The following is a 97,515-nucleotide window of genomic DNA, read 5'->3' on the forward strand; positions in this document are numbered from 1 at the left end:
AAAAAAACACTCGAACTGACAGTTATTTTGATGATTCTTGTCAATTCGAGTGATTTTAATGACTGAAAAGAATTAAAATAGTATCGAGAATTTGAACAGGATTATTCAATTTTAGTTAAAAATAAAGTTTGATGTACTAAATTCCTAGCCCCGATTGAAGCTTTGTTTGAGGGCTGTTTTTGATTTTTCTTCAAAAAAAAGCGAGTGCGGAAAGTGGGAAATAGCTTCTAAAAAATCGTTATTTAAATAGTAGTTTATTTTATTAAAAAGATTGCCACAACCTGTTTGTCAATAAGTAAAAAAACTTCGTTGCTATTTTTTGGAGGAAGAATACTTACAATTGCCTGATTTTTTTCAAAAGAAATTTTTGGTTTTTGAGCATATTTTACACCTTTAAATCCACAATATATAGATTGGTTTTTAGCAATGTTTTCAAGGATAAAAGTAATGGGTGTATTTGTTTTTTTAGTAATGATACCAGTAGTTGGAGCTATTAATTTGTATTGTTTTTTAAGAAAATCAGTGGTGTATATTGGCTGCTGAAAATAGCTTTTTAAAGACATTCGTTTTACACGTAATTGCCATAAAATATCTTCAGGAAAATGGGTTAAGAAATATTTTTCTTTAGGAATATTAAAATAATAATCATTAAAATTACGTTGCCAACGTCCGTTTTTAACAGCTCCTGCTGCCCAAGTAGCATCTAAATACAGCCATTTATTGTTCAGTTTTACAGCATTCCAAGCGTGATTCGCTTGGTTATTTACCTTGCCAATATCGTTTGAAGAAATTCGAACATTACCTTTTATTACTTCGTTTTCAATATTTAAAAGCGTACAAATATTAGCAAATGTTTGTGCATAATCTTCACAAATTCCACTTCTTCTAGCCAATGTTTTTTTTACAAGAGCATCTTTTATAGCTTTAAGTTTCGCTTTTTTTTCAGCTTCGTTTCTATAGCTAAACTGTGTTTTTCTGGCACTAAGGTTATTAAATGCAATTAAATCGTATTGAATATTAAAAGCAAGCCAGCTAAATAAGGCTCTGACTTTTTCATTATCAGAAGTAAAATCTGTAGAAATTTTGTTAGCTAATTTTGTAGCGGTAATTCTTTTAGGGTAGGTTTTTATTTTGGCATCAACAATTGAAAAATCTTGAGCCGATAGGGTAGCGCTAGTAATAACGAGTACTAAAAATAAATAAAGTTGCTTCATATAAGAGTTTAAAACAACTTTATTTATCAAAAATTGTGCCTATAAATTATTGACAGTTTTTCTAATGGCTACTAAATTTGTTAATAGCTTTTCTAAATAATCAAGGTGTAACATATTAGCGCCGTCACTTTTTGCATTTGCAGGGTCAAAATGTGTTTCAATAAATAATCCATCGACATTATTAACAACTCCAGCTCTTGCGATTGTTTCAATCATATCGGGTCTTCCACCAGTAACACCGCTTGTTTGGTTGGGTTGTTGTAACGAATGAGTTACATCTAAAACCGTAGGCGCAAATTCACGCATTGTTGGGATTCCTCTAAAATCGACAATCATATCTTGGTAGCCAAACATAGTTCCTCGGTCGGTAATCCATGCTTGTTGATTTCCTGCATCGTGTACTTTTTTAACGGCGTGTTGCATTGCTTCAGGACTCATAAACTGCCCTTTTTTCAAATTAACAACTTTACCAGTTTTTGCGGCAGCTACCACTAAATCGGTTTGACGCACTAAAAAAGCAGGGATTTGTAAAACATCGACATATTCGGCAGCTTTGTAGGCATCTGAAACTTCGTGAATATCAGTAACGGTAGGAACATTGAAGGTTTCAGAAACTTTTCTTAGAATTTTTAACGCTTTTTCGTCACCAATTCCTGTAAAACTATCAATTCTACTTCGGTTTGCTTTTTTAAAACTTCCTTTAAAAATATAAGGAATTTGTAATTTATCGGTAATTGTAAGTACTTTTTCGGCAATTCGCATTGCCATTTCTTCACTTTCAATAGCACAAGGACCTGCTAAAAGGAAAAAATTGTTAGCATCAGTATGTTTTATATTTGGAATAAGATTTAAATCCATGATTTTAAGTTGTAGGTTTTCAACAAAATTAAGAAATTAATTTAGCTATTTTAGCGGTTTTAAATTAAATAAGAATCGACCCTAAAAATTACACCCAAATTATACTGAAATGAAAAACAATATTAAAAAAATAGTATACGTGTCAGCATTTATTCCGATGTTTTTATCGTCATGTAAAACAGTGAAAAATGATCAGAATAAAACGGCTAATTTTTCATCCGAAGTAATTACAAATACGGCTAAAAAGAGTGTAAAAAAGGCTTTTGTATTTGATTCATTATCGGTTAAAAAACATTTATACACCTTGGCTTCGGATGAAATGCAAGGGCGTAAACCCGGAACTCAAGGGATGGAAAAAGCCACGGTTTATATTGAAAACCAATTTAAGCGTATTGGGTTAAAAACCTATGGAAATTTGGCTACTTATCGCCAGAATTTTACGCATAAAGGCATTAAAATGAGTAATATTATTGGGGTTTTAGAAGGGAAAAGTAAAAAGGAAGAAATTGTAGTGATTTCTGCACATCATGATCATTTAGGCGTTAAAAAATCGGGAGAAGGAGATTTAATTTTTAACGGTGCAAATGATGATGCTTCAGGGGTTGTTGGGGTGTTAACATTAGCCGAATATTTTGCTCAAAAAGGTACGAATGAACGTACTATTTTATTTGTGTGTTTCACCGCAGAAGAAATGGGCTTAGTTGGTTCTGACTTTTTTGGAAAAGGAATCGACCCTACTAAATTTGTTGCAGGAATTAATTTAGAAATGATTGGTAAAACGCCAAGTTTTGGTAAAAATACGGCTTGGTTAACAGGGTTTGAACGTTCTGATTTTGGTAAAATCATCCAAAAGAATTTGGTAGGCACAGGGTATCAGTTATTTCCTGATCCGTATGAGAAATTTAATTTATTTTTTAGGTCAGACAATGCTTCTTTGGCACGTTTAGGAGTACCAAGCCATACGTTTTCTACTACGCCAATTGATGTTGATAAAGATTATCATAAGGTTTCTGATCAAGCAAAAACCTTAAATATGGGGGTAATTACTCAAACGATTAAAGCGGTAGCAAAAGGAACAGAGAGTATTATCAATGGAAAAGATACGCCTACAAGAGTTGTTTTAGAAGAGTAATTTCTGTTTGAAATTTATGGTATTTTAATAAAAACCTTCGATTATTCGAGGGTTTTGTTATATTCGTAACAATTTAACTAAAAATCCTTCAAAAATGAAAAAACAATTAGTAAGCTTGGCGATTGTTATTACAATGTTTTCATGTACTAACGATACCGTGCTAGAAATGCCTGTAAAGCAAAATGAAGTGCTTTCAAAACAGGAAATTAATAGGATTATTGAGAAATCATTAAAAACTACAGGAAATTTTAATTGGAATACACAAAGTGCCCATACAATTTGGAGCGCTGTAAAACATGGTCAAAATATTTTAACAATTGGTTATGGTAGCTCTAAAAATAGTTTTGCAAGAGGTTCTAAATCGAATGATGTAAAATCTGAAATTATTGAATTAGTACGTGGTTTTGAAAAAACAGCAGCTAGAGGCGCTAGTACTGAATTATATGCGGATCAAGTAATCAATGTTTTAGATATAAAAGTGACTAATAAACAGGTTATAGAGGCGCTTTTAAAAGACAGTCGCGTACGTTATATTGAACCGGGTGGTTATCAATTTGAAGAATCACCTAAAACAGCAGCACGTTTAACGGCAAAATCATCTTCGGAAAGTTCGGGGTGTGGCTATGGAACGGCTGTTTTAGAACAAAATGATTATAGAACGATTTCACCAGGTGCAAGAATTCCTTGGACTTTTGATGCACATAATATTCCAGCTGCTTGGGATTATAGTACAGGTAAAGGTATTACAGTTGCAATTATAGATTCAGGGTTATCACCAGAACAAAAATGGATGAACGAATATTTTAATGATGGATATTCATCAGGAAGAACCGTTGAAAAATATGGTACATTTATAGATTCGTGGTTAATTTGGTCAAAAAACTATGATGGTGTTGATGACCGTTGTGGTCATGGTACAAAGATGGCAGCGATAGCCACAGCGCCTAGAAATGATGATAATTTACCTGTAGGAGTAGCGTATAATGCAAATTTAGTTACTTATAGAGCTGTTGAAAATGTTGTTATAGATGATTATCATGAAAGAAAAGGTGTTGCAGATGCTTTAATTGCTTTAGCCGATAGAGCTGATGTAAAAGTAATTTCAATGTCTATTGGTTTTCCGTTTGGTATTGGTAAAATAGAAGATGCTATAAAGTATGCGTATAGTAAGGGTAAAATGATTTTAGCTGCCGGAGGAACTTCAACATCATACACAACTTGGTATGGGGTTATTTTTCCAGCAAGTATGCAGGAGACCGTTGCTGTAACAGGTATAATGGAAGGCGAAGAATATAATCAATGTGATATTTGTCATACAGGATCTCAAATTGATTTTACTGTTCAAATGCAGAGAAAAACGGGTGCGGGTAATTTTATAGCGGTATTAAGTTATTTTGACCAACAGGCAAATTATATAGGTGGTTCATCGGCAGCGACAGCAACAACAGCAGGTATTGCCGCTTTGGTATGGGCTAAAAACCCGTCTTGGAATAGAAATCAAGTACTACAAAAAATGAAAGAGTCAGCGTCTTTTTATCCGAATAAAAATTCAGCGTTTGGCTATGGAAATATTGATGCCTTAAAAGCTGTTCAATAAAATAAGTTAATTAAATTAAAAACCTTCGATTATTCGAGGGTTTTTACGTTTTAAAAGGTATGATTATTGTAGTGATTTTAATAAATTATATTATTATGAAACCATTAAAATTTCTTTTTTTACTATTTATACTAGGCTGTTCATCGACTAAAGTAGTGTACGATTACGATGGTCAGACTACTTTTGAAAATTATAAAACATTTCATTTTTTTGATGATGCAGGTAAAGGATTAAATGAGTTGGATGTTAAAAGAATTACCCGTGAATTAACATTGGGGCTTCAAGAAAAAGGGATGACTTTAGCCGAAAATCCTGATATGTATATTCATATTTTATCAAAACAAAGTACGGCTGTTAATAGAAACACAATTGGCGTTGGAATAGGCGGTGGAGGAGCTGTTAATTTGGGGCTTTCAGGAGGAATTCCTATTGGTAGTAAAAAAATAAATGAGCAATTAACGATTGATTTTGTTGCTAGTAAAAATAATGAATTACTATGGCAAGGAATAGCGAATACTAAAATAAACGAAAAAAGAACTCCGACAGAAAAAGTAGCGCATTATAAAAAAGTAATCGGGAAAATACTGGTAAATTATCCTCCAAATAAAAAGTAATATTCAAATTAGTACCAATGCCTAGCCCCGATTGAGGCATTTGTTTGAGCTCCTTTTTTTGATTTTTTTTCAAAAAAAGAGCGAGTACCGAAAGCGGGAAATTGCTTCTAATCATTTTTTTAATTTTGATAAAAAAGCGATATTCATAAACATAGAAAACCTCCAATATTTGGAGGTTTTCTATGTTTAAAAATTTAAAATGTTTAAAATTGGTAACGAATACCTAAACCAAAATCTGAATTAAAGCCTTCGTAAAAATCACCAAAACCAAGTTCGGGTCTATAATCTAAAGAAATAATTAACGGAATATCAAAATTATATTCGACACCAATAACACCAGCTCCGAATAAATAAGTTTCAGAATCTCCATTTACATTGACTCCTGAAATGGTTTTATCTTTTACTTTCCAAGTTCCTAATCCACCACCAAAACCAGCATACCAATTAAAGTCGTTTTCTAACTGCCAAACCCATTGATAAAGCCCTGTAGCCTTGATTCCGCTGTAATTGTTATTGCCTCTAATTCCTAAATCAATTTCTAATCTATTGGTATTACTTAGTTTTCTTTGATATGAAATTTCTGCTCCAAATCCGCTATTATCGCCAAAACGGACACCGATGGCATTTTCTGAAATGTCTTGTGCATTTACAGATACTGCTCCTAAGGTTAAAAAGCCAATGGCTAATAATAATTTTTTCATGATTTTTGTTTTTAAGGGTATTAAAAGTAATGACTCACAATTTAGATGCCAAACTATTTTATGATTAATCTTTCTCCTTTTGAATGACTACTAAATTCTGGTGCATACATATTTTGTATGGTTGTAATTCCGTTACTGAAATTACCAGCATTATTTACACGAACATCATATTCGAACACAAAAACACCTTTTGGTAAACGGTCGAAAAAGAAATTTGTTGAAGCGTCTTTTGTTGCTTCATAATAATATAAATTGTCTTGTGATTTATACCCTGAAAGCACATTTATAGGTTCAACTCCTGAAGCTCTCATATCTTTCATATGTACAAATTCCATGTTTCTATCGCATCGTAATTCGATTCTTACGGTAATTAAATCGCCAACTTTTAAGGTTGTTTTATCGGTTATTTTGATAAGTTCTTTACCTGTATCCGAAGTTATTTTTTTGAATAGATTTTTACGTAATTTCAACGGAGTTTCTGCCGAAGTAATTTTATCTAAATCCTCAAAATATTGCCAATATAAACCTCCCCAAGCAATACCTTTTCCTTTTTTAGAAATGGTAACTTCGCTCATATTTGGTGTAATTTCATTGCCATTCCACGATGTTTTAAAATATCCTGTACCAGCTTCTACTTTTACATTTTCTAGTTTTGATGCTTCAATTTTATTATTTCCAATTTTCACATCCACCATATCGGTAATTGAAAGCCAGTCGCTTCCTTTTAAAAGTAAGGCGTAAACGGCTTCGGTAGTTGCTTTTGTTGTTTTCCAACGATTTGTTTGTTTGTTTTTAAGCAACCAGATTTTTAAGTTATCAACTGTTTTTGTATCATTTTCAATTTCAGAAAAAGCTTCAATTAATAAAGATTGCGTTTCAATTGGTGCTTGATAACTGTAATATCCTGCAACATTACTTTTCCAATACATTCCTAATTCATCCGAAGTAATACTATTTTCTTTTAATGATTTTAAAATTTTAGAGGCAAGTGTTTTGTTATTATTTCTAAATTGAATTAAAGCGATTTTCCCTTGTGCGTATAAATTGTAATCTTTCCAAAAAGTAGCAGATTGTTTTTTATAATACGAAATTGCTATTTTGGTTTTAGAAGCAATATTTATTTCAGGATAAAAACTACGCATATATAAATATTGAATAGTTGCATAACTTAAATGATTTTTCTTTAGATATTCTTCTGATGCACTTTGTCCTTTTTTGGCTTTTATTCTTGCCGCTTCTTTTAGTAAATCAGCGTATTGAATTGCTATTTCAGCATCTAAAAAACGAACTGCTTTTTCTAAAACTTGTGTTGTTTTAGTATCAAAATTAGATACGCCTAATTTTTTTAAATGTCCAAATCCGCTTGCAATATGCTGCGTAATATACGTATTTGCGTAGTCTCCACCTTTAAACCAAGGAAAACCTCCGTTACTCATTTGCATATTCTGAAGCTTATTGATTGCATTTTCTTGCTCATTTTTCATTTTATTCAAATCGAATAACAACCCAATACGTTTCTTTTGTTCGGTTTCCGATTGTGCATCACGAAGCCAAGGTGTTTCTTGAATTATCAATGATTTTAACTCTTGATTTTTTTCAAGATTTGATAATAATGCATCGCTCGATTTCCATTGATTAAATACTTCTTGAATCTTCGGATTTGAATTTGCGATAAAACTTGCCAAGGTATTTGCGTAATAACGTGCAAAAGTTTGCTCGCTACACTCATACGGATATTCCATTAAATACGGCAAAGCTTGCACTGCATACCACGCAGGATTTGAGGTTATTTCTAAAGTTAATTTATGATGTTTTAAACTTGTAGAAGTATTGTTTTTCAATTTATCTAAGGTAAAAGTTTTTGTTTGATTCGAACGCACCCACATCGGCAAGGTTTCGGTAACTAACATTCTATTTGATAAAACAGGTAACATATTTTGTTCTCCATCAGAAAAATTGCCAGCCTTTGCTACAATTTTATATTGAACAGCTTGAATATTATCAGGAATAGCTAAGTTCCAAGAAACGCTAGTATTTCCTTTTGAATTCACACTAAAACTTTGATTTTTTGTTGAGTTATCTAACAGATTAATTTCTTTTCCTGTAATGGCATCAGTTAAAATTAATTGAGAAATTCCTGCTAGTTTTTCTTCGGATAAATTCGAGATTTTAGCACTCAATGTTATGTTGTCACCTTCTCTTAAAAATCGTGGTGCATTTGGCGTAATCATTAACTCTTTTTGAGTTACGGTTGTAAGTGTTTTAGTCGCCGATAAAGCTTCTTTTGTGTGTGCTAATAATTGTAATTTCCATTTGGTTAATGCCTCAGGAGTTGTAAAACTAAAAGAGATGTTTCCTTTTTTATCCGTAGTTAAATGCGGGTAAAAGAAAGCAGTTTCTTGTAAGTTTTTACGGATTTTAATGCCTTTTAAAGAGGTGTTTTTTTGTTTATCATTTACATCAGATTTCTTTTTAGAAAAAGAACTATCTTCAACTTCTGTTAGTTCACTTTCATCAGTTTCTGTTGATTCAATAACAGTTTCTTCAACCTCTTCATATTCTTCTTCAACAACTTCAATTTTAGAAATATTCATGTTCATTCCTCGGCTACTACTTTTGCTCATCATTGTTCTACGACGATAATTTTCACCAAATCGGAATCCAAACAATTTTAGTTTATCATATTGTTGATTTGGATAACTATTATTCGAATAATATCTATTAAAAACTCGAAAATGTTCGTTTCCAAAACTATGATGTGCACTTGCCGAATTTCCACGAGAATAATAAGTCGCTGTTCTTATTGGGTTAAATGACCAATTATGAGATTTAAATTCATCTAAAGAAGCATCGTACATACTTGCTAAAACTTCGGCAGTTACTTTGTTTTTCTTATCATTTTTAATAGTGAAACTCCATTTTTCAGTAGTTCTAGGTTGTAATTTATCTCTAAAAGTATTGGTTTCAATACGGATGTTTTCTTGTTCGTTTTCTACAGAAATATTTAACAATCCAGTATCAAAAGAATTATAATTTACAAAATAATATTTGATAGCAAAACCTTTAATATCCTCTTTATGAACAGGGATTTCAATTGTTTTTATCTCATTATTTAGATGAATAAATTTAGTGTCAATCGTTTTATACTCTTTTTCAATTTCAACAATTACGGTCATATCTTTTGATGCCGAGCCAATTTGTACACAAACAGTTTCATCAATATTGTACGTTTTTTTATCTGTTTTGATAAAAAATAATTGATTATCAGCTACTTTTTCTTCGGATGTACTCGTAATATTAAAATGTGCTTTATCCGTTACTTTTTGATTAAATTTATCTGTAGTATTTAAAACAGCGATATATGCTCCTGAAGTCCAATTTTTAAGACTATTTAAAATAAGTGCTGTTGATTTTTGTGTATCAAAAGATTCTTCAAAAACAAGCGCACCTTTTTTCCAAGTAGTTTGATTTACTTCTTCTTTAGAATAGGCATCATGCGGAAATAAGGTATTGAATTCATTTTTAGAAATATCTTGATAATCAGGCGTATTCCAAGGTCTTTTACGCAACGGATTTTTAGGTGCTTGAAGTTTGTAAATTTTTACAGATCCTTTACTAGGTGTAAACTGCCCGTTTAAATTGTTGGTTGTAATGGTTATTTCCTGCTGTTTTTCGTCTTTATTAGCTTCCTTATTTATGGTCGAATTAATTTGTAACGAAGCCAATAAAGCATGATATCCAACATTTACAATAGTGGTTGTACTTCGTGTTTCGCCGTTTACATCGGTAATATCTGCGGTAATTTCGTAGTTAAAAACAGGTAAACTTTCTTTGTTTGTACTTAAATCGGGAATTGCTTTAAATTGAATAGAAAAATTACCTGATGCATCTGTAATGCTTTCTCCGTGTGTAATTTCTTGAGCTTCTACGGATGAATTAGCACCACGCCAATACCACCAACTCGGATACTGCACTTTTCTGTGCACACGATATACAACTTTGGCATCCGTAACATTTGCGCCAGAAAAAGCTTTTGCAAATCCGTTCACGGTAATATTGTCATTTACCTTAAAGGTTTGAGTAACGGGTTTAAAATCGGTTTCAAATTTTGGACGTTTGTATTCTTCAACTAAAATATTGTTGATATTATTTTCTCGTTCAAAGTAAAAAGGAATACCGTTTATAAGACTGTTTTTTTCTTTTGAACTTTTACGAATAGAAAAATTATATTCACCTGTTAAACCTGTATTTGGCAATATAATTTCACCAGATGCCGAACCAAATTCATTTAGTTTTAAATCTAAGGTTTTTACTTTTTGTCCGTTTACATCATTTAATGTTACTTCAATATATGAATCTGAAAAAGAGGTGTTTTTTTCGCCTTTCTTTTGAATTAAAATCGTTTTAAAATAAACCGTTTGCCCAGGTCGATAAATACTTCTATCAGTAAAAATAAATGGTTTTATTGTAATACTTTCTTTGTTCTTTTTTGCTGTATTTTTTTGATGTTTATATAAGTAGTAATTGCCAAAAATAGCAACATCATTTTTGGATGTAACTGTTATTGATACATTAGAATATCTATTATTACTTATATAGGTTGCAAAACCATTTTTATCTGTAATTAATTTTTGATATAGTTTTTTTACATTTCTATGTCCGTTATTTTGTAATACTAATTGGGCATTTTCAATTGGTTTTCCTGTATTTCTGTTTACAACTTGATACTTTGTTGTATTGTTATCAGTATTTTCAATTAACACTAAATTACTTACTTGAATATTTGCGGTAGCGTATAAATTATCACTGTTTAAAATGCTATTTTCATGAGCTACAATTAAATAATTATCTTGCGGAAGTTTCGGAACAATGATTTCTGTAGTGTGCTGTTTATAATCAAATTCATTTCTTAACTTATCATTCCAAGAAGTTACTTTGGTTAGTTTTTTAATAAAATTGATTCGCTCTTCTTCCTTATAAAGATTGTTTAATTCCGTTATTTTCTTTTTGTCAATTTTATAAGCAGTAAAATAAAGTTTATCAATATTATTATAGGTAATTAATAAGCGAGAAGCTGTATTTATAGGACTGAATTTTTCTGATAAAAGTGACAGTGATTTGTTTGTTATTTGTCCTTTTAAAGCCTTACATTTTTGGGATGCAACACTCTTCGGAAATTTCGTAATTACAGCATCACAAATAACTAATGCTTCTTTATTTTTAAAACGGAAATCTTCATTTTTATTAGGTTGATAACTATTTGCTTGTTGTCTATAAACTTCTGCAATTTGATGACTATACAATCCTGAAGTAGCATTTTTTTGCTGTTTTTCTTCGGATGATTTTAATGTTTGTAAAAATAAATCTTGTTTATCATTAAAAATAGCATGACTATTTACAAAATTTAAACGCTCTAAATCTACGGTAGCTAAGGCTTTTAAATTTTTGTTTTTTAGATGGAAATTAATTAATTCTTGATAAATTTTTAAGGCATTAAATTGAAGCGATGTTGCATCTTTTGTAACCAAGTTTAGTTGCGTGAATTTTTTTGCAGTTCCTATTAATTCCGAATTATCAATTTTAAACTGATAATTTGGTTTTGTAATAGTTGTTTCTGATGTTTTATAAAAATCAAGTGCGTTATGTGCTAAAAAATCAAATAAGCTAGGACGGTATTCTTTTGAACCTTGTACGATATATAAAATATCAGAAAATTCACGAATATCGGTTTGTTGTAATAATAATCCGTTTTCTAATGATTTTTGATAATGTGTATGAATTTCAGCAAATAACGTATCTAAATCCCAAGTTCTAAAATCGATAGTATCAACTTTTTTACTTGTTTTTGTTCTGTTATAAAACTTCCATTTATTTTGATTGAAATATTGCCAATACAAATTTGCCAATACATTTTCTAATACATTTTTAGTAGGAAATGAACTTTTATCAATATGTATTTTAAACTGATTGATAATTTTTAATTGCGCATTTTCTTCTAAAGTCAATGAAAATTTACTTTTATAAAAGAGCGTTTTAATAATTTGTGGCGAATTTTTAGCAACATCCGCTTTAGCGTAGATAGTTTCTACGACTTTTAAAGCTGATTTTGGTAAATTTTGTTGCTCAAGTTTGGCAACATCTTCCCAAAGACCGTTGTAATTTTCTTGCGCATTTAATGCACCGGAAAAAATGGTTATCATAAATAGCAGTGTTTTTATTTTTTTCATAGCAGCTGTTTTTTGGGTCGGTCAGGCGTTAGTAAGCGTGTGAATTAGAATTCTGATTTTTAAAAGAAGTTCTAAATCAAAAAGCGCGCCAATTATTGTTTTTTGATGCTAAATACGAACATCATATTGTTTACAATACTACATAATTTATTAATGATATTTTTTAAATATAATAATATATTTGTCCTTTATTTTTAGAAATATGGCTATAGAAAACATTCCTGAAGCATATTTAGATGCTACAATTACAAAACCTGAATTATTTGTTTATGATTTTAAAATGACAAATGATGTTATAAAAAGTAAGGTGAATTTAAGCATGAATATGTTTAGTTTTTTGCAAGTAGGTAAAAAACAGGTTCATTTTGCCGATACCGCTGTTTCTGTAAATAAAGAGCAGTCGTTACTTATAAAAAATGGTAATTGTTTGTGGACAGAATTATTAGATAATGAAGATATTTATTACTGTAAACTTCTTTTTTTTTCTGAAGATAAATTAAAGTGTTTTTTAGAAAAACATGCAACATTAACTAAAATTAAACCTGAAGAGATTTCTTATTTTGTTATTGAAAATGATGCGTATATTACTTGGTATTTAAATTCGCTAACAAGTATTACATTAACAAATACCGCTTTTAAAGATAAAATTATTTCGGTTAAATTTGAAGAGATAATGCTCTATTTATTAGGTAAATATGGCGAAAAATTTGAAATTTACTTACATTCCTTAATAGCTAAAGAAAGTTCATCTTTTAAAAAAACGGTAGAAAGTAATGTGTATTCTAACTTAAAATTAGAAGAAATCGCCTTTTTATGCAACATGAGTTTATCTACCTTTAAACGTCATTTCACCTCAGAATACAACGTAACACCAGGAAAATGGTTACAAGACAAGCGCTTACAAAAAGCAAAAGAAGCCTTAGAAAACGGTAGTTTAAAAGCTTCTGATATTTATTTAGAGTATGGGTATAACAATTTATCTAATTTTAGTATTGCCTTTAAGAATAAATTTGGTGTAAACCCTAGAGATATTTATTAGATAAAAACTCGATAAAACAAACTTGGACTTTTTTCATAAGTAGTTGAACCATATTAGTAATTCTTTTTTGAAAGCGTCGCAGTAGTTTTGCATCATAATTATAAAACAACATTACGATGGCAAAATTTATTGTACCAAAAGAAATACATCACGGACTAGGAAGTCTTGAAAACATAAAAAACTTAAAAGGAAACAAAGCCGTTATCGTTATCGGTGGTAGTTCTGTAAAGAAAAATGGTTCTTTAGAAAGAACTCAAAAATTTCTTTCAGAAGCTTCAATAGAATCTTCAATATTTGAAGGAGTAGAGCCAGATCCATCAATTGATACAGTACTTAAAGGTGCGGCTTTTTTCACACAAGAACAACCAGATATTATTATCGGTTTAGGAGGATGTTCGGCTATTGATGCAGCAAAAGCAATGTGGATTTATTATGAATATCCAGATTCAAAACTAGAAGAATTAGCGGCTCCTTTTGCTGTAAAACCTTTGCGTAATAAAGCAATTTTTGTAGCAATACCTTCAACAAGTGGAACAGGAACTGAGGTTACAGGACTTTCAGTAATTACTGATAGAGAAAAAGGAACAAAATACCCAATTGTATCGCATGAATTAACACCAGATGTTGCAATTATTGATGGTGAGCTTTGTGCAAGTATGCCAAAACATGTTACTGCAAACACAGGTTTAGACGTGTTAAGTCATGGGGTAGAGGCTTTTGCTTCAAATATTGCCGACAGGTATAATGACGCTTTAGCAAAAGAAGCTATTGATTTAGTATTTAAAACATTACCGACCGTTCTTGAGGAGCCACAAAATTTAGAAGCACGTCAAATAATGCATGATGCTTCTTGTATGGGAGGTATGGCGTTTACCAATGTTTGGTTAGGAATTGTACATTCAATGTCGCATCAATTAGGTGGTACTTTTGGTATTCCTCATGGATGTGCGAATGCTATTTTAATGCCAAATGTTGTTCGTTTCAACTCAAAAGTAACCGATAAATACGAAATTTTAGCTAAAATGTTAGGGAAATCTACTGCAGAAGATTTTGCACAAGATATTTCAACTTTACGTGAAACTGCTGGAGTTGTTGGTTCTTTAAAAGAATATGGAATTTCAAAAGAAGATTGGGAAGCTAAATTGGATACATTAACTGAAAATGCAATGAAAGATCCTTGTACGCTTTTTAATCCAAGAAAACCAAAATTCGAAGAAATTAAAGCCATTTATCAAGCATGTTATAATGGTGTAGCTGCTACGGTATAATAATAGTATTTTTAGTTTTTAGAGAAAAAAGGCTTCCAATTTTGGAAGCCTTTTTTTAGGTTTTTTATTTTATCCGAAGAAAAATATCTTTACCATTAATTTTTTATAAAAACCATAGGAAAGCATTTTTATAGTTTATTATCTTTACATAAAATTTAGAATATTTAAATGAGAGTACATTTTATAGCTATCGGCGGAAGTGCAATGCATAATTTAGCAATTGCCCTACATCAAAAAGGAGACATCGTAACAGGAAGTGATGATACAATTCATAATCCATCTAAAACTCGTTTAGAAAAACACGGATTATTACCGAACGAATTTGGTTGGTTCTCTGAAAAGATAACCACTGATTTAGAGGCTATAATTTTAGGAATGCACGCTAAAAAAGACAATCCAGAATTGTTAAAAGCACAAGAATTAGGTGTTAAAATATATTCATATCCTGAATTTTTATATGAGCAATCTAAAGATAAAACGCGTGTAGTTATTGGTGGTTCTCACGGAAAAACAACCATTACTTCAATGATTTTACATGTGATGAATTATCATGAAAGAGAGGTTGATTATATGGTAGGAGCTCAGTTAGATGGCTTTGAAACCATGGTGCATTTAACCAAAGAAAATGAATTTATTGTTTTAGAAGGCGATGAATATTTAAGTTCGCCAATAGATATGCGTCCTAAATTCCATTTATACAAACCAAATATAGCCTTGTTAAGCGGAATTTCTTGGGATCATATTAACGTATTTCCAACTATTGAAAACTATAATGAGCAGTTTAAAATTTTTACAGATTCGCTAATAAATGGCGGAATGATGGTGTATAATGAGCAAGATACGGTTGTAAAAGATATCGTTGAAAACTCAACAAATGCTATTAAAATTTATCCGTATAAAACCCCTGAATATTTTATTGATAATGGAATTACGTATTTAGATTCTCCTGACGGTGATTTGCCTTTAGAAATTTTTGGAGAACATAATTTACAAAATATAGCAGGTGCAAAGTGGATTTGTCAGCACATGGGAATTGATGAAGATGAATTTTATGAAGCAATTGCTAGTTTTAAAGGAGCAAGTAAACGTTTAGAAAAAATTGCGGAAAATAAAAATTCGGTAATTTTCAAAGATTTTGCACACAGCCCAAGTAAAGTAAAAGCAACTACAACAGCCGTAAAAAATCAATATAAAGAACGCAGTGTTTTAGCCTGTTTAGAATTACACACCTATTCTAGCTTAAATGCAGAATTTTTAAAAGAGTATAAAGGTGCGCTAGCTAAAGCAGATAAAGCCGTTGTATTTTATTCACCAGATGCGGTAAAAATTAAACAATTAGAAGCCGTTACTGAGCAACAAATAGCAACTGCTTTTGAGCGTGATGATTTAATTATTTATACAAACCCTACCGATTTCAAAGAATTTTTATTTAATCAAAATTTAGAAAACACCGCTTTACTATTAATGAGTTCAGGAAATTACGGCGGTTTAGATTTTGAAGCGGTTAAGGAGTTGATTTAGATAGTATTATTTTTTCACCCAACTTATATCGGTTAACCTGTTGAATAACCAAGTTCTTATTTCTTTATTAAAAAAAGATTGTTGAATAATACTTAACCTAGATTTTAGATATAATTTTCTAGCAGTTCTTTTTCTTTTTTTATTAGATTTTTTGATGTTGTTTATTGAAAATAAAAATTGATTAAGATGCTTGGTTGTATTTTGAGTGTTTTCAAAAGTTATAAATTTTGAATTAAGTACTTTTTTAGAGCAGGCTAAAAAATTATTTAAAGGATCAAATAATAAATTAAAATTATCAATCGCTTTTAAGGAGTCTGTTTTTATAGAAAGTAAAAAAACATCATAAGAATTTCTTAAAGAGATAGAGTTATAAAATTGACCATTATCATTAATTTGTGAAGCAATGATAGATAGCGCTAATTGGTTTTGGTAGCTCATTGTTTTTACATTATTAATGATTAATGTGTCTTTTTTTATAAGATTATAATTAAACTCACTTGAATATTTTTCAAGTAAAAGCTCTTTATGTACTTCTATTGCAGCAATTTTATTTTCCTTTTGTAAACGTGGGTAGTGCTTAAATGAAGGGAAATCATAGGTTGTTTTATGTACTTTAGAGTACTTATTGTTAAGTAGTATTTCGATAGCTTTATTATAGTCACTTTTAGAAAAAATAAAATCAACATCACCAACCATTCGTTCGGCAATATCTTGGTATAAACCATCTAATAAATTCCCTGTTCCTTTTAAGAAAATAGGCGTAATATTATGTGCTAATAATAGTGTGTTTATTTCTTTAGCTTCTTTAATTATTTGTTGATTTCGCTCTCGATTTAAATCTGTAATATGCTTCATATATTCAACCAAATCTTCAGGTAAATAATGCAGAAAATCAGCACGTTTTAAATTACAGTATAAAGCTGGAAATACATAATGTGCTGTTGTTATTTTAACTATATTATCCCAATTTACAGTACCTGTTTTTAATTGTTTTTCAACTAAAATACGATTGTCTTTTTCGTGGGTAATCGTTAAGCATTTCCCGATAAAAAATAAGGTTTCTTTATAATTCATTTTTTATAGCGTCTTATAATTTATCATTAAAAATTTTATGCACGGTGTCAATCATTTTTTTATTATCAGAATAGGTAAGTTGATAACAAGGTAATTTTTCAAACCAATCCATAAATTTATCGGCATTTTCAGCAATCGGCGACAACCAAGAATCAGGTACTAATTGTTCAAAAGCTTTTAATTTAGAAATTTTATCAACCTGTAAATCACTGTCTTTTTCATATTTGATAAAAATCAAGGCTTTACAAGGTAAATGTTGCTGATAATCGGTGTTATTAGGCACTAAATAGCGCACAATTTTACCTAATCGTTCAAAATTATATTCCGCCGAAGTTTCCAATTCAGGATATATAGGAAGTAGGGCGGGCAAGCTATTTTTTTTGATAGAAATTGCCGAAGGAAAACTATAAATATGTTTTTTTTGTGCATCAATCGGTACAAAATCGTCAGCTAAACAGGTAAAATCGTTTGCTTGTAATAAGGCTAAAGAAGTACTTTTTCCGTTACCAGAATCGCCTAAAAAAAGCATAGATTCTTTGCCGTTACTTATTGCTGATGCATGGAAAACTCCTAGCCATTCCGCTTCTTCTTTTCGATGTATATGTTCTACAATTTTCATAGAAAATTTCCCTTGAAAATAATGAACTTCGTTTAACTCCCAAGTATCAATAATGTTATTATCTATAGAAAAAGAAATGTGTTTTTCAGTACTATAAACTTTGTAATGATGCGTTTCGTTAAGTGTTTCTGAAGGTTTATCTATTTCTAAATGTGCAAATTTTGGATGCACTAAATATTTTTCATAATCTGACAAATAGCTTACTTTAATAATAATAGTATTCATTTTGTAGTAATAATGATACTCAAATTTTTGAGGAACATCCAAAATAATATTATTTTTAAGACTGTTATCGTCTTTATTTTCAGAAAGTATATTGTTGGCTATTTCTTGAATAAAACCAATAAGTTCTTGTTCAGGAACACTTATTTCATCTGCTAAAATACGAGCAATTTCTTTGTTTGAAACACTATTATTTAAAAGCGTTATTATTTGCGCAACAACAGGTTCAACAACGATATATTGATTTTTATTTTGAAGCCATAAAATGCTTTTACCTTCTACTTTTTTTTTTAGAATCATAGGTTATAAAAATACTAAAACCTCTAAACAATCGAGGTTTTATTATTCAATAATATGAAAAAATATTTAAAGAGCAATTAAGAGCCTGTTTAAAAATTAAATAAATTGTCAGTTGTCAGTTCGAGTGATTTTTTTTCTTTAAATTCCTTTTAGTCATTAAAACCCCTCGAATTGACAATAATCATCAAAAAAAGCTAAAAAACAGGTCAAATCAGGACGCGAAACTGAAGTAAATTCAGTTTGACGGATTCGATTTCTTATTTTTCTGTTGTAAAACTTTTTTAGATGAAATTTAAACAGGCTCTAAGAGCTTATTGATTTTTTATTTGTGCTATTATTACGAGTTTTTTGTTTTAAAAAATTAACGCAATGCTTCTTTTAAAATAGTAACAGGATGTTTGGCAATACGTTTTGTACCGTCAAAAATTTGATGACGACAACTTGTACCCGCTGCTACAATTTCGGTATCTGTAGTACAGTTTCTAATTTTAGGAAATAAGGTGTCTTCGCCAACTTGCATACTTACTTTATAATGTTCTTTTTCATACCCAAAAGAACCAGCCATTCCGCAACAACCTGTATTTAGAATAGTAACTTTATAGTTTTTAGGAATATTTAAAATTGAAAAACTAGCCTGAGTTGATGACAATGCTTTTTGATGACAATGTCCATGAATTTTAAGCGTTTTAGTATCTTTGGTAAATAACGCTGTATCTATATTTTCTTTTTGATTTTCAGCAGCTAAAAACTCTTCAAAAGTAAACACATTTTTAGCGATTTTTTTAGCCGAAATTTTATCATCAGCCAAACGAATATATTCATCTCTAAACGTTAAAATTGCCGAAGGTTCTATTCCTATTAATGGAGTTTCTTCGGATATTAACTCTTTAAAAATAGCTACATTTTTATTAGCAAGTATTTTTGCTTGGTTTAAAAAACCTTTAGAAATATGACTTCTTCCACTTTCTTCGTGTGCTATGTTTTTAACTTGATAGCCTAATTTTTCTAATAAAATAACAGCGTCTTTACCAATTTCAGCATCATAAAAATTAGTGAATTCATCGTTAAATAAATAGATTGTTTTTTGAGGTTTTTCGCCTGATTTATTTTTATTTATTGAGGCTGTATTTCTATTTTTAAGCCAAGCATTTACGGTTTGTTTAGCTAACTTTGGAACAGTTCGCTGAGTAGCAACGCCCATTATTTTTTTAGCAATAAGTGTATTTGTAAAAAAGTTGGTAATAGTAGGGATTTTACTTCCTAATTTATTAATTTTTGCGTTGTTTGCAAATAAAGTACTTCTAAATGAATAACCATTTGTTTCTTGATATTGATATAAAAATTCGGCTTTCATCGAAGCAATATCAACATTACTTGGGCATTCTGTAGCACAAGCTTTACAACTTAAACATAAATCTAAAACTTGCTTCAATTCTTTAGAATCGAATTTATTTTCAGCCGTATTATTGGTTAAAACTTCTCGCAACATATTTGCTCGTGCACGCGTTGTTTCTTTTTCGTTTCTGGTAGCTCTGTAACTCGGGCATAATGTTCCGCCTGCTTCTGGTGATTTTCTACAATCTCCTGAGCCATTGCATTTTTCCGCTAATTTTAAAATTCCTTCACTTTGCGAAAAATCTTGTAATGTTTTTATAACAGGTTCTTTTCTGTCAATTTCATAGCGTAAATTTTTATCCATCGGAAAAGCGTCGGTAATTTTTCCTTGGTTAAAAACATTCTGCGGATCAAAGGCTTTTTTTATCCTTCTTAATAAGTCATAATTTGCATTACCAATCATTAACGGAATAAATTCGGCACGAACAATTCCATCACCATGTTCGCCACTAAACGACCCTTTATATTTTTTTACTAATTCTGCCGTTTCTGTGGTTATTTTTCTAAATAAAACAACATCTTCTTTTTTCTTTAAGTTTAAAATCGGACGTAAATGCAATTCCCCAGCACCAGCATGCGCATAATAAACGGCATCTTGCTGATATTTATCCATAATTTGAGTAAACTCTTCAATATACTCGGGCAAATCTTCCAAAGCAACGGCAGTATCTTCAATACAAGCAACGGCTTTCATATCGCCAACAATATTCCCTAATAATCCTAAACCTGCTTTTCGCAAGTGATGCACTTTTGCAATATCATCGCCATAAACTTTAGGGTAATGATGCCCGAAATTATTCGCTTTTAAATCTTCAATTAATTTATCAGCTTGAATTTCGGCATCTTCTAAAGTATCCGAAGAAACCTCTAACATTAAAACTGCCTCAGGGTCGCCTTGTAAAAAGAATCGGTTTTTAGCTTGTTCTCGGTTGTTTTTGGTACAATCTAAAATAACTTTGTCCATTAATTCACAGGCATACAATTTATGTTTCATTGCGGTAACCGTAGCTTTTAAACTTTGGTTGATACTTGTAAAATGTGGGCAGACCATAATACTAAAAGTAGGAGGTAGGCTGTCTAATTGTATGGTGATTTCTGTAGAAAAAACCAAGGTTCCTTCGCTTCCTGATAAAAATTTTGCAGGATTTATAGTTGTTTCATTTCCTCCGAATAAATCAGATTTTAAAAATTCATCCACAGCATATCCTGTATTTCTTCTATGGATTTCTGGCTTTGGAAACTCCTTTATAATTTCTTTTTGAATTGCTTCTTGAGAAAGTTCGTTGTAAATAGTTTTATAAATAGCTCCTTCTAAAGTTTGAATTATTTTTTTCTGATGAAATTCTTGCGAGGTAATTTCTGAGAAAAGAACATCGCTACTATCGGCTAAAATTCCTTGTATAGCAATTACTTTATCGCGAGTAACTCCGTAGCGAATTGAGGTGCTTCCTGATGAATTATTCCCAACCATTCCACCAATCATACAGCGATTAGAAGTGGAAGTATTAGGTCCGAAAAATAATCCGTAGGGTTTTAAAAATCGATTTAAATCATCACGAATAATTCCAGGTTGTACGGTAATTGTTTTATTTTTTTCATCAAAAGATAATATATTGGTAAAATGCTTCGAAACATCGACCACAATTCCATCACCAACACATTGCCCTGCTAACGAAGTTCCTGCAGTTCTAGGAATTAATGTAACGTTATTTTTGGTAGCAAAATTAATTAGTATTTTAATATCTTTTGCATCTTTCGGATAAGCAACCGCTAATGGAATTTTTCGATATACAGAGGCATCCGTAGCATATAAGCTTTTATGTAAATCATCAAAAAATAAGGTTCCTTGTAAGCTTTTATCTAAATTTAATAATAGTTTTTTATCTGTCATCGCTGTCATTTTTTTCTTTTAATTACTCAATAGGAATATTTCTTTTAAAGCAGGTATCAAAGCAAATAAAAGTGTCAGTTCCTGCAACGCCGTTTATTAAATGTACGTTATCGTATAGTATTTTTTGCAAATGTTCATTGTCTTTGGCGTAAATTAAGATAAAAATGGCATAATTACCCGACACAAAATTACATTCGGTAATTTCAGGGATTTTTTCTAAAGCCTTCATAACCTCTTTTGCAAAACGTGCTTCTCGCAAGCGAATACCAGTGTATGATTTGGTTTTATAGCCTAATTTATTTTCTTCTAAAATAAATTCAGCATTTTTTATAACCCCTTCGGTAGTGAGTTTTTTTATCCGCTGATGAATTAAAGAATTCGAAACATTTAGTTCTTCAGCTATTTGCGAATAAGCTTTTCGAGCATCGGAACGTAATTTTAGTAGTATTTGTTTATCGATATAATCAAATTGATTATTCATTTTCTATTTTTTGATTGAGAGAATGTTATTTTGGTTTTTTAAAGCTGATAATTTTATTGTTTTACCATAAAATAACTAATTAAGGTGTAAAATTAATCATTTTAAGCTTTTATTAAAAGGAATATGATTTAATTTGTAGTAAAAATTATCAAAACATGACAACAGCACAAATATTTGACAAATTATGGAAAGAATACTCAGAGCGTACTCCTTCTGCACAAAAAATCAATGATTTATTTAAAGCAAAAGGTAATGAGATTTATAATGATCACGTTGCTTTTAGAACTTTTGATGATGAACGTGTAAATATTGAAGTATTAGCAGCACCATTTTTAGCCGCTGGTTATAAGGAATGTGGCGATTATACTTTTGAAGCAAAAAAATTATATGCCAAACATTACGAGCATACCACCGATAAAAATGCACCACGTGTATTTATTAGTCAGTTAAAAACAAAAGAGTTTTCGGCGGAATTACAAGCAACTGTAAAACGTTTAATCGATGGATTATCTGAAGAAGATTTAAACCCTGCCGAGTTAGTTTTTAAAGGTCGTTTATGGGAACAACCTTCTTTTGAAGTTTATGAAAAATTACAAGCAGAAACAGAATATGCTGCATGGTTATATGTAAACGGATTTTGTTCAAATCACTTTACAGTAGATGTAAATAAATTAGCGACTTTTAAATCATTGCAAGAAGTAAACGAATTTTTAAAAGAGAAAGGTTTTAAAATGAATACTTCTGGTGGCGAAATTAAAGGAACTCCAGCGGTATTTTTAGAGCAATCAAGTGTTTTAGCTGATAGAATTCCTGTAGCTTTTAAAGAAGTTACCAAAGAAATTACGTCTTGTTATTATGAGTTTGCTTTCCGTCATGCCATGGAAAACGGTGAATTATATTCTGGTTTTATTGCAGGTTCAGCCGATAAAATTTTTGAAAGTACCGATATGAAATTGTAATCCCCCTTTATTTAGAAATGTTATTTTAATAGCTTTTTTATATGTTAAAAAAAGTCGTGCATCGAGCTGTAATAGCTTGATATACGGTTTTTTTTTGTTTGATGATTAAAGTTTTTTTAATAATTGAATTCAGTATGACAGATAATCTGATTTAATTAAATGTAAGGTTTGTTTGTCTAATTGTAATGTTTATTTTACATTTGATAAACTTTAAATGATAATTATTATGAAATTAGATTATTTATTTCCTTATAAATTTAAAAAAACAGGATGGATTTTACTTGTTAGTTCTCTGATTATTGGCTTGGTTACCTTAATTTACGAGTATGAACCAAATTGTTTAACTTTTAAAGTTCCTGCTATTTTTATAGATGAAAATAATAAATTTGGAATGGTTAAAAATAATATTTTAAATGAAATTTTAGGAGTTCTAATTATTATCAGTTCTTTACTTGTTGCTTTTTCTAGAGAGAATATAGAAGATGAATATATTTCGAAAATAAGATTAGAGTCGTTAGTTTGGGCAGTATATGTTAACTATGGTATTCTTTTATTTTCTTTTTTATTTATTTATGATCTTTCCTTTTTATGGGTTATGATTTTTAATATGTTTACGGTTTTATTATTTTTTATAATAAGATTTAATTGGAAAATTTATAAACTTTAAAAGTCAGCTAATTATGAAGAATACTATAAAAGTTGAAAGAGCTAAAAAAAATATTACTCAAGCGGAGTTGGCTAAATTAGCTAAGGTTAGTAGGCAAACAATAAATGCTTTAGAGTTAGGGAAGTACGTTCCGTCAACAGTTTTAGCATTAAAATTAGCTCATGTTTTTGAGGTTGAAGTAGGTGTAATCTTTGCCTTAGAAGAATCTGATTGGGTTTAAGATAAAATTATTTTTCAGCAAAAAAAGCCTTAGATTTTATCTAAGGCTTTTGTAAAATAAACTAAAAATTTCAGTATTATTTAAAAGTAGAAGTGATGTTTATTGCTACATCATCCCAGGTTTTAGAAACCCCGTCATCTCCTTTATGTAAATCTTTACAAGCTTCATTTAAAGAGGCTAATGCTTTTGCTGCATTCCAATTTGTAATTTTTAAATTTCCTGTTATGCTAAAAACTTTTCCGTTAATTGTATAGGTAAACGCAAGTTTTTTAGTAACACCATTCATGGTAATATCAGCATAACCAGTAGTATCGTTTTCTAAAACTAATTTACCAGAAAGTAATTTAGTGTTGTCCATAATACCAAAGAAAAATTTCTTAATTTTAAAATCTCTACTTGATTCTTTTGTAAAAACACTACTTACAGGTATTGAAAATTCGGCATTATTAATTGCTTCTTTAACAGTATTTCCTTTTCCATTAGCAGTTATTGTAACTTTTTTGAAAATACCATTTACAGGTGCTTTTTTTGTTGTTTTGTAAGCTGTCCAATTAATAGCATTATTTGCATCTTGCAATACAAAAGCAAATTTTTCGGCAATTACTTCTTTTTTAATTACTTCCTTTTTAGTCGTTGTTTCCTTTTTAGCAGTCGAATTACAAGAAATTAAGCTACTAACAGCAATAAATACGAATAAAGAATAAATGATTTTTTTCATGATAATTATTTTATAATTGAATTGACTAAGTTGATGTATTCTTGTTTTGCTTGATTTTCATTCATGCCTCTTAATTGTATCCAGGCATTAAATTTAAAGCTATTTCTTAAATTGTCATTGTCATTTTCATTAAGGGCAAACATATCTCCTTTTACAGCTTGTTTGTAGTAACTGTAAAGCCTAAGCATAGTATCGGGAGGTAGCTTTTCTTTAATACTAGAAGCTTTTTCGTAAGCTTCTTTAAATTGTATGTCTAAAGTATTTAGCATAAAAAATAATCGGGTATAATTACAGTATATAATGTATGTATAAGTAAACGAACGGCGCAAGGAAAAACAAGCTATCGAGCCTGTCTAATAAACCTCCATGACCAGGCATAATTGTACCGCTGTCTTTAATGTTTGCTTGCCTTTTAAATTTAGATTCGACTAAATCGCCTAAAGAACCAAATACAGCAACAATAATGGCTATAAATATCCAATTTAATATTGAAAAAGAGCTAGGATATTCTCCGAATTTTCCAATTAAAACAGCCCCTAAAACAGCAAATAATACACCACCAATAAAACCTTCAATTGTTTTTTTAGGAGATACTGCTTCAAAGAGTTTGTGTTTTCCAAAATTTTTACCAACTAAAAAGGCAAAACTATCGTTTGTCCAAATTAATAAAATGATATAAATTATAATATTTGGATGATAATTACCTTGAATAAATGGTAGCTTTATTAAAAAATAAAATGGTAGTATTAAATAGATACTATGTAAAAATATTTTTTGTAGGGTAGTGGTCGTTTTTATTGGTTTTGTAGTAAGTAAATAATAAAGTAATCCTACTAAGCCAACTAATGAAAATCCGATTAAAAAACCACCAATATAAAGCGGTATTTTAATAGTAGCAACATAAATAATAGCCAGCAAAAGCACATAGGGTACTATATTTTTTAGCTGTAATATTCTTGAAAATTCAAAAACACAGATAGCTGAAAAAATAGCGATTAATACAATATATGATTCTGCAGAAAAAAGGATTGCTGCTATGAAAATTATAGCATAAACAAGTCCTGAAATACTTCTAGTTATTAGGTTGCGCATAGTTTATAAGTCTTCAAAGAGAAGTAAATATAAGTTTTTTGAGTTACTATTACCATAACTTAAAAAACTACCATCTTCAACTTCTATTTTATAATTTGTTGTTGAACAAATATTGGTAGGAATGTTTCCACTAAAATGTGTTTTTATACCTGTTAAACCTTCGCTCATATTTTTTACTAACTGACTTGTTGTAGCATAGACAATAAAGTTTTCAGAGTGAGAAGGTAATTTTTCACTTCCTAATTGATTTGAGGAAAATAAAATATCACCATTATTGGCAATTAAGTGTTCACAGGAAGTAAAAAAAGGAATTTCTTTAGAAGGTTTTTCTTGGGTATAAGTACCTGTTTTTTTAGTAATTTTTAGTAGATCAAAATCAGAACAGGTAAGCTGTTTCCAGTTATTTTCTTGTAAAATTTGAATTAAATTAACCGATACTTCATCAATAGAAGTACAGTATAAAAATTTACCACCTTTGCTGATAAAATTATGCACAAAGGAATCATCTAATGATAAATTAACTTCCTGTTCGTTAATTAATTTATCGTTAGATGATTTTTTATAGGATTTATATAATCTTTTTAAAAAGTTCATTGAAATAAAAACTATTCTTCAATTACTGGGGTTGTTTTTATTTCTTTTTTTTCAAAAGGTCTTTCACCAAATATTTTTTCTAAATCAACTTTAAACATCACTTCTTTTTCAAGTAATAATGCGGCAAGTTGACTAAGTTTATCTTCGTGTTTGGTTAATAAATTAATAGCTCTTTCGTATTGAGCTTCAATTATTTTAGAAATTTCTTCATCAATAATTTTAGCAGTATCATCACTATAAGGTTTTACGAAACCGTCATTTCCTGATGAGTCATAATAAGTAACATTACCTACTTTTTCGTTTAAACCATAAACAGTAACCATAGCACGAGCTTGTTTGGTTACTTTTTCTAAATCACTTAAAGCTCCTGTAGAAATTTTGTTGAAAATTAGTTTTTCAGCAGCTCTACCACCCATGGTAGCACACATTTCATCGAGCATTTGTTCTGTTTGAATAATTTTCCTATCCTCTGGAAGATACCAAGCAGCCCCTAATGATTGACCACGAGGAACGATAGTAACTTTTACTAACGGTGCGGCGTGTTCTAACATCCAACTTACTGTTGCATGACCAGCTTCATGAAAAGCAATTACTTCCTTTTCTTTTGGGGTAATTACCTTATTTTTCTTTTCTAAACCACCAACAATTCTATCAACAGCATCTAAAAAATCTTGTTGTTCAATTGCTTCTTTGTTGTTTCTTGCTGCAATTAAGGCAGCTTCATTACAAAGATTAGCTATATCAGCACCAGAAAAACCAGGTGTTTGTTGTGCTAAAAGTTCTAAATCAGTATTTTCAGCTAATTTTAATGGTTTTATGTGTACATCAAAAATTTCTCTACGTTCGTGTAAATCTGGTAAATCTACATAAATTTGACGGTCAAAACGTCCTGCACGCATTAAAGCACTATCTAACACATCAGCACGGTTTGTAGCAGCTAATACAATAACATTTGTATCAGTTCCAAAACCATCCATTTCTGTTAAAAGTTGATTTAACGTGTTTTCACGTTCATCATTTCCGCCAGTCATATTGTTTTTTCCTCTTGCACGACCAATGGCATCAATTTCATCAATAAATATAATTGAAGGCGATTTTTCTTGTGCTTTTTTAAATAAATCTCTTACACGAGAAGCACCTACACCTACAAACATTTCAACAAAATCAGATCCTGATAATGAAAAGAAAGGAACACCAGCTTCACCAGCTACGGCTTTTGCTAATAATGTTTTTCCTGTTCCAGGAGGTCCTACCAATAAGGCTCCTTTAGGTATTTTACCTCCTAATTTTGTGTATTTTTCAGGTGTTTTTAAGAAGTCAACAATTTCTTGAATTTCTTCTTTTGCACCTTCTAAACCAGCCACATCTTTAAAAGTTGTTTTAACTTTAGTGTCTTGATCAAAAAGTTTTGCTTTTGATTTACCAATGTTAAAAATTTGACCACCGCCACCGCCGCCGCCAGCACCACCAGACATTCTTTTCATAAAGAAAATCCAAATACCTATTAATATAATAAAAGGTAAAAATTCAATAATGCTTGTTACTAAGCTTGTTGGTTCTACATTTTTTCGATCAAAATCAAGATTGTTTTGCGCTTTCTCTTTTTTGATTTCGTTTTCGAAATTTTGTAAATCACCAAAATTATAAGTGTATAAAGGTGCTCCTTTTCTGTATAAAGGAGAATCCGTTATTTTTTTATGTGCCTCTTTTTTTTCAGCATCACTCTTTAAAAAAATTTGGGCTACATTATTGTTTTCAACAACAATTTTTTCAATATCATTTTCTAGTAAAATTTTATTGAACTCGTTTTTTGAAATATTACGAGATCCTAAATTACTGGAATTAAAAAAACTTAACCCTAACAGGATTACCAATATTGGAATATATATCCAAAACGAATTAAACGTAAATTTTGGAGCACTTTTTTTCTTATCACTCATAAAACAATGTGTCTAAATTAGTAGGAACTATAGTGTGTTAATTTCCGTGATTTTAGCATCACCCCAAAGACTTTCAATATCGTAATAACTACGGATTTCTTTTTGAAAAACATGTACAACAACGTGTACGTAGTCCATTAAAACCCATTCCGAATTTCCTTGCCCTTCAATATGCCAAGCCTTATCTTTAAGTTCTTTGCTTACCATTTTTTGTACCGAGTTAGAAATGGCACTTACTTGTGTGTTTGAGTTTCCTGAGCAGATTATAAAATAATCGCAAACAGTGTTTTCTATTTCTCGTAAATCTAGTAATTGGATGTCTTCTCCTTTTACCTCTTCAATCCCTTTTATAATCACAGCAATTAAATCGTCTGTGCTTGCTTGTTTTTTAGTCATCAAAAAAATTATATTTTTAGCAAAGTTATTATATTTTTGCGAGTAATTTGCCTAATATTAATACTTGTTTTATTCGCAAAGCTTATATGAAAATAATCAAACTTGATGCCATTGATTCTACCAATTCTTTTTTAAAGGATATGTCAGCAAAAGTTCCGCTAGATAATTTCACTGTTGTGGTGGCTAAAAATCAAACTTTAGGTAGGGGACAAATGAATGCGAATTGGAATTCAGAAAAAGGTAAGAACCTGACTTTTAGTGTTTTTTGGAAACCTGAAGCACTTTGTATTGCTGATTTTAAGTATTTGAATTATAGTATTTCTTTAGGTGTTTATGAAGTGCTTAGTTCGTTAAAATTACCTCGATTGGCTATTAAATGGCCTAACGACATTCTGTCAGAAAACAAAAAAATTGCCGGAATTTTAATTGAAAATACCTTAAATATAAAAAATATTAGTGCCTCAGTTATAGGAATAGGGCTTAATGTGAATCAAAATATTTTTTCAGAGGCGCTTCCAAACGCTTCTTCTGTTAAAAAAATTTTAAAAAAAGAGCAGGATATTGACCTCGATTTGTTGTTAAATAAGTTGCTATTAAGCTTAAAAGAAAAATTAGAGCGTTTAAATAAAAAACAATATGTGTCTTTAGAAAAAGAATATTTAAGTGTGTTGTATAAAAAAAATGTTCCGAGCATGTTTAAAACAAGTCAGAACATTTTATTTATGGGTAAAATTATTGGTGTTTCCGATATTGGAAAACTCCAAATTGAATTAGAAAACGAAACAATTCAAGAATTTGGTATTAAAGAAGTTTCGTTTGCCTAACTAATTTTAGTTTATAATTTTGAAATATTTTCAGTTAAGGTGTCAATAAATTTGGTTAATGGCTTTTTTACCATCATTGCCATCATTGGATTAAAATCACCATTAAAATTTAAAACAACTTCACTTTCATTTTCAGAAATTTCACAAATATCAGAAGATAAGGTAAATGGTAATTTGCTACTTGCTGCTCCTAAAGTAATGTTTGAAAATTCAGTTTTTTCTTTGATTACCAATCTTATTTCTGGCATGCCTTTTAAACCGAAAATAAAACTATCGCCATCTACTTCAAATTTTTGAGTGTTTTCTGGCATTAATTGTTCAAAGTTTTCTAATTTTAATAAAAAATTAAAAATTTCTTTGGTTGATTTTTGTACAATTACGTTGTTTCCTGCAATATTCATTGTTGATTATTTTAGTCTTATTTTTCGTTTTGTTTCCACTCGCTAGGGGCAATTCGCCATTGTTCTAACATTCTTAGTTCTTGACTAGTAATGTATTTGCTCTCAAGAGCTTGTTCAAGTAAATGTTCGTAATTGCTTAGTGTGGTAAGTTCAATATTATCTTTTTTGAAGTTATCGGAAGCAATTTGAAATCCGTAAGAAAAAATAGCAATCATTCCTTTTACAGTTGCGTTTGCTTCTTTTAAGGCTTTTACGGCATTTAAACTACTGGTTCCTGTGCTGATTAAATCTTCAATAACCACTACATTTTGCCCGCTTTCTAAATGACCTTCTATTTGGTTTTTACGCCCGTGCTTTTTAGCTTCAGGACGTACATATATAAAAGGAACACCTAATTCTTGCGCGACTAACATTCCAATTGCAATTGCTCCGGTGGCTACACCTGCAATGACATCTGGTTTACCGTGTTTTGCAATGACTAATTTTGCAATTTCTTCTTTTAAGAAGTTTCTAACAGGTACATAAGATAAGGTAACTCTGTTGTCACAATAAATTGGAGATTTCCAACCTGAAGCCCAAGTAAATGGTTCTTTAGGGCTTAGTTTAATTGCTTTAATTTGTAGCAGATGCGCTGCTGTTTTTTTTGCTGTGTCTTTGTTGAAGTCCATAACGCAAATGTATAAAGTTTTTGTTAATGATAAACCAATAATTAGTACAATTTCGGTTAAAACGATGTTGGTTTTAGTGGTTTTGTTTGCAAAATACAATTATTAAAGCAACTTAGCAGTACTCGCTTACTATTCTTATAAAATTAGGGTGTACAAATTTTTAGCCCCGATTGAAGCAATTGTTTGAGCTCTTTTTTTGATTTTTCTTCAAAAAAAAGCGAGTGCGGAAAGCGGGAAATAGCTCCAAAAAAAAAGAAATAGTGTCATTCTGTCATCTTTGGTAAAAAAAAACAGCTATTTTTATGCCAAAACAAAAGTAATTACCTGTTGGCACACAGTTTGACTATTACAACTTGTAAAATTGAATTAAAATTTAAGACATAGTATTATGAGTAAAATTATAGGAATTGATTTAGGAACCACAAATTCATGTGTTTCTGTAATGGAAGGAAATGAGCCAGTTGTTATCCCTAATGCAGAAGGAAAAAGAACTACGCCATCTATCGTAGCATTTATTGAAGGTGGAGAGCGTAAAGTTGGTGATCCTGCAAAAAGACAAGCGGTAACGAACCCTACAAAAACAGTTTATTCTATTAAACGTTTTATGGGTAATAAGTTCTCTGATTCTTCAAAAGAAGCTGCAAGAGTACCTTATAGCGTTGTAAAAGGTGATAATGATACTCCACGTGTAGATATTGACGGTCGTTTATATACGCCTCAAGAAATTTCTGCAATGGTTTTACAGAAAATGAAAAAAACAGCTGAAGACTACTTAGGAACTGATGTTTCTGAAGCAGTAATTACTGTACCTGCTTACTTTAACGATGCACAACGTCAGGCTACAAAAGAAGCTGGTGAAATTGCTGGTTTAACTGTTAGAAGAATTATTAACGAACCAACTGCAGCTGCTTTAGCGTATGGTTTAGATAAGGCAAGCGAAGATAAAAAAATCGTTGTTTTTGATTTTGGTGGAGGAACACATGATGTTTCTATCCTAGAATTAGGAGACGGTGTTTTCGAAGTATTAGCTACTGATGGTGATACTCACTTAGGTGGAGATGATGTTGATGAAAGAATTATCAACTGGTTAGCTGAAGAATTTAAAGCTGAGGAAGATATGGACTTACGTAAAGATCCAATGTCTTTACAACGTTTAAAAGAAGCTGCTGAAAAAGCGAAGATTGAATTATCTAGCACAACTTCATCAGAAATTAACTTACCTTATATTACTGCTACTGCTTCAGGACCTAAGCATTTAGTTAGAACGTTAACGAGAGCTAAATTTGAAGCTTTAATTGATGATTTAATCAAAAGAACTATTAAGCCTTGTCAAACAGCTTTAAAAAATGCTGATTTATCTATTGATGAAATTGATGAAGTAATTTTAGTAGGTGGTTCTACTCGTATTCCTGCTATTCAGGAAGCTGTTCAGAATTTCTTTAAAAAATCACCAAGTAAAGGAGTAAACCCTGATGAAGTTGTTTCTTTAGGAGCTGCTATTCAAGGTGGAGTTTTATCTGGAGATGTAAAAGACGTATTATTATTAGATGTTACGCCTTTATCTTTAGGAATTGAAACTATGGGTAACGTATTTACGAAGTTAATTGATGCAAATACTACGATTCCTACAAAGAAATCTCAAGTATTTTCTACTGCTGCTGATAACCAGCCTTCTGTAGATATTCACGTTTTACAAGGTGAAAGAGCAATGGCTGCTGATAACAATACTATCGGTCGTTTCTTATTAACTGATATTCCACCAGCACAAAGAGGTGTTCCTCAAATTGAAGTAACTTTCGATATTGATGCAAACGGAATTATCAAAGTTTCTGCTTCTGATAAAGCTACTGGTAAAACTCAGGACATTAAAATTGAAGCTTCTTCTGGATTATCTGAAGAAGAAATCAAGAAAATGAAAGCTGATGCTGAAGCAAATGCTGATGCTGATGCAAAAGCAAAAGAAACTGCTGAAAAAATCAACGAAGCTGATTCTATGATTTTTCAAACTGAAAAGCAATTAAAAGAATTTGGTGAAAAATTATCTGCGGATAAAAAAGCGCCAATCGAAGCTGGTTTAGTTGAATTAAAAGCTGCTCACGAAGCTGGAGATGTTGCAAGAATTGAAGGTGCTTTAACTATTGTTAATGACGCATGGAAAGCTGCTTCTGAAGAGATGTATGCTGATAAAGGTGCAGGAGCTCAGCAAGCTGAACAGCCTAAAGCTGATGACCAAGCTGATAACGTTGAAGATGTAGAATTCGAAGAAGTTAAGTAATTTTAACTTTTAAGTATATTTTATACTTTATAAATATTAAAACGCAATCATTTATTTGATTGCGTTTTTTTTGGTTATAGCTTTTTTGTAAAAACTTCTCCTAAGCTTTTATTACTAATATAATGTATAAAGTAATTTACCTAGAATCGTAGTTTCTTTTATTAAGCCATAACCTCTAGAATCTCTTGAGTGGTGTCTGAAATCACCCATAACAAAATAGTAATTGTTTTTAAAAGTGTATGGTTTGTTAATAACAGAAGCGTACTCTAGTGTAGTTTCATCCTCAATAATATGTTGGTATAAACTAAAATTATTATCTGTAATTACAATTGAATGATTTTTTTTAGGAATCCATAACGAACCAAGGTTATCCATTGTCCAATTACGACCATAAAATTTGAGAGCTTCAGTATTAATTAATTTTTTATATTTATTCTTATTTGTAAGTTTTGAGATTTCAATATTTGATATATCTTTTAACCTATAATTATTAATAGACGAATCAAAATACTTATACTGATGCATAATATGTGGAGATTCTTTTGCTTTTGTATCATTTATAAACACTGATGTATTCATAATTTTTAAAGTATCATTTGAAATGCCAACAATACGTTTAATCGTTTTATTAGCTGTATCTGAGTTATTATAAACAATAACATCATTGTGTTTATAGGAATTGGTAGTTTTATTTACGAAAACTATACTACCAATTGTCATAGTAGGTAACATTGATCTTGATGATACAATAAAATAGTCAATTAAAAGTAATTTTACAGTAACCATTAAAATTACTATTAATAGTAAGGACTCTTTATAATATTTTTTTATTAAGTTCATTTAATTTAATTTTATAATTTCACAAACGGTAGGTTTTCTATTATGATTTGCGGTACTAAAACTCCACTTTTTTTTATAAGTTGTTTTAACGGCAATACGGTTTTTATTAATACCATTAGCAACTAAATAAGTTATTGCTAACTTAATTTTCTTTTTATTTGCTTGCTTATAATATTTAATAACGTGAATATTTCTTACACTGTTTGGCATATTTCCACCATAATTATAAGCAAATAATTTTATTTTAAGTTTAGGGAATTTAAGCATAAGCTTACTGAGTAAGTACAACATTTTTCTAGAGGTTGGTCTTATTGCTATTACTCGCTTCCAAGTATCACGATCGTCTAAAGTGTATCGTATTTTAGTATCTAATGCACGTTTAATTTTTGTGTTAAAGAATAATTTTTCAAAATCTTTAACTTCTTCTGCTGTTACTATTCTCGATATACTATCAAGCGCTTCTTGTTTTAGCTTAAATTCTTTATTTTTTTTATCTTTATCGTATAAAATATTTTCACTTAAGTTTACAAAGTCATTGTAGTTAAGTATTCTAGTTTTATTTTTTTTTATCTTGGTTATTGGTTTTAGTACAGTCTTGTTTTTTAGTAAAGACTTTTTAGTAATAAGTTTACATATAATATCTACTCGTCTATTTTCTTTACGTTGCTTATTAGCACTACTCGTATTTTTTACGATATCTAATTCACCTTTATATTTTAAGTTAAAGGGTAAATTCTTACTAAAATATTCAAGACTAATTTTTTTGGTGTTAGTAGCTCTTTTTTTAGATAAAATTAGGTTGTAATTACTACTTGCATTATCATCACAATACCCTATAAAAGTGATGTGTTTAATTTTTTGTTTATTTGCTTCTATGAAGTTTAATAACTTTTTTTTCTCTGTAGTTTTAATTTCATCTGAATCAATATTAAAATATACCTTATGAGTAATGGTAGTTTTTTGTGCTACCAAAGTTATTGGGCATAGAAATAAAATTATTGTATATATAATTTGTTTATTCATTATTTAAAAAATTATAAACTTCGGGTACTTTAGTATCCGAAATATTAAAAAAATTGATTACTTCACTATTTACAAAATGTATTAAAAGGGGTTTTGATACACTTGTTTGATAATCATATATACTAGATTCATTGTCAAAAAGTTTCTTATGTTTTAAATTTTTTATTTGATGCTTAAATACAGATTCTTCTTCTAAACCGATTAAGATTACAGTTAGGTTAGTGGGTTTGGTTTTTGCAAGTATATTAAGATTTAGTTTTGTACTAAGGCAAGTATTACATTCATTTACAGGTAACACATAAAACATATTGTTTTTTAGGTCTGTTGTTTTTATGTTGTGAATATCAGTTAAATACCTAGTAAATTGTTTTGTATATTTATATTTTTTTTGAGGTGAAGTACAGGCTGTCATAAATAAACAGCTACTCCACAATAAAACTCCCTTCAAGAATATTATTTTTTTTATCAAATTCTTTTAATTTTCTTTTTGTTTTAATAACTAGTTTGTAATAATGTTTTCTCTTTTCTTTAGCAACAAAGCTTCCATATTGTTTATTCCAAGATTGGAATTTTTGAAAGTTTAAAGTTTCTCCACTTTTTAAGTCAAAAATAGATGTACGAGCAAAACTTACCAGTTTATCATCGATATAGAGAAAATAACCCCAATGTTTTTTATTTGCAGAAACATTTCCCTTATTACCAATAGTTACATAAGGTATAATTCGAGTACCAAGTTTTACAATAGAATCGATACCTATTAATTTGTGTATATATAAATCTGTTTTTTTTACTTTAGAGTTTATAACTACCTCGTCAAGAGTAATAGGCTTTAACTGTGCATTTGCCAACCCGAAGAATAATAATGCTATAATTAGTGATAATTTCATTGTTCTATTTTTAATTTGTATTTGCTTAACTTATTTTTGGTAGTTAAAATAAAACCATCTGAAGTACCAAGCATTTGTTTATAATTTTTAGGCATTCTATATTCGCCTACATAATTAAAATTTGCATCTAAAAAAATTAAATACTTTTTTCTATTAAAACTATTATTATAGAGTCCATTTTTTTTGAAAGGTTTTTGCTCATCAAAATAAACTCTTGAATATATCTTTAATTTTTTATGATAAAAAACTTTTCCATAATACGCTGTTGAATACATCAATTTTTTATTTATTTCAATATTATCAGCATCATGTAATTTTAAGGGATGTTTAATTTTTTTGGAATATTTACTTGTGAAATTTACATTTTTAATAAATATACTACGCAAATATACTTGTATTTTGTGGTTTACTGGATAGGAGACAATTACTGTATCTCCTTTAAAAAGCACCTCTTTATTCGACAATGTATTACTTCCGAAAGTGAAAGCACCTCTTGTACCGTAAACTCCTTTAGGAGAAGCATATTTAGCAACCCATCTACGTAATTTTACATCATATACCCCAATCCTTTTAGTTTTTTCAAACCCTTCTAACAAGTGAGAGTCATAAGGGGTTAAGCCTACATGAAACTGTTTTTTTACTTCATCGTATTTTAATGTATTAAAATCTATATTAAAATTAACATCATTAAAATTAATCATTAAATTAATCTTGTTGAAAAAAAAATTAGTTGTTTTAAAATTTATTTTTCCTAATGGGTATTCATAACGAGTATCTGCTTTAATATTAAAAATAATAAGTTTTTCTGGATTAGATTGTAAAATAGCTATTGAATCTTTATTAATTGGTACTATTGCATTTAAAAATCCATAAATAGAGTCTTTTATTTTTCTTATTTTATTTTTATTAAAATTGTAATAATATATTTTGTTTTTTTTAGCAAAATATAACAAACTGTCTTGATGAAAATACGTTGTATTTGACTTAAATAAATCAAGATTTGTGCTTATTGATGAACTATCTATAATTGTAACATTATTAGAGTTTGTATTAGCAGGCAAGACAGGGGTGTTTTCTTTTTTAAATGTTGAGTCTGTACAAGAATAAAATAAAAAAGAGATCACTACCAGCACTTGAAGTTTAAAAATATAAAGCAAGTTGATATTAATATCAACTTGCTTTCTGTGATAAAAAAGTTATCTCTCGGCATGTGCTTATCTTGTTCCTATACAAGTACTGTGCCACCATGAACCCCTACAATAACCTCTTTGAGTCTGATGATTCTCTATCCATTCACCTGTTCCTCTGTTAAAGTCCCATCCTGCAACTCCTGCATCAACTTTTTCAGGTTTCATGAAATAAGCGCAAACTACCAACACAGAAATGTATGTTGCTTTTTTAATTAAATTATTCATAGTATAAATTTTTTTCAAACATAAGTGTTTTTTTATATCAAAAGAAAAATCAGTTTTTAGTAGTATTTAAATAGTTGTAATTCAGTGTTTTTTAGTTTAAAAGAAGTTAAATAACTTATACTTTTAACACTTTTTATATTAAAACGCAATCATTAATTTGATTGCGTTTTTTTGTTTCTGATTTTATAAAAATCGAAACTCTTTACTTATTTTTGACAAATGAAATATCATAAATTTAATTTTTTTAAACATACCTATTGCGAATTCGAATCAAAAGAAATGACTTTTTTTGATGATAAAACGCCACATTATAAAAGTAAATCAGGCAGTTTGTATTTTTATGCCGATAACGGCGTGTATCGATATTCAAATCATTGGGGAAGAGTGGCAAATTGCCGATGGAAAATTCAAGGAATAGAAGTGTATAAAAGTCAAGATTATTATGTGGGTTTTGCTACTTGGAACGATTTTTATCCGTTAAATAATTCCGATAAAGTGTATTATTTACAGGTAAATTATACAAGTAAACAAGCTAATATTCAGCGTTTAAAAACCCAAGATAAAAGTGATTACTTTTTAATGACTTCTGAATTAGCACATCAGCGTTTAAAACAAATTCAAACTTTATTTAAAGAATATAAATGGGCGGCTTATTTTGAGCAAGATATTGATGTTTTAAGAAAGATAATGATCAATAAATTAATAACAAGCACTAAAACAATTCAAGAATTAAAAAGGGAGTTAAAAGCACTTTAAAATTTTTAAAATTATTTTTTTGCATAAATTTTATTAACCCCTAAATTAAAACCTAAGCGAAAATCATTGTCTGTTCCAAGCCTATGAATGGCAACTTTACCTAAAGGAATTTTACCAAATTCACTATAAGTAATAGGCTGATTGTTTAAATATAATTCGCCTTTAAATAATTTTTTAGTCGTATAAATATTCTTAGTTTTAATATTATTATTAGTGTATTGATAGGCATTTATAGACAAAATATGATTGCTATTGGTGTAGCTACAATAAATGCCGTGAATATCCCAAAAAAGATAGTGATTTGTTGTTTGTAACTCTCTTTCGGGCTTGCCTAAAATAGCAACTAAAGTGGTGTAATTTGTAGGAAAAGTAATAGGTGTTTCATTGATGGTAATAAAATCAATATCACATTTAATAATTATTTTTTCAGCTTTTTTCTTTTTAAAAAAGTTAAATTTCATAGGCCGTTTTTAGTTTAGCAAATATTTTTTAAGAAGTAAATGGCGAATTTAAAGAATAAAATTTAACTTTTAAGTAAGTTTGTGTGGCATCTAATCAAAGAAAATATTTTAACCGTATTAAATAAAAAAAATGAGTGTTACAAGAAATATTAAATGCCCAAAATGTGGGTTGTTTAATACCGATAAAGAGTATTGCGAAAACTGTAATACCTTAATTTCTGATAAAAAAAAGCGTGCCTTAAAAAAAGAAGCCTTAAAAAAAATACAGGTAGCAGAAGCGAAACAAAAAATAGCGAATCCGAACTTGGCAGAACGTTTAAAAAAGCATCCCTTTTTTTTATACAAAATACTCGGTTGGGTTTTGTATTCGGCTTTTTTATTAGTGAGTATTATAGGTGCAGGACTGGCTTGGTTTATAGCAATGCTTGCGGCTGGTTAACATGAAAAAAATTAGCTATATCTACGCTGTTTTTTCATTTTTTTTAGGAACAGCAATTTATATTGCTCAAAAAATGAGCTTTAAACTTCCTCGAATTGTTCAATTTTATGTGAATGATTTTTTAATTATGCCAATAGTATTAACCATTAGTTTGGTCGTTTTAAGATGGAGTAAAAACAACAAAAACTATCAAATTCCACTTTGGATTATTTTATATAGCTGTAGTTTTTACGCTTTTTTGTACGAATATATATTGCCGAATTTTTACCAAAGATATACCGCCGACTGTATAGATGTTCTTTTATATTTTATAGGCGGTTTTATCTTTTTTATCCTTCAGAAAATACCCGATAAAAAGTGGTTTTAATGAAGAACCTTATTTTTTTGTTTTTCAAATTGAATAATATTGTTTTTTACTTGCTGATAAACAATATCTTTTACCTCGGCGTATGATATATTATAGCTTCGTTTTATTGTGTTTATATTTGTAGGGAATTGCGCTAAAATAGCATCGTAATAGGCGTCAATTTTTTTCTTTTTAGGCAACTTGTATTTTAATTTTAACTGAAAACGTCTTAATAAAGCACTGTCAATAATAGCAATATGATTTGTTGCGGCAATAAGCATAGCGGTATCGGCTAAATTATCAATTTGCTGAATTAAAGTGTTTACCAAGCGCTTCATTTCGCCAGAATCTTTTGCGTCGTAATCTCTCATTTTACCGATAAAATCAAATTCATCGATAAATAAAATGGCATCTTCATAAGAGGCTTCCCTAAATATTTCAGAAATATTTTTACCTGTTTCTCCTAGTTTAGACGATACAAAACCACCTAAATTAAGGGTAATTACTTTTTTATTTAACGCCTTACCAATGGCATTTGCCGTAGCTGTTTTTCCGCAACCTGTATGCCCGTGTAAAATTATTTTATTATCAACAGGAATATTATATTTATCAAGCGCCTCCATATAGCTAAACTCCTCAATTAATTGATGTATGCTATTTTTTACTTTTTTACTTAAATGAAGTTCATCGAGCGATAAGACTTCTTTTTTAGCTTTTAAAGTTGTTTTATGGTAGGTCATTTTTACTTTTTGGTAAAGGTAAATATTAATTTATCAAAATCAAATTAACTTAAAAAAATGCGGTTTTATCCACCGAAAAAACTAGCTGAAAAACAAATTAAATTGCCGATTATAAAAATTGATGATTCTCTGTAAAAAAATGAATGCTAAAAGCATAATTTTTGTATTTTTAGCCTGTAATTAAGTAAGATAAAACACTATAAATTACAATACGTTTTTACGTAGGTAAACGATAAAATAGCACCGTTAAATAACGAATAATTTCCCAAAAACAAATGGAATTAAACCTAACAAGACCAATTATATTTTTTGATTTAGAAACCACCGGAATCAATATTGCAAAAGATAGAGTGGTAGAAATAGCCATCTTAAAAGTGTTTCCAAATGGAAACAAAGAAAGTAAAACATGGTTGGTAAATCCTGAAATGCCAATACCCGAAGCATCAACAGAAATTCATGGAATTACCAATGAAAAAGTAGCAAATGAGCCTACTTTTAAAGCGTTATCTGTAGGTATTAACCAAATGATTGAAGGATGTGATTTAGCAGGTTTTAATTCAAATAGGTTTGATATTCCTGTCTTAGCCGAAGAATTAATGCGTGCTGGCATTGATTTTGATATGACTGACCGTAAGGCAGTAGATGTGCAAGTAATTTTTCATAAAAAAGAACAACGTACTTTAAGTGCTGGGTATCAATTTTATTGTGGTCAAGAATTAGTTGGAGCGCATGGTGCCGAGGCTGATACTAATGCGACTTACGAAATTTTATTAGCCCAGTTAGACAAATATGACGATATTGAAAATACTGTAGATGCGTTAAGTGAATATTCAACACATGGTAAACGTGCCGATTTTGCTGGTTTTATTTTGGTAAATGATAAAGATCAAGAGATTTTTTCTTTCGGAAAATATAAAGGGCGTACTGTTGAAGAAGTTTTTAAAGAAAACCCAGGCTATAATTCATGGATTCAAAATGCTGATTTTCCATTGTACACCAAAAAAGTATTGCGTGAAATTAAAGCCCGTATGGTAGTGCCAAAAAAACCACTGAGCGACACCGAAAAATTACAAGCACTGCAACAAAAATTTAATTTAAGATAGTTTTAATAAGTATGCCTTTTTATTTAAGATAGAGTAAGATTAATAATCATTATAATGTCTGTTTTAGAAGGTATTAAAATCAAGAAAAAATGTTTACAGAATATAACAATTTACCAAGTAGTTCAAGAGTTTGGGTGTATCAGGCAGATAGAGAGTTTAACATTGAAGAAGTAGAATATATTTGTGCAAAAGCAATCCTTTTTATTGATAGTTGGACTCGTCATGGTGCTGATTTAAAAGGGTCATTTACCTTAAAGCACAATCAATTTTTTGTGTTAGGTGTTGATGAAAGTGTAAACAGTGTATCTGGTTGTTCTATTGATGCATCTGTTCGTTTTATCAAAGAGTTAGAAAAAGAATTAAGCATTGATTTAATGGATAAAATGAATGTTTCATTCAAAGATGAAGACCGTATTAATATTGTTAAATTACCAGAATTTCAGCAGTTAGCTAAGGCTAAAAAAATTACCTCACAAACCGTAGTATTTAACAATATGGTAAATACCAAAGAAGGTTTTGAAACAAATTGGGAGGTAACAGCTGATAAAAGCTGGCACAAACAATTTTTAGTATAATTTAGCTATTTTAATTCCTTAATTGATTTTTAAATTGATTTGAAATTGGCTTTAATTATTATAGATCATGATAATTAAAGTCAATAAACCTACGCAGAAAGATTATGAAAAAGATACTGATATTACTAACAATTGCACTTGTACAAACGCTAACAGCCCAACGATTAATACAAGCACCAACGGATCCGTTAGTGGCTAAAAATGTTGAACATCAAAAAATATGGGTAGATAGTATTTTACAAAATATGTCTATTGATCAAAAAATAGGGCAGTTGTTTATGATACAAGCCTATTCGAATAAAGGTAAAAAGCATCAAGATTTTATCAATAACATGATTCGTAAATATCATGTAGGAAATTTAATTTTTATGCAAGGAACTCCTGAAAAACAAGTCCGCTTAAATAATGAATATCAGGCAATATCAAAAGTGCCATTGCTAATCGGTTTTGATGGTGAATGGGGCTTAGATATGCGTTTAAAAAACACCTATCGATTTCCTTGGAACATGACTTTAGGTGCTATTGATAATGATGAATTGTTAACAGCAACAGGTAAAAGAATAGGGAAGCACTGTAAAAGAGTTGGTATTCATATTAATTTTGCGCCCGTAGTAGATATTAATACAAATCCAAAAAACCCGATTATTGGAAATCGTTCTTTTGGTGAAAATAAACAAAATGTTACTAGAAAAGCAATCGCTTTTACCAAAGGAATGCAAAGTGTTGGCGTATTGGCAAATGCCAAACATTTTCCTGGGCATGGCGATACCGCTACCGATTCGCATTTAACATTGCCAACGGTTAATTTTGATAAATTTCGTTTAGATTCGGTAGAGTTATATCCGTATAAAAAAATGTTTCGCCAAGGGCTGGCAAGTGTTATGACGGCACATTTAAGTATTCCAGCATTAGAGCCGAACGAAAAATTACCAACCTCATTATCAAAAAAAGTGGTGACTACTTTACTACAAGAAGAACTTGGTTTTAAAGGTTTGGTAATTACTGATGGTTTAAACATGAAAGGAGCTGCTAATTATGCAACAGCAGCCGACATTAATATAGCTGCAATTTTAGCGGGTAATGATATGTTACTGATTCCTCAAGATGTTCCTGGTACAATACGCTTGATAAAAGATGCCTTGGTAGCAGGAAATTTAAGCCAAGCACGTTTACATAAATCAGTTGAAAAAATATTAAAAGCCAAATATTTAGTAGGCTTACATAAATACAAATCTGTTGATACAGAAAATATTGCTTCAGATATAAATTCGCCTTACGATGAGGTTTTACACAGAAAATTGATTAAAAACGCCATTACTGTCGTAAAAAATAAGGAGGCTGTTTTACCTATTAAAAATTTAAAAGATAAAAAAATAGCTTATGTATCTTTAGGCGATGCTAAAGGAGATTCATTTGTATCAATGTTAAAAAATTATACAAATGTTGAGGTGGTTTCTGCAAAAAATATAACTGTTTTATTACAGAGATTACAAAAATATAACTTAGTTGTTGTTGGTTTTCATAAATCGAATAAAAACCCTTGGAAAGGCTATCAGTTTTCAAACAAAAACATGGTTTGGTTACAGGAAATAGCAAAAAATAAAAAAGTTATTTTAGATGTATTTACCAGTCCGTATAGTTTGCTAAAAATACCTTCTTTTGAAAATATAGAAGGCGTTGTAGTTTCGTATCAAAACAGTGTTTTGTCACAAGAATTATCGGCACAAGCATTGTTTGGTGCTTTTGATTTGAAAGGAAAATTACCGGTATCTATTAATGAACAGATTAAAGAAGGTACGGGTGTTTTTGTGAAAGGAATTAATGTTTTACAATACACAATACCTGAAGATGCAGGGGTTTCATCAGAAAAATTATCAATAATAGATAAAAGAATTGATACCATTTTAATGAAAAGAATGGCGCCAGGTGGTCAAATATTTGTAGCTAAAAATGGAAAAGTAATTTATAATAAAAGCTTCGGGCATCATACTTCTTTAAAAAGAATGCCCGTAAAAAGTTCAGATATTTACGATGTAGCTTCTTTAACAAAAATACTGGCTTCTTTACCAATGATAATGAAGGCTGAGGAAGAAAAAAAAATAAGTTTATATTCTAATTTAGGCGATGTTTTACCTCGGTACAAAAACTCGAATAAAGACACTGTTTTACTAAAAGAAATACTGTCGCATTATGGTCGTTTACGCTCTTGGATTCCGTTTTATTTACAAACAAAAGACAGCGAAACAGGTCAAAATTCAGTAAAGTATTACCGAAAAAAAAGAACAGCAGATTTTAATATTAAAGTAGCTAAAAATCTGTATTTAAAAAACACTTATAAAGATTCAATATATAAGCATATTGTAGAGGCAAAACAACGAAAAAAGCCAGGATATAAATATAGTGACCTAGGGTATTATATGTTTAAAGAAATTTTAGAATTAAAATACAAGCAACCTTTAAATAAACTGGTAGAAGAATTTTTTTACAGTCCATTAGGAGCCAATAGAACAACTTATTTGCCTCTTGAAAAGTTTAAAAAATCGGATATTGTACCAACAGAACGCGATAATTATTACCGAAATCAATTAGTGCATGGTTATGTGCACGATATGGGAGCAGCCATGATTGGCGGGGTAGGAGGTCATGCAGGTTTGTTTTCAAATGCTAATGATATTGGTAAAATAATGCAACTTTTTTTACAAGGTGGAAATTATGGCGATACCCAATATTTAGCATCAGAAACTATTGATAAGTTTAATAAACGTCATTATGAGAACAGAAAAGTACGTAGGGGCTTAGGTTTTGATAAGCCACAATTAAACCCTCGAGTAAAGGCAACTTGTGGTTGTGTTTCTGATAAAAGTTTTGGGCATAGCGGTTTTACAGGAACCTATACTTGGGTTGATCCGGCAACAGATGTTGTGTATGTTTTTTTATCAAACAGGGTATATCCTACCATGAGAAATAGGAAGTTAATTAAAAGTAATATCCGAACTAAAATTCAAAAAGATATTCAGGATGCTATTTTAATGGTAGAGTAAATTTTTTATAAAATAGGGCTATTTTTGATGCTTAAAATTAATGTTTAAAGGCATATTCTATGATATTGGCACCCATTTTTAAAGCTTTTATTCTTGTTTTTTCAGGATTATTATGAATTTCATAATTCTCCCAACCATCACTTAAATCTGTTTGATAGTCATAAAACGCAACCAATCTACCTTTGTAAAAAAGCCCAAACCCTTGTGCTGGTTTTTTATCATGCTCATGAATTTTAGGCAGTCCTTTATCAAAAGAAAAAGTTTGGTGATAAATAGGATGCTGGTTAGGAATTTCTTGAAAATCAAGTGTCGGAAACACTTTTTTGATCTCTCTTCGGATGTAGGTATCTAAACCATAATTGTCAGATATATGTAAAAATCCACCAGCGGTTAAGTAGTTTCTTAGTATAATTATTTCTTCTTCAGAAAAAAAAATGTTGCCATGCCCTGTTATAAAAACAATAGGGTAATTATTAATAGTATCATCATTAAGGGTAACGGTCTTAATTTTTTTATCAATAAAAGTATTGGCATTGGTATTGCTAAATTTTATTAAGTTGGGTAACGCCGTTGGGTTTGCATACCAATCACCACCACCTTTATATTTTAAAATAGCAAGTTGTTGGGCATTAATAAAACTGTAGTTAATAAATAGTATAAAAAATAATATGTTTTTCATCTAAAAAATCTTTATACAAAAGTAAACAAAGAATTAGGCAATAAAAAACACCAATATAGCGATTGGTGTTTTTAATAGAATACTCTTCTTTTTCATTATTAATAAACTTAATAATTTCGTAAAATGTTGTGTACAAGAGCTGTTTTTCTTGTGGGTTACAAATTTAAGTTTAAAAATATAGGTATGGTTCGAAATCATCCATTTTGGACGATTTCGAACTATTTTTACGTAATTTTAACTATTTTTTAATTAATCGATGCTTTTTTAAACTGAACAGGGGTATATCCCGATTGTTTTTTAAAAACAGTAAAAAAAGTTGATTTTGAATTAAAGCCCGATTCTAAGCCGATCGAGGTAATTGTATAGTTTGAATAATTAGGATCTAGTAAAAGTACTTTTGCTTGTTTTACCTTTTTTTCATTCAAATAATCGGTAAAAGATTTACCAGCAACTTTATTTATAATTAAAGAAAGTGTACTAGAACTTAGTTTTGTATCTTTTGAAAGATGTTGCAAAGTGTATTTAGGAACTAAAAATTTTTTATTATCAGTAATAAAAGTATCTATTTCTAAAAACTGTTCTTTGTATTTGTCAATATTGGTGTTTTCTATGTTTGGGCTTGTATTAGTCGTTGGTTTTTTATCAGTAGCTGTTTTAAAATCAGTATCTGAATCCGTTAATAATGTTCTTCTTATTTGCTTACGTTCTTTCGATATTCGCACCTGTCTTAGTCCTTGGTAGCCTAGCCAGTATATGAGTAATGTTGTATAAACCCTAAGCGGATAATAAGAAAAAATAAAACTGGTAAAGTTTAATTTTATTTTAATAGCGAGCGCAAATAACCACAATACATAGCCAATAGCAGTTAGTTTAAAAAAAGTATGCAACCATTTTAAGCTATCAAAAGCAAGAATTTTAGATTTAATTTTTTCTTTTCTATTAAGTACAAAAAAAGAATAAACAAAAATAATTAATGAAACCAACAAACTAAGCCCCTCTTCAAATGAACTGTATTGTTCGTATATACGGTTTAATTTTTCAGGCGAATCAGGAATATTGTAATTATACATAAAAGTAACCTGTGTGATTACGATTATTAAAAACATTGGGAGTATTATTTTTAATAAATTGTACGATTTTTCAGCTATTTTTAAATAGTGAATTAAAAACATATACAAAAAGGGCATCGCTAAAAAGTGCCAAGGAATTTGTAGGTAATTTAAGGAAAATTGATGCTGTATTAAATTTCGTTCTAATCCCCAGGATTGAATATTATTCAAAGAGATAACAAAAATTAATAAATTTAAATATCGCATACTTTTTTCTCTTCCGTTTTTAGAACAAAGCAGTATGATGTTAAACGCAAAACCATGTAAAGCGCTAACAATTAAAAAGAGATCAAATATATCTTTAATATTCACTATAAATTTTTGGTATCAAATATACAGTTACTGATGAATAAAAGCAATACTTTGTACTACATTTAAACCAGCGGTTTCGGTTCTTAACCTATTATCGCCTAACGAAATCGGCTTAAAATTATGATTTAAAGCGTAATCAATCTCTTTTGATGAGAAATCTCCTTCAGGCCCTATTAAAATTGTGTAGTTTTCATTTTTATCAGCAATGTTTTTTAATAATTTTTTTTCAATATTTTCTTCACAGTGTGCTATAAATAATTTAGAAGTAACATCTTTTTTTAAAAATTCTGATAATTTAATAGGATCGTTTAGTTTAGGCAAGGTAAATTGTAAGGATTGCTTCATTGCCGCTTGTACAATTTTATTTAATCGATCAATTTTAACAATTTTTCTTTCAGAATTATCACAAATAATAGGCGTAATTTCATCAATACCAATTTCGGTGGCCTTTTCTAAAAACCATTCTAACCGATCGTTATTTTTAGTTGGCGCAATGGCAACGTGTAGGTAATAATCTCTATTGTTTGGTTTTTCTTCATATTTTACAACAGTTGTAAGACATCTTTTATCATTAGCGATGGTTATTGATACCGAAAATAAAAAACCAGCACCGTTGGTTATTTGTAAAATATCGCCTTCTTTTTTTCTTAAAACACGTACAATATGCCTACTTTCTTCTTTGTCAAAAGTAATTTGTGTTGTTTCTGTGGTAATATCAGGATTAAAAAATAACTGCATTATTATAAATTAAGTTTATAAGTTCTTCTTCTTTTGTGAGTTGTCGGATTAAAATCTTTCCAAATTTGATGAATTGCTGTATTGTCTTCTAACTCGGGAGTTCTAATGCAATTTACAATGCCTTTTTTAGCAAAAGTTTCACAATATTGTTTAAAAATAATGGCAATAACACCTTTGTTTTGATACTCAGGAGCCACACCAATTAAGTAAAAAGTAACGTCTTTTGAATTTTTACGAGCATTTAGTAAATGAAATAATCCGAAGGGTAAAAGTTTACCCTTCGCTTTTTGAAGTGCTTCTGAAAAAGAGGGCATTACAATGGCAAAGGCAACTAATTTATCATTTTTATCAACTACGAATTTTATATATTCAGGATTGATAAAACTAATATATTTTTCTTTAAAATGTGTTATTTGTGCATCAGAAATAGGCACGTATGTTGATAATTTCGAATATGATTTGCTAAACAATTCAAACATTTCATCAACATAGGGCATTATTTTTTTTGTGGAAGTAAAATCTAGGGGTTTTAATCCGTATCTTCTTTGAATTAAGCTGCTTGCTTTACCATATTTTACTTCATCTACATTTTTGAAAAGGAATTTATTTTCTAAGTATTCTTTTTCTTTTTTAAAGCCTAATTGCTCAAAATGATGTGCATAATACGGATGATTATACCAAGTAATCATCGTTCCGATATGGTCAAAACCATCGACTAAAACACCTGTTTTATCTAAGTTATTAAAACCAACCGGTCCTTCAATAAATTCTAGGTTATTATCTCGCCCAACTTCTTTGACCTTGTTGAGCAAAGCTTGGGTAACTTTTATATTATCAATAGCGTCAAACCAACCGAAACGCATTTTTTTGATGCCTTGTTTTTCAATTTCATAGGTATTGATAATTGCTGCAACTCTTCCTACAATTTTATTGTTTTCTAGGGCGATAAAAAAATGTGCTTTTGCATATTCAAAAACAGGGTTTTTATCTTTGTCAAAATTATCAAGTTCGTCATTAATAATAGGAGGAACCCAGTTTTTATTGTCTTTATAAAGAGAAAAAGGAAACTTTACAAATTGTTTCATTTCCTTCTTAGAAAATACTTCTTTAATTTTAATCATAGGGCAAATGTACTATTTTTAATCGTCCTCTTTTTCTTCATTTTTTTCTTTATCCTTTTCTTCTTCTTTTAAGTCTTCTTCGAGTTCTTTTATTTCCTTTTCGAGTTTTAATCGCTCTTTTTCTTTCTTTTTAGCTTCTTTTTCGGCTTCTTTCTGAATGCTTTTTTCAATTTTTAAGCGTTCTTTTTCTTTACGTTCCGCCTCTTTATTACTATCTTTTTCAGCTTTTAAACGCTCTTTCTCTATGTTTTTAAGCTCTTTTTTCGCTTTCTTTTTCGCTTTTTTCGCTGCTTTCTTTGCTTCTTTTGTTGTTTTTTTCTTCTCTTTTTTATCCTCTTTCGTTATCATTTCAATTAATGATTTAGAACGAGTTCTTCTAGGTTTATCAATGGTTATTTTTTCTTCTTTTTCACCATTTTTAACGGTAATAGTTTGTTTGTTTTTATTTTTAAACAAGCCTTTAACTTTAGCGATTAAACGACCAAAAAAGCCTTTGTTTTCGTCATAACCTTCTTCTTCTTGTTCTTCAATTTTATTTCCAAACTCATCTACTTCTAAAAATTTATCGTGGTGTTTATTTAATCGGTAAGAAGCTCCTAAACCGGCATAGATTCCAAGTTCTTTTTGTTGTAAAGTTCCTCTAAGAGTTGCGTTAAATTGTAAGTTTTCACTATATAAATACGCTGCGCCAACGCCAATATTTGTTTTGTCTTGGTATTGATCAGAAGTTCCTTGTATTTCTGCAAAAGCAGACCAATAATCGTTTAAGTTTTTAGTAGCGGTAAGGATGTATGATATTTCTTTAAAATCACTACCAATATAATTATAAAAAACGTTTGTAATAACGTATAATTTGTCTGAAAGTTCATGTTGAAGTAAAATCCCTGCCTTTGCATTGATACCTCCTTTTTGATGATGTTCCATTAAAACACTTCCAAAATTAGCAGCTACATAAACACCAACATGCGGAATTAGTCTTTTATAATCAAAAGAATGTCTTTTTTTCCAACTTCTAATTTCTTTTTTTTTATCATCATACTTAGGCGCGTACACTAAATATTTAGCCGCTAAAGTAAGCTCACTTAATCCTGTTTTATTAGTAGATGATTCAAAGACATTTTTAAAGGTAATTTTATCTTTTTGAAGGCTTGTGTTTACATTAAATTCTAATTTTTCAGTAAAAAAACTTGTTCTAAACAAAAGATTCAATCCGAAGGCCTCTGGATTACTAAAGGTAGGCGTTGCTTTTGCTTTTCTAAAAAACACTCCTGTTTCAAATTGATAAACACCTAAGCCAACACTATAAGGGCTTTCAGAAAACCCTGGACGATTTGAGTTTATAACCGTTGTGTACTGAGCGTTTACAGCTAGGCAAGAGCAAAAAATAAAAAGCAAAAGGAGTTTCTTAATCATGTTATAACATCAATTTATACAATTACTACAAACATACATAAAATAGAAATTACTATTTAATATAAGTTTTGTAAAGTCTTAACGGTTTGTTTTGCTTCAAATTGTTATTTTTGATTAATTTTTTATTAAAAAGTGAATATGACACACATCAATGAAGCAGGAATAGCAGGTCTTTTTAAAATGATACTATACATTCTGGCGTTTTATTATATTTCTAAATTTCTAATGAAATTATTTGGTCCTTACTTATTAAAAAAGGCAGTAAATAAAGTTCAGAAAAAAGCGGAACAGCAGTTTAATAATCAGCAAAATCAGCATCAGAATAAACAACAAAACGATGTTGAAATAGGAAAAACTGTGGTTGATAAAAACCCAGCAACTAGTTCAAAAAACATCAATAAAACCAACGATTCAGTAGGAGAATATGTTGATTTTGAAGAAATAGATTAACTTTTATAGTAATTATGAATTATAAAAAATGGATTCCCTGTGCAATAACATTACTTGTTTTTGCCGTTATATCACTGCTGTATTTTAGCCCAGTTTTAAGTGGTAAACAGCTCAAACAAGGCGATATTACCCAGTTTATAGGGATGTCAAAAGAAGTAAAAGAGTATCGAATTGATAAAGGAGAAGAACCTTATTGGTTGTCAAATGCGTTTAGCGGAATGCCAGCATATCAGGTTAGCGCGTATTATCCGAACGATTTTGTGCGTTATATTGATAAAGCGATTCGTTTTTTACCACGCCCGGCCGATTATTTATTTTTATATTTCTTCGGATTTTTTATCTTATTAACGGCATTAAAAGTCGATTGGAAATTAGCCATTTTAGGAAGTTTATCCTTTGGTTTTTCTACCTATTTAATCATTATTTTTGGAGCAGGACACAATGCAAAAGCCCACGCAATCGGTTATATGCCCGTGGTAATTGCTGGAGTTTTATATGTTTTTAGAAAAAAATATTTACTAGGATTTGTGCTAACCGCCTTAGCGATGGCGTTGGAAGTTTACACAAATCACCCGCAGATGACCTATTATTTAGGTTTTTGTTTGTTGATTTTAGGAATTGTTGAATTTATCGATGCGATTAAAACCAAAAATTTATCGGTATTTGCAAAACAAGCAGCTATTTTAATTGCAGCGATGTTGATTGGTTTGGGTGTAAATTCAACTCGATTATTATCGATGAAACAATATGGCGATTTTAGTACCCGAGGAAAATCGGAACTTACCATAAATCCAGATGGTTCTCCAAAAGAAAAATCAACAGGTTTAGATAAATCGTATATCACAGAATATAGTTACGGAATTGCTGAAACTTTTAATTTGATAATTCCTCGTTTTATGGGTGGTGGAACTGTTGAAAAATTAGGCGAAAATTCTGAGTTTTATCAAACCTTAGAAAAAAATGCAGGTAGAAGCGTTGCTAAAGAATATTCGAAACAAGTTTTAACCTATTGGGGAACACAACCAATTGTAGAAGCACCCGCATATATTGGAGCAATTTTATTTTTCTTGTTCTTTCTAGGTATTTTCTTGGTAAAAGGACGTTTAAAATATTGGTTAGTATCGGCAACTATTTTTTCAATCGTACTGAGTTGGGGGAAAAATTTTGCAGGAATTACTAACTTTTTTATTGATTATATGCCACTTTATAATAAGTTTAGAGCAGTTTCATCGATTCAAGTAATCGCAGAATTATGTGTTCCGTTATTAGGAATTATTGCTTTACGTGATTTGTTTTGTTCAAAAGTGACATCCGAAGAAAAAGAAAATGCCTTAAAAAATGCTTTTTATGTTTTAGGAGGAATTACCTTATTATTTGCACTTTTTGGGTCAAGTTTATTTGCTTTTGAAGGATTAAGAGATGCGCAATATCAGCAATTACCAACGTTAGTAGATGCCTTGATTTCAGATAGAAAAGCGATGTTATTTAATGATAGTATCCGTTCTTTTTTATTGATTTTAGCTTCAGCTGTATTGTTGTGGTTTTATCTGAAAGGAAAATTAAAACAAGTGCCTGTTATACTAATTTTAGGAGCTTTAATTATTTTTGATTTAGTATCCGTGGATATTAAATACGTAAATAAAGAAGATTTTAAAACAGCTAGAAAAGTATTAAAACCATTTACGGCAACCAAAACCGATACCGAAATTTTAAAAGATAAGAGCTATTATCGTGTAGCAAATTTTAGCGTAAACCCAATGCAAGATGGAAGAACATCGTATTTTCATAATTCGATAGGAGGATATCATGCGGCTAAAATGAAGCGATATCAAGAATTGTTTGACTATCAGATTTCTAAAAATAATATGGAAGTATTAAACATGCTAAATGCAAAATACTTTATTGTTGGTGATGATAAATTACAAGAAAATACGGACGCAAACGGAAATGCATGGTTTGTAAATAATTTAAAAATTGTTACATCGGCAGATGAAGAAATACTTGCTTTAGATAGTTTAAATACTAAAACATCAGCGGTAATTAATGCGAAAAATTATACGAAAGCCAATCAATTTAAAAGAGATTCAACGGCAATAATTTCATTAATTAAAAATGATGTTACAACGCTCGTTTATAAAACTGATACGCAAGAAAATCAGTTTGCGGTGTTTTCAGAGATTTATTATAAAGATGGTTGGAATGCTTATTTAGATGATAAATTAGTGCCACATTATCAGGTGAATTATGTGCTTCGAGGTATGGAAATACCAAAAGGAAACCATGAAATTATCTTTAAATACGAGCCGAAAATAATAGAAACAGGAAATAAAATCACGTTATTTTCATATGTTTTATTATTACTAATTCCGATGGGATGGTTTTTTATCCGAAAGAAAAAAAATAAGAAATAGCGCTTAAAATAGTAATTATTGATATTACAAAATGATACTATCAAACGATACTATCAAATAAAATATAAACGAAGCGGATTCTTATAAAAACAAACGTAAAACAATCGTTTTAAATACTAAAAATGTACAAAAAACTGCCTAAAAAAAGATATCATCATACGTTAGAATTCTTAAAGAAAAATGTACCTGCACCCGCAGTTATTTTAGATTTAGGTGTTCGGAATCCTTTTTCTGAAATTATGGAGGCTAACGGTTATACCGTATATAATACCGAAGGTGACGATTTAGATTTGTTGCCAGAAATTGTTAAAAATTATAAAGTTGATGTTGTTACAGCTTTTGAAATTTTTGAACATTTAATAGCACCTTTTAATGTTTTAAGAGCTATTGAAACTACAAAAATTGTAACAACTGTACCTTTAAAGTTGTGGTTTGTTGATGCATACAGAAGTAAAACTGATATGTGGGACAGGCATTACCATGAGTTTGAAGATTGGCAATATGATTGGTTATTAGAAAAATCGGGCTGGAAAATTTTAGATACCAATAAATGGACAAGTCCTATAAATCAAATAGGAATTAGACCTATTTTAAGAAAATTTACGCCAAGATATTACGCTGTGTACGCAGAAAAAGAGTCGTAAAAACATGAAAGTAGGCATGGAAAAAGGTTTCAAAAAAGGCAAGAGGATAGGAATGATTTTAGACAAAACATTTCCGCCTGATCCTAGAGTTGAAAACGAAGCAATTGAGTTACTAAAACAAGGATATCAAGTGTTTTTGTTTTGCTTAACTTACGGAAATCAAAAAAAAAATGAGCGTATAAGTGGCATTGAAGTAGTCAGATATTCATCGAATAAAATAGAATACAAATTATCGGCTTTAGCCTATACGATTCCGCTGTATTCTTATTTGATGAAAAATAAAATTGCTGATTTTTTAGAGCTTTATAAAATCGATGTAATTCATGTACACGATATGGTTGTTGCTCAAGCTGTCTTTTTAGCGAATAAAAAGCAACTTCCTGTGGTTTTAGATTTGCACGAAAACCGTCCGCAGATAATGAAGTTTTATCCGCATTTAAAAAAGTTTCCTGCCAATGTTTTAATCTCCGTAAAAAAATGGCAACGTAAAGAATCTGAATTCATAAATAAAGCATCAAAACTGATTGTTGTAACCGAGGAAGCTAAAAAAGAAGTATTAACCAGAACTCAAATAAAAACTCAAAATATTGCCGTTGTTCCTAATACGGTTCGAAAATCTTTTTATCAGAATATTGAAACATCAGCTAAAAAAGATACAACTTTCAATTTATTATATATCGGTGATACAGGCGAAAGAAGAGGTTTAAAAACTGTTATAGAAAGTTTACCAGAATTACAAAAAAGTATTAAAAATATACGATTTGTAATTGTTGGAAAAGTAAGTTCAGAACTTGAAAATAGTGTAAATAAGTTAGCCTTAAATAAAGTAGTTATTTTTGAAGGCTGGCAAAACGAAAGTACTTTTCAAAATTATATTGTTAATAGCGATGTTTGTTTATCGCCTTTGCATAGAAATATTCATCACGATACAACCTACGCAAATAAATTATTTCAATATATGAGTTTAGCCAAACCTTTGTTGGTTAGTAATGCAACAGCTCAAGAAAATTTAGTAAAACATGTAAATTCTGGCTTGGTACATGAAGCCGAAAATGTAGCCGATTTTACAGCAAAAGTTTTAGAGCTACATAATAATACTTCTTTAAGAGAAACGTTAGCAATTAACGGAAAAGAGTTTGTAAACAATCGTTTTACTTGGGATAAAACATCAGAAGAATTAATTAATTTATACGCTAATTTATAATTTGAAAGTACTAATTATTACTTATTATTGGATTCCTGCAGGAGGTTCGGGCGTACAACGTTGGTTGAAATTTGTAAAATATTTACGAGATTTTAATATCGAACCCGTTGTATATACTGTGGATGATGCGAAATACCCAATTATGGACGTTTCTCTCGAAAATGATGTGCCAAAAAATATTGAAATTATTAAAAAATCAATTTATGAACCAAATGATTTTTTAGCAATATTTAAAAAGAAGGAAACTAAAACAAGTGCGGGTTTTTTAAATCCGAATCCAACTTTTTTTGGAAAAATATTACAATATATTAGAGCAAATTATTTTATTCCTGATGCTCGTAAATTTTGGATTAAACCATCCGTAAAATATTTAGAAAAATATCTTACAGAAAATAAAATTGATGCAATTATTACCACAGGACCTCCGCATAGTTTGCATTTAATCGGCTTGAAATTAAAGCAAAAATTAAACATAAAATGGATTGCTGATTTTCGTGACCCGTGGACGGATATTGATTATTTTCATCAGTTACCATTAACTAAAAAAGCCATTAAAAAACATCATCAATTAGAAAAAAAAGTTTTAGAAAATGCTGATGCAACGCTTGTAGTTGGAGAAACTATGAAAGAAAATTATAAAAAATTTTCAAAAAATATTCATGTGATTACTAACGGATATGATTCATCAGAAAATGAAAAAAATAAGGTTGTTTTAGATGATAAATTCTCGATAACGCATATCGGTTTGATGAATTCTGATAGAAATCCGATTATTTTATGGAAAGCTTTGTCTGAATTATCCGAAGAAAATAACACTTTTAAAAATGATTTAGAGATAAAATTAATCGGAAAATTATCGGATGATGTAATTGCTGATTTAGAAAAACATCAATTTAAAAATGTTGAAAAAATAAATTACGTTCCACACAAAGAAGTGCAAAAATATCAGCGTAATTCACAAGTTTTATTACTCGCTGTAAATAAAGTTCCTAGTGCTAAAGGAATTATAACAGGTAAAATTTTTGAATATTTACAAGCAAAACGCCCTATCTTAGCAATCGGTCCTGAAGATGGCGATTTAGCTGTGATTTTAAAAAATACAAATTCAGGAATTATTGTTGATTTTGATAATAAAGAAGCGATTAAAAAATCGGTTTTAAATTTGTATAAAAGCTACAAAGAAAATAGGTTGCAAGTTTCATCAAAAAATATTGAACAATATCACCGAAAGGAGTTAACCAAACAATTATCAGTAATACTTAAACAAGTAGTAAATCCTTGAAAAAAATAGTAACCATATTAGGAGCCAGGCCTCAGTTTGTAAAAGGTGCGGTGTTAAGCAGAGTCATAAAAAATCATCAAGAAATTGAAGAAATAATTGTGCATACAGGGCAGCATTTTGATGCCAATATGAGTGCAGTTTTTTTTGATGAAATGCAAATTCCGAAGCCAAAATATAATTTAAACATCAATGGTTTAAATCACGGCGCAATGACAGGGCAAATGCTGGAGAAAATTGAAGAAATTTTAATCGCTGAAAAACCCGATGCAATTGTGGTTTATGGCGATACAAATTCTACGGTTGCAGGCGCTTTATCAGCAAAGAAATTACATATAAAAGTAGTGCATATCGAGGCGGGATTACGTTCGTATAATATGCAAATGCCCGAAGAAATAAATCGTATTATAACTGATAGAATTGCCGATTTATTAAGTTGCCCAACACAAGTTGCTGTGGATAATTTAAAGAAAGAAGGTTTTGATAATTTAGCGATTAAAATTGAGCAACATGGCGATATTATGAAAGATGCTGTGGAGTTTTACGGCGCGTTTTCCCAAGAAAAATCAACCGTTATTGCCGATTTAAACTTGACAAAAAATGAGTTTGTATTAGCTACGATTCATCGTCAAGAAAATACGGACGATAAACAAAAATTGACCAATGTTTTTTTAGGATTAGAAGAAATCAATAAATCAAAAAAAGTGGTCATGCCGTTGCATCCTCGGACAAAAAAAATGTTGGATTTATATGGTTTAAAACCGAATATCACTTTTATAAATCCTGTTGGTTATTTTGATATGCTCGAACTTTTAAAAAATTGTGCCTTAGTGGTTACCGATAGTGGCGGACTTCAAAAAGAAGCATTTTTTAATAAAAAATATTGCATCATCGCTAGAGAAGAAACCGAATGGACAGAGCTTGTAAGCAACGGATATGCTAAAATTACAGCAACAAATCCGCAGAAAATAATGACTGCTTATACCGAATTTTTAAAGGCAACAAAAAACTTTAAAGAGGCGTTATATGGTAATAATGTTGGCGAAAAAATATATCAATCAATCATCAAATTAATAAATCAATAAATTGGGAATCGTATTAAGGCAATCAATTAAAAACACCATAATTATCTATTTAGGATTTTTAATTGGTGGGGTAAATACCATCGTTTTATATTCAAGATTTTTGAAAGCTGAATATTACGGTTTGGCAATGTATGTGTTTTCGGCATCTAATTTATTAATGCCTATTATGGCATTGGGAATTCAATTTACAATTATCAAATTTTTTGTAGCTTATAAAACAAAACAAGAAAAAGATAGTTTTTTAAGTTCCGTACTCTTTTTACCTTTATTAATAGCGTTACCTATCGGTTTTTGTTGGGATATTTTTCATAATTTAATTATGGGGTATATCGCAAAAAGTAATGTTGAAGGTAATTTAATTATCGAAAATTATACGATTTACATTTATATTATTGCGGTGTGTTGTGCTTATTTCGAGGTTTTTTATTCGTGGGCAAAAGTACAAATGCAGTCTGTTTTTGGTAATATTTTAAAAGAACTTTACAACAGAGTTGCCATTATGCTGTTATTATTTGCTGTAAATTTCGATTTTATAACCAAACAAGAATTTTTATATTATATGGCATTAGCCTATATAATACGAACTTTATTAATGTTGATTTATGCTTTTAAATTATACACTCCTAAATTAAGTTTTGGCTTACCTGCTAATTTTAAAGAAGTTTTACGATACACTTTTTACATTGTTTTAGCTGGTAGTGCAGGGGCTATTGTGTTGGATATTGATAAAGTAATGATACCTGGTAAAGATGGTTTTGCAACAGCTGCATATTACGGAGTTGCTTTATTTATTGGTAGTTTTATTGAAGCGCCAAGCAGGGCGATGGGGCAAATTTTACAGCCATTAACCTCAAAATCTATCAATGAAAATAATGATAAAGAAACTAATAGTTTATATCATAAAAGCGCTATTAATTTATTATTAGTTGGAGGTTTGTTTTTTATATTGGTGAACTGTAATGTTGATGAATTATTTAAAATAATGCCGAATAAAAACTATGCAGTAGGTGGCGGATTGGTTGTTTTATTAATTTCTGGAGCAAAATTATTTATGATGTCTTTAGGAAATAATGGTGCAATTATTCAAAATTCAAAATTTTATAGAATCACGATGCCTATTGGCGTTGGAATGGCATTTATGGTGTATTATTTGAATATATTTTTCTATAATGATGTCGGAATGGGAACAGAGGGTTTAGCTTTGGCAACTTTATTAACGGTTTTAATTTTTAATGCTTTTAAGCTTTGGTTTGTGCGTCATAAATTGAATATGTTTCCATATACCTTAAAAACCTTGCAAATGGTTTTTATAATTTTAGGAGTGTTTTTAGCCTTTTATTTCTGGAATTTTTCAGTGCCAGAATTCTCTGTAAAAAACTTTAGAATAGATCCGTTAATTAATATTATTTTAAAAAGTGTTATAATTATTCCTGCGTATTTATTTATAGTGATTAAGTTTTCAATTTCCGATCAGATAAATAATTTAGTACGTAGATTTATTAAAATATAATTTTTTTTGAAGCTATTTCCCGCTTTCCGCACTCGCTCTTTTTGTTTGAAAAAAACAAAAAGGAGCTCAAACAATTGCTTCAATCGGGGCTAGGGGTTTTACGATACATAATTGAAACCTCAAATCGTAGGGGCAGACCTATGTGTCTGCCTTATTTTTTAGGAAGTTTCAATCGAAATTCATTGTCATTAGGAATTGAATATTCAGTAGTTTGTTTTTTTATTTCATTATAATGCTTGCTTGTAATTTCAATCCAATAATCATCGCCTAAAAGTTTAAAAAAGTAGCGATTATCAATATATTTTTCAAAAAACTCCTGTATTTCTAAATGATATTTATAGTTAATTGTATTATTTGTGCTGTCTAAATATTGGGTTTTTATACTTTTTTCTTTTAGAGAACGCAGGTAGATACTGTCTTTATAAAAGAGGATATTTTTAGGCTCGGCACTTGCGCCGTTCCAATTAATATTTTTTTTTCGGATAAAAAATGAATAGCTAAAAGAGTGGGATGTTCCATAATTATGCTTTGTAAAAATACCGATGGAAGTTGTTTCTTTATTTGTTTTTTGAATGCTTAAAACGCTACCGTTAGCAAGCTGTTTTGTTGTTTTACCAATTGTTTTTTCGGTCTTATAATTACAAGAATTACATAAAATACTTAAAATAATAAGATAAAAATAAGTAATTAAGAACTGTTTTTTTTGCGCACTGATAATTTTGTAAGTCATTTATTTAGAGGGTAAAACTCTAACGAAATTACTGTTTTTTGTAAAATTAAAAGTAAAATATTATTTAATAAGTTTATTATTCAATTATTCTACATAAATTTGTTAATAACTTTAATTAAAATAAAATGTATAACTGTTTTGATATAGCTAAAAAATTCGTATATCTTTCTCAGAAAGAAGGAGTTTCGATGTCTGCAATGAAATTATTGAAACTTACTTATATAGCTCATGGATATTACTTAGCTTTTTCGGGAAAGCCTCTTTTTTCTAATCGTATTGAGGCTTGGAAGTATGGGCCTGTTATTCCCGATTTATATCATATAATTAAAAGAGTTGATTTTTCGAGTAACGATTTTAATTATATAGAAATGTATTCTCAAAATAATTTATCAAAAGATGATGATAAATTTATTGAAGCGGTTTGGAATGCATATAAAAAATTTGATGGAGGTCAATTATCATCAAAAACACACCAAGACGGAACACCTTGGGATAAAACATATAATGGTCAGGCATTTACTAAAATAAATGATGGATTGATAAAGGAATATTATCAAAAGAAAATCAATGGATAATATAGGAGAAAAAGCAACTGATTTTTTCGGTAAAAAGCCAATTGAAAATATTGATGCAAATGCAGATTCAAAATCAAGCAAGGAAGGTGTATTTCTATTTGAATTTACAGGGAAATTTGAAAGTTTTCAAGAATATATTCAACATGAAGAATTTGTTGTAAAGAAACTTGATAAACAATCAGAAAGGACTTTAAGGGAAAAAAACGCAAAATTAGCATTTAGATTTTCTTCAATTTGGGCAATATTTATAGGGCTTATAATTCTTTTAAAAGGTTTTGGTCTTTTGGGATTTAAACTTTCAGAAACAGCATTTTTATTTATTATAGGTGCTTTAACCACTTCGATTTTTACTTTTTATTTATTAGTTTTAAAATTTCTTTTTGATAAAGCTATTTCAAAATAAACTAGCAAATTTTTCATAAAAAACCTCTTTGTGTATGCAAAGAGGTTTAGAAAAAAATAGGGTTATTTAATTGAAAATTTACTCTATTACAACTTCTTTGTTTAGTAATAATTTTTCAATAACAGGTTTCATTTCTTCAAAACTAGTGTCCGATTTTACATCAGAATGATAACGTATTTTTATCATTGCTTTATCAAAAGAAGATAATGTTTTAGCCGTTGGTACGCCGCACATAACAGAAGAAGAGCAATATTTTTGGCTACTATGTCCTAAACCTAAAACGTGTCCTAATTCGTGAAATAATAGCGAGGTATTACTACCTGTTTCTACCCAAATTCTACCTTCATTAATAATTCTTTCACCAGCATAAGAACTCGAAGACCATGAGGTAGTTCCGTAACCAATAGCACCGCCTGTATAACTATAAATATCTGACCAAAAAGAAGCTAATTCATCTTTAGTAGAATTATATAAATGTACATTCGATTCTTTGGCACTTTTTACCAAGCTAATTTTTGTTCCATCAGAAAATAATGGATTATAAGTGTTTAAAACTTCTTTTACGATCTTTTTATATTCAGATGTAATGTTTCCATCTAAAAAGATTGAAATTTCTTTTGTCCATTTTAAATCATCAACAATAGCTTCATATTCTAATAAGAAATCTTGCTGTTCTGCGCTAAGATTTTTACTAGGGGTTTGTGTCTGTGTTTGAGTCTGGGTTTGCGTTTCAGTTTCGTTAAGTTCTGCAATAGTATCATTGTCTTTACTACATGATAAACTAACTAAACTGATTGTTAAAAGTAACAGTAATTTTTTCATAATTGGGGGATATTTGTATTGATTAAGGATGTAAAAACCTCTTTGCATACACAAAGAGGTTTTTTTAGTATTAAAAGCAACGGTGTTGCTTATTTAATAAGTTCGTAAGAACGCTTGATAAAGTTCGTTAAAGCCTCACCATGTAATAAGTTTTGAGATAATTTTGCTAAATCAAAAGCTTGTGTAATTAAATCTGCTTTTTTGGTTTCATCAGCATTTAAAATTTCAGAAACTAAAGGAGAATTTGTATTCACAACTAAGTTATACATTTCAGGTAAATTACCCATTCCCATCATTCCACCGCCACCACCAGAAGCTTGCATTTCTTTCATTCTACGCATAAACTCAGGTACGGTAATTATAAATGGAGACGAAGAAGAATCCATAGCTTCTAATTGAACCGTATAAGTTTGTGATGCAATTACACCTTCAATAACAGGTTTTAAAGTAGCAACTTCTTCATCAGTTAATTTAGAAATAACAGCGTCATCTTTCTTAATTAAGTTATCGATAAAATCAGAATCTACACGCACAAACTGTACTTTAGTATCTTCAGAAGTTTCTAATTTTTGCATTAAATGCGCTATAATTGGCGAATCTAAAACAACAACTTCGTATCCTTTAGCACTTGCTTCTTGAATATAACTGTGTTGCGCTTCTTTGTTAGAAGTATATAAAACGATGTGATTTCCGTCTTTATCAGTTTGATTATCTTTAGTTTTTTCAACTAATTCATCAAAAGTAAAGTATGTATCTGCAACAGTTGGATATAAAGCAAATTTCTTAGCTTTATCGATAAATTTATCTTCCGATAACATTCCGTATTCGATAATTACTTTGATGTCATTCCATTTTTGTTCAAAATCAGCTCTATCTTTTTTGAATAAAGAACTTAATTTATCAGCTACTTTTTTAGTAATATAACCAGAAATTTTCTTTACAGCTCCATCTGCTTGTAAACCAGAACGAGAAACATTTAAAGGAATATCAGGAGAATCAATAACACCTTTTAACATCTGTAAAAAGTCAGGAACAATTCCTTCAACATTATCAGTTACATATACTTGGTTTTGATACAATTGGATTTTATCCTTTTGCATATCTAAACTTTGCGTTAACTTAGGGAAGAATAAAATTCCTGTTAAGTTAAACGGATAATCTACATTTAAGTGAATGTGAAATAACGATTCTTCAAATTGCGTAGGATATAACTCTTTGTAAAAGTTGGTATAATCTTCATCATTTAAGTCAGCAGGCGCTTTTGTCCAAGCTGGGTTGGTATTATTGATGATATTATCAACTTCAATTTGTCTGTGAGGTTCAGTCGTTTCTTTACCGTCAGCATCCGTAGTAGTTGCAGGCGTAAATTCAGGATCGTTTATTTTGTTAGTTCCAAATTTAATTGGCACTTGATTAAAACGATTGTATTTGTTTAATAAACCACCAATTTTAGCTTCTTCTAAAAATTCTAAAGAATCATCAGCAACATGTAAAATAATTTCTGTCCCTCTGTCTGCTTTGTCATGCGCAACTAAGCTGTATTCAGGAGAACCGTCACATGACCAATGTGCAGCAGGTTCGTCTTTAAACGATTTTGTAATTAAATCTACTTTATGAGCGACCATAAAAGCAGAATAAAAACCTAAACCAAAGTGTCCGATAACACCAGTTTCGTTTTTATCATCTTTATATTTTTCTAAAAATTCTTCAGCTCCAGAAAAGGCAATTTGGTTGATGTATTTTTCAACTTCATCAGCGGTCATTCCTAAACCTTGATCTTTAATTGTAATGGTTTTAGCTTCTTTATCAATACTAATTTCAATTTTAGCATCTCCTAATTCGGTTTTAGCTTCACCAATAGAAATTAAGTGTTTTAATTTTGTAGTTGCATCTGTTCCGTTAGAAATTAACTCACGTAAAAAAATTTCGTGGTCAGAATACAAGAATTTTTTAATCAGTGGAAATATATTTTCTACCGACACATTAATACTTCCTTTGCTCATAATTATATATTTTGATTATTTTTTTGATAGCGATTGCTTTCTGATCATTAGGTAGTCAAAAAAAATACCAAAAGATGTTTTAAAGATAGTATCTGACAAAATGGCATTTTTAAGTCAGTTTTATATCCTAATGAAAATGCCTATTTTTGCAGCCTACAAACAAGAAAACAATAGAAATCAACCAAAATATATGTATAGTTCAAAAATAACAGGATTGGGTTATTATGTGCCAGAAAATGTGGTAACAAATAATGATTTAACAGCATTCATGGAAACTTCAGATGAATGGATTCAGGAAAGAACAGGAATTGAAGAGCGTCGTTGGATAGATCCAAAATCAGGCGATACTACTGCTGTAATGGGATTTAAGGCATCAAAAATAGCTATTGAGCGTTCGGGATTACAAAAAGAGGATATCGATTTTATTATTTTTGCAACCTTAAGCCCTGATATGTATTTTCCAGGAGGAGGTGTACAGGTGCAAGAAATGTTAGATTTACCAACAATCGGAGCGTTAGATATCCGTAATCAGTGTTCTGGTTTTATTTATGCCATGTCGGTTGCCGATCAGTTTATTAAAACAGGAATGTATAAAAATATTCTAGTGATTGGTGCCGAAAATCATTCAGGAGGTTTAGACAAATCAACAAGAGGAAGAAATGTTTCTGTAATTTTTGGAGATGGGGCAGGAGCAGCTGTTTTATCAAGAACTGAAGAGAAAGGTAAAGGGATTTTATCATCTCATTTACATTCGGAAGGGAAACATGCTAAAGAATTAATGTTAGAAGGACCATCTACAGGTCGATGGGTTCCTGAATTAATTAAAAATAACGATCCAGATGATATTTCATATTATCCATATATGAATGGGCAGTTTGTATTTAAGCACGCTGTAACACGTTTTTCGGAAGCGATTATAGAAGGTTTACAGGCAAATGATTTACAGAAAGAGGATATTGATATGTTAATTCCGCATCAAGCAAATTTACGTATCGCACAGTTTATTCAAAAGAAATTTAAATTGTCTGACGATAAAGTGTATAATAATATCATGAAATACGGAAATACTACGGCGGCATCTGTAATTATTGCTTTAACCGAAGCTTGGGAACAAGGGAAAATTAAAGACAATGATTTAGTGGTTTTAGCTGCTTTTGGTAGTGGATTTACTTGGGGTTCTGTTGTAATTCGTTGGTAGTTTTTTAGCCCCGATTGAAGCGATTGTTTGAGCTCCTTTTTTTGATTTTTTTCAAAAAAAGAGCGAGTGCGGAAAGCGGGAAATAGCTCCAAAAAAAATATATTAAAAAAATCCGAAGAACCTATCTTCGGATTTTTTTTGATGTTTAAATTAAACAGGCTACATAAAACCACCGCCTTGTTTTTCATTATTATCTCTATTTCTTCTTCGTTTAGCCTTGTTTTTTCCGCCACCAAATCGGTAATTAAAACCTAAATAAGCAGTCCTACTTTCCCAATTAAACTGCCCCGTTTGTGTATATGGATCGGTTGCATTAAAACGAAATTTCATACCTTTAAAAATATCATTTACTTTAAACGAAAGGCTTCCTTTTCCTTTTAAAATACTGTAACGAGCGCCTGTATTTATCATCCACATCGGGTCAATATTAAACTGCAAATTTTTATTAGCACCTCGATACATGGCGAATAACTGAAATTTTAATTTTTTAGAAGCCGAAAAACTATTACTTAATCGGGCATTAAAAGCAGTGTTTTTTACTTGTTTTTCAACATTACTAACAAGTCCTTTTAAGGTTTGAGAATAAAGGTCTAAACTCGCATTGGTACTCCACCATTTTGTAATGCGATAATTGCTAGACATTTCAAAACCATATCGGTTATTTCCATCAAAATTCTGATCTGATTTTAGTTGTTTTGTATTGGTATTATCCGAAGGATCTTTGTATAAAATAGTTGAAATTTCGTCGGTTACTTTTCTGTAAAATGTACCAAAGGTAAGCGAACCTCCTTTTATTTTTCGAGTATAATTTAATTCAAATGAATTGGTAAACTGCGGTTTCAAATTAGGGTTTCCAACAGAGGTAATTAAAGGCGTACTCCATTCTCTAATCGGGTTTACTTGGCTAATAGAAGGTCTGTCAACCCTACGGCTATAACTTAATTGATACTGATTTTTTTCTGATGGATTAAAGGTGAAAAAAGCAGAAGGATAAATACTAAAAATAGCATCAGTATAAGGTTTGGTTTCATTTTTATTGGTAAAACTTCCTTTTACGTCGTATTGTTCTAAACGAGCACCTAACTGCATGGTTAATTTGTTAAACTTATGCCCGTAGTTAATATACCCAGAAAAAATATCTCGATTATAAGTAAAAGCTGATTTTCCGATAGCCTCTATAATAGTTGCATCATTAATATCAAGCACTAAAGTACCATTAGTAGCTATTTTATAACCATCTTGATCTGTATTGTTGTTATTCTTAGTTTGGTTTGTTCTGTATTCTAAACCAAGTTCTAATTTACCATTTTTTGATATTGGCTTTGTATAATCAAGATTAATTAAGGTGTTATTTGCCTTGTTTTTAATGGTATTAAAATAATTTAAAAATTTATATTCAGGATCAGTTGCTCGTATAATAGTTTCGTTATTTGTAGCATCTTCATTATTTTCTGAATCAGAATAAGTTGCTTCAAATTCTAAATTATGCCCTTCTTTGTTAAAGTCGATTTTATAATTTATGTTATAACTTCCTGAATTATTGTTATTATCAGAAGTATTAGGGGCATTTTTACCAAGTGTATTTGCAAGGTCATATACTTTTACAGAACCGTTATTGAAAGCATTTGTGCTGTTTTGAGTAGTATAAAATGATAACGTATTTTTATCATTAATATAAATATCGGCGCCAAGTTTTACTAAAAATGATTCTCTGTCGTTATCAAAAATAAAATTTTGTGTTGATGCCTGTTTTCCTGTTCTTACAACGGTACCATAATTATGACCTTTACCGCCGTTGTAGCCTAAATTAGTATAAAAATTAACTTTCCCTGTTTTATAATTCATATTTAATGAAGCATTATATCGGGTGTTTTCTCCTTGTGTAATTCCTGTATTAATTGCCCCGTTAAAACCAATATTAGCGCCTTTATTTAAAATAATATTGATAATTCCACTCATTCCTTCAGGATTATATTTTGCTGATGGATTGGTAATTAATTCAATACTTTTAATAGAAGTTGCGGGTATCTGCTGTAATAATTGAGCCGTACTCATGTTGGTTGGTTTTCCGTCAACTAAAACACGTACATTTGAATTTCCACGAAGGCTTAATGCGCCCGATTGGCTATCGACACTTACCGATTGCACGTTGTTTAATAATTCGGATGCTGTTGCGCCTGCCGATGCCAAATCTTTACCTACATTAATTACTTTTCGGTCTATTTTTTGAGTTACAGTAGATGTTTCTGCACGAACAACTATTTCATCTAAAGCGGTATTATCTTCGGATAAATAAACAGTACCTAAAGATACTTTTTTGTTTTTATTACTAATCGTAATTAATTTAGATACCGTTTTGTATCCTATAAATTGAATTTCTAGGCGATGTTTTCCTTCGGATATATTTGTAATATTAAAAGTTCCATCATCATTTGTAATACCACCCGTTAAAATTTTATCAGAAGTATTTTTGATTATGATGTTTACATAAGGCAATGCTTCTTTTGACGCTTGGTCAAGTATTTTACCCGAAACAACACCAATTTTTAGAGGCTTGCCATACTGTTTTTGAGCAAATAAACTAACACTAAATACTGTAAAAAGGAATAGAAAGAACTTGTTCATTTTGTTGGTTTTTGGTTGGTTAATTTTCTTTTGTATAGTTAATAATTATAGATGTAACTAGGAGGTGATACTGCTTACAAGACTCATTATTAGTTGTTTTTGTTACATATATTAGTTATATTTAACAAATTATTAACATTTATGATAAAAAAACATTGGTTATAGGAGCCTCTTTAAATCCTACAAGATATTCAAATATTGCAATAAAAAGATTGGCTGACAAACAGGTTGAGGTAGTGGCTATCGGTTTAAGAAGCGGTAGTGTGTTAGGTGTGGTTGTAGGTACAGAAAAAACAACATTTACTGCTATTGATACCGTTACATTATATTTAAACCCTGAGCGTCAAAAAGCGTATTATGAGTATATAATTTCGTTAAAACCTAGGCGTGTAATTTTTAATCCAGGAACAGAAAATAAAGAATTTTATGCTCTTTTATTAGCCAATAAAATTGAATATGAAGTCGCCTGTACCTTGGTGTTATTATCTACCGATCAGTATTAATTTTTAATACTAAAAGGCGCTGTATTTGTACTGTGTTGATTTCCTGCTTCGGCTAGTTCAACATTTTCAAAAACAGTTTGAGCTTCTTCTTTAAAAGCCTCAATATTTGAATACCTGCTAGAATAATGCCCGATAATTAATTTTTTTACACTTGCTTGCTTTGCAATATTTCCGGCTTGTTCGGCAGTAGAATGCTTTGTTTTTTCGCACAAATCTTCCCTGTCTTTTAAAAAGGTAGCTTCATGATATAACAAATCTACATTTTTAATAATAGGAACAATATCGGGTTTGTAGGCGGTATCGCTACAAAAAGCATAGCTTTTTGCTGCTGCTGGAGCAATGGTTAATTCTGAATTAGGAACAATTTCGCCTGAAGATAAAACAACATCTTTCCCTGCTTTTATATTATGATAATCGGCTCTATTTATTTCGCCGTCGTACAATTCAATATTTCCGATGTGTAATTTTCGTGGTTTTTCTTTCTCTTTGAATAAAAAACCGTTGGTATAAACACGATGATCTAAAGGAATTGTATGTACGGTAACTTTATCGTCTTCAAAAATTAATTCACTTTCTGTGGATGTTAATTCATGAAAAAACAGCTTGTATTTAGTCCACGATTTGGCTAATTTTAATTGAAGAACGGTAATTTCTTTAATTCCTTTAGGCCCGTAAATATGTAGGTCTTTTTCACGGTTTAAAATACCAAAAGTAGAAACAAGCCCGATTAATCCAAAAAAATGATCGCCGTGTAAATGAGAAATAAAAATATGGTTTATTTTAGAAAAACCAATTTTATATTTGCGCATTTGTCGTTGGGTACCCTCGCCACAATCAATTAAAAAATGACTGTTATTAATTTCTAAATATTGAGATGTCGGGTGAGAATTTACTCTGGGAGTTGCTGAATGACAACCTAAAATACTTAACTGTAAACTCATTTATTTAATTACAAATCGTTTAGAAATAACTTCTTTATTACTTTGAATAGCGTAAATATACATACCTGATTTTAAATCGTTGCGTTCAAAAGGAATTTTATTACGCCCACTTTCTATTTTAATTTCTTTATAAAAAACAGTTTTTCCAAGGATATTTTTAACAGATAAAAATACGGTTTGGTTGTTTTTTGAATCGATAAAAATAGTGGTGTTATTCCTAAAAGGATTTGGAGAAGCAACGAGTTTATCTAACTCTTTTTCTTGCGAAAAACTAGCGACTGTTACCAATAAAAATAAAAAAAGTATTTTTTTTACCATATATCTTAATTTTAGGAATTAATGATTATAACTATTTAAAAGCCTAATTCACGCTGCATATTTTCCATCAATAATACATCTTGTGCCTCCTCTAAAGTTGGAACAATGTTAAATGTTTCTGGAAAATCATCAATATTTATATCTTTAACTATAGTTACAAAAGATGTGCCACTTTCTTGATGCTTATCAGCATATTCCAAAAATAGTGAAATATTTTCTTTTGAACTGGTAAAATCACCTAAAACTTCAATAATAATATGATTGTCAATGTACTTAAGGTGTTCTTTTTCAAAGTTTAAGAAAAAATCTTGAAAATTTTTTTCATCAGAAGTAATTAAAATATAATTATTTTTTTCTTTAGTTTTCATAGTAATAATTATCTTTTTATTTGCTGAGCTAGTAAATAAATAACTGCCATACGTACGGCAACACCATTTTCTACCTGATTTAAAATAATTGCTTGCTTGCTATCGGCAACATCACTTGTTAGTTCAACACCACGGTTTATTGGTCCTGGGTGCATAATAACGATGTCTTTATTAAGCCCATCTAAAATTTCTCTGTTAATACCAAAAAGCTGTGTATATTCTCTAGTTGAAGGGAAATATTTAATGTCCATTCGTTCGTGTTGTACACGTAAAACATTGGCAACATCACACCATTCTAGGGCTTTCTTTAGGTCAGTTTCTACTTGAACACCTAAGCTACCAATATATCGAGGAATTAATGTAGTTGGTCCACAAACTTTAACTTCAGCACCTTGTAATTGCAAAGCGAAAATATTAGAAAGTGCTACACGTGAGTGTAAAACATCACCAACAATAACAATTTTTTTACCTTTTAAATTACTATTTAAAGCCTCTCGCATTGAAAAACTATCTAACAGTGCCTGTGTAGGGTGTTCGTGGGTTCCATCACCAGCATTAATAATTTTAGCATCGACATGCCTTGATAAAAATATTCCTGCTCCAACGCTTGCATGACGCATCACCACAATATCAACCTTCATGGCTAAAATATTGTTTACCGTGTCAATTAAAGTTTCTCCTTTTTTTACGGATGATTGCCCTGCCGAAAAGTTAATAACATCTGCCGACAAACGTTTTTCAGCTAATTCGAATGATAATTTTGTACGAGTACTATTTTCAAAAAACAGATTAGCAATGGTAATATCTCGTAAAGAAGGAACTTTTTTAATGGGTCTGTTGATAACTTCTTTAAAATGAGAAGCAGTTTCAAAAATAAGCTCTAAATCAGTTTTGTTAAGGTATTTGATACCTAATAAATTTTCAACACTTAACTGCTTCATCGTCGTTTTGTTTTATAATTGCGAGTCTACCTTGGTAGGCTTAGTTTCTAAGTAAATGGTGTCTTTTTCATGAGTTTCTTGCCAGTTAACCACCACTTTTTCTTCATTAATGGCATCTACTTGTCGTCCTCTATAATTAGGTTGAATTGGTAAATGACGGCTAAAACGGCGGTCAATAAGTACCAGTAACTCAATATTATCTGGTCGCCCGTACGATTGAATTGCTGTTAAAGCACTTCGGACACTTCTTCCTGAATAAAGCACATCATCAATAATAACCACTTTTTTATTTTCGATTAAAAAGTCAATTTCTGTTGATGTAGCTTCTAAAGGAGCATCTCTTCGTCGAAAATCATCTCGATAAAAAGTAATGTCTAAAAGCCCTAATTGTAAATTTTTAATTTGATAATCATCCGTTAACAATTTTGCTAATCGTTTTGCCAAATAACTTCCTCTTGGTTGTAATCCTATTAAAACGGTATTAGAAAAATCGTTGTGATTTTCGATTAACTCACAGGCTAATCGATGCAGAATGATTTCAATTTCTTTTGAAGTAAGTAGTGTTTTCCTGCTCATGATTTGCTACCAAATTGGCTTGATAGTTGAGCGTCAAAAATAAAGTAAAAAATTAAGTGAACAAAATTAAAGTTAAGCAAAATTAAACTTAAACAAACATAAAACTATATGAATAAAATTATCTTTACATTTGCCATCTTTTAGAAAAAATTTAGCAAAACGGATATAATTATGATGAAATACCTTAAAAATAAGAAACTTAACATAAAAGACGATGCTTTAGCGGGTATTACGGTTTCTTTAGCAATGATTCCCGAAGTCGTTGCCTTTGCCTTTGTTGCTCAAATTAGCCCAATTGTGGCATTGTTTGGGGCTTTTGTAGTAGGAATAATTTCCGCTGTTTTTGGTGGACGCCCAGGGTTAATTTCAGGAGCAGCAGGAGCAGTAGCTGTTATTTTTGTGCACATGATTCAAGAAGGACACGCCAAAGGCTTATTATTTGAAAACCCTGTCGAAAACATGGGGTATTTTTATTTACTCGCCGCCGTGGTTTTAATGGGGATTATACAAATATTTGCGGGTGTTTTTAAGCTCGGTAAGTTTGTCCGGTTAATACCACACCCAGTAATGATGGGGTTTGTAAACGGACTTGCCATTGTTATTTTTATGGCGCAATTAGGAATGTTTACCGAAAATACCAAAGATTTTTTTGGGCAGAACAAGCGTAAAACAACATCTAAAGAACTGGTTTATAATGTAAACAATAATGAAGTAAAAGATGTTTTATCGGGTACTGTTTTATATACGATAAAAGATACGTCGGTTATAAATAATCAAACAAAATCAGCAGATTTTATTATTTCTGATGGGCAGGTTTTTAATCCGACAACCAAAAAAGTTATTTTCAATGTAAAAGAAGACGGTTTTTATTCGGTTAAAGATTCTGGTGTTGTAAAATCGGCAATGCAAGGCGAAAAGCTTTATATAATGATTGGTTTGGTTTTATTAACCATGTTTATTGTTTGGGGATTGCCAAAAATTACTACAAAAATTCCTGCGGCTTTAACTGCAATTTTAATTGTTACCTTAATTTCAATTTTTAGCGGATTAAGCGCTATAAACGTAGGTGATTTTATTAGAGATGGAGGCGGAGCAGGTTTAAATGGAATAGCAGAGCTATCAAAAAACTTAAACGTTTTAGAACTTTGGAGTAATTTACCCTTCAATTTAGAAACCTTAAAATTTATTGCACCGTATGCATTTTTAGCAGCATCGGTTGGTTTAATTGAAACCTTAATGACCATGAATTTAGTAGATGAATTAACAGAAACTAGAGGAAACGGAAATAAAGAATGTATCGCTCAAGGAGCAGGAAACATGGTTAGTGGTTTATTTGGTGGTACTGGAGGTTGCGGTATGATTGGGCAAACGGTAATTAATATTAACGCAGGCGGACGTGGGCGTTTATCGGGAGTAATGATGTCGTTAACCTTATTAACCTTTATTTTATTTGCTGATAAATACATTGAGCAAGTGCCAATTGCGGCATTAGTAGGGGTAATGTTTATGATGGTTATTGAAACTTTTGCATGGTCGAGTTTTCGAATTATGAAAAAAATACCTGCTTCGGATGCTTTTGTTTTAATTATTGTATCGGCGGTAACGGTATTTTTTGATTTGGCAATTGCCGTATTTGTAGGGGTTATTATTTCGGCATTATCATTTGCTTGGTCGAGCGCTAAGAAAATTAGAGCTAGAAAACGTTTAAAAGCCGATGGAACAAGAGTGTACGAAATTTGGGGACCTTTATTCTTCGGAAGTATTACCGAATTTAACGATAAGTTTGATATTAAAAATGATCCTGAAAATGTAGAAATTGATTTTGTAGAATCGCGAATTTCAGATCATTCGGCTTTAGAAGCCTTGTTTTTATTGGTTGAAAAATACCAAGCCGCAGGAAAAACAATCAAATTAAAACACTTAAGTGAAGATTGTAAAGTGTTAATGTATAAGGCTAGTGATACTTTTAAAAATGTAATTATTGAAGATGTTGATGACCCTCGTTATCATTTAGCAGAAAATCCAGAAGCATTTCCGAAGCCTTTATCGGAATATAAATTTTAATCTAGTATTTTAAACATAAAAATCCCGCAATTGTTTGCGGGATTTTTTTGATTATAATTTTACATCTTCTGAATTGGGCTAATTATCTGAACATCGTTAAAGGCAATTGCACCTCTTACCACGCTATCGATTGTTTTATTTAAGGCTTCAATTAATTGCATTTTAAGCTGCGATTTATGATAAATTAAACTCACTTCTCTTGCGGGTGGCGGTGTTTCAAATTCTCTTAAATTTTTGCTGTCTTTTTCATTCAAATCAAGGGTGTTTAAATAAGGCAATAAAGTCATCCCTAAGCCGTCTTTTGATAATTTAATTAGCGTATCGAAACTACCGCTTTGTAATTGAAAACCTTGTGCCGAATTCTTTTTATGGGTTCTACATAAATTGATTATGCTGTTTTTAAAACAATGCCCGTCTTCTAATAATAAAATATCATCAACATCTAAATCTTCTACTTTAATTTTCTTCTTTTTAAATAAGCGATGTTCGTCAGGAATCAATCCTACAAAAGGCTCGTAGTATAAAACACGCTCTTTTATAGCTTCGTTTTCAAGCGGTGTAGCGGCTAAAGCAGCATCAATATGCCCGTCGTTTAATTTTCTGATAATTTCTTCGGTGGTTAATTCTTCAATAATTAATTGAACTTTCGGGTACTTTTTACTGAATGTTTTTAAAAACATTGGCAATAATGTAGGCATAATCGTTGGGATAATCCCCAATTTAAATTCGCCACCTATAAAGCCTTTTTGCTGATGCACGATGTCTTTAATACGACTGCTTTCATCTACAATAATTTTCGCCTGTGCTATAATTTTTAAACCAACTTGTGTTAATTCAATGGGTTTTTTTGAACGATTAAATATTTTAGCATCTAATTCGTCTTCTAATTTTTGAATTTGCATACTTAAAGTAGGCTGAGTAACAAAACAGTGTTCAGCGGCGATGGTAAAATTTTTATATTCAGCTACAGCAAGGGTGTATTTTAATTGCGTGATGGTCATTGTATCAGTTTTTTTGATAAAGATATTAAAACTATCAATAACCTTTATAGTTTTTGACAATTATTTACCTGTACTTTTGAAGTATCAAAATAACAGATTAACAATAAGATATAAATAATAATACTAAAAAAAAATACGATGAGCACAACAGTTTTAGGTTTAGACAGTAAAAAATCAATACAATTAGTAACAGAATTAAATACATTATTGGCTAATTTTCAAGTGTATTATCAAAATGTAAGAGGTTTACATTGGAATATTAAAGGAAAAAGTTTTTTTGAGTTACATGTTAAATTTGAAGAATTATATACCGATGCACAAGAAAAGGTTGATTTAATTGCCGAAAGAATATTAACCTTACAAGGAACACCTTTACATACGTTTGATGATTATATAAAATTAGCAACAGTATCAATAGGAAAAGATATTTCAAATGATGAAAAAGCAGTGGCTTTAGTGGTTGATTCGTTGGCGGAATTATTAAAAATAGAGCGTGCTATTTTAGCCATTTCTGATGATGCAAATGATGAAGGAACAAATTCAATGATGAGTGATTTTATCGCAGAGCAAGAAAAAACAATGTGGATGTTAAACGCTTGGTTAGGATAGAATTCACTAAAACACAGTAAAAAACTTCTTAAAAATAAAAAAAGGCAATCGTAAATGATTGCCTTTTTTTATGAATATAATTTTAAAATTATTTTTTATCTTCAGAAATATGTACGGTATTTTCTGCTAATATTTTTTTCTGATAACGTCCTTGTACAACATCTACAATAATTAAAATTGCCAATACAAAATAGAAGGTTGTTTTACTCATCGGAACAATTTCGTTTCCAAACAACTTTAAATGCGCTAAATGTCCGCCTTCGGTAACTAGCATAATTCCTACGATAAAAAGAATAAATAAGCCTAAAACCTCGTACATACGGTTTTTAGCTAAAAATGTAGAGATTTTATCAGCCATAATAAGCATTAATAATCCGCTGATAACAATGGCAATTGCCATAACAATAAAGGCGGTGGTGCTGTTTTTAATTTCGCTAGTAAGCCCAATTGCAGCTAAAATAGAATCAAAAGAAAAGACTAAATTCATAATAACAATACTTGTAATAACGGCATTGGATGATTTTGCACTTTTTCCACCTTCAATATCATGAGCTAAATCGTTGCTTCCAATCATATGCCATATTTCTTTTATTGCTGTGTAAAGTATAAATCCACCACCAAGTAATACAATAATACTGTGTCCGTTAAATGCAAAATGTATGATGTCTTTAATTCCTCCTGTTAAAAATGAAAAAGGATCTTGAAAGAAATCAATAATAGAGACTAAAACAAATAGCAATACAATTCTTAAAACAATGGCGATTAAAATACCCACTTTTCGAACTCTTTTTCTATCCGCTTGCGGGGCTTTTTTAGATTCTAAAGAAATATATAATAAATTATCAAACCCTAAAACGGCTTGTAATAAAATTAGCATTAATAACGTAAAAAGAATTCCTAGCATAATGGTTTAAAATTAATTGATTTTATAGTGTCAAATATATCAATAAACAATTGAAGCTAAAAGTGTTTTAAAATAAGATATGTAATACTGAACAGCTGTGTTATTTATTTAGAACAAATCTAATTATTTAAGTTCTCTTAATAAAATTCATCTTTTAATGATGTGCTAATAAAACAGGAAGCCTATAACTTTTACAAACGCGCCTTTAATTTGTAACATCAAAAAAAAACTTAAAAAAAAGTATAATAATGAAAAATTTAAAATTGAGCATATTTGCTTTGTTAGTAATTTCAATTAGTTTTACAACGTTCACCTCGTGTGAAACACCTGTTGACGGAACCAACGGTATTGACGGAGTAAACGGAACGGACGGAACCAATGGTACAGATGGAACAAACGGAACTAACGGTACAGATGGTTCTGATGCTATAACGCCTTTAACAGCATCTAAAACGCCAAATTTTTTAAAAGTAACCAGTGATTTTGTTGGCTTAAAAATTACGCCAATATTATCATCAGAAGATGTAATTCCTAATTCGCCAAACTTCGTGTACGGTTCTATGGCAGATGGTTCTGGTTTATTACCTGAGGTAGATGGTACTTTTACTTTAATTAATAATATTGAAGCAGATTATGCGATTGCCAGAATTAAATTAAACAAAAATTTAAGACCATTTGCAGCTGAATATATTTTAAATGCAACGGCAACAGGCGAAACAGCACAATGTTCAGGGTCTATGATTACACCTGGAGAGCATGGTTTTGGTCCTTTATATTTATCAGGAGGTGAATGGGGGGGCGCATCAAAAGGTGTTTTTGTTACCGATCCTTATAAATCAGCATCCCAAGCAAGTACGGGTAAAATGCTAACGGCAATGGGGCAATGGTCTACTGAAAATGCGGTGGTTATTGGTAAAGATGCCTATGCTGATAAAACTGTTGCTTTTATTGGAGATGATAATGCAAATAACGAAATCCCTTCAGGGCAACTAGGAATGTATGTTGGTAATAGAGGTGATTTAGAAGGTGGAAAATTATATGGTTTAAAAGTAACTTCAGCTAATGTTTCTTATGAAGTAGATATGAAACAAGGAACTTCGTACGATGCAAAATTTGTGGAATTAGAAGAAAGAGAAATTGCTGCTTTAGATGCCGAGTGTAAAACCAAAGGTGTTATGGGGTTTTCTAGGTTAGAAGATATTGATTGGCGAAGAGGTTCAGCAGCAAATAACCGAGAAATTTATTTTGCAGTAACAGGGCGTAACAAACCAGGTTTAGTTGGTAAAGGTGCTATTTTAGGACGTGTGTATAAAGTGGTTTTAAATGAAAATGATCCAACAGGGGCTGCTAAAATTACCTGTGTTTTAGATGCTGATATTGTAGGAGGAAAAGCCGATGGTTTCCATTCTCCTGATAATATTGTAGTTACTGAAAACTACGCCTATATTCAAGAAGATCCTAACGGATATGCTGCTGTAAATTCGGCTATTGTTGGCTATTCTAAATTGTATCAATACAATTTAAACACAGGTGTTGTAAAAACAGTTTTAGAATGCGATCAAGAAAGAGCGGCAAGCTTAGGATATGGTAGAACTTCTAAATATTGGGAAATTACAGGAATGGTTGATGTTACCGATATTGTAAACAATGGAACGTCGTCATTTTTAGTAACAACTCAAAACCACGGATGGGAACCTGCCGATGGAACCTCGTTTACAGACCCCAAAGCAAATACCGATTTAGAAAACAGAAAAGAAGGTTCTGTTTTACATTTAATTACAGGTTTAGAAAGATAAAAAAAAGGATAAAAAGAATAAAAAAATGAAAGACTTATTGGGTCAAGCTAAGACATACCTTTGTGTATGTCTTTTGCTTTTAGTAGTAGCCTGCAATCAAAAATCAGAAAAATATTCTTCAATTACTGAATTTTCTGACACTGTTAAAAAATTATATTTGAGTCATCTTTCTAAAGCTATTGAAAATTTAGATAGCATGGAATTCAAATCAACAAAAGCACAACAAAAACACTATATTTTAGCTCGAAAATATTTTAAATTATCAGAACCAATTTTAGCTTTTTCTGATAAAGACAATTACAAGTCGTTAAATGCGCCAAATATTATTGGGGTTCATGGCGAGGCAAGTAATGATACTCGTATTGTAAATCCGATAGGTTTTCAGGTTATAGAAGAAGCTGTTTTTGATGAAAATAGCGAAGAAGAAGTTTTAAAAAGAGCTATCAATATTACAAGTGCGCGCTTAAAATTAATTCGAAAAAATGCAATACTAAAGTTAAAAGGATATCACGTAATGTGGTTGTTAAGAGATCAAATTACCAGAATAGCCACTACAGGTATTACAGGTTTTGATTCGCCTGTTTTAAATCAATCATTAGTAGAGAGTTCATATACTTATCAAACTTTGCTTGCTATTATTAAATTCAATGAAAACAGGTTTCAATCAAAAGCATTATTAAATAAATTTGAAGATGCTATAAAAAGTGCTCAAAAAGCTTTAAACCATGATTTTGATACTTTTGATAGGTTTAGTTTTATAAAAAATCACACCAATAATCAATTAAAAATACTCCTTGAAATTCAAAAAGATTGGAAGGTAAAATATCCTTTTGAAATGGCACTGTCTAACAATATGTCAACGCTTTTTTCTGATAAAACATTAAATATAAATTACTTTTCTGATCATTTAAGCGATACCACTAAAATTGCCGAAAAAATAGTTTTTGGTAAGCAATTATTTAACGATACATCGCTTTCTAAAAAGTACGATATGGCGTGTGCAACTTGTCATGTTAAAGAATTGGCTTTTACCGATGGTCGAAAAAAATTCAATAAAAATCAAACAAGAAATAGCCCAACTTTAACCTATGCTGCTTACCAAAGAAGTTTTTTTATGGATGCCAGAGCAGGTAGTTTAGAAGGGCAGGTTATTGGCGTTGTAAAAAATCATAATGAGTTTAATATGTCGATGGATTCGGTAGTACAGCGTGTTTTCAAAAATAAAAATTACAAAAACTCACTAGCGACTTTATACGGTAATAAAAGAATCGATTTTAATATACGTCATGCAATTGCATCTTATATAAGAACCTTGAATACGTTTAATTCTAAATTTGATAAAAATATTAGAAATGAAGAACAAACCTTAACTTCGGATGAAAAAAAAGGCTTTAATTTATTTATGGGAAAAGCATTGTGTGCGTCGTGTCATTTTCCACCTCTTTTTAATGGAACAGTGCCGCCTAACTACAAAGATACCGAGTTAGAATTTATAGGTGTTCCAGAATCTACGGATACTATAAATCCTAAAATATCTTCTGATTTAGGAAGATATAATTTGTATAAAACTGCTGAACGTAAACATTTCTTTAAAACACCAACTGTTAGAAATATAGGTAAAACAGCGCCATATATGCACAATGGCGTTTATAAAACTTTAGATGAGGTGATGGATTTTTATAATAAAGGCGGCGGTGCTGGTTTAGGTTTTGAGAGTGAATATCAAACCTTGCCTTTTGATAGTTTAAGTTTATCAAAAAAAGAAATTTCACAAGTAATTGATTTTATGAAAACTTTGACAGATCAGTAATATTTAAAAGAAATTAAAACAAATATTTTATTAAAATTCGAATACTTACAAAGGCAATCAGAATAGCGGTTGCCTTTTTTAATTGCATCGGATTTAGTAATTTATGACTACTTCGCTGCCCAATTTGTCCGCCAATAGCTACGCTAATTAATAAAAGACTTGTTAGATGCCAATCAATAGCAAAACGAGCATTTAACGACTGTCCAATTAGCCCGGCAATAGAATTTACTAAAATAAAAACACTTGCTGTTGCGGCAATTTTTTTAGGAGTATCCCAATGAGTTAAATGTAATAAAGGCGCTAAGAAAATACCGCCACCAATCCCTATCATCCCCGAAATAAAACCGATAACAGCTCCATAACTTGCATTTTTGTAGTTACTTGTTTTATACTGCTTTTTGTAGTTAGTAGTAGTGTTTGAAAACCACATAATAAGCGAAGCAATAAATAATGTAATTCCTAAAATAATGAAAAATACTGTTTGATTTATTTTGATAAAACCACCTAAAAAAGCCATCGGAACACTACAAAAAACCAAGGGGCTTATTTTTTTCCAATGTATTAACTTTTCTTTTTGAAAGAATACTACATTGCTAAATACTACCACAATATTACAAAGTAATGAGGTGGCTCTTATTTGTGAATAGGCAATGCCAGTAAGTACTAATACTGCTAAATAACTAGAACCACCTCCAAAACCAACAGAAGCGTATAGCATAGCAATCCCAAAAAAAAGCAACAGCAGCTGCCAGTTTAAAAAAAAAGTATCAAGGAGTAGTATCAATAGTTATATGCCGTTATTTTTGACAAAGATATCTTAAATTGTTGAGGTGTTAGTAGTTCGTTCTTTTTAAAAAGACGATTAAAATAGGTTACATTATTAAAACCTGCTTTATAAGCGATATCAGAAATATTTTGGTTAGGGCTTTTCTTAATCAGTTTTTTAGCAAATTTAATTTTTTCAGAATTGATATAATCAACAGGAGTAATACCTAAAGTGCTTTTAAATTTCTTGAAAAAATGAGATTTACTCATACAGGCTTTTTCAGCAACTTTGTCTAGCGTTAAATTACTTTTGGTTAAATTGTCTTGAATGTATTTAACAGCATAGCTTATACGGGCATCACTAAAATTATCGTTTACTTTTCTTAAAATAAGTTTGCGTGCTTTACTTTGTAGTAATCGAATAATCAATTCTTGAATCATCAGGTTTAATAAAGCATCTTTTGATTTTGTATCTTTAATAAAGGTATCTGTAATTTTTTTCACAAGAATATCTATTTCGATATTGTTCTTTAAATGTGCGGCTTTCTTTTTAAAATCCCAATTATTATTTTCTCTTTTAATAACAGTTGTTTCGTTAAAATTAGAAATAACATCATTTATTTTATTCGGGTCAATAACCAACCCTAAACATACTGTTGGATTAAGCTCTGAAGCTTCAGGAAAATCAATACGTACACTATTTTCTTCAGGAATTATTAATGTTTCTCCGTGGATAAAAGAGAATGGCATTGTTTTTTCAAAATACATAATTGCTTTACCTGTTATGATGCTAGCAATAATAGGAGCATCGAAATCTAAAAAAATATTTTTAGTAATTTTATCCGTTTTAAAAATAGTTAATTCGGCGTAGGGAGAAGTGTAGGTCGTTTTATTTTCAATAAACGAAATAAGTTCTCTTGTTTTAAGATGTTGAAGAAGGGATTTCATAGTGTTTTAAATATTTTTTTAAAGAAATCAATCTCTACAATGATCTAAATCATTATAGAGAGTAATATTGTTTAAATAATTAATGCAATCGTTCAATCTATAAGTACGATTGTTCAATAATTATTGTTGCTCTTTGAGTATCTTTAAACAATTAAATTATTGTGTATCATTGATTTCTTAGGTTAAATTAATTAGGGGGGGATTATTTTACGCTGTTAATTTTTCATTTTTTTTATTGGTATTTTAATAATACTAAAGTTAGCTTAATTAGTTTATCTTCTGTTTTTGTTATTGTTATCTTTTTAATTTTAAAATAAAGTTATTGTTAAGAAATTATTTTGAAAAGAAACTGCATACACAATTTCCTCTTTTTTTATCAAAACCAAAAAAAATAAAAGGCTTTTTAATGTATGTTTAATTCATTTTTAGAGTTTTCTAAAGTGTTGTTATGATAAAGTTATAAACATCTTTAAAAACGAGGTATAATTGCGTAATTTTATTTTTTTATCACTGTCAAGCTTTTTTAGAACAAATTTAATCAGCTGTAAAAAATAAAATATTCCGTAGCTTTTAAAAATGTTAGCTTTTTTTATCTAAAACGCTTATTTTTAACAAAAAAGAAGCAAGGCTATGAGTAGTTATCATATTAAAAATTTAGAAGAATATTTTCAAGTTTATAGAAAATCGGTACGAAACCCAGCATTATTTTGGGAGGAAATAGCCGAAGAGCATTTTGTATGGCGAAAAAAATGGAACACCGTTTTAACATATGATTTTTCAAAACCTGCAATAAAATGGTTTGAAGGTGCTAAATTAAATATTACAGAAAATTGTATCGACAGACATTTGCAAATAAGAGGCGATAAAACAGCCATATTATTTGAGCCGAATAATCCTGATGAAGTAGCAGAACATATTTCCTATAAAGAATTACATAAAAGAGTTTGTAAATTAGCCAATGTTTTAAAAGATAATGGCATTAAAAAAGGAGATAGAGTTTGTATCTACCTACCGATGATTCCTGAATTGGCAATTTCAGTATTAGCTTGTGCCAGAATAGGGGCGGTACATTCGGTAGTTTTTGCAGGGTTTTCAGCAACAGCTTTATCAACAAGAATAAATGATTGTGAAGCTAAATTGGTAATTACTTCGGATGGTTCTTTTCGGGGTACAAAAACAATCGATTTAAAAGAAATTGTAGATGAAGCATTAAACGATTGTGAATGTATACATACTGCTTTGGTCGTAAAAAGAACAAACGTAACTGTTGAAATGAAAGAAGGTCGTGATACATGGTTACAACCTTTATTAGACGAAGCTTCAGAAATTTGCGAACCTGAAATAATGGATGCAGAAGATCCGTTATTTATTTTATATACTTCAGGTTCAACAGGTAGTCCGAAAGGAATGTTACATACTACTGCGGGCTACATGATTTATACAGCTTATACTTTTAAAAATGTATTCAATTACAAAGAAAACGATGTGTATTGGTGTACCGCCGATATCGGTTGGATTACAGGACACAGTTATATTGTATATGGTCCGTTAGCAAATGGCGCAACTACCGTATTATTTGAAGGCGTACCAAGTTATCCTGATTTTGGTCGTTTTTGGGAAATTATAGAAAAACATAAAATCAATCAATTTTATACCGCTCCAACAGCGATTAGAGCTTTGGTAAAAGAAAAATTAGATTTTGTTGATGCTTATAATTTATCATCATTAAAAGTATTAGGAACCGTTGGAGAGCCTATTAATGAAGAAGCTTGGCATTGGTATAACGATAATGTAGGAAAGAAAAAAAGTCCTATTGTTGATACTTGGTGGCAAACAGAAACTGGTGGAATGATGATTTCACCATTACCATATATTACCCCAACAAAACCAACGTATGCAACTTTACCATTACCAGGAATTCAATTAGCTTTGATGGATGAAAAAGGCGAGGAAATAAAAGGAAATCAAGTTGATGGACGTTTATGTATAAAATATCCGTGGCCAAGTATGGCTAGAACTATTTGGGGAAATCATCAAAGATATAAAGAAACCTATTTTTCAGCTTTTAAAGATGTTTATTTTACAGGAGATGGCGCTTTGCGTGATGAGGTTGGATATTACAGAATTACAGGTAGAGTAGATGATGTAATTATTGTTTCGGGGCATAATTTAGGAACAGCACCAATTGAAGATGCCATAAATGAACATCCTGCGGTAGCAGAAAGTGCTATTGTTGGTTTTCCGCATAAAGTAAAAGGAAATGCGCTGTATGGCTATGTAATTTTAAAAGATGTTGGTGAAGGAAGAGATCATGATAATTTACGTAAAGAAATCAATCAGATTATAACCGAACACATAGGGCCTATTGCGAAGTTACAAAAAATTCAATTTACAATAGGATTACCAAAAACACGATCAGGTAAAATAATGCGTCGTATCTTGCGAAAAATTGCACATAACGAATTAGATAATTTAGGCGATGTTTCTACCTTATTAAATCCTGAAATTGTGCAAAGCATTATTGATAAAAGATTGTAGCTAAATATGAGTATTGTAAATATTAGAACCTATCTAGAAAAATCATTATTAATTAACGATAGTGATTGGCAATTTTTTACCTCTAGATTAACACTAAGAAAAGTAAAAAAACGCACAAAACTTTTAAAAGTTGGTGAAACAGAAAATTTTATTTCTTTTATTGATAAAGGGATTGTTCGTTTTTTTATTCCAAAGGAAAACACCAGTAAAGAAATTACTTTTGGTTTTTGTTTTAGTAATGAATTTGTAAGCGCTTACGATTCTTTTTTAACACAAGCGCCCTCGTTATATGAATTAGAAACCCTTACCGATGTTGAAATGTGGAGCATGTCGTATGCTGATTTGCAAAAGGTTTATCAACAAACCAGTATCGGAAATGCTTTAGGGCGAATTTCCTCGGAAAGACTTTATCTAATAAAATCAAAGCGAGAACAATCGTTATTAAACGAAACAGCCGAAGAGCGTTATTTGAAATTATTTGACGAACGTCCAGAGCTTATCAAAGCAATTCCATTAAAATATATAGCCTCTTATATTGGTGTTACAGCCCAAGCTTTAAGTCGTATTAGAAGGCGAATTACTTAACTTAGGTTCATTTTTTTTGTGCTATAAAAGTAGGTTCTTTGTGTCTTAAACGTACAAGAATGACAATAGTAATTTTTATAATTTTTTTATGGTATTCAGGGCTGTTTTTTCAAACCTTTTTTTTACATAGATATGCTGCACATCAGAGTTTTACGATGTCAAAATTTGCAGAAAAAGTATGTTTTGTACTTACCTGGGTTTTTCAAGGTTCAAACTATTTAAGTGCCTACGGTTACGGAGTAATGCACCGAATGCACCACGCCTATGCCGATACAGAAAAAGACCCACACTCGCCAAAATACGATTCGAATTTATTTAAAATGATGTGGCGCACTAAAAATGTATATCAAGATATTAATAACCAACGAATTGAAATTCAGGCTAAATTTACTAAAAACGTACCACAATGGAAAAGCTTTGATAATTTTGCAAGTTCTAAATTTTCAAGAGTAATTTGGGCGGCATTATACGTGGTCTTTTTTGCTTTTTTTGCAACCGCTTGGTGGCAGTGGTTATTATTACCTGTAGCTTTTTTAATGGCACCAATTCACGGAGTAATTATCAATTGGTTTGCACATATTTATGGCTACGTAAATTTTAAAGTAAGTGATACCTCTAAAAATTTATTGCCGTTTGATTTTTTAATGATGGGCGAGGGCTATCATAATAACCACCATGCCCACGGAAGTCGTGCTAATTTTGGTGGCGTAAGATGGCATGAAATTGATGTTACTTATTGTATTATGCTTGTTTTAAATAAGTTAAAATTGATTAAGATTAAAAATTAAATACTGCTAGAATAATCTGAACTAAATTCAATAAAAAAAACACCGCCTTTTTTTCTTAAAAAGGCGGTGTTTTTAGTTTAATTTTGAAAATTCGGCAGTTGCTAGTGCGCTAATTTGTTTAATATCTTGTTCGTCTTTTTTAGGGCAGATTAAAATAAGATCGTCTTTTTCGACTATAATAAAATCGCTTAATCCTTGAATGACTATTTTTTTACCGCTTTGAGTTCGAATCATATTTCCGCTAGCATCTTTAAACAGCGCATTGGCACCAACGACGGCATTTTGCTGGCTATCTTTTGCTAGTTTATTATATAACGAACCCCAAGTTCCTAGGTCGTTCCAACCGAAATTTACAGGCAATGTATGTACATTATTTGAAGGCTCCATTATACCGTAATCAATCGAAATGTTTTCACATTTCTCATAATTTTTTTTGATAAAATCAGCTTCTAAATCAGTATTATAAACTTTTTTATCGGTATTTAAAACCGCAAACATTTCAGGCAGATGCTCTTTGAAAGCTTTTAAAATACTTTTAGCCGACCAAATAAAAATTCCTGCATTCCATAAATAATCACCACTTTTTAAAAATTCTTTAGCGGTTTCTAAATTTGGTTTTTCAGTAAAGTTTTTCACTTTTTTAACACCTGAATCTTCTAAAGAATTTTCTTCAAACTTAATATAACCGTAGCCTGTATTTGGCGCATCGGGCTCAATACCAAGTGTCATTAAAATATCGTTTTTTTCAGATGCTTCAAAGCTTGTTTTTATGTTTTTTAAAAATTCAATTTCATCTTCAATCCAATGATCAGAAGGTGCAATTAATAACACCGCATCAGGGTTTTGAGCGTATATTTTTAAGGCTGCATATAAAATACACGGCGCCGTGTTTCGCATTGTAGGCTCTAATAATAATTGCTGTTTACTAGTTTTTGATAATTGTTTTAAAACCAATTCCTGGTAACATTCATTGGTTGAAATTAAGATGTTTTGGGCAGGAATTAATTGATTAATTCGATTAAAAGTACGTTGAATTAACGATTCGCCAGTACCTAACATATCATGAAATTGCTTCGGATATTCTTGCGTGCTTACAGGCCAAAACCGAGAGCCTACACCACCTGCCATAATTACTGCATAATAATTGTTATTCATAAGCTATTAATTTTTAATGTCAGATATTTACAACTTCTGCATTTTGATTAAAAAGATACACTTTTTTATTTGCTAAATTTAAACATTCGTAGCGCGTTCTTCGTTTATTTCCTCTTTTGTATATGGTGTTTTTAAATTGAAATAATTCACCGTTTGAAATTTCAAAAATAAAAACCTTTCCAGTGCTAGCAATTCCATTTTTTAAGGCTAACGATAAATGCACATCAGAATCGGTACTTGCTTTTGGGTTTTTAAGATAATTTGCCAAATACGGAAGTATTTTCTTCGGATAAATATCAGGGCGTAAAAAAGGAAGCATTAAATGTTGAAAAACCATTTTCCAATGTTTTCCGTGCGGCTGTACCCTTCCAAATTTTTGATGGGTAACATGATGTGCAATTTCATGAATTAAGGTTAATAAAAACTGCTGTTTATTCAAGTTATTATTAACCGTTATTTGTGTTTGTCCGTTTGAAAAGGTTCTAAAATCGCCGTGTTTTGTTTGTCGTTGATTTACAATTTTCAGGTTAATTTTATGCTCGTTAATTAAATATTCAACTAACGGAACCGCTTTTTCGGGAATATATTTAAGGAGTATAGCTTGCAAAATTAACTCGTTTTATAGTTTTTTTTATGGATTAGAACTAGAAACCTGTAATACTTGTCCGTTGTAATATTTATTTCCTGTTAATGAGAAATCAAAAATATAATCAGCCATTTCTTTTGCCGATAAAGGAGCAATATAACCAGGGAAAGCCTCTTCAAGCATTTCGGTTTGCACAGCTCCTAAAGCTAAAACATTAAAGGCTATTTGTTGTTCTTTATATTCTTCCGCTAATAATTCTGACAAGGTAATTACCGCACCTTTTGCCGAACTATAAGCTGCTAAACCTGCAAATTTTAAACTTCCTTGAACTCCGCCCATTGAGCTAACGGTAACAACATGACTTCCTTTTTGCATAAACGGAATCAGTTGTTTTGTTATTTCGGCAACCGCAAAAACATTCACTTTATAAACTTCTTCAAAATCGGAAGTTGTTAATTCTGTAAAAGGTTTGTTGATTAATTTACCAGCATTATTGATTAAAACATCAACAGTATTCCATTGTTTTTTAATAAAATCAGTGGCTTTTTTTAAATCATCATTATTTGATAAATCAACCGATAAAGCTGTGATGTTTTTATGATTTACAAGCTCTAAAGGTTTTGTGTTTCTTGATAATGCTAATACGTTGTGTCCTTGGTTTGCAAATTTTTGTGCTAATTCAAAACCAATCCCTCGGCTAGTTCCTGTAATTACTATGTTTTTACTCATCTTTTTTAAATGTTATGTGCTGATATGCGCCAATATCAGGAGTTGTTTTTCTCGAAATATTTAAAATATCGTTAAATATACTTGTTTTTTTCGCCTTATTAATAGCTTCAGAATTTTCGCCGATTCTAAAATCGTTTTGATCAACATCTTTAAAATGTGGGTTTCCATTTAAAAGGATATTTTTAAAATGATCTGTATCATTAAAGTTTAAAGCATTATTAGAAGCGCCACGAATTAATGAATTTTCAATACGATAGTTAAAAACACCATCTTCTTTTTTATCAAAGATAAGCTCGGTATTGTTATTTCCTTCAATAATACAATTGATAAAATTTGCCTTTACTAAATCTTCTGTGATGGTTTTTACTGTTTGATTATCATCCGTAAAAGAGTTATAATTACGTATAAAAACAGTTGGTTTTTGACGCATACTATTGTTCCAATAATTGGCAAATGTACTGTGTGTAAAATTATAATTTCCACCAGAAATACATGCCAAAGATGCTTTTCCTGCGTTACCAATAACTAAGTTTTCGGCTTCAATATGTGTGTTTCTCCCTAGAATTCCGTAGTAGGAATTATTATAAATTTCGGTGTTTTTAATTAGAAGGGTAGGGCTATTTTTTTGCCCAATATTATCGACTAAAACACCTACAGTTCCGTTTTTGATAATCGCATGATTTATGTTATTTCCAAAACTTCCTTTACGTATCCAAATACTGCCCCATTGTCCTGGAGTTTTACGGTAACGATGTGCTAGTTTATCGCCTTGAAAAGTTACTTTTTTATCAAACGTTCCATTAATTTTTAAGCGGGCTTTTTTATCAATAATTAAACCTGAATTTTTGTGGAAATAAATGTTTGTCCCTGCATTTATTGTAAGTGTTTTATCCGAAGGAACAGTCGCGTATCCATAAATTACATAAGGTTTTTTATCGGTGAAAGTTAACTCATCTTCAGTTAAAAAACGACAGGCTATTTTAGTGTTTTTACCATCGATAGTAAGTGTTTTAAAATCGCTATTATTTTTTGAAGGAAATATAAAATGAGCATCTTGAATTAAGGTAACTAAAGGTACTTTTTGCTGCTTATTTCCGTTATCAAAAAGTAATTTATCGGTATATAAAGGCGTTGAAATACTGTTATAATCAACCGTGTTTTCTACAAAAATATAGATACTATCGTTTGCTAAAATATCAATATCAGTAAAGTGTTTTCCTGATAATCCATCAACATTTAAACGGTATTTTGAAGTATTTCCGTTTTTTAGTTTAATTTCAGGAATTGTAATAGCTTTATTAGCTCGATTATACACCTTTAAAGTGTAGGTTGTAGAGCTGATATTCGAAAAAATGGTATCTAAAAAAACGGTGTCTTTTGAAAACTCTAATTCTCCAAAATTCGGAACAGTATTAAACTCTTTTCTGCAAGAACTAACAACAATTAAACTAATACTAGCTAAAATCAGCAATAAATATCTCATATATAAATGTTGTTAGTTTTTTAAGGTTTAAGAGCTTGTTTAAAATTAAATAAACGGTCAGTTCGAGTGGTTTTTTTCCTTCAAAAAATTGTATCGAGAACTTATTTAATATTAAAGTCAATTAGAATTTATCAACATAAAAGAATTCAAATTCTCGATACAATTTTAATTCCTTTTAGTCATTAAAATCACTCGAATTGACAAGAATCATCAAAAAAAAGCCAATAATTACGGCAAATCAGGATGCGAACCTGAAATAAATTCAGGTTGACGTATTCGATTTTTTAGTTATAAAACGTTTTTAAATGAACTTTAAACAGAGGCTAATAATAATTAAAACAGTAAAAATATTATTTTTTAATTAGTTCAATTTCAAATAATTTACCCCAATGTTTCCCGGTAACAAACAAGCGATTATTTTGAGCATCGTAAGCAATTCCGTTTAAAACATCGTCATTATCATCTAAAGTTTGCTCTTTTGCAACGATATCTCTTAACCCGTTTAAGTTAGCAACGCCATCAACAGCTCCTGTTTTAGGATTGATAATTAAAATAGAATTTTGTTGCCATTTGTTGGCGTAAATTTTTCCGTTGATTAATTCAATTTCATTCAAGTTATCAACCGCATATTTATTGGTATAAACCTGAATACTTCTTTTTTCTGTTTGATTATCGGCATTTAAAAACCATATTTTATTGGTTCCGTCTGTTTTAATCAACTCATTTTTGTTGTGCGTTAACCCCCAACCTTGATTACTATTTTTATAATCAAATTCGCCAAGTTGTTTAAACGTTTCTAAATCATAAATAAAACCCTTGCGAGCTTGCCATGTTAACCAATAAATTTTATTGTTAAAAATAGTCATTCCTTCACCAAAATATTTTTTATCTAAATCAATTTTTTGAAGAACTTCCCCAGTTTCTATAGCAGCTTTTCGTAAGGTAGATTCGCCTTTACGCCCTGTAGTTTCGTATAAAAAACCATCTTTAAACTCTAAACCTTGGGTATAGGCTTTTTTGTCGTGCGGATAGGTATTTATAACTTTATAGGTATAAACGTCAGGCGCATTTTTAGCTAAAATTTCAATAGTTCCTGTAATTTTTTTAGATTTCTTCGGATAAAAAGCCAAGGCGGTAACGGCAAATTTACCAACACCAAAATCGGCAGTATTAATAGTAACGCTTGTTTGAGTTTTATTTACACGTTTTTTTTGCACGAATAAATGAACAGAATCAATCTTTTTACCTTCAGTTTGTTCAAAATTAATAGTAGCTTTCTGCCCTAAAGTGGTTTTTTTAGAGGTATCTAACTTAAATTTGTAGTCTGATTGGCTACAAGAAGTAATACTAGCTATTGATAAAGCTAAGGCTAAGTAGGAGTAAATACGCATATTTTATGGTTTGATTTCTTGTTTATTCGATTATACTACAAATTAAAACAATTTATTGTTTGAAAATTAAAAAATATGGTTAAATTTGCAACCTCAAACAACTAAAATTAATTTTTAGTGTAAAACTTTACCATTTTTACAAGTTTGATAAAAAAATTAAACAATATTTAAAAGTCATTTAAGATGCGTAAAGGAATACATCCAGAAAATTATAGAATGGTAGCTTTTAAAGATATGTCTAACGGAGATGTATTTTTAACACGTTCAACTGCTAACACTAAAGAAACTTTAGACGTAGAAGGAACAGAGTATCCATTAATCAAATTAGAAATTTCAAGAACTTCTCACCCTTTCTATACAGGTAAATCTAAATTAATTGATACTGCCGGACGTATTGATAAGTTCAAAAATAAATATGCGAAATTCAAGAAATAATTTCAAATATCTAAAATATTTAAAAGCTCTAACAATCGTTAGGGCTTTTTTTATGCCAAAAAATTGGTAATTTAGCCGATAAATTCTACAAAAATGAGAGATACTATTTTAGCTGTTGTTATTATTATAAATGCTTTGTGCGGTATATTGGTTTATTTCATGCCTCAAATGGGAAATTATATTCTGTTAACCATTGCATCTTGCGTAAGTATATTGGCTTTTTACGATGCTTTTATTCAAAAAAAGCATTCGTTGATGCGTTCATTTCCTGTAATATCTCGTTTGCGTTGGGTTTTTGAAGAAGAGCGTGAAAAAATTCAACAATATTTTATTGAAGATGATTTAAACGGAACACCAATTAATCGTGAAAAACGTAGCCTTGTGTATCAGCGATCTAAAAAAGAAATTGAAACCGTGCCTTTTGGTACCCAACATAATTTATACGAAAAAGGCTATGAGTTTGTAAAACATTCGTTGTTTCCGAAAGACCATCATCATATTGCTGGCGAAAGAGTGGTTTTTGGTTCTGATAAATGTACCCAAAAATACGATGCCTCTATTATTAATATTTCGGCAATGTCGTTTGGTTCGTTGAGTAAAAATGCAATTATGGCGTTAAATCAGGGTGCTAAAATGGCTGATTTTGCTCATAATACTGGCGAAGGAGGAATATCACCACATCATTTACAAGGAGGCGATTTAATTTTTCAAGTAGGAACAGGCTATTTTGGAGCAGGAAAAAATGAAAATGGAAAGCGTGTTTTTGATGCTCAGGTTTTTAAAGAAAATGCCATCCGTCCTGAAGTAAAAATGATTGAAATTAAGTTTTCACAAGGTGCAAAACCAGGACATGGAGGAATTTTACCAGCTAAAAAAAATACCGAAGAAATTGCAAAAATCCGTGCCGTAGAACCTTTTACACGTGTAGATTCTCCTCCAGGGCATTCGGCTTTTTCTAATTTTGATGAAATGATTGTTTTTATTCAAAAAGTAAGAGATTTATCCGAAGGAAAACCTGTAGGAATTAAATTTTGTGTAGGCGATAATGATGAAATTGAAGCGATGATAAAAGCCTTTGCTGATGCTAATAATTATCCTGATTTTATTTCGGTTGATGGAGGTGAAGGAGGTACAGGTTCGGCACCGATAGAATTTTCTAATTACGTAGGAACACCCTTGTTAGATGGTTTGGCTTTTGTTACTAAAACATTAAGAAAATACAAACTAAAAGATCAAATAAAAATTATAGCAAGCGGTAAGGCAATTGATGCTTTTGATATTGTAAAATACAAAGCCTTGGGTGCCGATGCAATTGGTATGGCACGTAGTTTTATGCTAAGTTTAGGCTGTATTCAGGCGCGTGAATGTAATTTAGATAGCTGCCCTGTTGGTGTGGCTACCCAAGAGGAAGATTTGGTGGAAGCTTTAGTGGTTGCCGAGAAAAATATCCGAGTTAAAAATTATCATGATAAAACGATTGATGCCGTAAAAGAAGTGGTGGCAGCTATGGGAAAAAACTCAATTACCGATGTTAAAGCAAGCCATGTTTTTAGAAGAAATAAAGCGGGAGAAATTCAGTCTTTAGATGCTGTGTACGATTTACAATAAAAAATTAATTAATTAAATATCAGGTTCTAAATACGTGAAGAACTTATCAAAATAATGGAAACAAAATTACAGTTAAACGCTAAAAAATATCAATTAGAACGCTATCCTAAAACCGATGACAAATCGTTACGTGCTTGGAGCAATGCCGAGTTATTAACCCTTGATTATATTACCGATTTAGAAGTTCAAAATATTCATATATATAATGACCGATTTGGTATTTTTAATACCTTGTTAAATACCAAGAAATTAACTACTGTTTGGGCGTATGCAAGTCAGAAAAAAGCAATTACTCAAAATTTAAAATTAAATCATTTACCTACCGATATTGTTTATAAAACACCTTTAGATACTTTAGAGAAAGTAGATTTAGCCTTAATTAAGTTACCGAAATCAGTAGAATTGTTTGAGCTTTTTTTACAACAAATTTATAAATCAGCAGATGAAAACACCGTGGTTGTTTGTGGTTTTATGACTAAATATTTTTCTCGTGCCTATCTTAAAAAAGCCGAAAGATATTTTGAAGAAGTAGAGCAAACCAACGCTTGGAAAAAAGCACGGTTATTAGTGTTAAAAACACCTAAAAAAGAAGTTGAAGAAAGAGCGTTGCTAAATGAAATTAAATTTAAAGAACAAATTATAAAGCAGTATTACGGTGTTTTTTCTTCGGATAAAATCGATTACGGAACCCAGTTTTTCTTAGATAATTTAAAAGTACAAGAAAACGAATTAAAAGTATTAGACGTTGCCTCTGGTAACGGTGTTATCGCTTGGGACGTACTGCAACAAAACCCCGAAGCACAAGTTACTTTGGTTGATGATTTTAATGTAGCAATTGCATCTTCAAAATTAAATATAACAGCCGAAAATGCGGAATTTGTTTGTGCCGATACTTTAAACGATTTAGAAAAAGATACTTTTGACTTAGTAGTTTCTAATCCACCGTTTCATTTTGAGCATGAAAATAATATAGAAGTAACCATTGAACTTTTTAAAGGTGTCGCACGTTGTTTAAAACCAAGCGGACGTTTTGTATTAGTTGCAAATACGCATTTGAATTATAAAACGCATTTAGAAAAAGTTTTTACCAATATAAAAATAATAGGAAATACGAATAAGTTTCATATTATTGAATGTAAAAATGATTAATTTATTTTAAAGAATCTTTAAATAAATTTTATGTAAATACGTAAAATAGCTAACCGCTCTAAATTAAATTTAGAGCGGTTTTTTGTAGAAGAAAATAAGGTTTTAAAATATGAAAAAAATGAATATCAACGCTTTTTTGTTTGGGGGTTATGTGTGTTTTTTAGTGTTAAGTAAATGTTAATTTTTAATAAAAATAAATTAATTAAGGTAGTCTATATCTTTTTTTTTAAATACATTTGTTTGTGTTAAGTCTTTTTTTTGTTGATCTACAGTGTTTTGGGTTTATTTTGGGAAGGTCTGAAAAAAAAGTTAAATAAAAGTTAAAGAAAAATTTAATGAAAGTAGAATTATCTTGTAAATTAGATAGCTTATTTAAGCATAAATTATTGTTTTTATTAATCAAACGATATCACAGTACTATTTTTTAATGTAGTTTGTATTGTTGTGTTTAATTAATTTTTGTTAGCTATGAAAAGAAAAAATCTACATAAAATGTTATTGCTTAATTATTGCTTAATTAAGCGTTTCTTAATAAATTGTTTTAATTCATTTTTTATGAATCTATCTGTATATAAAAAGCAAGTGCTATTAGTTACTTGCTTAATGTTTTTGTTAAGTATAACAAATGTATTTGCGAATCCGTATGTAAAGAACGCCACTGCGTATAAAAGTGAAGTTCCATTTTTCATAGAAAAACTAAGTTTAAATAAAACGGAAGTTAGTTTAAGTTCAGCGGCTATTTATAATAAGAGTTATTATAAATTAGGCGCATCTAAAGCAATAAAAAAGAAAGAAACATCTTTTTTTGAGGGGATGCTAAACGCTGTTAAGGGGTTTGTTTTTAGTAGCAAAGTTACCGCAGCAGTATTTGTTGTTGGTGGTACTGGACCAGGAGACGATTTTGACGGCGATAGCGTTTTAAATAAAGATGATTTAGATGATGATAACGATGGTATTTTAGATACTGATGAATGTTCAGCGATACCTCTTGCTGAAGCAACCTTAGTGTTTGACGAAAATAACCCACCAAATCCTTCAAAAACGTATTCAAACGTACAAAGTAGTGGTTTAAATGCTACGGTTTCTTTTTCTGGCCCTGCAAATGTAGCTCCAGCAACTTTCTTAGCATCTGATGTTTTTACTTTATTTGCTAGTGGAGGTATCAATGGTACCGAAACCATAACATTTGATTTTTCAGATAACCCATTAAATGAGGTATGTTTTGATATTATTCATATTAATGGAGATGCTACTTTTGGTGGTGATGAAATAGAATTTTACGCAACTACGGAGTCAGGAATGCAGTTGACCAACCCAATACTTAAACCAGCAACCGCTACACCAGCATACAATTTACAAAACGGTACAGCAACTGGCTCTAGTACGCCTAATATGGCAGTAGCAACTGTTGGAGATGGTAGTGTAAATTCAAATTTAGGAGTGTCATTTACTTCGGGAGTTGATAAAATAAAGAGTATTACATTATTATGGCGTGATGTAGGTGGTAAAGTAGCTACTCATGGTATTGGTTTCAGAAATATTGATATGACGCGCAACGCTGCATTAAACTGTCCTAATACCGATGGTGATGCTTATACAGATAATTTTGATTTAGATTCTGACAACGATGGTTGTTCCGATGCTTACGAAGCAGGAGCTACTACCGATACAACTGCCGATTACCAATTCCCTGATGTAGATACAAATAACGACGGTCTTGTAGATGCAGTAGATGCTGGAAGCGATGGTGCAGTAGACTATACACCTACTTACGCACAGACTACAGACGGAACTTCTTCTTGTCCTGTACTTTGTACAGATCCTAATAAATATGGTGATACTTGTGATTTTGATGGCGATGGCGTTTTAAATAAAGATGATTTAGATGATGATAATGACGGTATTTTAGATACTGATGAAGGATTTTGTTCTGATGAATTAACTGGTACTTGGACTGGTTCAGGAGCTTCTTGGTCTTCTAGTGCTGGTGGAGTAACAGTTACTTGTAGTTCTACATTTATAAGCCCAGCAAGTCTTTATTCTTCTGGGAATGACACCTTCAATACAACAAATTATTGGTTACCAAATGTTGCAGGTGGAGCTTCTTTCATATATGATGTTAATTGGGACAGTGCTCCAGAGGGACCAACTACCGATATCGATCTTTTAACTGATGATCAAGGTTCTGGTACACTTACATTTACATTTAGTACCCCTGTTGTGAGTCCTGTGTTGCATATTGATAAGTTAGGAGGTTCTTCCAATGGTATGTCAAATTCATTGAATTTTACTTTAGTTACACCAAACATAACTCTGAAAAGGTTGAGTGGTACTGATGACTTTGAAGTTACGGGAACAACTATTCAAAAAACACCTAATTTAGTGTTAATAGATGTGAATTCAGAGGCTTTACCTGAAGTTAATAGAGGTACAGCTGCTGGTTCAGTTCGTTTGGATGGTGTTTTCACGTCAGTTACTTTTAATTGGAAAGGTGTTGGTTTTGAGGGTAATGGTGGTGATCTTATTGAGTTTGCTGTTGAAACCTGTGCATCTACAGACACCGACAGTGACGGAACACCAGATTATTTAGACTTAGACTCTGATAACGACGGCTGTTCTGACGCTTTAGAAGGTGCTCAAACAACACTAACATTAGCAAGTGTAGATGGAAAAGGAATTTTAACAGGCGCAGTAGATGCTAATGGAGTTCCAACAATTGTAAGTGGTGGTCAGGCAGATGTAAGTGGCGCAGACCCAGCAATAACAGGTGGTCAGTGTGATGATGATGGTGATGGTGTTCTAAATAAAGACGATATATGTAATGGCTTTGATGATAAAGCAGATAATGATGGCGATTTAGTTCCTGACGGTTGCGATTTAGATGATGATAACGATGGTATTTTAGATAGTGTAGAAAAGACATGTTCAGAAAATGGTTCAATAATTTGGGACTCAACAACCAAAGGTCTTTTATCAAATACATTTACAGCAAGTAGTAGTACAGCTACAATTATAGGAACTGTTGCTACATTAGCAACATCTTCAGCTTTGCAAGGACCAATATATGCTAATGGCTCTGGTAATGCCAACATAGATATTACATCAAGAGGGGGTTCTGGGGCTATTATAGGAAATGAAACTGTAATTAGTTTTCCTTCAGAAGTTACTTTTAGTGAATTTAATGTAAGAAGTATTGCGGCTGCAAATGGTAGTCCTACTATTGCACCAAATTATGATGAAACACAGATTATTGAGTTTTACAATGGAACAACTAGAGTTTATTTTGATGGAACTCTTTTTACAGAAGGTACAGGAACTATATATCATCATCCATATTATGATGGTATTGATGCAACTTATGCTAGTGGTGGTCCATATTATAATAAACTAACAGGTGTTGCCTATCCAGGTAATACAACTACCAACGTAGCAAGTCCTGCTTATGGTGGGGTAAGTGCATTAGAAGCAGGGTATAAATTTATTATTAATGAGCCTATTACTAAAATAATTATTAAACAAAGCCCTTTAGCAAAACAAGATAATATTGGAATTAGAATTTTAGACATCTGTTTAGGGTATCAAGATACCGACAGCGATGGAACCCCAGATTATTTAGACTTAGACTCTGATAACGACGGCTGTTCTGACGCTTTAGAAGGTGCTCAAACAACACTAACATTAGCAAGTGTAGATGGAAAAGGAATTTTAACAGGCGCAGTAGATGCTAATGGAGTTCCAACAATTGTAAATGGTGGTCAGGCAGATGTAAGTAGTACAGACCCAGCAATAACAGGTGGTCAGTGTGATGATGATGGCGATGGTGTTGTAAATAAAGATGATAAATGTAATGGCTTTGATGATGCTATAGATTCAGATACCGATGGAGTTCCAGACGGTTGCGATTTAGATAATGATAACGATGGTATTTTAGATAGTGTTGAATGTGGTGCTTTATTACCAGGTGCTGTTACTGGGATAGATACAAACACACTAACAGGTACTTTTACCTCTAGTGTTTTGAGTACGGACTTTACATTAACATCTCCTTCTCAAATTGAATTACCTTTAGGAAACAAAATACCTGTTGAATTTAAAAGTTACGCTGGTGTTACTGAAGGAATTTTAGCGTATTGGGACGAAGGAAATGTAATTCCAAATACGTTTGATATTAAATTCACCTTACAAGCGCCAGTAAATGGTGTGTTAAATGCTTTAAGAATAGCAAGTAATGCGCCAGGTTCTGCGTATGGAGCTCAAAATGCAAAGAAACAAATTACATTAACTTGGCCAGGAGGAACAAGTGCTGTTCTTAGTGACCCTTTAAATGAAATAGTAAACCTAACTGATGGTGCTGTAATTACATCTGGTACTATTTTGGAGTTAGATTCTGGTACCAATCAGATTCTAAACTCTCGATGGTATTTAGATATTGATTTAGCGGGAGTGTCATATCCTTTTTCTTTAGATTATCACACTGTTTCAAGTGTTTTAACAAGATATGAAGGTTTTTCTTTCCTTCCAAAAGGATGCTCAGATTTAGATGGAGATACACTTACGAATAATTTAGACCTCGATTCAGATGCTGACGGATGTAACGACGTTTTAGAATCAGGAGGAATAGATGCTGATAATGATGGTATTTTAGATGGTACTGGCTTTGATGCAGATGGAAAAGTAACA

Annotated in this window: 85 protein-coding genes; 38 read left to right on the forward strand and 47 right to left on the reverse strand. The window is 30.6% G+C overall.

Features of this window, described 5'->3' with window-relative positions; genetic code table 11:
• Positions 1-254 precede the first annotated feature (254 nt).
• Positions 255-1,214 carry a transglutaminase domain-containing protein gene (locus tag DPIF8902391_RS07060; protein WP_172505417.1) on the reverse strand — a complete coding sequence of 320 codons (960 nt, stop codon included), beginning with the start codon at positions 1,212-1,214 and terminating at the stop codon, positions 255-257.
• Positions 1,215-1,253: 39 nt separating this feature from the next.
• On the reverse strand, positions 1,254-2,072 hold the full coding sequence (gene kdsA / locus DPIF8902391_RS07065; protein ID WP_058885548.1) for a 3-deoxy-8-phosphooctulonate synthase: 819 nt from the start codon (positions 2,070-2,072) through the stop codon (positions 1,254-1,256).
• A gap of 109 nt (positions 2,073-2,181) precedes the next feature.
• Here kdsA and DPIF8902391_RS07070 point away from each other — a divergent pair, with 109 nt between their 5' ends.
• From DPIF8902391_RS07070 to DPIF8902391_RS07080, 3 genes are all read left to right on the forward strand, one after another.
• The gene (locus DPIF8902391_RS07070; RefSeq protein ID WP_058885547.1) at positions 2,182-3,204 is read left to right on the forward strand and encodes a M28 family peptidase; all 1,023 of its coding nucleotides are present in this window, start codon (positions 2,182-2,184) and stop codon (positions 3,202-3,204) included.
• 94 nt (positions 3,205-3,298) lie between these two features.
• Positions 3,299-4,801 carry a S8 family peptidase gene (locus DPIF8902391_RS07075; protein WP_172505418.1) on the forward strand — a complete coding sequence of 501 codons (1,503 nt, stop codon included), beginning with the start codon at positions 3,299-3,301 and terminating at the stop codon, positions 4,799-4,801.
• A 95-nt stretch (positions 4,802-4,896) separates the two neighbouring features.
• Positions 4,897-5,415 (forward strand): DUF4136 domain-containing protein, encoded by a 519-nt coding sequence (locus tag DPIF8902391_RS07080; protein WP_172505419.1) that lies wholly within the window; start codon positions 4,897-4,899, stop codon positions 5,413-5,415.
• 203 nt (positions 5,416-5,618) lie between these two features.
• Here DPIF8902391_RS07080 and DPIF8902391_RS07085 read toward each other — a convergent pair whose 3' ends face one another.
• Both DPIF8902391_RS07085 and DPIF8902391_RS07090 read right to left on the reverse strand, forming a co-directional pair.
• Positions 5,619-6,116: a hypothetical protein gene (locus tag DPIF8902391_RS07085; protein WP_172505420.1), complete on the reverse strand. Its 498-nt coding sequence runs from the start codon at positions 6,114-6,116 to the stop codon at positions 5,619-5,621.
• A gap of 53 nt (positions 6,117-6,169) precedes the next feature.
• Positions 6,170-12,343 (reverse strand): alpha-2-macroglobulin family protein, encoded by a 6,174-nt coding sequence (locus DPIF8902391_RS07090; RefSeq protein ID WP_172505421.1) that lies wholly within the window; start codon positions 12,341-12,343, stop codon positions 6,170-6,172.
• A gap of 202 nt (positions 12,344-12,545) precedes the next feature.
• Between DPIF8902391_RS07090 and DPIF8902391_RS07095 the strand changes: the two genes are divergently transcribed.
• The 3 genes from DPIF8902391_RS07095 (at position 12,546) to DPIF8902391_RS07105 (ending at position 16,171) form a co-directional block, all read left to right on the forward strand.
• Positions 12,546-13,382 carry a helix-turn-helix domain-containing protein gene (locus DPIF8902391_RS07095; protein ID WP_058885541.1) on the forward strand — a complete coding sequence of 279 codons (837 nt, stop codon included), beginning with the start codon at positions 12,546-12,548 and terminating at the stop codon, positions 13,380-13,382.
• A gap of 116 nt (positions 13,383-13,498) precedes the next feature.
• Positions 13,499-14,650: an iron-containing alcohol dehydrogenase gene (locus DPIF8902391_RS07100; protein ID WP_058885540.1), complete on the forward strand. Its 1,152-nt coding sequence runs from the start codon at positions 13,499-13,501 to the stop codon at positions 14,648-14,650.
• 168 nt (positions 14,651-14,818) lie between these two features.
• Positions 14,819-16,171 (forward strand): UDP-N-acetylmuramate--L-alanine ligase, encoded by a 1,353-nt coding sequence (locus DPIF8902391_RS07105; RefSeq protein WP_172505422.1) that lies wholly within the window; start codon positions 14,819-14,821, stop codon positions 16,169-16,171.
• Between the two features lie 6 nt (positions 16,172-16,177).
• On the opposite strand, the gene DPIF8902391_RS07110 is transcribed toward DPIF8902391_RS07105, so the two are convergent.
• From DPIF8902391_RS07110 to DPIF8902391_RS07125, 4 genes are all read right to left on the reverse strand, one after another.
• On the reverse strand, positions 16,178-17,245 hold the full coding sequence (locus tag DPIF8902391_RS07110) for a nucleotidyltransferase family protein (protein ID WP_058885538.1): 1,068 nt from the start codon (positions 17,243-17,245) through the stop codon (positions 16,178-16,180).
• A 13-nt stretch (positions 17,246-17,258) separates the two neighbouring features.
• On the reverse strand, positions 17,259-18,386 hold the full coding sequence (locus tag DPIF8902391_RS07115) for a phosphoenolpyruvate carboxykinase (ATP) (RefSeq protein WP_172505423.1): 1,128 nt from the start codon (positions 18,384-18,386) through the stop codon (positions 17,259-17,261).
• Positions 18,387-18,747: 361 nt separating this feature from the next.
• The gene (locus tag DPIF8902391_RS07120) at positions 18,748-21,672 is read right to left on the reverse strand and encodes an FAD-binding and (Fe-S)-binding domain-containing protein (protein ID WP_172505424.1); all 2,925 of its coding nucleotides are present in this window, start codon (positions 21,670-21,672) and stop codon (positions 18,748-18,750) included.
• Positions 21,673-21,694: 22 nt separating this feature from the next.
• Positions 21,695-22,153 carry an Lrp/AsnC family transcriptional regulator gene (locus tag DPIF8902391_RS07125; protein WP_058885536.1) on the reverse strand — a complete coding sequence of 153 codons (459 nt, stop codon included), beginning with the start codon at positions 22,151-22,153 and terminating at the stop codon, positions 21,695-21,697.
• A gap of 155 nt (positions 22,154-22,308) precedes the next feature.
• On the opposite strand from DPIF8902391_RS07125, the gene DPIF8902391_RS07130 reads away from it, so the two are divergent.
• From DPIF8902391_RS07130 to DPIF8902391_RS07140, 3 genes are all read left to right on the forward strand, one after another.
• Positions 22,309-23,112 carry a DUF1338 domain-containing protein gene (locus DPIF8902391_RS07130; RefSeq protein WP_172505425.1) on the forward strand — a complete coding sequence of 268 codons (804 nt, stop codon included), beginning with the start codon at positions 22,309-22,311 and terminating at the stop codon, positions 23,110-23,112.
• Between the two features lie 226 nt (positions 23,113-23,338).
• Positions 23,339-23,779 carry a hypothetical protein gene (locus DPIF8902391_RS07135; RefSeq protein ID WP_058885534.1) on the forward strand — a complete coding sequence of 147 codons (441 nt, stop codon included), beginning with the start codon at positions 23,339-23,341 and terminating at the stop codon, positions 23,777-23,779.
• Between the two features lie 13 nt (positions 23,780-23,792).
• Entirely contained in the window at positions 23,793-23,999 is a 207-nt protein-coding gene (locus DPIF8902391_RS07140; protein WP_101914703.1) for a helix-turn-helix transcriptional regulator, read from the forward strand.
• A gap of 76 nt (positions 24,000-24,075) precedes the next feature.
• On the opposite strand, the gene DPIF8902391_RS07145 is transcribed toward DPIF8902391_RS07140, so the two are convergent.
• Genes DPIF8902391_RS07145 through rsfS form a run of 6 tightly spaced genes read right to left on the reverse strand, consistent with a single transcriptional unit; the run spans position 24,076 to position 28,739 of the window.
• Complete coding sequence (locus DPIF8902391_RS07145; RefSeq protein WP_172505426.1) at positions 24,076-24,717, reverse strand: YceI family protein; 642 nt, start codon at positions 24,715-24,717, stop codon at positions 24,076-24,078.
• 5 nt (positions 24,718-24,722) lie between these two features.
• A complete protein-coding gene (locus DPIF8902391_RS07150) occupies positions 24,723-24,986 on the reverse strand; it encodes an acyl-CoA-binding protein (protein ID WP_058885531.1) in 264 nt (87 codons plus the stop codon).
• A gap of 19 nt (positions 24,987-25,005) precedes the next feature.
• A complete protein-coding gene (locus DPIF8902391_RS07155) occupies positions 25,006-25,809 on the reverse strand; it encodes a phosphatidate cytidylyltransferase (protein ID WP_058885530.1) in 804 nt (267 codons plus the stop codon).
• 3 nt (positions 25,810-25,812) lie between these two features.
• A complete protein-coding gene (locus tag DPIF8902391_RS07160; RefSeq protein WP_058885529.1) occupies positions 25,813-26,403 on the reverse strand; it encodes a hypothetical protein in 591 nt (196 codons plus the stop codon).
• Between the two features lie 11 nt (positions 26,404-26,414).
• On the reverse strand, positions 26,415-28,343 hold the full coding sequence (gene ftsH, locus DPIF8902391_RS07165; RefSeq protein ID WP_058885528.1) for an ATP-dependent zinc metalloprotease FtsH: 1,929 nt from the start codon (positions 28,341-28,343) through the stop codon (positions 26,415-26,417).
• A gap of 27 nt (positions 28,344-28,370) precedes the next feature.
• On the reverse strand, positions 28,371-28,739 hold the full coding sequence (gene rsfS, locus DPIF8902391_RS07170) for a ribosome silencing factor (RefSeq protein WP_058885527.1): 369 nt from the start codon (positions 28,737-28,739) through the stop codon (positions 28,371-28,373).
• 86 nt (positions 28,740-28,825) lie between these two features.
• Here rsfS and DPIF8902391_RS07175 point away from each other — a divergent pair, with 86 nt between their 5' ends.
• On the forward strand, positions 28,826-29,563 hold the full coding sequence (locus DPIF8902391_RS07175; RefSeq protein WP_058885526.1) for a biotin--[acetyl-CoA-carboxylase] ligase: 738 nt from the start codon (positions 28,826-28,828) through the stop codon (positions 29,561-29,563).
• Positions 29,564-29,574: 11 nt separating this feature from the next.
• Here DPIF8902391_RS07175 and DPIF8902391_RS07180 read toward each other — a convergent pair whose 3' ends face one another.
• Both DPIF8902391_RS07180 and pyrE read right to left on the reverse strand, forming a co-directional pair.
• On the reverse strand, positions 29,575-29,964 hold the full coding sequence (locus tag DPIF8902391_RS07180) for a hypothetical protein (protein ID WP_058885525.1): 390 nt from the start codon (positions 29,962-29,964) through the stop codon (positions 29,575-29,577).
• Positions 29,965-29,981: 17 nt separating this feature from the next.
• Positions 29,982-30,632: an orotate phosphoribosyltransferase gene (gene pyrE / locus DPIF8902391_RS07185; RefSeq protein ID WP_058886286.1), complete on the reverse strand. Its 651-nt coding sequence runs from the start codon at positions 30,630-30,632 to the stop codon at positions 29,982-29,984.
• A 388-nt stretch (positions 30,633-31,020) separates the two neighbouring features.
• Here pyrE and dnaK point away from each other — a divergent pair, with 388 nt between their 5' ends.
• Complete coding sequence (gene dnaK, locus DPIF8902391_RS07190) at positions 31,021-32,907, forward strand: molecular chaperone DnaK (protein ID WP_172505427.1); 1,887 nt, start codon at positions 31,021-31,023, stop codon at positions 32,905-32,907.
• Between the two features lie 114 nt (positions 32,908-33,021).
• Here dnaK and lepB read toward each other — a convergent pair whose 3' ends face one another.
• The 6 genes from lepB to DPIF8902391_RS07220 form a co-directional block, all read right to left on the reverse strand.
• The gene (gene lepB / locus DPIF8902391_RS07195; protein ID WP_172505428.1) at positions 33,022-33,747 is read right to left on the reverse strand and encodes a signal peptidase I; all 726 of its coding nucleotides are present in this window, start codon (positions 33,745-33,747) and stop codon (positions 33,022-33,024) included.
• Positions 33,748-34,770, reverse strand: a complete 1,023-nt coding sequence (locus tag DPIF8902391_RS07200) for an OmpA family protein (RefSeq protein ID WP_172505429.1) — start codon at positions 34,768-34,770, stop codon at positions 33,748-33,750.
• Positions 34,763-35,182 carry a hypothetical protein gene (locus DPIF8902391_RS07205; protein WP_172505430.1) on the reverse strand — a complete coding sequence of 140 codons (420 nt, stop codon included), beginning with the start codon at positions 35,180-35,182 and terminating at the stop codon, positions 34,763-34,765. Before DPIF8902391_RS07205 ends, DPIF8902391_RS07200 begins: the two co-directional genes overlap by 8 nt.
• Before the next feature lie 10 nt (positions 35,183-35,192).
• Complete coding sequence (locus DPIF8902391_RS07210; RefSeq protein WP_172505431.1) at positions 35,193-35,657, reverse strand: hypothetical protein; 465 nt, start codon at positions 35,655-35,657, stop codon at positions 35,193-35,195.
• The gene (locus DPIF8902391_RS07215) at positions 35,654-36,718 is read right to left on the reverse strand and encodes a hypothetical protein (RefSeq protein WP_172505432.1); all 1,065 of its coding nucleotides are present in this window, start codon (positions 36,716-36,718) and stop codon (positions 35,654-35,656) included. The genes DPIF8902391_RS07210 and DPIF8902391_RS07215 overlap by 4 nt, the downstream gene beginning before the upstream one ends.
• 153 nt (positions 36,719-36,871) lie before the next feature.
• Positions 36,872-37,072: a hypothetical protein gene (locus tag DPIF8902391_RS07220; protein ID WP_172505433.1), complete on the reverse strand. Its 201-nt coding sequence runs from the start codon at positions 37,070-37,072 to the stop codon at positions 36,872-36,874.
• 219 nt (positions 37,073-37,291) lie between these two features.
• Here DPIF8902391_RS07220 and DPIF8902391_RS07225 point away from each other — a divergent pair, with 219 nt between their 5' ends.
• Positions 37,292-37,828, forward strand: a complete 537-nt coding sequence (locus DPIF8902391_RS07225) for a hypothetical protein (protein ID WP_058885519.1) — start codon at positions 37,292-37,294, stop codon at positions 37,826-37,828.
• Positions 37,829-37,839: 11 nt separating this feature from the next.
• On the opposite strand, the gene DPIF8902391_RS07230 is transcribed toward DPIF8902391_RS07225, so the two are convergent.
• Positions 37,840-38,289 (reverse strand): DUF7738 domain-containing protein, encoded by a 450-nt coding sequence (locus DPIF8902391_RS07230; RefSeq protein ID WP_058885518.1) that lies wholly within the window; start codon positions 38,287-38,289, stop codon positions 37,840-37,842.
• A 130-nt stretch (positions 38,290-38,419) separates the two neighbouring features.
• On the opposite strand from DPIF8902391_RS07230, the gene DPIF8902391_RS07235 reads away from it, so the two are divergent.
• The gene (locus DPIF8902391_RS07235; RefSeq protein ID WP_058885517.1) at positions 38,420-38,728 is read left to right on the forward strand and encodes a hypothetical protein; all 309 of its coding nucleotides are present in this window, start codon (positions 38,420-38,422) and stop codon (positions 38,726-38,728) included.
• A 1-nt stretch (position 38,729) separates the two neighbouring features.
• The gene (locus tag DPIF8902391_RS07240) at positions 38,730-39,095 is read left to right on the forward strand and encodes a hypothetical protein (RefSeq protein ID WP_058885516.1); all 366 of its coding nucleotides are present in this window, start codon (positions 38,730-38,732) and stop codon (positions 39,093-39,095) included.
• Here the strand turns inward: DPIF8902391_RS07240 and DPIF8902391_RS07245 are convergent.
• Positions 39,092-39,814, reverse strand: coding sequence for an AAA family ATPase (locus DPIF8902391_RS07245; protein ID WP_058885515.1), 723 nt, complete (start codon positions 39,812-39,814; stop codon positions 39,092-39,094). The two genes, DPIF8902391_RS07240 and DPIF8902391_RS07245, sit on opposite strands and share 4 nt — an antisense overlap.
• Positions 39,815-40,089: 275 nt before the next feature.
• On the opposite strand from DPIF8902391_RS07245, the gene DPIF8902391_RS07250 reads away from it, so the two are divergent.
• The 3 genes from DPIF8902391_RS07250 to DPIF8902391_RS07260 all read left to right on the forward strand — a co-directional run bounded on the left by DPIF8902391_RS07250 (position 40,090) and on the right by DPIF8902391_RS07260 (position 44,533).
• Positions 40,090-40,917 carry a 3'-5' exonuclease gene (locus tag DPIF8902391_RS07250; protein ID WP_058885514.1) on the forward strand — a complete coding sequence of 276 codons (828 nt, stop codon included), beginning with the start codon at positions 40,090-40,092 and terminating at the stop codon, positions 40,915-40,917.
• A gap of 89 nt (positions 40,918-41,006) precedes the next feature.
• Complete coding sequence (locus DPIF8902391_RS07255) at positions 41,007-41,492, forward strand: ABC transporter ATPase (RefSeq protein WP_172505434.1); 486 nt, start codon at positions 41,007-41,009, stop codon at positions 41,490-41,492.
• A gap of 104 nt (positions 41,493-41,596) precedes the next feature.
• On the forward strand, positions 41,597-44,533 hold the full coding sequence (locus tag DPIF8902391_RS07260; RefSeq protein WP_172505435.1) for a glycoside hydrolase family 3 N-terminal domain-containing protein: 2,937 nt from the start codon (positions 41,597-41,599) through the stop codon (positions 44,531-44,533).
• Between the two features lie 37 nt (positions 44,534-44,570).
• Here the strand turns inward: DPIF8902391_RS07260 and DPIF8902391_RS07265 are convergent, their stop codons facing one another.
• The 5 genes from DPIF8902391_RS07265 to DPIF8902391_RS07285 form a co-directional block, all read right to left on the reverse strand.
• Positions 44,571-45,212, reverse strand: coding sequence for a DUF4159 domain-containing protein (locus DPIF8902391_RS07265; RefSeq protein WP_172505436.1), 642 nt, complete (start codon positions 45,210-45,212; stop codon positions 44,571-44,573).
• Between the two features lie 245 nt (positions 45,213-45,457).
• Complete coding sequence (locus DPIF8902391_RS07270; RefSeq protein WP_158508517.1) at positions 45,458-46,318, reverse strand: helix-turn-helix domain-containing protein; 861 nt, start codon at positions 46,316-46,318, stop codon at positions 45,458-45,460.
• Between the two features lie 342 nt (positions 46,319-46,660).
• On the reverse strand, positions 46,661-47,371 hold the full coding sequence (locus DPIF8902391_RS07275) for a 16S rRNA (uracil(1498)-N(3))-methyltransferase (RefSeq protein ID WP_058885509.1): 711 nt from the start codon (positions 47,369-47,371) through the stop codon (positions 46,661-46,663).
• Between the two features lie 2 nt (positions 47,372-47,373).
• A complete protein-coding gene (locus tag DPIF8902391_RS07280) occupies positions 47,374-48,492 on the reverse strand; it encodes a GTP cyclohydrolase (RefSeq protein WP_172505437.1) in 1,119 nt (372 codons plus the stop codon).
• An 18-nt stretch (positions 48,493-48,510) separates the two neighbouring features.
• Complete coding sequence (locus DPIF8902391_RS07285) at positions 48,511-49,905, reverse strand: transporter (RefSeq protein ID WP_172505438.1); 1,395 nt, start codon at positions 49,903-49,905, stop codon at positions 48,511-48,513.
• 138 nt (positions 49,906-50,043) lie between these two features.
• Between DPIF8902391_RS07285 and DPIF8902391_RS07290 the strand changes: the two genes are divergently transcribed.
• From DPIF8902391_RS07290 to DPIF8902391_RS07320, 7 genes are all read left to right on the forward strand, one after another.
• A complete protein-coding gene (locus DPIF8902391_RS07290; protein ID WP_058885506.1) occupies positions 50,044-50,355 on the forward strand; it encodes a DUF4834 family protein in 312 nt (103 codons plus the stop codon).
• 14 nt (positions 50,356-50,369) lie between these two features.
• Positions 50,370-52,766: a YfhO family protein gene (locus tag DPIF8902391_RS07295; protein WP_172505439.1), complete on the forward strand. Its 2,397-nt coding sequence runs from the start codon at positions 50,370-50,372 to the stop codon at positions 52,764-52,766.
• Between the two features lie 122 nt (positions 52,767-52,888).
• Positions 52,889-53,410 carry a class I SAM-dependent methyltransferase gene (locus tag DPIF8902391_RS07300; RefSeq protein WP_172505440.1) on the forward strand — a complete coding sequence of 174 codons (522 nt, stop codon included), beginning with the start codon at positions 52,889-52,891 and terminating at the stop codon, positions 53,408-53,410.
• 4 nt (positions 53,411-53,414) lie between these two features.
• Complete coding sequence (locus DPIF8902391_RS07305) at positions 53,415-54,614, forward strand: glycosyltransferase family 4 protein (RefSeq protein ID WP_242037269.1); 1,200 nt, start codon at positions 53,415-53,417, stop codon at positions 54,612-54,614.
• 1 nt (position 54,615) lies between these two features.
• On the forward strand, positions 54,616-55,896 hold the full coding sequence (locus DPIF8902391_RS07310) for a glycosyltransferase family 4 protein (protein WP_172505441.1): 1,281 nt from the start codon (positions 54,616-54,618) through the stop codon (positions 55,894-55,896).
• Positions 55,893-56,978: a non-hydrolyzing UDP-N-acetylglucosamine 2-epimerase gene (gene wecB, locus DPIF8902391_RS07315; protein ID WP_172505442.1), complete on the forward strand. Its 1,086-nt coding sequence runs from the start codon at positions 55,893-55,895 to the stop codon at positions 56,976-56,978. Before DPIF8902391_RS07310 ends, wecB begins: the two co-directional genes overlap by 4 nt.
• 1 nt (position 56,979) lies before the next feature.
• Positions 56,980-58,488 carry a lipopolysaccharide biosynthesis protein gene (locus DPIF8902391_RS07320; RefSeq protein WP_172505443.1) on the forward strand — a complete coding sequence of 503 codons (1,509 nt, stop codon included), beginning with the start codon at positions 56,980-56,982 and terminating at the stop codon, positions 58,486-58,488.
• A 151-nt stretch (positions 58,489-58,639) separates the two neighbouring features.
• On the opposite strand, the gene DPIF8902391_RS07325 is transcribed toward DPIF8902391_RS07320, so the two are convergent.
• Positions 58,640-59,218, reverse strand: coding sequence for a hypothetical protein (locus DPIF8902391_RS07325; protein WP_172505444.1), 579 nt, complete (start codon positions 59,216-59,218; stop codon positions 58,640-58,642).
• A 125-nt stretch (positions 59,219-59,343) separates the two neighbouring features.
• Here DPIF8902391_RS07325 and DPIF8902391_RS07330 point away from each other — a divergent pair, with 125 nt between their 5' ends.
• A complete protein-coding gene (locus DPIF8902391_RS07330; protein WP_172505445.1) occupies positions 59,344-59,793 on the forward strand; it encodes a Panacea domain-containing protein in 450 nt (149 codons plus the stop codon).
• Positions 59,786-60,196 (forward strand): hypothetical protein, encoded by a 411-nt coding sequence (locus tag DPIF8902391_RS07335; protein ID WP_172505446.1) that lies wholly within the window; start codon positions 59,786-59,788, stop codon positions 60,194-60,196. The genes DPIF8902391_RS07330 and DPIF8902391_RS07335 overlap by 8 nt, the downstream gene beginning before the upstream one ends.
• 78 nt (positions 60,197-60,274) lie before the next feature.
• Here DPIF8902391_RS07335 and DPIF8902391_RS07340 read toward each other — a convergent pair whose 3' ends face one another.
• Together DPIF8902391_RS07340 and htpG are read right to left on the reverse strand one after the other, a co-directional pair.
• The gene (locus tag DPIF8902391_RS07340) at positions 60,275-61,018 is read right to left on the reverse strand and encodes a DUF2927 domain-containing protein (protein ID WP_172505447.1); all 744 of its coding nucleotides are present in this window, start codon (positions 61,016-61,018) and stop codon (positions 60,275-60,277) included.
• An 89-nt stretch (positions 61,019-61,107) separates the two neighbouring features.
• Entirely contained in the window at positions 61,108-63,021 is a 1,914-nt protein-coding gene (htpG, locus tag DPIF8902391_RS07345) for a molecular chaperone HtpG (protein ID WP_172505448.1), read from the reverse strand.
• 190 nt (positions 63,022-63,211) lie between these two features.
• On the opposite strand from htpG, the gene DPIF8902391_RS07350 reads away from it, so the two are divergent.
• Positions 63,212-64,219, forward strand: coding sequence for a 3-oxoacyl-ACP synthase III family protein (locus DPIF8902391_RS07350; protein WP_058886284.1), 1,008 nt, complete (start codon positions 63,212-63,214; stop codon positions 64,217-64,219).
• A gap of 159 nt (positions 64,220-64,378) precedes the next feature.
• Here the strand turns inward: DPIF8902391_RS07350 and DPIF8902391_RS07355 are convergent, their stop codons facing one another.
• Positions 64,379-66,844, reverse strand: a complete 2,466-nt coding sequence (locus DPIF8902391_RS07355; protein WP_172505449.1) for a TonB-dependent receptor domain-containing protein — start codon at positions 66,842-66,844, stop codon at positions 64,379-64,381.
• Between the two features lie 155 nt (positions 66,845-66,999).
• Here DPIF8902391_RS07355 and DPIF8902391_RS07360 point away from each other — a divergent pair, with 155 nt between their 5' ends.
• The gene (locus DPIF8902391_RS07360) at positions 67,000-67,347 is read left to right on the forward strand and encodes a CoA-binding protein (RefSeq protein ID WP_198912921.1); all 348 of its coding nucleotides are present in this window, start codon (positions 67,000-67,002) and stop codon (positions 67,345-67,347) included.
• Here DPIF8902391_RS07360 and DPIF8902391_RS07365 read toward each other — a convergent pair.
• The 5 genes from DPIF8902391_RS07365 to pyrR are packed head-to-tail and all read right to left on the reverse strand — an operon-like array spanning position 67,344 to position 70,491.
• Complete coding sequence (locus DPIF8902391_RS07365) at positions 67,344-68,288, reverse strand: ribonuclease Z (protein ID WP_058885494.1); 945 nt, start codon at positions 68,286-68,288, stop codon at positions 67,344-67,346. The genes DPIF8902391_RS07360 and DPIF8902391_RS07365 overlap by 4 nt on opposite strands.
• Positions 68,289-68,606, reverse strand: coding sequence for a T9SS type A sorting domain-containing protein (locus tag DPIF8902391_RS07370; RefSeq protein WP_058885493.1), 318 nt, complete (start codon positions 68,604-68,606; stop codon positions 68,289-68,291).
• Positions 68,607-68,641: 35 nt separating this feature from the next.
• Positions 68,642-68,974 carry a hypothetical protein gene (locus DPIF8902391_RS07375; protein ID WP_172505450.1) on the reverse strand — a complete coding sequence of 111 codons (333 nt, stop codon included), beginning with the start codon at positions 68,972-68,974 and terminating at the stop codon, positions 68,642-68,644.
• A gap of 8 nt (positions 68,975-68,982) precedes the next feature.
• Entirely contained in the window at positions 68,983-69,915 is a 933-nt protein-coding gene (locus tag DPIF8902391_RS07380; protein ID WP_101931161.1) for an aspartate carbamoyltransferase catalytic subunit, read from the reverse strand.
• 12 nt (positions 69,916-69,927) lie between these two features.
• Positions 69,928-70,491: a bifunctional pyr operon transcriptional regulator/uracil phosphoribosyltransferase PyrR gene (gene pyrR, locus DPIF8902391_RS07385; RefSeq protein WP_058885490.1), complete on the reverse strand. Its 564-nt coding sequence runs from the start codon at positions 70,489-70,491 to the stop codon at positions 69,928-69,930.
• Positions 70,492-70,662: 171 nt separating this feature from the next.
• Between pyrR and DPIF8902391_RS07390 the strand changes: the two genes are divergently transcribed.
• Positions 70,663-72,555 (forward strand): SulP family inorganic anion transporter, encoded by a 1,893-nt coding sequence (locus DPIF8902391_RS07390; protein ID WP_172505451.1) that lies wholly within the window; start codon positions 70,663-70,665, stop codon positions 72,553-72,555.
• A gap of 59 nt (positions 72,556-72,614) precedes the next feature.
• Here the strand turns inward: DPIF8902391_RS07390 and DPIF8902391_RS07395 are convergent, their stop codons facing one another.
• Complete coding sequence (locus DPIF8902391_RS07395; RefSeq protein ID WP_172505466.1) at positions 72,615-73,556, reverse strand: LysR family transcriptional regulator; 942 nt, start codon at positions 73,554-73,556, stop codon at positions 72,615-72,617.
• A 138-nt stretch (positions 73,557-73,694) separates the two neighbouring features.
• On the opposite strand from DPIF8902391_RS07395, the gene DPIF8902391_RS07400 reads away from it, so the two are divergent.
• Entirely contained in the window at positions 73,695-74,165 is a 471-nt protein-coding gene (locus DPIF8902391_RS07400) for a Dps family protein (protein WP_101915131.1), read from the forward strand.
• A gap of 88 nt (positions 74,166-74,253) precedes the next feature.
• Here DPIF8902391_RS07400 and DPIF8902391_RS07405 read toward each other — a convergent pair whose 3' ends face one another.
• Complete coding sequence (locus DPIF8902391_RS07405; protein ID WP_172505452.1) at positions 74,254-75,069, reverse strand: TerC family protein; 816 nt, start codon at positions 75,067-75,069, stop codon at positions 74,254-74,256.
• 248 nt (positions 75,070-75,317) lie between these two features.
• On the opposite strand from DPIF8902391_RS07405, the gene DPIF8902391_RS07410 reads away from it, so the two are divergent.
• Together DPIF8902391_RS07410 and DPIF8902391_RS07415 are read left to right on the forward strand one after the other, a co-directional pair.
• A complete protein-coding gene (locus tag DPIF8902391_RS07410; protein ID WP_172505453.1) occupies positions 75,318-76,865 on the forward strand; it encodes a PhoX family protein in 1,548 nt (515 codons plus the stop codon).
• 25 nt (positions 76,866-76,890) lie between these two features.
• Positions 76,891-78,675: a cytochrome-c peroxidase gene (locus DPIF8902391_RS07415; RefSeq protein ID WP_172505454.1), complete on the forward strand. Its 1,785-nt coding sequence runs from the start codon at positions 76,891-76,893 to the stop codon at positions 78,673-78,675.
• Positions 78,676-78,688: 13 nt separating this feature from the next.
• Here DPIF8902391_RS07415 and DPIF8902391_RS07420 read toward each other — a convergent pair whose 3' ends face one another.
• Entirely contained in the window at positions 78,689-79,459 is a 771-nt protein-coding gene (locus DPIF8902391_RS07420; RefSeq protein ID WP_262886454.1) for a sulfite exporter TauE/SafE family protein, read from the reverse strand.
• A complete protein-coding gene (locus DPIF8902391_RS07425) occupies positions 79,456-80,388 on the reverse strand; it encodes a helix-turn-helix domain-containing protein (RefSeq protein ID WP_172505456.1) in 933 nt (310 codons plus the stop codon). Before DPIF8902391_RS07425 ends, DPIF8902391_RS07420 begins: the two co-directional genes overlap by 4 nt.
• 630 nt (positions 80,389-81,018) lie before the next feature.
• Here DPIF8902391_RS07425 and acs point away from each other — a divergent pair.
• From acs to DPIF8902391_RS07440, 3 genes are read left to right on the forward strand one after another with little or no spacing between them, the layout of a single operon-like run.
• Positions 81,019-82,926: an acetate--CoA ligase gene (gene acs / locus DPIF8902391_RS07430; RefSeq protein WP_172505457.1), complete on the forward strand. Its 1,908-nt coding sequence runs from the start codon at positions 81,019-81,021 to the stop codon at positions 82,924-82,926.
• A 12-nt stretch (positions 82,927-82,938) separates the two neighbouring features.
• Positions 82,939-83,511, forward strand: coding sequence for a Crp/Fnr family transcriptional regulator (locus DPIF8902391_RS07435; RefSeq protein WP_144430098.1), 573 nt, complete (start codon positions 82,939-82,941; stop codon positions 83,509-83,511).
• A 59-nt stretch (positions 83,512-83,570) separates the two neighbouring features.
• On the forward strand, positions 83,571-84,299 hold the full coding sequence (locus DPIF8902391_RS07440; RefSeq protein ID WP_058885480.1) for an acyl-CoA desaturase: 729 nt from the start codon (positions 83,571-83,573) through the stop codon (positions 84,297-84,299).
• 72 nt (positions 84,300-84,371) lie between these two features.
• Here the strand turns inward: DPIF8902391_RS07440 and DPIF8902391_RS07445 are convergent, their stop codons facing one another.
• The 5 genes from DPIF8902391_RS07445 to DPIF8902391_RS07465 all read right to left on the reverse strand — a co-directional run bounded on the left by DPIF8902391_RS07445 (position 84,372) and on the right by DPIF8902391_RS07465 (position 89,643).
• Positions 84,372-85,454 (reverse strand): mannose-1-phosphate guanylyltransferase, encoded by a 1,083-nt coding sequence (locus DPIF8902391_RS07445; protein WP_172505458.1) that lies wholly within the window; start codon positions 85,452-85,454, stop codon positions 84,372-84,374.
• A gap of 19 nt (positions 85,455-85,473) precedes the next feature.
• Positions 85,474-86,061, reverse strand: coding sequence for a SprT-like domain-containing protein (locus DPIF8902391_RS07450; protein ID WP_058885478.1), 588 nt, complete (start codon positions 86,059-86,061; stop codon positions 85,474-85,476).
• A gap of 24 nt (positions 86,062-86,085) precedes the next feature.
• Entirely contained in the window at positions 86,086-86,769 is a 684-nt protein-coding gene (locus DPIF8902391_RS07455; RefSeq protein WP_172505459.1) for an SDR family NAD(P)-dependent oxidoreductase, read from the reverse strand.
• Complete coding sequence (locus DPIF8902391_RS07460; protein ID WP_172505460.1) at positions 86,762-88,252, reverse strand: hypothetical protein; 1,491 nt, start codon at positions 88,250-88,252, stop codon at positions 86,762-86,764. Before DPIF8902391_RS07460 ends, DPIF8902391_RS07455 begins: the two co-directional genes overlap by 8 nt.
• A 350-nt stretch (positions 88,253-88,602) precedes the next feature.
• Positions 88,603-89,643: a glutaminyl-peptide cyclotransferase gene (locus DPIF8902391_RS07465; protein ID WP_058885475.1), complete on the reverse strand. Its 1,041-nt coding sequence runs from the start codon at positions 89,641-89,643 to the stop codon at positions 88,603-88,605.
• A 183-nt stretch (positions 89,644-89,826) separates the two neighbouring features.
• Here DPIF8902391_RS07465 and DPIF8902391_RS07470 point away from each other — a divergent pair, with 183 nt between their 5' ends.
• The 3 genes from DPIF8902391_RS07470 (at position 89,827) to DPIF8902391_RS07480 (ending at position 92,835) form a co-directional block, all read left to right on the forward strand.
• The gene (locus DPIF8902391_RS07470) at positions 89,827-90,078 is read left to right on the forward strand and encodes a type B 50S ribosomal protein L31 (protein WP_058885474.1); all 252 of its coding nucleotides are present in this window, start codon (positions 89,827-89,829) and stop codon (positions 90,076-90,078) included.
• Positions 90,079-90,171: 93 nt separating this feature from the next.
• On the forward strand, positions 90,172-91,686 hold the full coding sequence (locus DPIF8902391_RS07475) for an FMN-binding glutamate synthase family protein (RefSeq protein ID WP_172505461.1): 1,515 nt from the start codon (positions 90,172-90,174) through the stop codon (positions 91,684-91,686).
• 54 nt (positions 91,687-91,740) lie between these two features.
• A complete protein-coding gene (locus DPIF8902391_RS07480; protein ID WP_172505462.1) occupies positions 91,741-92,835 on the forward strand; it encodes a class I SAM-dependent methyltransferase in 1,095 nt (364 codons plus the stop codon).
• The last annotated feature ends 4,680 nt before the right edge of the window (positions 92,836-97,515 follow it).

This window comes from Tenacibaculum finnmarkense genomovar ulcerans, assembly GCF_900239495.1.
GTDB lineage: Bacteria > Bacteroidota > Bacteroidia > Flavobacteriales > Flavobacteriaceae > Polaribacter > Polaribacter ulcerans.

Coding starts and splice junctions, on each gene's coding strand:
- DPIF8902391_RS07060 (WP_172505417.1), bottom strand. CDS start 1,214: ATGAAGCAACTTTATTTATTTTTAGTACTCGTTATTACTAGCGCTACC.
- kdsA (WP_058885548.1), bottom strand. CDS start 2,072: ATGGATTTAAATCTTATTCCAAATATAAAACATACTGATGCTAACAAT.
- DPIF8902391_RS07070 (WP_058885547.1), top strand. CDS start 2,182: ATGAAAAACAATATTAAAAAAATAGTATACGTGTCAGCATTTATTCCG.
- DPIF8902391_RS07075 (WP_172505418.1), top strand. CDS start 3,299: ATGAAAAAACAATTAGTAAGCTTGGCGATTGTTATTACAATGTTTTCA.
- DPIF8902391_RS07080 (WP_172505419.1), top strand. CDS start 4,897: ATGAAACCATTAAAATTTCTTTTTTTACTATTTATACTAGGCTGTTCA.
- DPIF8902391_RS07085 (WP_172505420.1), bottom strand. CDS start 6,116: ATGAAAAAATTATTATTAGCCATTGGCTTTTTAACCTTAGGAGCAGTA.
- DPIF8902391_RS07090 (WP_172505421.1), bottom strand. CDS start 12,343: ATGAAAAAAATAAAAACACTGCTATTTATGATAACCATTTTTTCCGGT.
- DPIF8902391_RS07095 (WP_058885541.1), top strand. CDS start 12,546: ATGGCTATAGAAAACATTCCTGAAGCATATTTAGATGCTACAATTACA.
- DPIF8902391_RS07100 (WP_058885540.1), top strand. CDS start 13,499: ATGGCAAAATTTATTGTACCAAAAGAAATACATCACGGACTAGGAAGT.
- DPIF8902391_RS07105 (WP_172505422.1), top strand. CDS start 14,819: ATGAGAGTACATTTTATAGCTATCGGCGGAAGTGCAATGCATAATTTA.
- DPIF8902391_RS07110 (WP_058885538.1), bottom strand. CDS start 17,245: ATGAATTATAAAGAAACCTTATTTTTTATCGGGAAATGCTTAACGATT.
- DPIF8902391_RS07115 (WP_172505423.1), bottom strand. CDS start 18,386: ATGATTCTAAAAAAAAAAGTAGAAGGTAAAAGCATTTTATGGCTTCAA.
- DPIF8902391_RS07120 (WP_172505424.1), bottom strand. CDS start 21,672: ATGACAGATAAAAAACTATTATTAAATTTAGATAAAAGCTTACAAGGA.
- DPIF8902391_RS07125 (WP_058885536.1), bottom strand. CDS start 22,153: ATGAATAATCAATTTGATTATATCGATAAACAAATACTACTAAAATTA.
- DPIF8902391_RS07130 (WP_172505425.1), top strand. CDS start 22,309: ATGACAACAGCACAAATATTTGACAAATTATGGAAAGAATACTCAGAG.
- DPIF8902391_RS07135 (WP_058885534.1), top strand. CDS start 23,339: ATGAAATTAGATTATTTATTTCCTTATAAATTTAAAAAAACAGGATGG.
- DPIF8902391_RS07140 (WP_101914703.1), top strand. CDS start 23,793: ATGAAGAATACTATAAAAGTTGAAAGAGCTAAAAAAAATATTACTCAA.
- DPIF8902391_RS07145 (WP_172505426.1), bottom strand. CDS start 24,717: ATGAAAAAAATCATTTATTCTTTATTCGTATTTATTGCTGTTAGTAGC.
- DPIF8902391_RS07150 (WP_058885531.1), bottom strand. CDS start 24,986: ATGCTAAATACTTTAGACATACAATTTAAAGAAGCTTACGAAAAAGCT.
- DPIF8902391_RS07155 (WP_058885530.1), bottom strand. CDS start 25,809: ATGCGCAACCTAATAACTAGAAGTATTTCAGGACTTGTTTATGCTATA.
- DPIF8902391_RS07160 (WP_058885529.1), bottom strand. CDS start 26,403: ATGAACTTTTTAAAAAGATTATATAAATCCTATAAAAAATCATCTAAC.
- ftsH (WP_058885528.1), bottom strand. CDS start 28,343: ATGAGTGATAAGAAAAAAAGTGCTCCAAAATTTACGTTTAATTCGTTT.
- rsfS (WP_058885527.1), bottom strand. CDS start 28,739: ATGACTAAAAAACAAGCAAGCACAGACGATTTAATTGCTGTGATTATA.
- DPIF8902391_RS07175 (WP_058885526.1), top strand. CDS start 28,826: ATGAAAATAATCAAACTTGATGCCATTGATTCTACCAATTCTTTTTTA.
- DPIF8902391_RS07180 (WP_058885525.1), bottom strand. CDS start 29,964: ATGAATATTGCAGGAAACAACGTAATTGTACAAAAATCAACCAAAGAA.
- pyrE (WP_058886286.1), bottom strand. CDS start 30,632: ATGGACTTCAACAAAGACACAGCAAAAAAAACAGCAGCGCATCTGCTA.
- dnaK (WP_172505427.1), top strand. CDS start 31,021: ATGAGTAAAATTATAGGAATTGATTTAGGAACCACAAATTCATGTGTT.
- lepB (WP_172505428.1), bottom strand. CDS start 33,747: ATGAACTTAATAAAAAAATATTATAAAGAGTCCTTACTATTAATAGTA.
- DPIF8902391_RS07200 (WP_172505429.1), bottom strand. CDS start 34,770: ATGAATAAACAAATTATATATACAATAATTTTATTTCTATGCCCAATA.
- DPIF8902391_RS07205 (WP_172505430.1), bottom strand. CDS start 35,182: ATGACAGCCTGTACTTCACCTCAAAAAAAATATAAATATACAAAACAA.
- DPIF8902391_RS07210 (WP_172505431.1), bottom strand. CDS start 35,657: ATGAAATTATCACTAATTATAGCATTATTATTCTTCGGGTTGGCAAAT.
- DPIF8902391_RS07220 (WP_172505433.1), bottom strand. CDS start 37,072: ATGAATAATTTAATTAAAAAAGCAACATACATTTCTGTGTTGGTAGTT.
- DPIF8902391_RS07225 (WP_058885519.1), top strand. CDS start 37,292: ATGAAATATCATAAATTTAATTTTTTTAAACATACCTATTGCGAATTC.
- DPIF8902391_RS07230 (WP_058885518.1), bottom strand. CDS start 38,289: ATGAAATTTAACTTTTTTAAAAAGAAAAAAGCTGAAAAAATAATTATT.
- DPIF8902391_RS07235 (WP_058885517.1), top strand. CDS start 38,420: ATGAGTGTTACAAGAAATATTAAATGCCCAAAATGTGGGTTGTTTAAT.
- DPIF8902391_RS07240 (WP_058885516.1), top strand. CDS start 38,730: ATGAAAAAAATTAGCTATATCTACGCTGTTTTTTCATTTTTTTTAGGA.
- DPIF8902391_RS07245 (WP_058885515.1), bottom strand. CDS start 39,814: ATGACCTACCATAAAACAACTTTAAAAGCTAAAAAAGAAGTCTTATCG.
- DPIF8902391_RS07250 (WP_058885514.1), top strand. CDS start 40,090: ATGGAATTAAACCTAACAAGACCAATTATATTTTTTGATTTAGAAACC.
- DPIF8902391_RS07255 (WP_172505434.1), top strand. CDS start 41,007: ATGTTTACAGAATATAACAATTTACCAAGTAGTTCAAGAGTTTGGGTG.
- DPIF8902391_RS07260 (WP_172505435.1), top strand. CDS start 41,597: ATGAAAAAGATACTGATATTACTAACAATTGCACTTGTACAAACGCTA.
- DPIF8902391_RS07265 (WP_172505436.1), bottom strand. CDS start 45,212: ATGAAAAACATATTATTTTTTATACTATTTATTAACTACAGTTTTATT.
- DPIF8902391_RS07270 (WP_158508517.1), bottom strand. CDS start 46,318: ATGTTTTTAATAATCGTAATCACACAGGTTACTTTTATGTATAATTAC.
- DPIF8902391_RS07275 (WP_058885509.1), bottom strand. CDS start 47,371: ATGCAGTTATTTTTTAATCCTGATATTACCACAGAAACAACACAAATT.
- DPIF8902391_RS07280 (WP_172505437.1), bottom strand. CDS start 48,492: ATGATTAAAATTAAAGAAGTATTTTCTAAGAAGGAAATGAAACAATTT.
- DPIF8902391_RS07285 (WP_172505438.1), bottom strand. CDS start 49,905: ATGATTAAGAAACTCCTTTTGCTTTTTATTTTTTGCTCTTGCCTAGCT.
- DPIF8902391_RS07290 (WP_058885506.1), top strand. CDS start 50,044: ATGACACACATCAATGAAGCAGGAATAGCAGGTCTTTTTAAAATGATA.
- DPIF8902391_RS07295 (WP_172505439.1), top strand. CDS start 50,370: ATGAATTATAAAAAATGGATTCCCTGTGCAATAACATTACTTGTTTTT.
- DPIF8902391_RS07300 (WP_172505440.1), top strand. CDS start 52,889: ATGTACAAAAAACTGCCTAAAAAAAGATATCATCATACGTTAGAATTC.
- DPIF8902391_RS07305 (WP_242037269.1), top strand. CDS start 53,415: ATGAAAGTAGGCATGGAAAAAGGTTTCAAAAAAGGCAAGAGGATAGGA.
- DPIF8902391_RS07325 (WP_172505444.1), bottom strand. CDS start 59,218: ATGACTTACAAAATTATCAGTGCGCAAAAAAAACAGTTCTTAATTACT.
- DPIF8902391_RS07330 (WP_172505445.1), top strand. CDS start 59,344: ATGTATAACTGTTTTGATATAGCTAAAAAATTCGTATATCTTTCTCAG.
- DPIF8902391_RS07335 (WP_172505446.1), top strand. CDS start 59,786: ATGGATAATATAGGAGAAAAAGCAACTGATTTTTTCGGTAAAAAGCCA.
- DPIF8902391_RS07340 (WP_172505447.1), bottom strand. CDS start 61,018: ATGAAAAAATTACTGTTACTTTTAACAATCAGTTTAGTTAGTTTATCA.
- htpG (WP_172505448.1), bottom strand. CDS start 63,021: ATGAGCAAAGGAAGTATTAATGTGTCGGTAGAAAATATATTTCCACTG.
- DPIF8902391_RS07350 (WP_058886284.1), top strand. CDS start 63,212: ATGTATAGTTCAAAAATAACAGGATTGGGTTATTATGTGCCAGAAAAT.
- DPIF8902391_RS07355 (WP_172505449.1), bottom strand. CDS start 66,844: ATGAACAAGTTCTTTCTATTCCTTTTTACAGTATTTAGTGTTAGTTTA.
- DPIF8902391_RS07365 (WP_058885494.1), bottom strand. CDS start 68,288: ATGAGTTTACAGTTAAGTATTTTAGGTTGTCATTCAGCAACTCCCAGA.
- DPIF8902391_RS07370 (WP_058885493.1), bottom strand. CDS start 68,606: ATGGTAAAAAAAATACTTTTTTTATTTTTATTGGTAACAGTCGCTAGT.
- DPIF8902391_RS07375 (WP_172505450.1), bottom strand. CDS start 68,974: ATGAAAACTAAAGAAAAAAATAATTATATTTTAATTACTTCTGATGAA.
- DPIF8902391_RS07380 (WP_101931161.1), bottom strand. CDS start 69,915: ATGAAGCAGTTAAGTGTTGAAAATTTATTAGGTATCAAATACCTTAAC.
- pyrR (WP_058885490.1), bottom strand. CDS start 70,491: ATGAGCAGGAAAACACTACTTACTTCAAAAGAAATTGAAATCATTCTG.
- DPIF8902391_RS07390 (WP_172505451.1), top strand. CDS start 70,663: ATGATGAAATACCTTAAAAATAAGAAACTTAACATAAAAGACGATGCT.
- DPIF8902391_RS07395 (WP_172505466.1), bottom strand. CDS start 73,556: ATGACCATCACGCAATTAAAATACACCCTTGCTGTAGCTGAATATAAA.
- DPIF8902391_RS07400 (WP_101915131.1), top strand. CDS start 73,695: ATGAGCACAACAGTTTTAGGTTTAGACAGTAAAAAATCAATACAATTA.
- DPIF8902391_RS07405 (WP_172505452.1), bottom strand. CDS start 75,069: ATGCTAGGAATTCTTTTTACGTTATTAATGCTAATTTTATTACAAGCC.
- DPIF8902391_RS07410 (WP_172505453.1), top strand. CDS start 75,318: ATGAAAAATTTAAAATTGAGCATATTTGCTTTGTTAGTAATTTCAATT.
- DPIF8902391_RS07415 (WP_172505454.1), top strand. CDS start 76,891: ATGAAAGACTTATTGGGTCAAGCTAAGACATACCTTTGTGTATGTCTT.
- DPIF8902391_RS07425 (WP_172505456.1), bottom strand. CDS start 80,388: ATGAAATCCCTTCTTCAACATCTTAAAACAAGAGAACTTATTTCGTTT.
- acs (WP_172505457.1), top strand. CDS start 81,019: ATGAGTAGTTATCATATTAAAAATTTAGAAGAATATTTTCAAGTTTAT.
- DPIF8902391_RS07440 (WP_058885480.1), top strand. CDS start 83,571: ATGACAATAGTAATTTTTATAATTTTTTTATGGTATTCAGGGCTGTTT.
- DPIF8902391_RS07445 (WP_172505458.1), bottom strand. CDS start 85,454: ATGAATAACAATTATTATGCAGTAATTATGGCAGGTGGTGTAGGCTCT.
- DPIF8902391_RS07455 (WP_172505459.1), bottom strand. CDS start 86,769: ATGAGTAAAAACATAGTAATTACAGGAACTAGCCGAGGGATTGGTTTT.
- DPIF8902391_RS07460 (WP_172505460.1), bottom strand. CDS start 88,252: ATGAGATATTTATTGCTGATTTTAGCTAGTATTAGTTTAATTGTTGTT.
- DPIF8902391_RS07465 (WP_058885475.1), bottom strand. CDS start 89,643: ATGCGTATTTACTCCTACTTAGCCTTAGCTTTATCAATAGCTAGTATT.
- DPIF8902391_RS07470 (WP_058885474.1), top strand. CDS start 89,827: ATGCGTAAAGGAATACATCCAGAAAATTATAGAATGGTAGCTTTTAAA.
- DPIF8902391_RS07475 (WP_172505461.1), top strand. CDS start 90,172: ATGAGAGATACTATTTTAGCTGTTGTTATTATTATAAATGCTTTGTGC.
- DPIF8902391_RS07480 (WP_172505462.1), top strand. CDS start 91,741: ATGGAAACAAAATTACAGTTAAACGCTAAAAAATATCAATTAGAACGC.